Source organism: Ruegeria sp. HKCCA6837, from assembly GCF_013034475.1.
GTDB lineage: Bacteria > Pseudomonadota > Alphaproteobacteria > Rhodobacterales > Rhodobacteraceae > Ruegeria.
Genome location: NZ_WQGD01000007.1, coordinates 113466 through 197894, shown reverse-complemented (window position 1 = coordinate 197894; position 84429 = coordinate 113466). Strand labels below are relative to the sequence as shown.

Sequence of the window (84429 nt, the reverse complement as noted above, 5' to 3'; positions counted from 1 at the left end):
CCCACCAGTCCCCGAAACTCTAGTCCGAAATGGCCCAGAACACGGGGGCTAGACAACCGCTTGTACAAAGAATTCAGACCCTTTATCCGGTCGGATAAAGGCATGGACAACACGCAAGATGAATAGATCGGTCAGCCGACGTTGAGCGAGACGTTTAGATGTTGCGGCCACAACCCGATTTGCCGACATTCACCTCCAGAGAAAAATCTGGCGCGCGTGAATTCTCCAATCGGGAGACAAAGCCGCTATCTGAGCAAAATGGTCGAATGACTTTATCAAGCTCAGTGCATCAAGATCAAACGGCTCCGTTAGGTCGTTTTATTGGGGCGCTCAAGGCACAAAAAGCTAAGCTTAGACGAACAGAATAGACCCAGACCAGACTGTAGTAATGGATTAGCCCGATCTGGTAGCGTGGCAAGCTGTGCCAATTTGAGTTAAACCTTCTGAACTTCCAGATATAGCATTGCGTGATCCGAGAATTTCTTCACCCAAGCCTTCCTCTGCGCCTTGTTAGATTTGTCATTCCAGCCGCTTACCTTTACATCTGCGCCGCGGAATGATTTGAATTTTAGATGATCCATCGCCACGACATGGTCCAGATCACTTGGACCATAACGCTCGCTCCAATAGGTTGCGCCTTCGCTTTTTGTCAGCAATTGCATGTTCCTGCGCTTGGCAGCGGCGGCAAGCTCCTTTATCTCCCTCTCTCCGCTGATGTCCTTGTCTGAACCAAAATACTCCATGCCCATTGTATTCAGATCCCCCAAAAAAATGTAGTTCGGGGTCTTTCCACCCGCCGCCTTCTTCAGGACGTTTCGGAAATCAAATGCCTTGTCGATCATGTAATTCCGAACGCCAAACCCACGCGGATCGGGCATTGACTTCACATGGAGGAAGAGAATTGGATAGGCCTCGCCATCTATCGTCGGTGTAACCAGCAATCCGGGGCGTAGGCTTGTTTGCCCGGCCTGAAACTCGTTCTTCTGTGTAACGAACGCAGGAAGAGTTTTCCGGATTCCGACCAAAATCTCCTGCATCTGCTCACCTTCGGTGATGAAGAAGAAATGGTTGGGCATCGAGTTCATCAAGTATTGGGCCACGATGCTGCTGCGCACCTCGATGATCGCCACAATGTCTGGATTGACCGCCGCAATCTCATCGATGATTGGTTGAATTGGTTTCTTTGGTGTTTTCTTCTTTTTGTCGGTTGCCCCGAAATGCTCGACGTTCCAGGTCAAAACAGAAAAAGCCTTTGCCATGAAAGTGCTCCTTATACCAATGGTGAAACTATAATACCAATAGTGAAACCATAGCCTGGACGATGTAGCAAAGATAGAGAGGCCCCAACGCAGAGCACGCACTGCATTGCATTGCATTGGCAATTTAATTCATTCGGCTATTCTCGCCTCCAAGAGCCAACGGCCCGTAAAGGCCGTTGCACAATTGGTATTGACGCTATGGCGCGACCCATCAAAAGGCGCAGTTCGCTGAAATCGCTCGATACTGGCTGTGAAGAAGGGCCGCCGTGCGGACAAAGCCGCCTCTTGCGAATTGACAACCTTTAGTAGTTTGCCTGAATAAAGTCTGAGTGTCCGTCATCAAGATTTTTGGGACAGATTGCGTCCTGATCTAAGAGAGAGTGTGTCGCATTTATTGATGTTATGCTGTCGAAGGCGTTTGTATTGGCGAACAGAATAGACGCCGCGAAACAGTGTGAACGCTCTGCTAGAACTGCGAATTGCGCAAGGAGGCCAAAAGATACGGTGCGGCTCCAATTTTTAGATGCATCCCAAAGCAGTTCGGGTTGCAACGCTCCATTGTTGGCAAACTATCTACACATAAATGGTGGTCATTAGGGTGGATGAATTTAGTAAATATTGGTATTTTTACACTAAAGTCAATAGGTTAAAGTATTGAGATGGTGCCGGGGGCGGAATACATAAGTTAAAGTAAGTGTATATTTTTAAATTACAAAATATTAGCAAATACTACTCGATACCCCGAATGGTACCCCCAGTGAAGAAACTGCCTCGCCTGCATTTGCAGTGTACTTACCGCGACCATACACCATGTAGCGACCAATTTTGACCTTGAGCACAACGACGCCCTAAAAAAAACCAGTCTTTTGTATGATACGAGCTTAGCGATCAATCTGGCAGCGAGCCTGCTTCATAGATTTGAACATTGAAGGCAACAATCTGATCATTCGCTGATGCATGCATTTGCGACCACTTTGCAAACCAAGCCCTTAACACAAAACCCGTCAAAAAAGCTGTTAGAAAGTGACACCAGGTCCGTTTGTAGATTATCCTTTGGAAAGCTACTTTTTCAGGCTTAAGAAAAACGAGAAAAATGGCAAACAAGCTGGCCACAATGTGGTTCGACGGCCCTTTGAGGTTAGTTGACCGGGTTTGTATTTCTTCAATGCTCGCCACAGATATGCCTGTCACCTTATACACCCATGGGGACATTCCGAATGCACCGCCTGGCGTCGAAATCAGGGACGGCAACGAAGTACTTGATCGGGCGTTAGTCCAGCGGCTGGTGCCTGTGGCGAAAAAAGATCAAGCTACCTGGCTGCCAACTGTTCAATTCAGTGATTTTTTCAGGGTCTTTCTGCAACGGGCTGGCGGAGGTTTGTGGCTTGATAGTGATGTGTTGATGTTTCGCCCCTTTGAATATCCTTCAGATGACGTCTATTTCGTGCGAGAGGTATCCGGCGGAATCGGCGCATCTGTTTTCTACCTTCCCCCCGGAAACCCGACTATTGGAGAATATGAGCGTCTACTTGAGCAGGATAGTCTGGTGCCAGACTGGCTTGAATATAAACGCCGCATTTTGCGTCCAATGTGGTATCGCCTGACCGGAACATCCTATTCCGCTTCGGACCTTGGGATTACGATCTATGGCAACGAGGCCTTCCGGCAGCTTGCGAAAAGACACGACCTTTATGGTCATGCACAACCACCAGCGACCTTCTATCATTGGTCTGACGCGAAGAATTTTGACGTTTTTCGCGACGTTCCCTGGCAATTCTTTTACGATGATCCTTGCCACATCGGTTTGCATATCCACAAAAAGTCCAATGAAAATATCGAGCATCCGGAGCCCGGCAGCCTTTGGCACAGAGCTCTTAAAGACTTCTCGTGAAATGACCCGCGATTTTCCCATCCTCGCCACGAGAGGAACACTTCGAATTTAGATCTTTCTGGCGATGCTTGTGGTAGACTTGGTACTAAGGTTGCCCGTTTTCTGGCTCGGACTGAAGATACGCCGCTATCCGAAGCAATGCCCGTTTTTGGTTGGCCTGATTTGACGGGGGCAATTTGATTGCAAGCGCATGATTGGCCTGAGGCCCATCGGAATGATGGTTTGCTGCGCTTCTCATTCATTTCCTCTCGAAACGGTAAACACCATCCCAAGCGGCCGGTGGTTTAAACGCAAAACTGCTGCAACGTTCGATAAAGACATCTACAAGACGCTTGTTAGCTGCGATTTCTCGATGCCTCTGGAGGGCGTCTAATGCATCAGCCCATTTTCCAGACTGATACAAGGCATAGCATGCGCGCCATTCTTCGAGTTCGCGTTTCTTGGCTGCGCTCACCAGAAAACCACCCTCATCATCTTTTTCCGCGATTAGTTCAATGATACGACTAGGAAAGCTAGTCCCGGCAGGCACGACAAAGTCAATTTCGCGCAGCAAAAACCTGTTCTTGACATGAACAGCCACGTCTTCCGATATAAGAATCCTTGTACCGTAAACTTTGTTCAACCCTTCTAGTCTGGAAGCAAAATTAACGGCAGCACCAAGCGCAGTGTATTGCAATCTTGAGAGAGACCCGACATTACCGACCACTACGCGACCGGTGTGTAGGCCAAAACGTGTGTGCAACGGACGTAAGGGTAACGCTCCATTGTCAGAATTGAGTTTCGCCTCAGCCAGTAAACACGCCAAAGCTGCTCGACAAGCATGAACAGGGTGATCAGAATCATCGAGTGGAGCGTTCCATAGAGCCATAATGGCATCTCCAATGTACTTATCCACTGTACCCTGATTACCGGATATCTCTTTTTCCATTGCTTCGAAATACTCGGACAAAGCAGACATCAGAACTTCGGGTTCAAGTCCCTCGGTCTGGCGCGTAAACCCTTTGAGGTCGGCAAACATAAGGGTTACATCGCGCGACTCTCCCCCAACACTAATTCTCTCTGCTTTTGAAAGGATAGAGCGCACCAGCTCCTTTGGTACGAACGCACCGAAACTCGACAATCCAGCTTTCATACTTGCAATGGCTGCTCCGAGTTCGGCGACTTCCTGAATATTTGATTTCAGGTTCAAGTTCTCACTTAGCTCAAAGTTACTGACTTTTCTCGCTTCCGTTGCCACGCGAACAAGATTTTTGCTCAAAAGACGGGCGACTACAAAGGTAAATGAGACAGCCAGAACCAAAGCAAGTACACCTATTTGCATGGCGCGAGTCGTGTTTCTTTTTATTTCTCCGATAAACTCATCTTCCGGCACTATTAGCCCGAGAGTAGGTTGGGCACCGAAGACTTCAGGAATTGGCATCACAGATGCGATATAGTTTCTTTCATCGGATGCTGGAGCTATGCGGAAAAAATCCTGCTGACTGGTTCGCCATCTTTCAATGACACTGTCAATAATTTTGCTACTACCTTCAATTGACCCGTTCGTATTGGAACTTACGAAGCGCGGCTCTCCACCTTCGGACCGCGTGCTGGTGTACGAAAGTAGGCGACCTTCGCGATCCAGCATGAAAACCAAACCATGATCGCCGATCCTGATATCATCTAGGATTTGCGAAAGTGCCGATATTGTTATGTCGAGCGCAACGACGCCAAGCATATTTCCGTCGTTGTCGACTACGGTTTTTGAGAACGTTGCGCCCAGACGCCCTGTGCTCTCAAACTGATAAAGCGGCGAAACGTAAACGCCGCTTTGCTCGAACGCCCCGCGATACCAAGGGCGCGTTCGAGGATCATAGACAGTGGTTCCACTAAGAAATGGGGTGGCTAACGAACTGCCATTCGACCAAAAGTAAGCTTCTACGCGCTCACCAGATTGTTCGGAAATTATCCGTTGGACGCGATCTACTCCTTCCGGCACTGGCAGCGCGCTTGGTCCAAAAGTTTTCCAGTGTTTTGGAAGGTTTATATTCTGATAAAAGTCTCCGGATTTCTCTTCTCCAAAATACAAGCCATAGTAGTGCTCATTGCCTTGAATCTGCGAATAGAGCACGTCCAAACCTGCACGTGAGCCAGCATACTCCGAAAAATTTGAAAGAAAGACGGACGCGGAAGACACGACACTTCCCGCTCCACGTACTACGGTTAGCATCTCATCGACTGACTGACTTCTGGCCTCGACCATCCTCTCTTTAACGGTACGAATGGCCAGTTCCTTGTTGCCAAAATAAAGAATGGCAACAAGCATTGTTGTTACGGCTAACGTGAGGAACGTGAATAAAGTCGCAACGCCGATATGGAGACGTACTTTCATGCTCTCAATTAGTCAAAATGTTGCAATAGAAGTTCACCCACTCATCGCCATACAAATAAGTGTCTTGAGTGCATTGTTCCCTGAGGACAAAAAGAATTGGCACTACTATTCTTCCTTGGATTGTTCGGCGCTTTTCGTTCGCCCAAACCGAACACTAAAGGACGGCATATCGTGAACCAGCCAATAGGCGAGTGAACAAGCAACCACTAGAAGTGCCAGGCCGACCAAATCCAGTCCACTGGTTTTTTCTGTATCGAGTATAATGACCTTTCGTGCGACGGCCATGAGCGCCGTCGCAACCACTATCTTAACATGGATTACATCGTCGCGAAGATAGATTGTGATGTTTACGAATATTTCGATGGCAATTAGCACCGCCATGAAGGCGCCAAAAGTAGCTAATATTTCAGAGATTGTTAGTATGAATACAGGTTGATTGATTAGTTTTTGATATAGGGTCCAGGCCACATCCAAGACGCCAAGTAGTATAACCAGAACCATCATAACGGCCAGAATACGGACGGCAAACCGAATTATGACCTGAAGTTTCTCTATAAATGGATCCTTGTGTTCCATTTATCACCTCCCCCTCTTTGCTAAGTCAAGAATCCAAACGGGCGTTCTCTGCGCCACCATCGCTTGCTCCCCAAAGGAAATATCTTGTACCATCAGTGCTTCATTTCAGCCGAGCTTACCTCGACGATTTTTGGCTTCACTCTAACGCCAGATGTCTTTTGTCCTGAAGGACTGGCTCGCTAGCCCCGTCGAAAGAAATTCCGAAATACTCATGGTCAACCACAAAAGAAACCACGAATTGTTTATTACGCTACTTGCCAATCGACAGAAGCCGATGACTATTCTTGAGTTCGCTTAAAGACGCGTCGCAAACCACTCCGAGAGGCCAAAGAGGTTAGATCACTCCGTCGACAAACTTAGCAAGATCCTCCTTTCCAAACAAAACAAGTGACCACCATATTAGGGTTAACAATTTAAACCCACACTCTTTCCACTCAAACGAATTTAAGATTGAACATCTCTTTCAGACCGGAAAGCACGAGTGTTGGAAGCGCCGCGACAAAGAACGTTCCCAACAGATGTGAAAGAGGCAATGGAACCGTGCCCAGAACGAAATGGCCCGGAGCAGAGTAAATTGCCAACAACGATAAAACGATTGAAATGCCGACTGCGCCTAGGAGCATTGTGTTGCCAAGCGGCGACTTGCGGTAAAGTGTCGTTGTAGTTCGCGCGTCAAATACATGCCAGATTTGCGCAAATATGAGAGTCATGAAGGCAGCTGTTTGTGCGTGCTCCAGAGAGGCGCCGCGTTCGAGAAACTCTTGAAACACGTAGTAGGTCAGAAGACCCAATGCGCTGCCCCTGATCAGAATCCGCTCTTTCATTCCACCGCCAAACATGTCCTCGTCGCGCGGGCGTGGCGGACGTCTCATTAGATCAGGCTCGCTTTTTTCAAATCCCAGCGCCAGTGCTGGTAAGCCATCTGAAACTAAGTTCACCCAGAGGATCATAAGCGGTGTGATGGGAAGGAGGGGATCTGCTCCCATCAGCAGAAAAGCGAAAAGAATGGTTGTAACTTCCGCAACGTTGGCAGTCAGAGCTTGCCGGACGAATTTCAGTAGATTGTCAAAGATTCTCCGGCCCTCACGAACCGCCGTGACAATAGTCGTGAAGTTATCATCCAGAAGAATCAACGCGGCGCTGTCCTTGGCAACCTGTGTCCCGGTAATCCCCATGGCGACACCTATGTCAGCCGCGCGAAGCGCAGGCGCATCGTTCACGCCATCTCCTGTCATCGCGGCCACTTCACCATTGGTCTGAAGTGCTTTAACGATGCGAAGTTTGTGCTCGGGCGTCACGCGTGCAAATACAGCTGCGTTCTTCACAGCGCTATTTAGATCTTCATCTTTCATTTGGTCGAGCTCGGCACCCGTGAATACTGCTTGCTGTGAACCCGACAGTACGCCGATTTGCTCGGCTATAGCCTTGGCGGTGACCGCGTGATCCCCAGTAATCATAACCGTACGGATTCCGGCACTAGTGGCTTCTGCTACGGCATGCGGGACTTCTTGTCGGGGGGGATCCATAATACCATGGATACCAGCGAGCACGATTTCCTGTTCTGGGTTGTTGTGATCCAGTTCGTCTGGAGAAACTTCGCGATACGCTACCGCCAAAGTTCTGAGAGCCCGCTCGCCAAAGCTGTCAATGACATTTTCTATGTCAGCTCGTAGTTCTGGCGTTATTTGGCACTCCTCCTCGCCAATGCGGACCTTAACCGCTCGCGACAAAATTACGTCAGGCGCTCCTTTTGCAACCAAAACAGTCCGCCCGTCGGGGAGCTGTGCAAAGACGGACATCATTTTTCGTGTTGAATCAAAGGGGAAAGATTGAAGAGCCTCACTCCGACGAGCCCTCAATTCTTCGACATCAATTCCAGCCTTTGCCGCAGCGACCAGAAGCGCACCTTCAGTCGGGTTACCTTGCACTGAGGTGTCAGCGCCTTCACCAATCAGCCGGGCATCATTGCAAAAAGCAGAGATCATCAGCACAGGCCATAACGGTGTCCCCTCTTCGACCTTTGTGGCTTCGTTTTTCGAGTCCAGAAATTCCCCTGACGGGTCAAAGCCAGCGCCACTAACGTCCCAGGTTTCGCCCCCAGCCCAAATGCGCATCACCTGCATTTGGTTTTGTGTAAGAGTTCCAGTCTTGTCCGAGCAGATAACAGACGTGGCGCCTAACGTTTCCACCGAAGACAGTTTTCGCGCCAGAGCGTTATTCGAAGCCATGTTCTGAGATCCGAGCGTCAAAAGTATTGTGACGACAGTTGGTAGGCCCTCTGGAATGGCAGCTACTGACAGAGAAATTGCTGTATTTAGCATTTCAGCGAGGTCCATGCCGTTGATAACGCCGATGCCAATGACGATAGCCACGACGATAAGCGCCGCGATAATAAGTACCTTCGAAAGCGCTTCGATTTTGAGCTGCAGCGGCGTCTTTGGTTCCTTAGCTGCTGACATCAGATCCGCGATATGGCCAACCTCGGTTCTCATACCAGTTCCAACTACGACGCCTTCGCCGGTTCCACCTGTGACAAGGGTACTCATGAAGCCCATGTTGAGGCGATCGGCAAGAACGACCTCCCGATCGTTGATCTTGCGATCATGTTTGTCCACAGGTTCGGACTCTCCGGTCAGTGCAGCTTCGTCGGCCTGCATTCTGCTGGCTTGAAGAAAGCGAATGTCAGCGGCGAGGATATCACCTGTTTTAACTATCAATATGTCGCCGGGAACCAGATCAGAAGCAGCGATTTGTACCTGGTCACCATCTCTTCTTACCAAAGCCTGAGGGGCCGACATCTCGCGAAGTGCGGCGAGTGATTGTTCTGCCTTGAACTCTTGCCAAAACGAGATGAAGGCATTGAAGATTGCGATCACAAAAATCGCCACGGCGTCGATCCAATGTCCAGTGAAAGCCGAAATAACCGCTCCCACCATAAGGATTATTAGAAGCGGGCTCTTAAATTGAACGAGCAGCATTTTCCACGCCGGGTCAGCCTCGGTTTCTGATAGACGGTTCAATCCGTATCGGGAGAGGCGTTCCTTTGCGGTTTCCGAGCTCAAGCCGTGTTTAGGATCTACAGCTAGTGTCTCGGTCAAAGCAGTTCTCTCGATTGCCCAAGGTGCTGTCGGAAGTGCGGCTCGGTCGTCCGTGGCATGGGAAGCATGCTGCATAGAAGCCCCTTTTCGTTACGACGTGGGTGCAAATTTTCGCGTACACGTAACGCGAATCATCGATAGTCTACTTCCTACCCTCGATTTTTCACTTTACGTTGAGCCATTTTGGCTCGCCAAAATTTGAAACGAATCTAAATACATGCTCGTTTTTTTATGTCGCTCTGCTACCAACGCGAGAGTCTACTATGTCCAAATTCAAGTTTCCTACTGCATTTACAATCCTGTTTGCTCTTATCGCTATTGTAGCGGTTCTAACTTGGGTCATTCCTGCGGGCGAATACGAACGTCAGATGAACGAAGCTCTGGGCAGCGAAGCTCCTGTTCCGGGCACTTATCACGAAGTCGAGTCTAACCCCCAAGGACTGACTTCGGTAATTCTCGCACCAATTGCGGGGATGTACGACCCTGGGCTTCTCGGAAGCTCTTCAAGTGCAGCAATTGATGTCGCTCTCTTCGTTTTGGTTATTGGCGGCTTCCTGATGGTCGTGACCAAGACTGGTGCCATCGACGCTGGCATTGGGTGGTTGCTGCTCAGGCTTGAAGGCCGCGAGATTTTAATGATTCCAATTCTGATGATTGCTTTTGCATTTGGCGGCACCAGCTATGGCATGGCTGAGGAAACATTGGCATTTTATGCTCTTATTATTCCGGTCTTTATACGTGCGGGATATGATTCACTCACCGGTGTCGCAGTGATCCTGCTAGGAGCTGGAATAGGTACTCTTGGCTCTACCTTCAACGCATTTGCGACAGTCGTCGCCTCGCAAGGCGCTGGTATTCCGTTTACCAATGGCATCGTTTTGAGGTTCATTATCCTCATACTCTGCTTGGCAGCTGGTATCGCTTTTGTCATGAGATACGCAAAGCGAGTAAAAGCCGACCCCTCTGCATCTGTGGTTGCGGATCAAGCCGAGGAAAACAGAAAGCATTTTCTTAAGGGGTCCGCCGGCGATGATGCTTTGCCAGAGTTGACACGAACCCGTTCCGTCATCCTGCTCCTGTTTGGAGTTACGTTTGCAATAATGATCTATGGTGTCGTGGTATTGGGGTGGTGGATGGCCGAGATGTCTGGCCTGTTCCTTGTTATGTCTATTATCGTCTGGTGGGTCGGAAAAACGGATGAAGGGTCCAGAATGGACGAAGGGACCTTTGTGGAAACCTTCGTTGATGGCGCGCGCGATTTGCTGGGCGTTGCCCTGATCATTGGCGTCGCGCGCGGTGTTGTCGTCATTATGGACGCGGGCAAAATCACCGACACAATATTAGCCGGAGCCGAGGGGTTTGTTTCGGGGCTGAGCGAGTTTGCTTTTATCAACGCGATGTTCGGCATTCAGGTTTTGATGTCATTCCTGGTGCCGTCCTCGTCTGGGCTGGCCACGCTTTCGATGCCGATCATGGCCCCACTTGCAGATTTCGCCGGTGTAGGCCGCGATTTGGTGGTCACAGCGTACCAATCGGCAAACGGATGGGTGAACCTATTCAACCCGACATTTGCTGTCGTCATGGGGGGGCTAGCCATTGGCCGCGTGTCTTATGACAGGTGGCTACGCTTTGTGTTCCCGCTGCTTGTAATTCTTGCAGCGATCATCTGCGCGGCACTTACCGTAGGGGCAATTACCGATCCGGGGATCGACGGGTCCACAACCGAGACTTCAGACACAACATCGAACTGAGCCGTCGCAATGACCGATCGCTCCGCTCCAGAGACGACTTCGACATCGGGTGCCCTAGGGCTGACGGCCTGTATCGCTTTGGTTGTAGGAAACATGATCGGGTCGGGAGTGTTCCTTCTACCAGCGTCACTTGCACCGTTTGGGCCAATTGCAATTGGTGGGTGGATTCTGACTTCGGCAGGGGCGCTTGTTCTTGCGATCATATTCGGAAGGCTGTCACGCGTCGTTTCGAAACCCGGTGGCCCCTATGCCTATTCGCAAGAAGCATTCGGCGACTTTGCAGGCTTCATTATTGCATGGGGGTATTGGATCGCACTTTGGACCGGGAACGCCGCAGTCGCAGTCGCGTTGGTGGGATATCTGGGATTCCTGTTCCCGATTATCATCGAAGTGCCGATGTACGGCCTCTCGACCGCATTGGTTGCAATCTGGACGCTCACCTTGGTTAACATCCGAGGGGTCGAAGGCGCTGGTTTGGTTCAGATCGTGACCACCGTTCTCAAACTCGCGCCGCTGATATTGATTGGCACATTGGGTATCTTCTGGATCAACACCGAGAACTATGTTCCGGTAAACCAAAGTGGCACCACGGCGTTTACGGCGATTTCTGCCGCGGCAGCTCTGACGCTTTGGGCCTACCTGGGCCTTGAATCTGCGACCGTTCCCTCTGGCGATGTTATCGAGCCGGAAAAGACCATTCCACGCGCCACCGTGATCGGCGTGATTATTGCGGCAAGCGTCTATATCTCAGTGACCGCCGTTTCGATGGGCGTCATTCCTGCCGAGTTGCTCGCTGTTTCCGCCGCGCCTCTGGCAGCCGTCGGTGAGGTGATGTTTGGTTCCATTGGCGGCGTCCTTGTTGCGGTGGGCGCGGTGATTTCGACCTTTGGCACTTTGAATGGCTTTACGCTGCTCAGTGGCCAGGTCCCTTACGGTGCCGCATTGGATCGCGTCTTCCCTGCAGCCTTGGGCCAAAAATCCAAATTTGGAACGCCTGCTAATGCGTTAATCCTGTCGAACGCGCTAGCCTCGGTTCTGATCATCATGAACTATGCGCAAGGGCTGGTCGCCGCATTCAACTTTGTCATTTTGCTCGCCGTTGTCGCCAGCCTGTTGCCCTATGCCATCTGCTCTGTGGCCGAGATTTTGATCCGTCTGAAAGGCGGGCAGGTCTTGCATGGCCCGGAACTGGCGAAGGTCGCCGTGCTGGGCGCGCTTGGGTTCGTTTATTCGGTCTGGGCCTTCATCGGCTCAGGCGCTGAAACTGTTTTGGTTGGCTCCGTCCTGTTGCTTATGGGCGTGCCCATCCACGTCTGGGTCCGCTGGAGCCAGGCCAATGAAATTGAAGACATTCAGAAAACGGATAGTTCGAAAGGAGAGTTGCAATGAAGCTCGGCGTTCATTCCGAGATCGGAAAGCTCAACAAGGTGATTGTCTCGCGCCCTTCACTGGCGCATGACCGACTGACACCGCGAAATTGCGAAGAGCTTTTGTTCGATGACGTGATCTGGGTCGAACAAGCTCGCAAAGACCACGCCGAGTTCTGCTCGCTCATGCGCGAACGCGGGGTCGAGGTTTATGACATTCAGGATCTTTTGGCTGAAGTGCTTACTGATAGTAGCGCTAGATCTTTCATGCTTGATCGATTGATCATTCCAAAAATTGTTGGCCTTGGCGTGTCTGTTGAGATGAGGGCTTGGTTGGACGAGATGAAAGCCGCGGATCTCGCGCGCCACATGCTTGGGGGTATCATATTCGCGGAATTGCCCAAGGGAACCATTGACCCAAAATTCGACGATTTGATCACCCAGAGTGAGTTCGTATTGCCCGCTGTGCCTAACGCCCTTTTCCAACGCGATCCTTCGTGTTGGATATTCAACGGTGTGACAACGAACCCGATGTTTTGGCCCGCTCGCAAACCTGAGACCTTAATGATGCGTGCGGTGTATAAATTCCATCCGATGTTTAAGGAAGCCGAGTTTGATATCTGGTGGGGCGACAGCGATGAGGATTTTGCCAATGCCTCAGTCGAAGGCGGTGACGTGCAGCCTGTAGGTAAAGGAACTGTGTTTATCGGAATGGGTGAACGAACGACGAGTCAAGCCGTTACCCTTCTCGCGCAGGCACTATTCGAGAAAGGCGGGGCAGAGAGAGTAGTCGCCTGCGCGATGCCAAAAAGCCGCGCGGCCATGCATCTGGATACCGTCTTCACTTGTCTTGACCACGACAAAGTGACTGCATTCACGGAAGTAGCGGATCAGATCACTTGCATATCGCTGCGCCCGGACGACAAGAAACTGTTTGATGCAAGGGTCGAAGAAGGTCACCTGTTCGACGTTTACAAGGAAGCCCTGGGGCTGAACTCACTTGAAGTCATCTCGACCGGTGGCAACGAGTTCCAGGCCGAGCGCGAACAATGGGATGATGGCAACAACGTTGTGGCCCTCTCGCCGGGTGTTGTCGTCGGCTATGCGCGTAATACGTTCACGAACGGAAAGATGCGCGCAGCTGGCGTCGAAGTGATCGAAATCTCAGGTCAGGAACTGGGACGCGGTCGTGGTGGCGGCCATTGTATGACCTGCCCGATCGACCGCGACCCCGCCTATTGAATTTACTATGGGTGCAGCCGCCTGCGCCCTTTGATTTTTGTTAGGGAGAGACAAAATGGCATTCAATCTAAAAGGCCGTAGCTATCTGAAAATCGCCGATTTCAGCCAGCGTGAAATGTTGTACTTGCTGGATCTGGCCCGTGACCTTAAACGCGCGAAATACGCCCGCGCCGAACAGCCGTCGCTGACCGGCAAGAACATCTGTTTGATCTTCGAAAAAACGTCGACCCGTACCCGGTGCGCCTTTGAAGTGGCCGCCTATGATCAGGGTGCCAACATCACCTATCTCGATCCATCGGGCTCGCAGATCGGGCATAAGGAATCGATGAAGGACACGGCTCGCGTATTGGGACGCATGTTCGACGGGATAGAATTTCGTGGTGCGGGCCAGGACATGGTTGAGACTCTGTCAGATTATGCCGGTGTCCCGGTATACAACGGCCTGACCGACGACTGGCATCCGACCCAGATGCTCGCGGACATGCAGACCATGATCGAACACGCCGACAAACCCCGCAAGGACATCGTCTATGCCTATTCGGGCGACTGTCGGTCGAACATGGGCAACTCGCTTCTGATGTTAGGCGCGATCATGGGTTGCGATGTGCGGATGATTTCTCCGAAAGAAACGCAACCCCATGACGATGTGCGTGAACTGGCTAGGGAACGCGCCGCAAAATCGGGTGCGCGGTTGACGATCACGCATGACACCTCGGCCGTGGAAGGCGCGGACTTCATCCACACCGATGTCTGGGTGTCCATGGGTGAACCGAAAGAGGTCTGGGCCGAGCGGATCAAGCTGCTGAGTCCTTATCAGGTCAACATGGATCTGATGAAGAAAACCGGAAATCCGGGCGTCAAGTTCATGCACTGCCTGCCTGCCTTCCACAATCTGGAAACCAAGGTTGGACAGGACATTTACGAACAATTCGGCATCACCGAGATGGAAGTAACCGAGGATGTTTTCGAAAGCGATATGAACATCGCATTCGAGCAAGCCGAAAACCGGATGCACACCATCAAGGCGATCCTCGTCGCGACATTGGGAGCCTGATCATGGGACGCGTTGTTGTAGCACTTGGCGGCAACGCGCTTCTCAAACGGGGTGAGGCTATGACGGCGGACAATCAACGCAGGAATGCGAAGATTGCCGCCAAAGCCCTCGCCCCGCTCTGCGAAGCGCACGAAACCGTCATCACTCATGGCAATGGTCCGCAGGTCGGGATGCTAGCCCTGCAAGAGATTACGTATACGGATGTCGAGGAGTACCCGCTGGACGTCCTCGTCGGCGAAACGATGGGCATGATCGGCTACATGATCGAGCAGGAGCTTGGGAATATCCTGCCCTTCGAGCATCACATCACCACCCTGTTGACCATGATCGAGGTCGACCCCAGCGACCCAGCCTTCGACAACCCGACCAAGTTCATCGGGCAGGTTTACTCCGAAGCGGACGCCAAGAAAGAGGCGGCTGACAAGGGCTGGACGGTGAAACCGGATGGCGAGTACTGGCGACGCGTTGTGCCATCGCCCCGCCCGAAACGTATCTTTCAGGTCGAACCAATCCGTTGGATGTTGGAAAAAGGCGCGACAGTGATCGCTGCCGGCGGCGGTGGTATTCCGACAATGTACGAGGCAGGAGCTGAACGGAAACTGGTCGGTGTCGAGGCTGTCATCGACAAGGACTTTGCCTCTTGTCTTCTGGCGCAGAACCTTGGCGCGGATTTCTTTGTTATTGCTACGGATGCAGAGGCCGTGTTCCTTAACTGGGGAACGCCTGAACAAAAGGGTATTCGATCGATCACTCCGGATGCGTTGGATGAATATGATTTTCCTGCAGGATCGATGGGGCCAAAGGTTCAAGCCGCGCAAGATTTTGCGCGATCAACGGGCGGCCGAGCGATCATTTGCGCCCTAGCCGATGTTCCCGCAGCAGTTCGCGGTGAAAAAGGAACTACGGTTTCTGAAAGCGCGGGAGAGACCAGGTTTCATTGATACAATGGGCCCAAAGAAAAATTGTTTTAAAGCCCTCTCTGATGTGGACAATACTCTCTGAGCTGGCCCACCGAATTGCTTTCTTTTGACTGCCCTTTTCGTCTTGTCGGCTGGCACTTAATTTTTGCCATGAACCCAACAAGAAGCGGCGTCGACTGACGCTTTTAACTCCAGTGAATGATACTGGTTCGAAGGGAGTTCACGTTTCTTCAAACCGTTGGCATCGTTTGTCGGGATATGGAACGAGCTCTGTAAGAGCATTTGACATCTAGAACATACCAAGCACAACTCACTTCGCTATTTAACCGGTCCACGCCGGCATGAAATGCACAAATAATGAAGTGAGCTTTTCAGTTGAATTGGGTTTTGACAAGGGCCGTAAGGCGGACTGAGAGGCAAAGTGATACGTGTCTTTAACCCAAGACAATAGCAATGCAAGAAGTCCGCAAAATACGAAAAGCGTTGCTACAATCGCAGGAGCCCTATCAAGATCATATTTGGCAGGCTTAAAACCGGGGAGGCGGCTTAAAGCGATACGACCGGTGTCCGACGACGTTCTGCTACGCTATCACTTTGGCTGCAACAGTCATTTACAGGCCACCAAATTTCATGAAACCACCCCCTATGGTAGGTTCGAGACGAACAATTGGATAATAAAAGCATTAGCAATATCTACAAAGAAAGCCGAAACTAGCGGCAGCACAATGAAGGCAAGCGGAGATGGGCCATACTTATGCGTAACAGCCGTCATGTTTGCGATGGCCGTTGGGGTAGCTCCAAGAGCGAAACCTGCGAAACCCGCTGACATGACGCCAGCAAAATAGTTTCGCCCCATGGTTCGATAGACAACGAATATGATGAAAGCAGCCGCAGCCGCAGCTTGAAGCGTCATAGTGATGGCTAAAACACCAGCGGAACCCGCCAAAGTCCAAAGTTGCATACTCATTAGAGACATTGAAAGAAACACCGCTAGCGAGAAGTCTTGCAATAGTTGTAAGGAGGCGGTCCCCGTTGGCGTCTTGATCTTTGGAAAAACTCTGGGCGTCAGGTTTGCAAGTAAAATGCCAGAAAGAAGGCATGGCACAAAGAGCGGTAAGTTTGCTCCGGTTAATTCCAGCGATTCATCTGCTATGTAACCAATCACAATCGCTACATGTGTCCAAAGAATAGCTCTCATCATTCCAGGATTCGTCGGGCCACCGTTTAGATCGGTAGGAGCTGTCACCTCAAAAGCCTTTTCCTTGGCACTGGAAATCGCCGTTTTCTCTTTCGCGCTTGGTTCGAGCCGGTCGCGCGCAATTAAGTAGCTGGCGATTGGTCCTCCAATTAGGCTCGCCATGATCAATCCGATTGTGGCCGCAGCTATTCCGAGTTCCGCCGCGCCCGCCACAGCGTATTGTTCTTCCACCACTGGGCCCCACGCTATCGCTGTTCCGTGACCACCAATCAGAGACGTTGTCCCCATCATCACACCAGCTTGAGAGGGCAACCCGAACAGCGAAGCACCAAGAACGCCTATTCCGTTCTGGACAAACATGTACCCAATTGTAAGGACAAGCATAACGCCCAGTAGAGGTCCTCCTTTAACTAGGTCCGAAAACCTAGCGTTCAGCCCAATGGTGGTAAAGAAATAGATCAATAATGAGTCACGCGAGGCCAGATCATAGATCACTTCACGCCCTGTCATAGTCACAACGCCTAACGTTACAAGTGCCGCCAGCAAGCCCCCCGAAACCGGTTCTGGGATCGAGTACTTGCGCAGCAACTCAAAGCGCTCTGTCAGCCTTGAACCTAGAAAGTACACGACGATGCCCAGCGTCACAGCAATAAAACTATCCACCACTATTGGTTCTGCCATGAGCTTTCTCCTAACTTCGCAGCACAACAAATCAATCAAGAAACAAGCCGAACACGTGCACCCAGAAGATATGGTCAAACGTTAGAGTACTTTTAAACAGCGGTGCAACAGGACAACAAAAGTTGAATATGAAATTAAAACGGTGTTCGCAGATTGGTCTTCCTAAAATGCGGGTGAGCCGGTCTAGTTCACCTGGGGGTCAACTGAACGCCCGCAAAAGGCTCGTACCGGTTAGTGCTATCCGTTCAAGCGCAATGCCAAAGAGGATGTATTCTTTCCACTTTAAAATGAGATGTGCAATGAAACGATCCTACTGCTATGTTTGGTTTCGAAAAAACATGCGAACCGGGTACCAAGCAATTAAACTCAGAGGGGTTATCAACTTGAAAAAACTCAATAAATACGCCATTGGTATCGTCTTACTCGCCTTTACTGGTAATTGCGCAACCGCAGAAGGAAACACATATTCTTACGTTTTTCTTGGTGAAGAGACAGTCCTAAACGACATTGAAAACTGTGTATTTGAAATCATGAAACAAGGTGTCGAAGTAGACAAAAACGAAAGCCAAATATTCCATGAGTTAGCACAAGGGATAGTCCTTGTTTATGCGCAAAAATATGTTGGCTTCAAAACCACTGGGAAAATACCAGCATCATACACCGAGGAAGAAGCCGAGATATTGCTTTCAGGTGAAATCGACGATTTTTTCGATCACTGCTTTGAGTAAATTTGAAATGACCAGCTAAAAACACAAGAACCCGGCTGTTGTCCGCTCCCGCAAACTAGATGTATATTTGAATACAACAACCGGCATTGGAACAACTTAGTTAATCTGTGCCTATGATTTTCAGTTGCAGCGGGAGCCTTCTCAATGTCGAATAAGACAACTCGTTTGCTGCCATACTTTTTTGTTTTTTTTGCCTTCTTGAGCTTCAACGCAGCCTTTGCTCAATCCGCGGAATTAGCGGAGCAACGATTAGATTGGCTCCAACTGGGCATGGGGCTCTTTGGCGGCTTGGCGCTATTTTTGGCAGGGTTAGACCTTTTATCTGAGGGTCTGAAGAAGGCTGCTGGAAACACTCTCAGAGATGTCCTTCAAAAGCTTACTGTGAACCGATTCATGGGCGCTGCGACTGGTGCTTTTGTCACCGGTATTCTTAATTCCTCTTCTGTTACAACAGTACTTGTTGTGGGCTTCGTTACAGCCGGCGTCATGACGTTGGCGCAATCCGTCGGCGTTATCATGGGAGCAAATATTGGCAGCACTGTCACTGCGCAGTTACTTGCATTTGACCTTTCTGCGTATTCTCTGATTGCAGTTGCTCTTGGCTTTTTTATGACGTTTGGGAGCAAGAACGAGCGCCCCAAGTACATAGGTATGATGATAATGGGCCTCGGATTGGTTTTCTACGGAATGGGTCTGATGAGTGATGGCATGAAGCCTTTGCGCAGCTACGAACCCTTTCTGGAAATCCTCGCTAGCATGGAACAGCCACTATTTGGTATTTTGGCGGGCGCTCTATTCACTGGGTTGGTTCAATCCTCCGCTGCCACTGTTGGTATCGCCATCGCGATGGCAAGCGAAGGATTGCTGTCTCTTCAGGCTGGGATAGTCTTGGCTTTGGGTGCAAATATCGGGACCTGTGTCACCGCTTTGCTTGCGGCACTTGGTAAGCCAGTCGAAGCCGTTCGCGCGTCCGTTGTCCATGTCTTGTTCAATATTGCCGGTGTTCTAATTTGGCTTCCGTTTCTAGGAATACTTGCTGACATAGCCGTAAATGTTTCGCCCGCCGCCGCGGACAGTCTAATTGGAAAAGACAAACTTGCAGCAGAGGTTCCTCGGCAGATCGCAAATGCCAACACCATTTTCAATGTCCTCAACACTATAATTTTTATAGGTTTCGCAACGGCCTTCGCACGTCTCGCGGAAAGACTGGTCCCAGAACGGCCTGAGCCAAAAGAAAAAATCATCCAACCCGAGTTCCTTGATGATGGAGCTCTGGAAGCGCCAACGATTGCTCTTGAAAACGCAAGAAGAGAGATTGAGCGGGTTGGGCACATCGCCTTGGAAATGATGGACACCTTGGGTGAGGGAGCTGAACATCACGATAGAGATGCGTTAGACGCGGTCGCAAGACGAGACGATGAAGTGGATATTCTAACTTCGGAAATCATGAAATATCTCGGTCGCCTTCTGCAAAGTTCACTCACGGAAAGTGAAAGCGAAACACATCACAAACTTGTCGCAGCGATTATGAATATTGAGAGTACAGCTGACATCGTCGAAACGGACATGGTGGAGTTGATCAAGAACTTCATCGATGGCGACTATGCCGAAAGTAGCGAAACAACCAGAGATATGGTGCAGGGTCTTTGGAAATGTGTAAGAGAGAGCTTAGAGCTCGCAGTTCGCGCTGTTGGCAACAAAGACGAACGTTCCGCTCAAGAAGTACTATTGCTCAAAGACGATATTCGAACTCTTTCCGACCAGTTGTTCGAAAGACACGCAAAGCGACTGAACATCGACGAACCCCGATATTTAGAGCGCGTTCGATTGCTAATGACATTTATCGAGCAATTGCGCCACATGTATACACTGACCAAACGCGTCGCAAAAACACAACTTCCAATCGAAGTCGCCACAGACGCGACATAAGCTGTTTGCACGTTGAATAGCAGAACCATCACCTTTGTGACGTCAGATATGAAGCAGCCTTTGGTTACAATGGTGTTTGAAAGGATTTGCTCCCACCCTAGGGTTGCTTAGTATTTTTGCGGGACGGTATGTTCGAACGAAATAGACTTTGCAGCACCTTTCCTGTGTTTTCGACGCTTTGGCAATTCAGGGAGAACGAATGGTTCCTCGTCGTAAGGTATCGATTGAAGTAAATGTGAGATGCAGTTCAGCCGGGCAAGACGTTTGTTGTCTGCCGGGACACGGAACCAAGGCGCGTGATCGCTGTCTGTTTCCGCAATCATACGTTCATAGGCTTCGGTGTAGTCCCACCAACGCGCCCATGACTCCAAGTCCATCGGGCTCAACTTCCAGTGCTTCCTTGGATCGATCATGCGATCCTTAAACCGTTCTTGTTGAACCTCTCTACTGACGTCAAAAAAGTACTTCAGAAGGATGATCCCTTCTCTGACCAGGTATCGTTCAAATCCAGGTACATCTGTAAGGAAGTTTTCGTATTCACTGTTTGTACAGAAACCCATGACCCGCTCAACACCCGCGCGGTTGTACCAACTGCGATCGAAAAGGACGATCTCACCTCCTGCAGGGAGATGCTCAAAATACCTCTGCACGTAGACCTGGGTTTTTTGCCGATCACTTGGAGCGGGAAGCGCAACGACCCGAAACACTCGTGGGCTTACACGCTCGGTAATGCGTTTGATGACGCCGCCTTTTCCTGCAGCGTCGCGCCCTTCGAATACTACAACAACTCTCGCTTTTGTTCGTTGCACCCAACCTTGGAGGTGGCAAAGCTCGACCTGCAATCTCTTTATTTCTGCCTCATAGGACTTTTTGGAGATTTTTGTCTTTGTCGCCATTTCCTTCTCCTCCCACTTAACAGTAGTAGTTAATTTAGGTGGGTTTAAGGTGAGTTCGTTTCCTAGAGTCTTCGAAATCACCTAGGCGCTAAACTTTACAATCAACTGGCAATTCTCTCGTCCAGACCACCACAGTCTGGCAAGTCAAACTATCCAACAACCTAAGCGTCCAGAATTTCCGGCGCTTCTATTATTGGCCACCAGACATGTGTGGACAGCCATTCATAATCGGCCCCACCCGCACCGTTCGCACCAGTTGATTGCTTGTGGGCAAGAATTAGCTCTTGGCTGAAACGATGCCCTCCTCGGACGAACTTTGTAAGCTCGCGGTGTACAGTCCAGTTTAAAGCCAAACCCATTTCTGTGATTTGAAACCCATCGTCAACACGCTGTATGTTCGGGTTAGTCAGAAGATGAAGCTGCCGTCTTACGCTGGTCTGAGGGAGGTTAGTATACTTAGCTAAACCCCGAGTGGTCCATGGTTGGGGATGAATAACAAGAGCTTGATGCACCCTCTGCATAGGAGGAGGATACTTGAAATGATCAAAGCTGATTTGCCAGCGGCGCCATAGTCTTAACCGATTGCGCTCAGATTCACTCATCGACATAATTAGATACTTTAAAGACTGTGATTTAGCTGACAAGCCAGATTAAGCTACGTTCTACTAGACAACAACTGTGCATTACCTCGGCGGATGATCGCTCCAAAGGTTCCCCGACTTAAAGCGCAAATAACCGTAATCAAACAGCGCCCGCATATATTCTGGGTCGAACGGCTCGCTTAGAGGATGGTCGAAGTCCGCTCCAATCCATGTTGCCCGGTATTCTGCGCCTCTTTGAAGGCTGAGCTTGTAGGCTAATCTTAAATCATCAACACCTTGAGCTTTGATAAGCGTGGAAAGTGATCGCGCTGATACTTTGAAGACCCCTGTCTCTGTTACCCTCAACTCAGGTTCCACTTTCCCGTTGCGTATCGCGTATAGTTTTCCGCCGCGCGCGTATTTTCTGGGGATATCCCATCCCGGCACGTACGCGGTTTGAGAATATACACCACCGTCAACGTGCAGTTCATCCCGGACACCTTCTTCAGTTTCAACATCAATTAAAACCGGAGGAAAAACACCCGGAATTGCCGCGGATGCGAGCAAGACATCACCAAATGTCTTTTTTGCGTTTGGTGAATTACTGTTCGCGATGGCGCCCAGATCCCACAGCACTGGTCTTTGTGCATCCAAACTCACCGTCTGAACCAACAACCGCCGTCCGCGACGATGTTCTTTGGCAATCTGCGATAGAAAATCGTCGGTTATGTAAGTTTCGATAAGTTGTTTTAACGGGTCAGAGCTTTTGACAGAGGAACCACTTAGGATGCCTGTTACAAATCGGCCCCTGAATATCCGCGACGGTGGTAGCCCACCGTAAAGCTCTTTGAGATCAAAATCATAGTCGGAACCCAGAAAGGCGAATGGCGCGGCCAACGCGCCTGTAGAAACCCCTGTAACGACCATAAATTCTGGGCGCGTGCCGGACTCGCTCCATGCGGACAGAATACCGGCGGCGAAGGCTCCATCCTCGCCACCGCCCGATAGTGTTAGTGTGTAATCTGAAGAAAGTTTCGAAGCGCGCCTTTGACGATGGGCCTCTTCAAGAAGTTCACTGATATTGGAAGGAGCGACATCAGCCCAATAACGAGCGCCTTCGATGCCTGGGACCTGCGGGTTCTTGAGATCTGTCTCGTCTACCGGGTTTCTGGAAATACTTGAGCACCCTAGTTGGAAAAACAGCAGTAGGAAAACACACAGCTTACTCCAATGCATGCGCCCCATCTTCTCCACTCCCAGCTCCATTGGATAAAACTAAAACAAAGGCCAGTACACTGTCTTGGACCAATACTCTTGTTCGTCGTTTTGGCCCTCAAAGCGCATTGAGCGTTGCAGTCTTTTGGGCCGCGCTAAAGCATAGCATACTAAATGAAAACGTATTTATCATAGAGTCAACGTTTCTCTGAAGGGGCCATTTCTGTACTGGTTGGTAGGACGTCGGTGTGGGACGTCTGCTCAGCACGAGACACAGGTTCAACTGACCATATCCTTTGTCCCAAATACAAAGCAAAACAGAGCATTACTGCAAAATTCACCCAATAGAGCGCGATGTCACCGAAGTAAGTTGTAGCGGCATTCGCGATCAGGGGACCGGTAATAGATCCTAAAGTCCAAACCAATAACATGGTTACCGCCGCCGAAGACACAAAAACCGGAACCGTTCGGTCCAACGCGTGCGCCACAAGCAAAGAATAAAGGGTGAGCAAGCTACCACCCAGCAACACCAATATGATGGAAAGCACCGCGAAACCGATTGAGTTGTAGTCGAATGAATTGACGCTATGGTCGTAGTCCACGTCGACCAGAACCGCCATAAGAAGAAGAACTACTGTCGCGGTGACCGTAGCTATCAAGATTACTATCCGCCGGTCCATCTTGTCGGATAGCCATCCAAGCGGAAACTGAAAAAGGACACGCCCGAGGTAAACTATGGCGACCATAAGGGCCACATCAAAAATGGCGACCCCTAGCTGAGCAGCATTGTAGGGGACTACGCTCAACAAAGTTGTAGACACCATCCCCATGGCGAACACGCCTATGGCTGCGGCCGGGGCGTCTTTGAATAATCCGCGTATTCGAATGGGTACGTTGGATTCATTGTTGGGAGGAGATGAGCGAGTGGTCGAGATAACCACAATCGAAACGCAGTAAAACAAAGCAACGTAAACGAATGCCTCTCGAATATCTCCAGGCACGACAAAAACTAAAAACTGACTGAACACGGCGACAACACCGACTATTATCGCATAGACTGCGAGAACTCTTCCACGGCTCTTGTCCTCCACAGTTTCATTGAGCCAAGTGTCACCGATCGAAAAGAGTCCTGCAGTCGCCAATCCGGTTAGGAAGCGCAAAAAGACAAGGAACGGGGTGCTAGCGGAAACTGAGAACAGGATGGCCACCGCTATCGTGATAGCTGCTCCAGAAGCAAATGCACGGATGTGGCCAATATCAGCAATCGATCTGGCGACAACAAAACACCCAACTAAAAATCCTGCAGAGTATGCGGACGCCGCAAACGAGGCGGCTTCTTGAGACGCCCCAATTTCAGAAAACGCGAGCGGAACCAAAGTACCAGATCCAGCAGTGGCCAGTTGAACAGCAGCCATTGCAATGAAGAGTGATTGAAGATTGAGAACTTGGTTTCTGATTGCCAATGCACCCTAGCTCCAAGTTGCACCGAGGCTCGGTAAGTTTTTCTTACTTGTCGCTTCTACTCAAGTAGACGCGCAGTATCTTCCACAAATCAATGCTACTTCTTTGTGTTGATAACATTGAGCTCTACTGACACTAAGACCGCCAGATGCCACAGTGGAACTTCAGACTTTCGCAAAAATATTATGACCTACTTTCGGCTTAAGCTCAGCAATACAACAATAAACTTCATCCATTAACCTATTTTTATGCTGAGCCATTTTGGCTCACATTAATTTGTGAAAAGCCTCTGATGCGGGCAGAGTTGTTTCAATCGATCTCTTCTCCCGCGAAGCCTCTCATGCCCAACAAGGTAGCAGCTTCGAATAAGCAGGTGAAAAATATGCCTCTGAACTTCCTAGGGACACTTGCGGCTGTTTTGTTTAGTGCTTTTCCCATCGTGGCCGCAGCACAAGATACCCCCGCAACGGTAAGACCAGCAAAAGTATTCACTGTTGTAAAAGCCTCGTCTGACTTTGAAAGAGTTTATCCTGCTATTGTCTACCCTTCGAGGGAGGTTGAACTCTCTTTTCGTGTAAGTGGACGAATTACAGAGTTACCAATTAGGGCCTCAAGCAGTGTAGTGCGGGAAGGTATTGTTGCCCAACTAGATACGCGCGACTTCGAAGTCGAGGTTGCAAGGCTCAACAGCCAACTAGAAGAGGCAGAGGCGAATTTGGTTGTGCTGAGGTCAGGTGCACGCCCTGAAGAAATTACAGCTTTAGAAGCCTCGGTTCAGGCAGCTCAAGCCCAAAGAGACCAAGCTCGGGAGGAATACATCCGCTCTGCTCAGCTTTTGGAAAGGGGTATAATTCCTACTGCGCAGTACCAACAACGTGAAGCTGCTTTTCGTCTGGCAGAAGCCGAACTGGTGTCGCGAGAGGAGCAGCTTACAATTGGTCGAGTCGGTGGGAGGCCGGAAGAAATAATTGCAGCAGAAGCGGCAATCCGCGGCCTTAAAACACAAATTCAGTCGGCAAAAAACAACCTTTCTGATGCAACGCTTCGAGCGCCATTCGATGGAACGATTGCCAAGCGCAACGTGGACAATTTCCGAAATGTTCAAGCCGGTGAAACCATCGCCTTAATCCAAGACCTATCGACTGTAGATGTAAGCTATGACTTACCCGGCGCTGACATAATCGCGATGTCGTCAATCGGCTTCGACAATGTTGTAAGTGTGGTTACGTTTGACTCCTTGCCGGGAGTTGAAATGAACGCAGATCTCGTCGAGTTTACCACGCAAGCTGACGCAGCGACACAAACCTATCGTGGTCGTCTATCAGTAACTCCTCCTAAAGACTTGGTTGTACTACCTGGGATGGTAGCGCGCGTGATTATTAGGGCAAACAGGCAAAGCGATACGCAAGTTGTCGTTCCATTTTCGGCTCTAGCGGCAAGCCCCGACGGTTCCCCATATGTCTGGCTGCTTGATGGATCCAGCAATACCGTTAGTCGTCGACCGGTTGAATTGGGGGAAATATCTGACGACTTCGTGTTCGTGAGATCGGGTCTTGAAGAAGGGAACATGATTGTCACTGCAGGATTGAGCGAACTGCAGGATGACATGGTGGTTCGCCCAATCTCAAAAGTTGGTGAGTAGCAAATGGATCTTGCAAGGTTTGCAATTGAGAAACGCCTTATTTCGGCGTTGGTGACCATTCTCATCTTGGTGGCTGGCTACTTTGCATACTTAACTCTTCCTCGTTTCGAAGATCCTGAGTTCATAATCAGACAAGCTCAGGTCATAACCCCTTATCCGGGTGCCACTGCAGAAGAAGTCTCAGAAGAAGTCACCGAGGTAATTGAAAATGCTCTACAAGAGCTCCAAGGGGTAAAAGAGGTAAAGTCAGTCTCATCACCCGGACTCAGCACTGTGACAGTCGAATTTACAATCCCCACGACGCCTGATTTTCCGTCGCTTCACGCAAGATTTGCTCAATTGCGCGCAAAGATACTTGACGCCCAAACAAGTCTTCCGCCGAACGCACTCCGATCGCAGGTCTACGATGACTTCGGCGACGTGTATGCATTGTATTTTGCGATTGTTGGCGATGGCTATTCTATAGCTGAGCTCCATGAGTACGCGAAGGAGCTCCAGAGGGAGTTGGTTGCAGTCAGTGGTGTTTCCAAGGTGATCTTAAGTGGTGAACAGAATGAAGCGATCTTTGTAGAATATGCACCTGCAAGGTTAATAGAACTTGGAATATCACCACAGCAAATTGGCCAAGTTCTGGAGGGACAAAACCTCGTAGCGCCCTCGGGTTCTCTCAAGTCCAACTCGCGTCGCATAGAGATACGGCCGTCGGCGGCAATAGCCTCAATTGACGCTATCAAAGACCTAGTCGTTTCTGTGCCAAGTAGCGGAGCATCATTTCGACTTTCAGATATCGCAACCGTGTCGCGCGGTTACGTTGAACCCGCAAGCCCCCTACTTTTTCGAGATGGTCGGCCTGCGATTGGAATTGGAATATCCAATAGCCTAGGCGGAAACGTTGTGAACATGGGCGAAGCCGTAAAGCAACGGATAAACGAGTTGGAGAACCTAAGACCAATCGGAATCCAGATTTTGCCAATCTCTGATCAGTCTGCTTCGGTAAAAGAATCGATCAACGACTTTGTCATGAACGTGGTTCTGGCGCTCATCATCGTTGTAGGCATATTGCTTATTTTTATGGGGTTAAGATCCGGAATACTCATGGGGGGTATTCTGTTGGTCACAGTCGCAGGCACGCTTACCGGCATGCAGCTCTTAGGGCTCGACATGCAAAGGATTTCACTAGGCGCGCTGATTATTGCGCTCGGCATGCTGGTCGATAACGCTATTGTCGTTGTCGAAGGTACGTTGGTCCGCGTTCAACGCGGTGAAGCCACCAGCGACGCTGCTATCTCTGTCGTAAATCAAACCAAATGGCCGCTACTCGGAGGAACAGTTGTAGGACTCTTGGCATTTTCCCCAATTGGCTTTTCACCGGACAACACTGGAGAATACGCCGGGAGCCTCTTCTGGACCATCTCGATCTCATTGCTTTTTTCGTGGTTGGTGGCGATATGGCTCACGCCCTATTTTTGCACTCTACTGCTGAAGCCTACCTCGGAAAAACCGCCTGCAGAGAACGCGATTCTCCGTGGTTATCGTTCGCTCCTCGCGTATGCGATCCGATTCCGGTACCTTACGGTGGGGCTTGTTGTTGCGCTCTTTCTCTCTGCGATCGCAGGGTTTGCGTTAGTACCCCCGGGCTTCTTTCCCAACAGCACCAGAGCGCAATTTGTAGTGGATTACTTTTTGCCAGAGGGAACCGACATTGAACAAACCAGTCAGGACATGCGAGAGATTGAAGCGCATCTCTTAACTCTACCAGGTGTCACCTCTACAAATCTGTCTGTGGGCAGCGGGCATTTACGCTTCATGTTGGTATACGATAGTGAAGACCAGAACCCTGCCTATGGTCAAATTTTGGTGGACGTAGAGGATTATCGGCAGATCGATGCACTACAGCCGGAAATTCAGTCTTGGATTGACCAAAACTACGCTGACTCATATGCAAAAGTTTGGAAATTTGTACTGGGCCCTGGTGGTGGATCGAAAATCGAAGCCGAATTTTCTGGACCCGATCCCGTTGTACTTCGCGAACTAGCTGAACAGGCAAAACTGATATTCGCTGAAAACGGAGCCATCGCGATAAAAGACGACTGGCGCGAGCAAAAACAGGTAATTCGGCCAGTTATTGACACAGAAAACACCCGCAGGCTGGGTCTCACCCAAGCGGAAATATCAAGGGCCGTTTACTGGCATCAAGTAGGGGCGCCGATAGGGGTTTACCGCGAAGGCGACAACTTGTTGGACATAGTTATGCGCCCATTCGAAACCGACCGAAACAAGATCAGTGACCTAAAAAACATCCAAGTTTATAGCGACGTAGCCGGAGGATACATTCCAATATCTCAAGTTGTAGACCGATTTGAACTTGTTTTTGAAGCTGGGAACCTTAGGCGCATAGACCGTAAGCTTGCAATCACCGCACAAGCCGACAACGCACCAGAAGTACTGTCAGGCGATCTTTTCGCTCATGTCCGACCACTGGTAGAGGCAATCAAATTGCCAAGTGGGTATTCTCTTGAATGGGGTGGTGAGTATGGGGACTCGCAAAGCGCAAACGACGGTTTGGCTTCGACTATGCCGCTTGGGTTCGGAGCGATGATTGTCGTTGTTTTCTTCTTGTTTAACGCAATCCGTCAGCCACTTATCATATGGTTGACAGTACCTCTGGCTCTCATTGGAGTCGTCTGGGGGCTCGCGGCAACCAGAACGCCGCTCGAATTTATGGCAATACTGGGTGTTTTGTCTCTAACAGGGATGCTAATCAAAAACGCTATCGTCCTTATTGACGAAACCGATACTCAGATTGCTGGTGGAAAACCTCGGCTGCAGGCTGTTGTTGACTCAGCTGTTCTACGCGTCCGCCCAGTGTCACTGGGCGTACTTACTACTGTTCTTGGAGTAATGCCTTTGCTGTGGGATCCGTTTTTCGAGTCACTCGCAGTGGTGATCATCTGCGGTTTGAGTTTTGCGACCGTTCTTACGCTGATAGTAGTGCCAACTTTGTACTCAGTGTTCTTTAGAATAAATGAAGACGAAACAGCGGCTTAATCACTGATCTGAAAATTCCCATATGCTTGCCTGACCACACCCCAGCATGTTCTTCGTTTGGTGAAAGACAACTTCTTTTAGGCCGTTCTCGTAAATTCCACGGTCTGCTTTCTGCGCATCTATGCGGCTCGCGGTCAGCGCGGTAAATGACCCCTACTCCAGCACCTCATCTCCATCGCGGGCAGCCGCACGCCTTTCGGCCAGACGTTTGGCCATGTTGTACTCGTCACTGCCCCGTTCGAAGCGGCTTTCATAAAAATCGAGCACCATTGCGTTTTCCTTGGCGGTTAGCAAACTACCAGTAGAAAGCCCTTCGATAATGCTGCGACGTTGATGGTCCGACATTTTTCCATAGTAGATTTCAGTAATTTTTTCGTTCGTATGACCAAGGTTTAGGGACCAGGCTTTGCGGTCTTTGGGAGAGGTGCAAAGCTCATCCCCAAGCGCCTTAAGCGTATCACGAACAGAGTGCGGTGTGCATTTGCGTCCGATCTGGGAGGTGGCGAGATTAAAGGCACAGCTCACGGCTGAGGACGATTTCATAGGGGGTACGGGGCTGATCTCTGAACCGCGTTGTTTCAGATGTGCAAGCTCAGGGAAGGCAGCGTCGTCTTGGGTAAAACCCAGTACGACCAACTCCGAAAGCCAGTTTACAAGGACCTCTTGGAAGGCTTCAGTGCGCGGGAAGAATACAATGCGAAAGCTCTTCCCATTTTTCGCGCGCATTTCTAAGGCGTTCTGAACTAGTTCCCTTTTATAGAGGTCAATGTGTTTCAGTCTAAGTGTAGTGAGCGCTGCGGCACGTAACCCACTGGTGTAAGCACAAGCCACCATGGCACGATCACGACGCTCTGCAATTGTGCGATCTGGCATCTCCTCCAACATCTTTTCCGCCTGCTCGATCGTCAAATAGTCGCGATCATCACGCGGCAGGGTTTTGGCGTGTACCGCCTTTGGAAGCTCCAGATAGAGCGGGATGTTTTGACTCAAACGCTTGTAGCCGTCCTGAAGCCGGAGCCATTCGAAGAACTGGCGAACCTGCGACGCGTGGTGCCGGATGGTAGAATTACCCAAACCGCCATGCTCTTTGAGCGTTTGGCCAAGATTGACCAAATGATCACGATAGTCTGCGGCGTCCTTTGGCGTGACCTTTTCGAAGGCTTTGCCTCCTAGGAAAACCTCCAGCATGCGGATGCTCCGCAGATGGGCGCGTTTGGTCGAAGTCTCAAAGCGCCCAGCATAGATTTGCCACTCATGCACGATCCGATCGTTTGTCGGGTACCAAACCGTCTCGCGAAAGTCGGGTTTGTTCCCGGTATCAGCTGGGATCTCACAATTACTTTCGTCTATCAGAGCCAGGCTGGTACCCGACATGAGGCATTTTTTCATGCTGTCGTATTCTGTCGCTTTCAGTAACTTTGTTACCTGGGCATCGCAGGCACCGCAGACACCCACTGCCATATACCGACTACTGGAGGTTGTCCTGAGCGAGATCGACTGAGGAGCAGGATAACCTGCGCTGCCGCAGCTCAAACAATTGAACTCACCCTGCTTCAGTTTAGCCAGCGGTTTGCGTTTCTGGCCATTGTGGTAGCGTTGCAGCTCAGCCCCACGAAAAACAAAAGGGCGCTGATCGTCCGATTTCCGCAGTCCGGATTTCATCCAGTCAGTGATGGCATTGCGGCGAACGTTGTAGATTTTGCAAAGCTCTTCCACCGAATAGACCTGGTCCTGGCAGACCTTCACTTTGTAGTGGGCCCGCGTCATATCACGCGCCCCGATTTGCGACTTTTCTTTTTGGTTTGGTCCGATGCCTCAGCCAGTTTTTCCTCAAACGCGAGCAGGCTGGACAGGCGCCAGCGACTGCTGTTCGGGGGAAGCTTGATCGGTGCTGGCAGAACACCAAGCTCCACGCGCTTCCAGACCGTTTGGCGGGCGATGCCGAAGCGTTTGGCCACTTCGACGTCTTTGAGATAGCGCTCGTCTTCGCCGAGGTTTTTAGCCTCTTTTGCTTCCAATGCGGCAACCTGCACTGACGTCAGAGCAGGCGGGTTTGATTGCGACTGATTCTGAACCTGTGCCTCGCCCTTGTCCGTGACACGTTCGGACGGGTGCGATGCGGCATTAGAGGGATCTGCGAACAGATCCCCCATTGCGGAATCGTGCCTGTATTTAACCATCCGCACCTCCATTCAGAGATGCCCGGTTTTGGGAAGAGAAAAGTTCGGGAACTGGTGCATCAGGCGCCCTCCCGCAGGAGTTCGCGGATGTCACCAACACGCCAAGCTGTGGTACGAGGCCCGAGGTGTACTGGCTGGGGGAAGCGCCCAGCGCGGACGCCTGCCCACCACGTCGAACGGGATACAGGTACGGGACCGTGGGGATACAGAATCTGCTTTTCGCGCAGTAGCGCGTCGTCGGGAAGATCGTCAAAACGCATCGTAAGCCATCTATGTTTGTTACAGATGCTCTAAGGCTGACGAGGTCCGATCTTGTGCAGCATGGATCCACGAAACTCGATCGTGGATCCACGATGTGAATTATACTTTTAAGGGGTTCAGTCGCTCCAATAGTTGCTGTTGACGTGCAACTCACTGGCCTCCTTTAGAAGCCTACGAACCGTTTGCTGGTCCACCCCGCAGCCAAGTTCAGCAGCTTTGTCCGCAATCTGCTTCGGCACTTCAGAGCGTTTTTGAATGGGCGTATAACTGTGGCCGTCCACTGCGCAAGCAATGAGGGCTTTTTGAAGCGTTGCGATCCGTGTAGTGCTAGCAGACTTTTGAGCCCGGCTGTTTTCGGCAGAGGAAGAGGCCTCTAGTTTTGCGTCCAATTCAGACAGGCGCTCATCTTTCGCTCGCAGCATATCTCGAAGTTTCTCGTTCTCTGCGACGGTTTCTGTATTCTCGACCACCTTATCCGGGTGCCGGTTGTTGTGACCCGGCATCCCCACAGCACGCCGCCATGCAGGGGACACATAATACCCCCGTTTCGCCAGCCAGTGCAGATAGTCCTTGGCAGGCGCCTTCTCACTGATCTCCCCTATCTCCAACGCCCTTTCCAAAATCAGGAACCTGTCGTCACGCTCACGAATCGTCTCCCCGGTTTCCGGGCCGCTCCCACGCCAACCATCTGTAGTGAATGGTTTGAAATTCAGGGACAAATCGATTGCCTCGCGGGCTGTCCAATAGGGTTTTCGAGCCCACTCCCCGATCAGACGTCGTTCCTGTCTGGCGTACTTGGGGGAGAGCACTTCCTGTCTGCGATGAGCAAAATGCTGGCCATCAAAAGCGATCGGGCCTTCCGGCGTGACGGCAAGCCACCAATCCGTATGGAACGGCAGGTTGTTACGTTCCGCCCACCAAAGCCAGAACTCGGGTGCGCCAAATCGTTCACCTGACCGCTTCGCTCTGGTCAATAGCGCGCTATGGTCTTCCAGCACCTGTGCGGTTCCGGCATCTTCTGGCGAGATGCCCAGCGCCAACAGGACGGCTTCTTCAAGAGACCAACTGTTCTGATAGATCCAAGCCTGCATCAAGTGTTCAGCAGGTTTTACCGGGGCCTGTTCACATTCAATCATGTCCCAGTTTTTCCTTCTTCATCGTATCAAGCTGATCTGCCCACCACTGTGCCAACTCAACTCGCTCATTCCAGTGTGCGCTGCGTGCGTATGCCCGGCGGATTTCATTCTTTTCCACATGGGCGAGTGCTCGCTCAATGGCGTCCGGATGCCAACAGCCTGATTCATTGGCCAATGTGGAAAACATTGCCCGAAAGCCATGCGCCGTCATCTCGTCCTTCTCATACCCCATGCGGCGCAGCGCGGCATTCAAAGTATTGTCGCTCATGCAGCGCTTGGATGAACGTACCGATGGAAAGAGTAACTTGCCCCAGCCCGTCAGGTCGCGAAGTTCCTTCAAGTGATCGAAGGTTTGGCGGGACAGCGGTATTGTGTGAGGCCGCCGCATCTTGGCGCGATGTGCCGGAACGGTCCACGCCATTCTGGCTTCATCGATCTCATCCCACTCCGCCATTCGCAACTCTCCGGGGCGCAGGGCAGTCAACGCCAGCAGTTGCAATGCGAGGCGCGTCGTTCTTTGACCGGAAAACCCGTCGATAGCCCGTAGCAATGCACCGGCCTGCGCCGGATCAGTGATTGCCGCGCGGTGCTGTACCTGGGGCCTGATCAGGGCATCCTTCAAACCATAGGTCGGATCGTTATCGGCGAGTCCCAGGGCGATGGCATAGCGAAAGACGGCCCCGGCAGCAGACCGCATCCGTACGGCGCTTTCGTGATTGCCCTTTTTTTCCATCTTCTGCAGCGGAACCAGAATATCCCGTGCTGTTATTTGTGTGATCGGCATTTTCCCGATGTCTGCGGAAAGTAGCCGGTGAAACCAGGCGGTCTTAGTCAGCGTTGCTTCGGCACGGCCTTCGCTGCGCTTCTTTTCCAGCAGTTCTATCGCCAACTTGGAGAAAGTGGCTTTGTTCTCTGCCTCTTCTCTGGCTTTTTTGTCTTTGCGCACGCTGGAAGGATCTTCGCCATTTGCGATCAGGCTGCGGGCGTCGTCCCGTTTCCGTCGCGCATCGGCCAGTGTCACTTCAGGATACTTGCCCAGCGCCAGCAGCTTTTCCTTTTGGAGCCAACGATACTTAAAGCGCCAGAGTTTCGAACCGTTCGGCTTCACCAGCAAATAAAGCCCGTCAAAATCGGCCTGCTTGTAGGGCTTCTCCTTAGGTTTCAGAGCCCGAATCCGTGCGTCGCTCAAGACAGGCATTGGGGGTACCTTCCAGTCACCAGGTGGCACGTACCCCAATTTGGTACCCCATTTGGGGGTAGATTACAGCGCACGTGGCAGGACAACATCGGTCAATCCGACAGTAGAAATCCTGCAACTACAAGCTACTACCAGTCAAAATCGGGCGCAACTGGATGTTAAAGTGGTGCCCGGGGGCGGAATCGAACCACCGACACGAGGATTTTCAATCCACTGCTCTACCCCTGAGCTACCCGGGCACGGGAACGATGTACATCGTTGGGTGGGGGCGTTCTATGACTTGCTACCGGCAGTGTCCAGAGGCTTTTTTACATTTTTTCAATGCGGTCGTTTTGGCATAAGGTCTTGGGCTTCAGCCTCGGCTTCAAGGTCCTCTTCGCGTTGCGATGGGACAGCATATGAGCCGTTTAGCCACTTGGCCAAATCAATGTCCGCGCAGCGTTTTGAGCAGAAAGGGCGGAACTTTTGCACCGTGTCTTCACCGCAGATCGGACAGCTCATTTCAGGATCTCCGCCAGCGGCAAGCGGCTGCGTTTGCGTTGCAATTCGAAATGCCCCAGCGGGGTCCAGCCTGCCAGGATCGTCTCATCCGGGTCCGATTTAAAGGCCGCTCGAAGGGCCGATTCAAAGCCACGCCGATCTTTTTTCGGCATCGGTGCCAGATCCAAGGTGATCTGCCCCGCCAACCCACGCACACGCAGAGCCCGCGGCAACAACTTGGCACAAGCGAAATTGGCTTTGGTGCCCGCAGCGAGAGACGTATCTGAACCGGTATTCACATCCACTGCAACCAAGGCACGCGTGGGTTCGACATAAAGATGCCCACCGCCCGGCAAAGGCTCGGACGTACCGCGCGCCATATCGAGCGCATCCAAAACACCGTGGCTTTCGAAACCACCGGCCTGTGTGACAACCTCAGCCGAGTCAGTCCAGTCGCGCCAGGCGAGGATATGAGGGCTATCCCCTTCGCTAAGCTTTTCAGGCTCTGTGCCATCATCATTCATCACCTGATCAGCCTGGGCCAACATGGCTGAAATATCCTCGGCAATGTCATCGGCATCCGCACCTGCACAGCAGGAACGAAGGATCAGACCATAAGGGCTGTCGCCCATCTGTTCGTGTGCAATTTCCAACAACTGGTCGCGGGTATCGTCATCCCTGATGCTGCGCGAAATATTCAGACCCGGCGCTTCGGGCGTGACAATGGCATAACGGCTTTTGAATAGGATCCGGTTGCTGACAGGGATCGCTTTGCCTTGTTCGGCATAGCCACTCACCTGTACCAAAAGTAAAGCCCCCGGCGCCAAGCCTTTAACTTGACGCAAGAAAGCGGGCCCATCTGGCGTTGTCAGAAACATACCCCCCTGCCCTTTGACTGGGCGGTCTGCGCGGGCGCGGTAGATCGTGCCGGGCGTGGGCGCGTCAGCTGCAATCAGGAAGTCATCAAGCTTTCCGTCAACCATAAGGGCCGCGGCTTCGCGATCCTCGATGTGGTCCAGAACGATAGTGCGGCCCTTCATGGTGCCTCGCGATAAAGTGGATAGCCGATACTCTGCAACAGGGCGGCGGTTTCGGACAGGGGCAGTCCGACAATGCCGGTGAACGATCCCGAAATCCAGGGTATGAACGCACCTGCGGGACCTTGAATGGCGTAAGCTCCAGCTTTGCCCTGCCAGTCCCCTGTCGCCAGATAAGCATTGATTTCGACATCGGACAGGCGTTTGACCTTCACCTGCGAGACCACGTCACGCTGTAGTATTCGATCCCCACACCGTACAGCGACCGAGGTTATGACCCGGTGACGCCGACCGGACAATGCGTGCAGAAATTCGGCGGCCTGGCCCGCATCTTCGGGCTTTCCCAGAATGCGCCGCCCCAATGCGACCGTGGTATCTGCGCAAAGCGTGATGTCACCGCTATCCGCCTGCACCGCCTGCACTTTCTCGCGCGTGATCCGACTGCAATAAGGAACCGGAAGCTCAGCTTTCCGAGGCGTTTCGTCAATGTCAGGGCGGCGGATGGCATCGGGCTGCACACCAAGCTGGGCCAACAGGTCCAGCCGTCTCGGGCTGCCCGATCCTAGGATAAACGCCATTGCGGCAGGCGTTACTTAAAGCGGTAGTTGATCCGACCCTTGGTCAGATCATACGGGGTCATTTCGACCTGAACTTTGTCGCCGGCCAGAACACGGATGCGGTTCTTGCGCATCTTGCCTGCCGTATGTGCGATGATCTCATGGCCGTTTTCCAGCTCGACCCGAAACGTCGCATTAGGCAGGAGTTCCTTCACGACACCTGGAAATTCGAGCGTATCTTCCTTGGCCATGTTGTCTCCATCATTACGTTGCACCCGCAGAATCTGCGGGGATGAGCGCTTAAATGAGCCTATTTTGCCCTTATTTCAAGGGCGGAATCACCTAAAGGTCGGATATTGTGACCGATTCGACTCGGAGGGCTTGTTCTTCCCAATGCGTTCGGTTCAACACATGACCATCGGCACGGACTTCGGCAATGGCTGACAGATCGATCTCGGCATAGGTCCAGCCGGGCTGATTAAGCGTGCCCTCGGCCAGCACACCAGTGGCTGGAAAGCCCTTGTCAGGCGGGCCGAATATGCCGCCCGTACCAGTGTTTTTGTCCACGGCCTCGGACCAATCATTGTCACCTACCAGCGACGCCATAACTGTAACACATTGGTTTTCCAAGGCTCTTGACATCGCTCCGATACGAACCCGCCAATAACCCGAAAGAGCTTCGGTGCAAGACGGGACCAATATCAGATCCGCCTCGCTCAGCGCGCGGCCCAGCAAAGGGAATTCGCTGTCATAGCAGATGAGTACCCCGATCTTGCCCAGCGCGGTGTTGAACAGCTTCAGCGGACCACCGGGGGCAATGTCCCAATCTTCACGCTCGAACCGGGTCATGATCTGCTTGTCCTGATGGTCGCAAGCACCGTCCGGCGCATAGAACGCGGCGCGGTTCACTGGACGAACGTGGCCATCCACAACCGGGGCGGAAGCGCCCAGAATATATGTGTTGTATGTCTTCGCAAGGCGGCTGTGCAGGGTTTGCACATCCCCCATCCGGTCAGACACAGCATGGATCGAACGTTCCAGATCGCCTGCCACGGCGACCCCGTCGAGGGTCGAAAGCTCCATAGCCCCGTATTCAGGAAAGACCAACAACTCGGCCCCCTGACCTGCGGCCTCAGCAACCCATCGGTCCAACTTGTCTTCGTACTGTGCCCAACTGTCGAGCCAGCTGAGATCGTAAGCAGCGGTGGCGACTTTCATGATTTCGTATCCAAAGGAACTCAGTCGGCGCGACACTAGAAGAGGACGGCGCGGTATGTACAGGGCATTTGTTTCCGCACCGTCCTTCTGACCCGCACCCAAGCGCTGTGGAGGTTTTACGAGACGCTGGCCCAACGATCAAACGATAACCCGCCAAAAAACCAGCTTGCCATCAATAATGTAATAACATTACATGATCGGCAATTTATAGCGGGAGAGGATAGGCAACCGCCCGTACCCCGAAACGAGCCATATACACAGGAGCACATTCCATGAGTGACACCCGACTTCCGGTCACAGTACTGTCCGGCTTTCTGGGCGCGGGCAAAACAACCCTCTTGAACCGCGTACTCAACAATCGCGATGGCCGCCGGGTGGCCGTGATTGTCAACGACATGTCCGAAGTGAATATCGACGCTGATCTCATACGCGCCGATACCGAGCTTTCCCGCACAGACGAGACACTGGTCGAAATGTCGAACGGCTGCATCTGCTGTACGCTGCGCGACGACCTGCTGGACGAGGTACGCAGACTGGCATCTGAAGGGCGGTTTGATTACCTGTTGATCGAATCCACCGGCATTTCCGAGCCTCTACCCGTAGCGGCCACTTTTGACTTCCGCGATGAGCTTGGCGAAAGCCTCTCGGACGTTTCACGCCTGGACACGATGGTGACGGTTGTAGATGCGGTGAACCTGCTCAAGGATTTCTCCAGCCATGATTTCCTACGCGACCGTGGCGAGACGATGGGCGAAGAAGATGAGCGCACGTTGGTACATTTGCTGACCGATCAGATCGAATTTGCAGATGTGGTCATTCTGAACAAAGTTTCTGACGCCGGACCAGATCGCGTGGATGCTGCGCGCAAGATCATTCGAAGCTTGAACGCGGACGCCCGGATCATCGAGACCAACCACTCGGACGTGGCCGCAGATGAGATTCTGGATACCGGGTTGTTCGACTTCGAAAAGGCGCATGAGCACCCGATGTGGGCCAAAGAACTTTATGGCTTTGCCGCTCACGTGCCAGAGACCGAAGAATATGGCGTCACCAGCTATGTTTATCGTGCGCGGCAGCCCTTTATCCCCGAAAAGATACTTGAATTCTTGAACGGCGATCTGCCCGGTGTAATCCGGGCCAAGGGTCATTTCTGGATCGCCACGCGCCCGGATTGGGTGGCCGAGTTTTCACTGGCAGGCGCGTTGTCGTCCGTGCAGCCACTGGGCACTTGGTGGGCCACCGTGCCCGAAGACCGCCGCCCAGATCACGAAAGCGCGCGAGCTTACATGCAGGCCCATTGGCAAGAGCCGTGGGGCGATCGGCGGCAAGAGATAGTGTTCATCGGCAGCGGTATTGTTTGGCCCAGATTGAAAGCCCGATTGGATGCTGCGCTGCTGCCCGCTGTCGCAGCAACTCGTCTGGAGGATCTACCCAATCTGGCAGACCCCTTCCCGATCTGGCGACGGGCAGAGGCTGCAGCATGAGTATTGTTCAAAACATCATCCAAGACGCCGCCATAGGGGTCGAGATTTGCACCACGCCCAACGACCTTTCAGCCATTCATCAACCCGGATGTGCTGCGGCAATTTGGAACCGGCAACCGCTGCAGGGTTTTCAATCCTGGCTAAACGGGATCGCGCCCGAACAACTGCCTAAGGCCCGCGTGATATTGCGACCCGCGGCGGTTCGTGAAGCCGTTTCCGAGGTCTGCGAAGCACGCGGCACCCCACCAGGTGCAGAACGCGAGCGGCTGGTGGATGACATTGCAGCGCTGTCCGATATCTTTGCCTGTCTGATGAACGCGAAATGGCTGCGGCTGCGGCTGGACGTGATAACGACCAATGCGTGCCGCCGGTTTCACATTGATGCAGTGACCGCGCGTCTCGTGTGCACCTATAAGGGAACGGGAACGCAATATGGGGTCTCAGCAGATGGCGCGGACCCATCGCGCGTTTTCACAACCCCAACCGGCGCACCAATTCTGTTACGTGGCACGCTCTGGCCCGCACAACCAGACTCCGGTTTTCTGCACCGCTCGCCTCCGATTGAAGGCACGGGCGAGACGCGGTTGGTGCTTGTTCTGGATCCGGTCCTCGACCCTGAAAGTGAGTTTGACCCGATCTTAGGGCACTGAAAACAAATGCCCGGGCATGCTCTGCCCGGGACCTACTCTATGTCCTGCACAGACGGGAACGTGAATTGGCATCTGCGGTCTGACGTGCTTGAATGTACGAAGGAGGCTGGTGATGCAAAAACAGGAAGAATTCGAGAAGTTCTATTTCGCCAAGGTTGGGATGGGCGAAGCCTGCGGATGCGCCGAGCGTGTCATTGACGTCTATGAGTTCAACCGCAAAGGCGGTCAGCAATCCAAGAAAGCCGTGAAACAAGACAAGCGTAAACGCCTGTCGCTTCGGGCTTGGGCCGTGAAATACGGTTTCTTAAACCGCAGGCGCGCACCGTAGATGGTGACTACAGATCCCTGATCCAGAACTGTAGCGGTTTGAGCGTCTCGCCGTCTTCTCCGATGTCTTTCCAGGAAAACTGTGCCATGACGCCGGGTAGAGGCGTGTAACCGCGCGCGCGCCAGAAGGTGTCGAGCGGGCGGTATTGTGCAGGTCTCATCGGGTGGTCGTCCGGGCGTTGCACTCCGCAGAATGCAGCTTTGGAGAACCCAAGACGGCGAGCATGGGCTTCACGTTCGTCAAAGAATTTGTGGCCGACACCTTGCCCACGATACTCCGATAACAGTACCGACTCTGCGCAATAGAAGATGTCGCCCAACTCAAGGCCTGTGCCTTCAAACGCTGCGGCGAAATCTTCGGCGTGATCCGTCAGGGGGGCGCCGGTTGACGCGCCGATCAGGCGGTCGCCGTCGAAAGCACCCACCACGATGGCCTGATCGCTGTCCCGGTAGGACTGCAGGTATTTACGCTCGTATTCGAGGTCGCCATCATAGAGATAAGGCCAGTCGTGAAAGACCTTGATCCGCAGACGGGCGACATCGTCCAGAGCAGCCTCAAGCGCCGCTCCGGTCAGGGGGCGGACAGCGTTGACCTCAGCCATTCGAGACCTGTTTGGTCCAGTCCGTAAGGTTATAAAAAGTGGTGACGCGGGTGATTTTGCCGTCTTTCAGATCAAAGAATGATCCGGCAGGCAGGCGATAGGTCTGGCCGTGTGCTTCGGGCAGGCCCTCGTCGGTCTCCAGATAGGTGCCGTTCACGATGAATTCGGCCGCAGCGCGGGTGCCACCCTGGGCATCGAACACGACGATATCTGTCAGGTTCTCTTTGTAGCAGCGATTCATATGGGCGCAGAAGGCAGCAAACTTTTCCTTGCCCACACGGATTTGGCCCTCGTTTACGTGATGGGCCACGTCGTCGGACAAACAGGCCAACATGCCATCAACATCACCGGCGTTGAATGCCTCGAAATAGGTTTGAACGGTCTGGTTCATGGTTCACTCCGTTGGTTCGCCCCAGCGGTCTTTCAGATGCTTGATGATCTGATCGCGGGTCTGTCGGTAGTGGTGTAGCTTTGTTTCCCGTGTCTCACCCATTCCAGTAGGGTCCATTATTGGCCAATAATCGACATCGAGGTGAAAAATCCGGGTCAGTTCCAACGCCTTGCGTTGGCTGGCGGGGGACAAGGCGACAATCAGGTCGAACGAACTGAGGTCATCACCCCACTCTTCCATCTCGTCGAAGGATCGGGTGCGGTGGCGGGATAGCTCGACCCCGATTTCGTGACAGACGGAAATACAGAAGCCGTCAATATCCAGATCGTTGTGGACTCCGGCAGACTGCACATAGGTGCCGGTGCCGTAGAATTTCTTCATGATGCCCTCGGCCATCGGGGATCGAACCGAGTTGTGGTCACAACAAAACAGGATCGACTGCGGCAGAGGCGTCACCCGTTAGCCTCCGAAATGCAGCACGCAGATCAGCGTGAAAAGGCGGCGGGCGGTGTCGGTGTCTACGTCGGCCTTGCCCTCTAACCTTTCCTGCAAGACGCGGCTGCCTTCGTTGTGGATGCCACGCCGGGCCATGTCGATGGTTTCGATCTGGCTGGGCGGCAGAGACTTCACCGCGTCGAAATAGCTTTCGCAGATCTGGAAATAATCTTTGACCACTTGCCGAAACGGACCAAGCGACAGATGAAACTCAGCCGCTTTCTGTTCTTCCTCGGTTGCAACGTCAAAGACCAACCGCTTGTCGCGGATCGACAATTGCAGGCGATAGGGCCCGTCGGGCACAACGCGGTCATCGCGTTTGGGCAGAGAGAAACTGTTCTCTTCCAGCAAATCATAGATGGCGACCTTGCGCTCCTGCTCGATCTCTGGCGTCGGCGGAGGCAGGTTTCGGTCATCCAGTTCGATATGCGAGATGCGGGTCATCTTTACAGCTATAATCCTTGTGTCAGCACAGACCTATAACAACGAAATTGGCGGGGCAACGCGCAGAAACGCCACATCGGCCAAGTCTTTGCGCCATCTCATCCATTTAGGCGGTTCAATCGCGCTGCTACCGACAGCCCATGCGCCTCAAGGCTTTCCGATTGGGCCAGTTGTTCGGCGGCTGGACCTATGGCACGCAACGCTTCGGGGGTCATGTGGCTCAGTGTGGTGCGCTTGAGGAAGTCCATCACGCTGAGCCCCGATGAGAACCGCGCAGACCGGGCGGTCGGCAGAACGTGGTTCGGGCCGCCAACGTAGTCACCGATGGCTTCGGGCGTATATTGGCCCAGAAAAATGGCGCCAGCGTGGATCGTCTTTTCGCTCAACGCCAGCGGATCAGAAACGCACAGTTCCAGATGTTCTGGCGCAATGCGGTTGGACAGGATTGCCGCCTCGTCCAGGTCGCGTGCGGTGATGATAGAACCGAAGTCACGCCAACTGGCCCCGGCGATTGCGCGGCGTTGTAGGGTCTCAAGGCGCTTTTCCACCGCGTCCGCGACGCGTTGCCCGAAAGCAGCGTCATCGGTGATTAGGATGGATTGCGCGCTTTCGTCATGTTCGGCCTGACTGAGCAAATCCAGCGCGATCCAGTCGGGGTCGTTATCCTTGTCGGCAATCACCAAAATCTCCGACGGGCCCGCGATCATATCAATGCCGACCTTTCCAAAGACACGGCGTTTGGCGGCTGCAACAAAGGCATTGCCCGGGCCGGTGATCTTGTCGACCGGCGCGATAGTGTCGGTGCCATAGGCCAGTGCGGCCACAGCCTGCGCGCCACCGATTCGATAGATCTCGTCCACGCCCGCCAATTGCGCGGCCAGCAACACCAGCGGGTTCACCTGCCCGTCTGGTGTGGGAACCACGATGGCCAACCGCTCTACGCCCGCCACTTTAGCCGGAATGGCGTTCATCAACACCGACGACGGATAGGATGCCAGACCGCCCGGCACGTACAGCCCTGCGGCGGAGACTGCCGACCAGCGCCAACCCAGCGTCGCCCCGGCCTCATCTGTCCAGCTGTGATCGGAGGGCATCTGTTTTTCGTGATAGGCCCGGATGCGGGCCGCAGCAAGCTCCAAAGCTTTACGATCCTCGGTCGAGACTTGCGCCACCGCATCCACGATGTCCTGTGCGCTGAAGGCCAAAGATTCCGGTGTCAGCTCCAGACGGTCAAACTTAGCAGTCAACTCGATGACAGCCGCGTCACCGCGGTTGCGAACATCATCAATGATCTGCGCCACAACCGCATCCACATCCGGGCTGTCCTCGCGCTTGGCGGACAGCAGCGTTTGGAAGGCACCCTCAAAATCGGGCGATGTGGTGTTGAGGAAAACGGGCATGATCAGGCACTCCGGGCGTTGCGACATGGGACATATCGCTGCGAAGGTCGGGTCTCAACCCTCAGTCGTCGGGGTGCAGCGATTTGCGCATCGCCAAGCAGGACAAATCCTGGCGGTCACTGCACCGCCCGGTATCTTCCCACCCATGGCGTAGATAAAACTTCCGCGCCGTCCGGGTGGCATCCAGATGCGCTTCGGTGCAACCGCACGCAGCCAGTTGCTGTTCTAACCGATTGAGCAGAGCGGCCCCAACCCCGCTGCCCACATGACCGGGATCAACGTAGAGCAAGGTGATCTTCCCGGTCTCGAACAAACCTCCAACGGCAGCCACCTGCCCTTCATGCTCGGCCACCCAGATCTGCGACCCTGATTTGAACCAACCCCGGATGGTTTCCGGATCTTTGTTTGCAGTCCACTCTTTCAAATGGTCAGGATCATTATTGTGGTCGGCCACACAAAGCTGCGTGATCGACCGGATCAGCACCTGGCTGATGTCGAACACGTCGAACACGGTGGCCGGACGCAGCGCGACGCCTCCTGACGGTTTGGAAAACGCCTGAGAGATACCGCGCTTGTTTTGCATCTATTCGGGGTGATGCGGGGCCTGACCCGACGGGGCCTGATACGGGCGCGTGACGTCCTTTAGGGTCACGTCGACAGCTTCAACCCGCAGGCGGATCACACCATCCCCTGCCAAAGTCAGCAAGATATGGCCTGCGCCATCCTCGCCCGCTTCAAAATCGACGGACAGAAGGGACATGATCATGTCCTTGTCGCTGCGATCGATACCCTGGCTGGCCACGGACAGTACTGAATCGAAAACCAACACCGATTGCACCCGTTCAAACGGGCGTTCACGACGGGTGGCCGCATCTTTGTCTTCCCAGCGAAAGCGGTTCAGCAGCAGACCAAAACGGCGCTGCGACGGCTGCCATTTCATCTCGGTCACCGGGAAAACCGCGTCCTGCGCCAAGGTCGAGATCACCTGAAGGTCGTCACTGTCCTCAGCACCCAGATTCAGCGGGGCCTCGCGCCCGTCTTCAAAACTTGCGTCTGTCATTGGCCCTTGATCCGTTCGATTTTTGCACCCACGCCTTCCAGCTTGCGCACCACATGCTCATATCCGCGGTCCAGATGATAGACCCTGCTTACCGTTGTTTCACCTTCTGCCGCCAGCCCCGCCAGAATCAGCGAGACCGAGGCGCGCAGGTCCGTTGCCATCACAGGCGCACCTTTCAGGCTTTCAACACCCGTGACAGTGGCCGTGCCGCCATGCACTTCGATATTCGCCCCCATGCGCACCAGTTCGGGTGCGTGCATGAATCGGTTTTCGAAAATGCGTTCTTCCAAAACCGAGGTTCCTTCGGCGGTGCACATCAGCGCCATCATCTGCGCCTGAAGGTCCGTCGGGAATCCCGGGAAAGGTTCGGTCACAACATCCACGGCCTGAACGCGGCCATTCTTTCGCGCGACTTTCAGTCCCTTTTCGGTTTCCGTAACGCTGACTCCTGCTGCGTCCAGCTTCTCGGCAAAGGATTCGACCAGCGACATGCGCCCGCCCAGCAATTCAACTTCACCGCCGCAAATCGCCGGAGCCAGCATATAGGTACCCAGTTCGATCCGGTCCGTAACGACCTGATGCGTGGCACCATGCAACCGATCGACACCCTGGATTTCAATGGTCGAGGTCCCCTCGCCCGAAATCTGGGCTCCCATCTTGCGCAAGCATTCGACCAGATCGACAATCTCAGGCTCGCGCGCGGCATTCTTCAGAACAGTGGTTCCCTTGGCCAGCGTCGCAGCCATGACGATGTTTTCAGTTGCCCCAACCGAGGCAAAGCGCATCTCATGCACCGCGCCTTTCAGCCCGCCCTGTGCCTTGGCGTGCAGATACCCGTCTTTCAGTTCGATCTCTGCACCCAGCGCTTCCAGCCCCTCGACATGCAAATCCATCGGACGCGCGCCGATCGCGCAACCACCAGGCAGTGACACAACGGCCTGACCAAACCGCGCCAGCAATGGCCCAAGCACCAGATTAGATGCACGCATCTTACGCACGATGTCATAATCTGCAGTCTGACTGGTCAGGTTATGACTCGACATTGCGATCACCTGCCCGTCCTGCAGCGCCGACACCTCGGCCCCAAGCGATTGCAGCAGGGCAGTCATCGTTTTGATGTCGCTCAGCCGTGGAGCGTTGGTCAGTGTCAGCGGTTCTTCGCTCAGAAGCGTCGCGGGCATCAACGTCAGGCACGCATTCTTGGCCCCCGCAATCGGAATTTGCCCGGTCAGCGGGCCATTGCCCGTTACAAGAATCGAATCCATCTGCTCTTATCCCTCGTCCTTATCGGCTTTGTCCCCCGAGGCCGCCCGCGCCTTGGCCTGCGCCTTGCGCCGCGCCATGTTCGCCTTCAGCGCCGCCTTCAAACGCTCTTCCCGCGCTTCCCCGGATTTGCCTTGTTTTTTGGGTGAATTTTTATCTGTCATGATCTTTCTCTACAGGAGGCGAAAAAAACCGTCCAGACACCCTTGCGCCGCGTTTCGTTTGAGTCTAATCACCCGCCCACAGCGCTGCTGTAGCTCAGAGGTAGAGCACTCCCTTGGTAAGGGAGAGGTCGAGAGTTCAATTCTCTCCAGCAGCACCATCCATACATCTCCAATATCGTGACCACCCTTGTTTCTATGACTTCGCTCCGCCGAGTTCTAAGCAGGGAAGCATTGGATAGAAGCGCGTATAGAACAAACTCCTTGCCTTCTCATGGGGCCGCCAAACCTGAAACTATGGAGCTGCGACCTGCCCGGCGGACACTCGGACCGGATATATTCAAGTGTTAATCCGCCGTTCTCAAAACGACCTTGTCGCTGAAAAATGCAGTTAGTTTGATCACCCGATTGGCTTTCTGGCAATCTGACTGACATAGGACATGAAACCAAAAAACGTGTTACTTGAAACGCGACTGCGTGCTTCTGCTTTCAGCGCTTCTGCTGTCTGAGGGAAAAGGACACCTGTTTCGACCATTCGGTCCGCCCCGCGATCTATCACTGTCAGGAAATACCCGGCTTCGCCTTCGGCCACATAGCCATGTCCACAGCGTCGGCCAAGTTCGAACCCTGCGGCACCCAGCAACTCTCCGATCTGACGCATGACCCAAAGATTGGTGACATTCTGGTTGATCATAAAGCGGACAAGCTGATCCAACGGGTCGAAATCTGCAATCTGGGCCGTCGCCGTATCATAGTCGCCATCGCAGACGGCAACCAAACCGCCCGGTTTGAGTATCCTGTGTGCCTCGCGAACGGCGTCTTGCGGATCGGGAACATGGCACAACAGCGTGTGCATCAACACCAGGTCAACAGATGAGGATGGAAGCCCTGTATTCCTTGCATCACCAACCTCAAACCTCAAAGATGGTTTTCCGTCAAAATGTTGCCGCGCTCTTTCAACCATTATTGGTGACGGTTCGATGCCCAGCGCCTTGGTCGCACCGGCCATTTCGATCAAGTCGTTGGTAACGTGCCCAGTGCCAGAACCGAACTCAACCGCATACGCTCCCTCAGGCAGTTCAAGGTCACCGAGATAGGCCCTTCTGATCTCAACCTGAGCAGGCTCCAAACAACGTGCATCCATTGCATCGGCAATACGCGCCTGCAACGCATCGTCTTCGTTGGCCAGATTTGAATATGGGTCAGACATACCTTTCTCCCTTGAATTTTTGGTCTCCACAACACCGCATCAATCAAGGGAAATTCTAACACATCCGGCTTTTTCAACAACGTCAGCGCCTGGCAGTAAAGCTGGCGAAACCATGTTCATCTTGCAAAAATTGTCTTGGATGAGGGACACTAGAGCAAGTTGTTCGACTCGCCTTGTCAATAATGGCTGCTCTTCGAAAACCCTCGGTTATTCGACGGAGCCGACGCCTGGAATTAAGGCAAAGGTTGAGAAATGTAGGCACAAGAATCTCATGGATGACAAGTTCTCGCAATAGTTATGCCTACATCACAATCTATTGGTAAATAATCCTGCCGATCTGTTGACTAGTCCGGTTTTAATGAGGGGGTATCTCGGCAGGGTTAGGGGGATGCCCGCTCAGGTCCGATTTGGACCGATGAAGCACGGCATCCCCTGCCGTTTTAATATCTCTCATTCCCGCTCAGACGCTTCTCAGTCGATCTTGTTGCGCTGTGCGTGCGGTGTGACACCAAAGCTGGATCGGAACACGCGCGAGAAATGGCCCGGGTTTTCGAAACCACAAGCAATTGCGATCTCGGTGACTGAAGCCTCGGTTTGCAGCAGCAACTTTTGGGCACGTTCCAGGCGCAGTTCCATAAAGTACTTCTTGGGCGATGTGTTCAGATACTTGCCGAACAGCCGCTCTAGCTGCCGGGTGGAAATACCAAGTTCTTCGGCGATGAAGGACGGCGAGATTGGGGTTTCGATGCAGTCCTGCATAATGTTGATGGCCTTGGCCAGGTGCGCATTGCGCATACCATTGCGTGACTGCAGCGAAACCCGCTGTTTCGCCGTTGCATTGCGCACCGCGTTGTAAACCATTTGATCTGCCACATCGATTGCCAACTCTTCGCCGTGGTCGCGCTCGATCAGATGCAGCATCAGATCTGCCGTCGCGGTTCCGCCCGACGCGGTGATGTGTTTTTCGTCAGCAACAAAAACACTGCGAACCAGATTAACCTCGGGAAATGCCTCCATGAAGGCATCATGGTATTCCCAATGGATCGCCGCCTGCATCCCGTCCAAAAAGCCGGCTTCGGCCAACACCCAGGCACCCGAACATAGGGCACCGATTGGGGTGCCGCGGGCGCGGGCACGCCGCAGGGTGGCCATCAGGGGGCGGGTGACGTGCTTACGCATATGAATGCCCGACAGCACGAAAAGCTGGTCGCATTTGGCCAGGTTTTCCAGCCCGGAGTGAACCAGCGTAACTGACCCATTTGAGCACACCGCCTGTTCGCCATGCTCGGACACGAAGTTCCAGCTATAAAGTTCTTCCCCGCTCACAAGGTTCGCAATCCTCAGCGGTTCCACCGCGCAAGAGAACGCAAGGTGCGAGAATTCCTCGACCAGAAGAAATGTGATGCGCCGCGTCTTAGGCATGAGTTGATCCGTTTGAACTTGGGACAGCGCCCGAAAGTGAGTCTATTTTGCAGGAGCCTATGCTGCACGAAATTTTTTTGTATACAAGTTGTATTTTGTTAGCATACATAACCGTGACAGCACGATTCGACCGCTTTATGAAAGATGGATGGGCTAAGGGATGAAAGACGAAGCCAAGTCGCGCAAAGGCGCGTTACAAGAGCACCTGAAAACATCCATTCTGACTCTGCGCTTGCAACCAGGCACAGATTTGGACGAGGCGCATTTGTCAGATGAATTCGGCCTGTCGCGCACACCGCTGCGCGAGGTGTTCCGGCAGCTGGCGGGGGAAGGCTATCTCGACCTGCGTACAAACCGCAGCGCGCGGGTGTCCGAGATGTCTTACACGACCCTGCGCGATTTCTTCCTTGCCGCACCAATGGTGTATGGCGCGATCCTGCGTCTGGCTGCGGGAAACGCGCGCCCTGCGCAGATCGACGCCCTAAAAGACGCGCAGCAAGCGTTCAAAGCCGCCTTACGCTCGGGTTCGGCCGAGGATCGGGCGCTGGCCAACAATCGCTTTCACGACGTGACTGGCGAGATGTCGGGCAATGTCTATCTGCTGCCCTCGTTCAACCGGCTGCTGATCGATCACGCGAGGATCGGTATGACGTTCTATCGCCCACAGTCCGGTGAAATGTCGGAAAACCTGTCACGCGCCAGCGAACAGCACGACGCCATCATCGCAGCCATCGAGGCGCGGGACGAAGCGGCAGCGGCAAAGTTAGCCGAAGATCACTGGAACCTGTCACGCGATCAGATTGAGATGTTCGTGATGCCAGACGCGCTGGATGTCCCGATGGGCGTCCCACCCCTTTCGAAACCTGCATGAGGACGGAATGAACCCGATTTTCAAGTTTGAGGGGATTTATACCCCTGTGGTCACGCCCTATCACAACGATGGAAGCGTGAATTGGGACGCCTTGTCCAATGTGATCGAATACCTGATCGAGAGTGGCGTGCATGGTCTGATTTCGGGCGGATCGACAGGTGAAAACTATGCCCAGACTGTGGAAGAACGGCTGGAACTGGGCAAATTCACACATCAGCAATTGAAAGACCGTCTGCCTCTGGTCGTAGGGACCGGGGCCATGCTGACGCCGGATGCCATTGCGCTGGCCTCGGGCGCGCGTGATATTGGCGCAGATGCGATCTTGTTGGCCAGCCCGCCCTATTCGGTGCCCACGGACCGCGAAAACGCATTGAACGCGCTGGCTATCGACAAGGCCGCAGACCTGCCCGTTATGCTGTATAACTACCCGCACCGCACCGGCACGATGATGGGTGAGGAATTTCTTGACCGTGTAGGCCGCAGCCGGAACTTCTGCGGCATCAAGGAAAGCTCGGGCGATATCAACAGGGTGCACCTGCTGGCGCGGGACTATCCACACATCCAGCTTGGCTGCGGTATGGACGACCAGGCGTTGGAATTCTTCGCCTGGGGTGCGCCGTTCTGGGTCTGTGGCGGGTCGAACTTTCTGCCCACCGAGCATGTGGCGCTTTACGATGCCTGCGTGATCGAGGGGAATTTCTCTAAAGGTCGGCGGATCATGTCGGCCATGATGCCGCTGATGCGAGTGTTGGAACAGGGTGGCAAGTTCATCCAGACCATCAAGCATGGCGTGACCATGAACGGGATCGATGCGGGCGCGATGCGGCCTCCGCTGAAGGGTCTGAACAAAGACGACAAGCGCGCGTTGGAACAGGTGACGCGTGTGCTCAAGAAGACAATCGCTGACATTGTGGCTGAGGGGTAAGAGACATGGATCTGCTGACACAGGACGAATACAAATCCATCGCCGCAGGCCTGACGCTGCCTACAGGCGCTTTCATCGACGGCGCCTTCCGCCCCGCGATTTCAGGTGAGACCTTTGAGACAGTGAACCCAGCTACTGGCGACAAACTGGCGGATATCGCGTCTTGCGGCGCAGCGGATGTGGACTTTGCCGTCGAAAAGGCGCGTGAGGCGTTTGACGATGGCCGTTGGTCCAAGCTGCATCCGAGCGAACGCAAGGATGTGCTGATCCGGTTGTGCAAGTTACTGACCCGCAATGCGCGCGAACTGGCGGTTATGGAAAGCATCGACAGCGGCAAGACCATCCTTGATTGCGAAACCGTGGATGTGCCCGAGACGATCCACTGCCTGAAATGGCACGCCGAGGCGATTGACAAGATTTACGATCAGGTCTCGCCCGCCAGCGACGATCACATCGCCATGGTGGTGCGCGAACCGATTGGCGTCGTCGGCCTGGTGCTGCCCTGGAACTTCCCGCTGCTGATGCTGGCGTGGAAAATCGGGCCTGCTTTGGCGGCGGGCTGTTCGGTCGTGGTGAAACCAGCGACTGAGACCACGCTGACCGCTCTGCGTATAGCCGAGCTGGCAATGGAGGCTGGCCTGCCGCGCGGCGTTCTGAACATCGTTCCGGGCGGCGGCGCAGAGGTCGGTGAACCCATCGGGCGGCATATGGATATTGACATGGTCTCCTTCACAGGCTCGACCGTGACCGGCAAACGGATCCTGACCTATTCCGCCGAAAGTAACGCCAAAGAGGTGGTGCTGGAGATGGGGGGCAAGAACCCAGCCATCGTCATGGATGACGCAGAAAACCTTGACCGGGTGGCCGCGCATGTGGTGAACGGCGCGTTCTGGAACATGGGCGAGAACTGCTCGGCCTCGTCGCGCCTGATCGTGCACAAGGATGTAAAGACAGAATTGCTGGAGCGCATCGCGCATCACGCCAAACAGTGGAATATCGGTGACCCTCTGGACCCGGAAACCCGTATGGGCGCGCTGGTGAGCGAAGGGCATTATAACAAGGTCTGCGGTTATCTGGATCAAGCCGAGAACGTGGTGATCGGTGGCAAAGCTGACAAAGGCTTTGTCGAGGCTACGGTGGTCGAAGTACCCGGCAATGACGCCACCCTGGCGCGGGAAGAGATCTTTGGCCCGGTACTGTCAGTGATCGAAGTGTCGGGCTTTGACGAAGCCATCAAGATCGCCAATGACACCGACTATGGCCTATGTGCCTCGATCTTCACTGCCAACGCCAAGCGCGCCATTCGCGGGGCTCGGGCGATCCGGGCGGGCACCGTGACAGTCAACAGCTTTGGCGAAGGCGACATCACCACGCCATTTGGCGGCTACAAGCAGTCTGGCTTTGGCGGTCGCGACAATTCGGTCCACGCCCACGATCAGTACACCCAGTTGAAAGCCATCTGGATCGATCTGGCCGATGACGCAGACGAGGCGGTGGATTGACGCGGTTCGAGACCAAAAGACTGCCCCGGCAGACGGGCCCGGCCGGATGGAATGCCATCCTGCCACCCCAGACGCCCCTGCCGGAACTGGACAAGGACCTGACCGCCGACATCACTATCGTTGGCGGTGGGTTTGCTGGGCTCAGCGCGGCGCGGCGGCTGCATCAACTGGATCCATCACTGAAGGTTATTCTGCTGGAAGCGGGCCGATTTGCCGATGGTTCTGCGGGGCGGAACTCGGGATTTATGATCGACCTGCCACATGATTTGGCCTCGGACAATTATGCAGGCGAAGGATTGGAGGAGGATCGTGCCGCGATTGCGCTGAACCGGAAAGCCATTGCTTTTGCGACCGAAGTGGCCGGGGAATGCGAATTACCTCAGGAAATGTTCGACCCCTGCGGCAAGTACAATGCCGCCGCCACCAAGGCGGGCGACGCGCACAACCGCGCGTTTGCGGAACATCTGAGGAAACTGGGCGAGCCGCATACGCTCTATGACCAGCAACAGATGCACGAGATCACGGGCAGCCCACATTACACCTCGGGACTTTACGCGCCAGGAACAGTGATGATCCAGCCCGCAGCCTATGTGCGGGCGCTTTCGGCCCAATTGGCTGATCAGATTGACGTGTTCGAAAACTCACCAGTCACCAGTTTCGAAAAGCAAGATACAAGCTGGGTGGTCAAAACCACCAAAGCAAAGGTCAAGACCGGGCGGATTATCCTCGCCAATAACGGCCATCTCGAAAGCTTTGGGTTCTACCAAAGACAATTGATGCATATCTGCCTCTACGCGTCGATCTCAGCACCTTTGACTGAGGCACAGATCAAAACGCTTGGCGGGCAATCGCGCTGGTCGGTGACACCTGCCGATCCGATGGGCACATCGGTGCGACGCATTTCCGGCAGCTACGGCGATCGCATCCTGATCCGCAACGGTACCAGCTTTCACCCGACAATCGAGACCAGCCCAATGCGGCTGCGCAATGTCGGCTGGGTTCAGGACCGCAAGTTCATGGAACGTTTCCCGCACCTGTCAGACGTAAAGATGGAGCACCGCTGGGCCGGGATGCTTTGCCTAAGCCGCAATGGGTCTGCGGCCTTTGGTGAACTTGAGGACGGTGTGTTCTCGGCCTGCTGTCAGAATGGCCTGGGCATCGCCCGAGGAACCTTGCAAGGCATGGGCATCGCAGAGTTGGTGATGCAAGGCGGATCAGAGATTGCCAGTCACTTTCTGGGACAGCCGGATCTTCCGCGATTGCCGCCCGAGCCATTCGCCTCGCTTGGGGCAAACAGCTATTTGATTTGGAAAGAATGGCGATCCGGTAAGGAGTGATGCGTTGGCGTCAGGGAAGGCTAAGCTTGGCCATGCGCCCACCATCTACGGTGTAGACCTGCCCGGTGATAAAGCCCGCCTCCTCTGACGCCAGAAACGCGACGAGGGCTGCAACCTCTTCCGGCCGACCTGTCCGTGCGACAGGGTGGATTTTGGCTATATCATCACGGAATGCAGCAGGGTCAGGCATGGAATCGATGAAATCTTCGTTCAGTTCGGTATCAATCCATCCCGGTGCCACGGCGTTGCAACGGACCCCTTCAACCCCGTAATCCACGGCAACGGCGCGGGTCAAACCGTGCAGCCCCGCTTTGGACGCGCAATAAGCCGCGTGACCGGGATTGCTGCCCAAACCTTCAATGGATCCGGTATTGACGATATTACCGCGGGTTTGACGCAGATGCGGCAGCGCGGCTTTGATCATCAGGAACGGAGCGGTCAGATTGACCGTCAGATTGCGGTGCCAATCCTCAAGGCTCATGTCTTCGACCAAAACTTCCTGCATCATACCCGCGTTGTTGACCAACACATCCAGGCGCCCAGCATCAGATACCACTTCGCTGACCGCCTGTGCCGGGCTGTCGGGATCGGTGAAATCCGCTGCAATGCCTTGAAACTCGCTGTCTTCTCCTCGTTGCGCGGTAAAGACCTGCGCGCCCTCGTCCCGCAACCGACGGGCAATGGCCTGACCGATGCCGCTGCGCCCGCCTGTGACCAATGCCACCTTTCCCTCGAACCGCTTCATGAAACGGGCTTCCCTCCGTTGACCTCGACCAGCGTACCGCAAACATAACGCGACGCATCCGAGACGAGGAACATGATGACGTCTGCAATATCCTCGGGCTCGGCGATGCGGCCCAGCGGCACGCTTTGGCCCAGCTCGGCCACGGCCGTATCGGGATCAAAACCGCGCTTTTCAAAACCCGAGCGCAGCATAGGCGTATTCACCTCATTCGGGCATACAGCGTTGACGCGGATACCCTGATGGGCATGGTCCATACCCATACATTGGGTCAGGGACGCAATGGCCGCTTTTGTCATACAATAAACGGCGTGATTGGGGCCGGGGCGCAGCCCCCAACAAGACGCGGTGTTGACGATAGCGCCCCCTCCCGTTTCAGCCATGATCGGGATCGCCGCGCGACAGATACGAAACGGGGCTTCGACATTGACGCCCAGTGACAAAGACCAATCCGCATCCGACGTGTCGGTGACAGACCCGCGTGTGATGACACCTGCATTGTTGATCACGATATCGAGCCTGCCCAGCGCAGACGCCGCCGCCCTGGGCAATTGGTCGGCATGGTCTGGATCAAGCAGATCGCCCGGCAGATACGCCTCGGCCTCAATGCCATCGACCGACCGGTCCGCAACCGCGACCCGCGCCCCAGCTTGGCGCAAACGCTCAACGATTGACGCCCCGATACCTCCGGCTGCGCCAGTGACCAAAGCCGATTTTCCATTCAGGGTCATGAGATCATCCACGGTTAAAACGACGCAACAGGGGTGCCAAATTGGCTTTCATCAGGCACCACGCCCAGCCCCGGCCCGGTTGGCAACGCAATATGCCCGCCTTTGATCTGGATACCATTTTCGGGATCATAGTTGCCTTCGATATAAGGTGCGGCAAGCCAGACGCCTTCCAGCAGATCGGGCCGAACCGTTGCACCGACATGAGTACAGGCAGCGGCGATGATGTCCCCACCCCAGCTGTCATCGCAGGTGTGCGGAAGGTTTCGGGCTTCGCAAATGTCGCGGAAAGCGCGCATGGGGTTCAACCCGCCGATCCGAGTGACTTTCATCCCGAACCCATCGACCAGACCGGTCCCTGCTGCTGAGATCACAGTGTTCAGACTGGTGCTGTTTTCGTCCATGTAAATGCCGTGCGTGACCTGAGGTCGGATCTTCTGCAAATCCTCAATGGTGTTGCAGGGCTGTTCCATGATGAACGGAATTTCAGGGCATTCGCGGCTGACGCGCAAAGCGTCGCGCGTGGTCCAGCCCCGATTGCCGTCCACGGCCAGACGCGTACCCGACCCTTTGACAACCTCCCAGACCTTGCGGATGGTTTCGATGTCGATCTCGACCGGGCGGCCCCCGACCTTGATCTGCAATCGCGGGTAGCCTTCGGTCATTTTCTCGGCTGCCAGTCGGGCAATATCGTCAGGCGCACCAACGCCAGTGGCATAGTAGGATGGGACTTTGTCAGTTGTTGCACCACCCAGCAGGTCGCTGACAGGCACGCCCAAGTGTTTACCCAGCACATCGTGAACCGCAATATCGACAGCCGCTTTGGCATATGTGTGCCCGTTCAGCAGCCCATCCATCCGGCGATGCAGTGTCAGCGGCAGTGCTTCGGTGCCGATCAAGCCCGGGGCCATTTCGATCAAAGCTGCACGGGCGCCTTTTGCGTGCGCCTCAGCATATGTCGGGCCAACTGGGCAGGTCTCGCCCCAGCCGATCAATCCGTTATCGGCAACGACTTTGACCAGAGTGGTATCAAGCGACCAGACCTGTGCATTGGCCATGGTGTAGGGTCCGTTTTTGACCGGCAGGTCGTGGCTGTAGATATGGAGTTCGGCGATCTTCATGCTGCTCTGCTTGTCCTGAACGAAAAAAGGGCCCACCCGGATTGCGGGCGGGCCAGTACGGGGAGATTGTATCAGTAGGTCTGGTTCAACTCATCCGCTGCCGGGATTTCCCTTTCGCGGCGCGCGATATAGTCCAGAAGCGCTTCGTTTTTGGCTTCGTCCAGTTTTGGCTCTTGGTACTCGGCCAGTAGTTTTCGCGCGTGCTTCAAGGCGCGTTCTGTGATTTCCACTTCGCCCTCAGCTACCCATTGTTCGATCGAGTTGTTGTCAAAGAGTTCAGGCATAAAGAACGCCGTCTGGAAATTGTCCTGCGTGTGCGGATGGCCAAGGTAGTGACCACCAGGGCCAACATCCGGAACCGCCGCAAGCGCCTGATCAAAATCGTGCCATTTGGGGCCTTCCGCCATGCGGTAAGCCATTGCGCATTGTTCCGCATCCACCACGAACTTGGCGACCGAACAGTGCATTCCAGCCTCATTCCAGCCTGCCGAATGCCAGATATAGTTGGCTCCGGCATGGATCACGGCGCTGAGTGTTGTTGCGGATTCGTATCCCGCTTGCGCGTCAAACGTTTTGGCGCCGCCCAGCGTGTTCGAAGTGCGCCATGGCACGTCGTAATACCGCGCCATCTGGCCGATCATGAAATTCATCAGGCTGATTTCAGGCGTGCCCGCCATGGGCGCACCGGATTTCATCGACACGGTCGACAGGTAGTGCCCCCAGATCGCAGGTGCGCCCTTGCGGATCACCTGTGTGTAGGCCAGCGCCGACAACGCCTCGGCTGTCAGCTGCGCTACGGTCGCGGGGACCGAAGCGGGTGTGTTCGCGCCACCCAAAACGAAGGGCGAGCACAAAACTGGCTGGTTGCGTCGGCTAAAGGCGCGCATCGCGCCCAGCATGGTTTCATCCCACACCAAAGGGCTGTTGCCGTTGCAGTTGCCGGTGGTGACAGGATGGTCGTCGATAAAGCCTTCGCCGAACAGGATATCGCACATATCCATCACATCCTCGGCGTTCTTAGGCGATGTCGTCATGCCCATGAAAGTCTTGTCCGAGTATTTCATCGAAGAATATGTGATGCGCAGGTGCCGCTGGCTGATCGGGTGATCATAAGGCTCGACAATATGGTGGGCCGAGCTGTGTAGTGCAGGCATCATGTGCGACAGCTTGTGGAACATCGCCAGATCATCCAGCGTCGGATTCCGCCGCACGTCATCCAGATCGCGCAGGAAAGGCGCGCCGGTCATTGGCACAAAGATCGAATGTTTGCCGCCCAGTGCAAGGTTCTTTTGCGGGTCACGCGCGTGATAGGTGAACTGCGATGGAATGGTCGAGATCAGCTCGCGTACCATGTTGCGGTCCAGATAGACCAACTCTCCGACAACCTTGGCTCCGGCTGTCTTCCAGTCTTCCAGCGCGATGGTGTCGCGGAATTGAACGCCGACATTTTCCAGAATATCCATTGCCGCGTTGTCGATCCGTTCGACCTGGCTTCCGTCCATGACTTCGCAAACGGGAATGCCTCGGGTCAGTCCCGGCAGCATGGCAAAGTTCGGAGCGGTACGTTGGGCACGACGGGCAGAGCGTCCACCGGACCGCGCAGCAGTGCGAGTAGTCAAAGGGCAATCCTCCAATTTTCAAACACACTGATGGATTCGCGGGGCGATCACCTCTCTGATTGCGATATGTGCTTGCAGGAAGCGACACGGGCCACATCGCGGGATTTTCGCGCTTGCTCTGCGCAAATGAACCCTTGGTTACCTTTCGTTAAGTAACCTGCTTCACTGTCAATCAGGTGCATACATCTGCAACACGTACCCGTATGGTTGTTTCAGGAGGGGCGCAGAAATGCACCACAAAACAGAGATGCTCATCATTGGCGCCGGGTTTTCAGGGCTGACCATGGCGCTTGAGGCGCGCAAACGTGGGCTCTCCGATATTGCGGTTCTTGAAAAGGCAGATGACATCGGTGGCACGTGGCGCGAAAACACATATCCCGGCGTGGCCTGCGATGTGCCTTCGCATCTTTATTCTATGGCGACCCACCCTAATCCCCATTGGAGCCGCGCCTATGCCGGAGGCGCTGAAATTCAGGCTTACCTGAAAGGTGTAGCGCAGCGCGAGGGATTGTATGACCTCTGCCATTTCGGCCAGGAACTGAAAGCGGCCAAGTGGGACGGCGCGCGCTGGCAAGTGGAAACCATGGACGGGCAAAGTTGGTCGGCGCGGTTTCTGGTCTCGGCCATTGGGGCGTTGCATCACCCCAGCATTCCCGATCTTCCCGGCGCGGACGGTTTTCCTGGGCCATGCTTCCATTCGGCCCAATGGGATCACGACGTTGATCTGACCGGCAAACGAGTGGCCGTTGTGGGCACCGGGGCGTCGGCGGTTCAGTTCGTGCCAGAGATTGCCAAACTTGCCCGCCACGTCACTATCTTTCAGCGCAGTGCACCTTATGTCATGCCGCGCCCGGACGGCCCGATTGCGCCCTGGGTGCGCAAGCTATATGCCCACCTTCCCATACTGCCGCGTATCCGGCGCAAACTGATTTTCATGTTTTTCGAGTTCCGACACCGGGTGTTCAGGGGCGAGGAACGGGCGATGAACTTTGCCCTCAAGATGTGGCGTAATTCGCTGGAAGGGGCGATAACCGACCCCGAAGAACGGCGCATTATGACACCCGACTATCAGATTGGTTGCAAACGTATCCTTAGCTCGAACGACTGGTACCCAACCCTGGCCCGCGACAATGTCAGTGTCGTACCACAGGGCGTTGCCCGTATCGATAGGGATACGCTCATCGCGTCCGACGGCACCAAAGTCCAAGCTGATGCGCTGATCTGGGGCACCGGATTTCATGTGACCAATGTTGTCGAGCGATTGGACATCACAGGTTCCGGTGGCCTGACACTGCGAACGGCCTGGGCTGACGGCATGAATGCAAATCTGGGCACAGCGATTGCGGGCTTTCCAAATTTCTTTATCCTTCTGGGCCCGCATACCGGTCTTGGCCACAACTCGGTCGTGCTGATGATCGAGGCGCAGGTTGGACATATCGGTCGCGTCCTAAGCGAAATGCATAGCAAGGGGCTTTCCGCAATCACACCTGATGCAACGAAACAAACGGATTTCACCCAAGAGATGCAGGACCGTCACGCCGACAGTGTCTGGCAGACCGGAGGATGTACATCCTGGTACATTGATGAAGACGGCAGGAACACGACGTTATGGCCCGGGACTGTTGGTGAATATCAAGCGCGTATGGCACAGTCGGGATTGGAACAATACACCCCCGTCGGACAGGAGACAGCTAGATGACACTTATTCTAAGCCTGATTGCAGCCTGTGTCGTCTTTCTTGTGGCCATGGCCGTTTGGACCCGGCGGTTGACCCGTCAGGGGCTGAGCACCGTACCACAAATGGGCCAGATCGTGCCCGTGCAGGGCGGCAGTATCCATTATGTGGAAAAGGGCGATCCTGACGCGCAAACGCTGGTCCTTATCCATGGTCTGGCGGGGCAATTACAGCATTTTACCTACGCCTTGGCCGATCAACTGGCCGAAGAATACCATGTAATTGCGCTGGACCGGCCAGGCTGCGGATATTCTACTCGCGAAACGGCAGAACTGGGGCAATTGCCGCAACAAGCCGCAATGATTGCCGAGTTTCTGGAGATAAAAGGCGTCGATCAAGCGGTTCTGGTCGGGCATTCACTGGGCGGCGCAGTGTCACTGGCGCTGGCACTGAACCACCCCGAACGCGTATCAGGTCTTGCCTTGCTGGCGCCTCTGACGCACAGGCTGCCTGAAACGCCGGTGATCTTTAAGCCGCTCGATATCCGATCCGAATGGCTGCGCAGCCTGATTGCAAATACGATTGCGGTGCCCATGGCCGCGAAAACTGCACCCTACAGCCTGGGCGTAGCGTTTGGCCCTGAAACCGCACCAGATGACTTTCTGGATCGTGCGGGCGGCGCGCTTGGGTTGCGCCCATCGGCGTTTGTTACGGCCTCGCAAGACGTTGCCGGACTGGACGCAAGTTGCGATGAGCAGGTGTCCAGATACCCCGAGCTATCCGTGCCGGGCGGTATCTTGTATGGCCGCCTGGACGCGCTCTTGTCCCCTGCCCTTCACGGCCCTCCGATGATCAAATTTGGTCTAAGCTATGAAGAGCTGGACGGGTTGGGACACATGATCCTGATCACCGAGCCGCAAATCTGTGCCGCGTTTATTCGCCGGATGGTGGCGGAAACCAAATCACCGCAGACACCCCTGCAGGAACCAACCGCCGCGCCTGTGAAAGAAATCCCTGGTTAGGTTGATTTCCCTCTTGACCCTCCCCGGCCCCTCGCTTAAATCGCCTCTCACTCAAGGCGGAGTAGCTCAGTTGGTTAGAGCAGCGGAATCATAATCCGCGTGTCGGGGGTTCAAGTCCCTCCTCCGCTACCACCAAACCCCCCAGCTTTTTGGAACGATTTGATACCAAGGCGCTAAGGCGGCCCTTCACCTCGACTGGCACGCCGTCTTTCTCGGTTGGAGACACAACGATCTCCGAAATCAAGCCGCGCACCGCGTCACGCGCTTTTGGGTTCGGATTGCCGTCATGTGCCTGCATGGAAGAGATCATTTCATCCAGTGCAGTGACATACCTGGATGCTGTCGCTGGATTGAATTCGAGCGCCTTCTCCTTCTCGTCAAAGCTGGCCAATACGTCCGTGACAACCGAAACGCGTTGTTTGGCCTCAGTCAACTTTGCCTCTCCTTCAACTCCTTCAAGAATTCCCATCTCGAAAAGTTCAATACGGCGCGATAGCAGCTTGTTAGCTTCTGCTACCGCGCGTTCGAGCTTCTTCCTGTCCGGTTTGTCCGCTGCGTTGAGTTTGCGACGTTCTTCATTGTAGGTGCGGATGAACTCATCGATGTAGGTTGGCTCAGACAACTCCTTTCGCAGTTCGGTCAGCAGAGCGCTCTCGATCTTGTCGAGGCGAACCTTCCCGTTATTATTGCAGGAGCCACTCTCTTTGGCCGTTGAGCAACGGATGCGGATGGTATTGCCGTTTCTGTCATGAATCGACATGCCGCCACCGCAGCACCCGCATTTGATCAGCCCCGAGAACGGGCGCACAGGGTTTCGGGTCGATTTTCCCGATTGCTTGGCCGCAGACTGCGTGGCCAAACGCCGCTGAACTGCGTCCCAAAGTTCCTCTTCGACAATACGAAGGTGCGGGACTTCCGCAAATTTCCAGTCTTTGACCGGCTTTTCACGGCTGACCCTTTTGCCTGTTGTCGGGTTTCGTACCATTTTGACGCGATCCCAAACGAGTATGCCAGCATAAAGGGAATTTCTGAGAATACCGTAGCCGCGCTTGCCGTTTCCATTCAGCGTTGACGCGTTCCACTTCGTCCCACGAGGCGGTATGAAGATCACCTGCGTCCCGGCTGATCCGATCAACACACTCCACGACCAGTGCATCAATTTCCCCCGCACTCGCCGCTTCGAGAAGATTAGCAAAACCAACTCGCCCAATCAGAGTCTCAGAGGTTTTGGCCCTGTCTTCGAATGTCCGGACCTCCCTATAGCCTTCACTTGTCAGGTAGCGTCGGCAGAGCTCCACCTGATCTTCAATGGAGCGCTCCGACTGGAGCGTGGTCGAATAGCGGGCGTAGATCGCAGCGCGGCGTTGCATTCTCTCGAGTTCCTCGCGTCTTGTTGTGCTGCCGCCCGGGCCAATTCCCGGACGAGCTCAAGCAAACCAACATCTGGCGTCGGGTTTTGCTTTGCTGCTGGGGACTTGGTGATCTCTTCACAAATCGAAAAATCGGTTTGGATGGGTTTTGAACTGTCATGGTGCTCGCTTTATGTTTCAACGAGCGTGAGATCGGTCTCCTTTGGAAAATTTAGAAACGCAGTTTAATCCGAACGGTTCGGAGAGCGAGAAACGCTCTCCGAAAGCTGCAGGCTAAGTCTGCGCTTCAGCGATCACTCGGCGTGTTATTCGGTCGGCCCGGCGCAAATTCTGGATGAGTTGAAGACGCCTGCGAAGCGTTACCAGAGGTTCAACCGTCCGGTTCAATTCGGCTGCCCGATTTGTCAGCCGCTTGTTGATCCAGGCACCGTCAGGGCAATGTTCGTCTGCAATCACCTCGCTCACCCATCCGGCTTCTATCTCAACCAGAACAGGCTGGAGCAGAGATTCGAGATCGTCGAGATCGCGATCACCGAACATTTCACCCGCACGGAGGCGTGAGCCAAATCGATAGGCTATGCGCGCGCCACTGGGCTCCAGATTGTCTATCAGCATGTCGAGTGCCTTCGACGCCGAGGGCACCATGTTGAGCGCTTCGAGGATCGCGGCCTCGATCGGCAATAGCTGCTGTGCGATGCTATCATACATAGCGCACCTCCCGCGTATCCGGCCGTCCCTTGCGACGCGTTTCCACCGTGACGGCGCGTATCTTTCGACCCGAGCCTCTGCTGCCGAACCTACGGGAGCGCCGGATATCGCGTTCTGCATGTATTCGTGCGCGAACGCGATGAAGTCGATCCAGCGCTGCGTCGGCGAGTTCACCCAATACGGGCGTTCCATCGGAGTTTCTGTCGAAGCCGCTGTTGTCTACAGATACGGAAACACGTCGAGCCGCATTGAAGCGTGTTGGCGCCCTCAAAGAAGCCTGTTCCCGCTCCTCTTCCGAACGCACATCGACGCAATAAGCCTGCTTACGTGGACACGGGTTCGTCGTGCCGTAGGCCAGAACCGCAAAGCGCTCACCGGCCATTTCCTCGACATCAATAACCAGCGACGGCCGAACTTTGGGATCATCCTCTCCCATCGTTTCATGGGGGAAGCGAAACGCGACGACATCGCCAACTTTCAAACGGGATTTCCAGTTCTCGGAGGGCAGCGCGATTTCAGTTTGAAGTGTCATGAGACATCCTTCATCGAAGTTGAAAAGAGCCGCGTCTTCCACCGTGTTTGGGCTGGTTCCCACTTTCGGCTGCGCGACATCCGGACTGCGCAGTCGAAGGTGGGCAACCTGCCTTTTCCGCTGTTTCGGTTCTCGTCCGTGCGCTGTTGTCTGGTCTGTTGCAGCTTTCCGATTTGTCGCCAGCGTGTTCGAAGTGTTTCCAATGGGTCGGTTGACGGGTGTTTCCGACTGCTGTGCCTCTGTTGGAGGGCCACAGAGTTCTCTGTGTCCAGAATGGTTCCCCTGTAGTGGGCATGGACCTGTCCGGTCCGTAGCAACGGGCAGCTCTGGGAGTGTTCCTGCCTTTTTACGCGCGTAATACTGGGACCTACCCAGGCCATAGTTCGTCCAAGGCTTGTTTCTCGATGCGCTGTTTTGCAGCAGGTACTGATCTCGCGAAGTACTCCCCTGAACAGCACGCCGTGCTCGTTCCCGTTCAGCTTTTCTGCGGTGGCGCTCTTCCGCTGGCATCACCTGACGCATGCTCAACTGACGCGCCATATCCGCTGATACGTCGAGACGCTCCGCAACAGTCGAGCCGCGGTAACAATATCTCTCGCTCTCGCGTGCATTGTCGCAAGCTTGCAGCTTTGACTTCGCAAGAGCCTGCTTGATAATGGCGTTCGTTTCGTTCTGGCATAGCCCGGGCGTTGCCATGTCTGCCGCTCGTTGAATGTGACCTTCGATGCCCTGGGTGTCTGACTGATGGGTCAGGCAGGTGGCATAGAAGTGCAGCCAGGTGTTTCGGTGCCCCACCGGGATCACCCCACCGTGGTAAATCCGGTAAGCCTCGAGATCTTTCAGGATCTGTTCAAATCGCTCAGCTTGGCTCAATCCCCGCGGCATTGTCTGACTACCTGGCTCCCGATCCTGAGGCTGCTTGCGGCGCTCCGTAAACTCGGAACGGGTGGGCCGCCCGACGGAGGCAAAAATCTGATCGGCAAGGACATCAAAATCCTGGCGTTGGCAATTCCCACCAGACACCCGAACGACCCGACCCGATTTCTCGTTTCGAGTGCCGGGAATGCGAAAGACGCGAGCTGGGTCGTTGCAAGCACGATCCGAACCAAACGGAGTAAGCAGGTCCATCAATGCCCGGATTGCCGCCTGCCAGCGGGATAGTGCAGCAGGTGGCATCGAATGGATCAACCAGATTGCGGCCAGTCCTCGTCCCGTTCGCAAAAAGAATGATGGCTCAGAGACACCGCGCATCAGAAGATGGCCCCCAACGGCTGCCTGAACGTCCTCTTCACCCTCAGCGCACCAGCCGGGGTCATTGTGATAATCCAGATCGACATAGAGCGCATTCAGGCTGACCAATCCTGAATTGCAGCGTGTGCCCTTAAACCGGTTCAGCGAGATAAACGATGTCCGATCCAGCAGCGCATGAAGGCACGCTACAATCCCATCCGGAGAGCGTGTGAATTGTTGACTTGCCTCCGCGGAATTCTTGATCAGAACGGCCGGCTTACCCACTGCATCGAAGGGATGGAGGAGTTGAACATACTCCTCAGGCGAAACGGTATGGATGTCATCTGAATGCGGGACAAGGTCGCGCGGATCGGTGTGCTTCATCCGCGGGAATTGGCTCTACGGTTGTAGGCACAGAAAAATCCAAGCAAAGAAAGGCAAGGCCCGGGTGAAGCCCCATGCTCGTCAACCGATCAATGGCACGAGTCCAAACATTGTAGATCGCATCCAGTGTTGCGCCCTGCAAAAGCTGGCATCGGTGTCATCGCGTACGCTGACGCGGCTTGCGCGTTCTTACACGCCGTATGTTGGAGATCCGATCATTCTGCTGGAGCTGAGGTGGGTGATACGCCTCAAGGTCGACATCAGAGGAGAATTCCTCATCGAGGATATCTGATGGATCGGCTTCTATGCCTTCTGTCGCCCATCGCACGGCTTTTTGGTATGCTGTTTCAGATCTGAGACATTCTATTTGCGACGAAGCTTCCAGCGCTGCTTTCACTTCGCGCTCGGATCTCGCCTCCAGCATTCGACGTTTCTCATCGCTGGCCGTTTTCTTGCGGGCAGCCTCTCTCACCCGCGCGATACGCTCCGCTTCGAGGTCGTCTCTCTGACGCTCCAGGGCGCGCAGCTGCAACCACGAGTGCCAGAGTGTTGAATTGTGTTCTTGGACAGCCTGGCGCCGCACTCCGGCAACTGTGTCGTCGCTTCCGCTTTCTTGCATTCTGCGGCGCGACCTGGCAGATCTGCGTGGCCCGACATGATCTTGTCTTGCCAGGCCTTGCGGTGCATCGCCCGTCTTGGCCATTTCGGCATACGAACGAAGATCAACCCGCGCTGGAGAGCCAATCTTGCGCAGGGCCGCGTTGGTCCGCTTTTCCCATTCTCCACGGATACGCTTGATTTCTCCGGGGCCTGAGGTTCTGTCGTCAAGAACACGCGTTTTCTCACCAAAGTCGCCTGTGATCCTATCAACCTTCCGCGTCGTCATCAGGATGTGGGCGTGGAAATTCAGGTTGGTCTTCGATGGATTGAAGAGCCTCCGCTCGTAGTCTTCTCGCGTCAGTTCGAGTTTGCCCGCGCTGTGCCGTTTCTCTTCCTCAGGGCACAAGAAACGCGGCGCGTGAATGTCGGCTTGAACGGCAACGCCGTATTCATCGCGAAGCCAGAGGCAGAAGCTGCGGACAAGCCCAACCTGCTCGAGAAGCGGTAGCTCGCGTGGCAAGGATGGGCGCAGTTCGCGGATGACTCTTGCATTCTTTCGACGTTCCGAACGCTCGGCAGCGTTCCAGAGCTCCTCGGCGTTTCCTGTCCAGTTGATCAATTCATGCGACAGGAGGCCACCCTTTCTGCCCGGCGAAAACCGTCGACCAACCCGCGCATCCCGGAAGGTGGTGCGCGCGGTGTAAGCGGCGGATTTGACGGCGGAGCGACCGTCGGCACGAGAATGCAGGATGACTTCGAGTCTGCTGGCGGGGTGTATCATGTAAAGGACATCGGGCCCCAACCCGATCTCCGCACAAAAAAGTCCGCGGCAGGCGCGCAGGCAAACCCCAAGTTTGCGTAACTGCGCGCATTGCCCAGCGGGCATGCGGACGGTCGCTCACACGGCGGCCTGGCGGAGCTATGTTTTCACGCAAGGGGAGCGAAGTCGGGATCCAGGCCGCATTTCCTGTTCGACCACTGAAAAGGGAGGACGAAATGGCGGACCTGGATCAACAAATCGAACAGGCGCGCGCGAGACTCAGGGACCTCCAGGCCCGGGCGAGCAAGCAACGGCGTCGCGATGAAACGCGCAAAAAGATTATCTATGGCGCTGCTGTTTTGAAGCTTCTCGAGGAAATTGAGAGAGACAAAGCTGATCGGTTGCTCAAGCTTCTGCATAAACGTATCTCACGCGACTCAGATCGAGAGCTGTTAGGGCTGTAAACCCAGTTAGATCTTCTTGAGGCACTGCACGCTCTCAGAAGGGTTGGCTGACTTGGGCCTATTGAAAGAAAAAACTGGCGCGGCTTACCGCGCTCAGTATCGTCAGGTCGCGACGTGAGAAACATCCTTGTCCGGCGAATAAATGTCCAGGATGTTCCAATGACCGGTCGTTGGTGTCGGGTTGTTGATCATTGGCACATCCAGCACGGTTGGTTTGCCGCTGGCGATTGCCGCTTCCAATGCAGGCAACAACTCGTCAGCAGCGCTGAGTCTGTGCCCTTCCGCGCCGTAGGCTCGCGCTATGTCGGCATAGCCCGGTCCGTTTGCGGGTGCGGCGGCTGATCCGGGGAACGTGGTTCCATAGGTCAGACCGTAATGCGCCTTTTGCAGACCTGCTATGGTTCCGAAGGCATTGTTGTTCATGACCAGCCAGATAATGCCCAGATCGAGTTCGACGGCCGTTGCCAGCATCGACGGGTTTTGGCCGAAACCACCATCGCCAACAAGGCTGATCACCACACGATCAGGTGCCGCCAGTTTCGCGCCGATCGCACCCGGAGGACCGAAACCCATCGTCGCGAACCCACCCGGGGTCAGGATTGAACCCGGCGTCAAAATGTCAAACTGTTGCCCGACACCGTTCTTGTTCCACCCAACGTCAGTGGTGATGATGGCATCCTCGGGCAGTGCCTTGCGGGTATCTGCCAGAATACGCTCGGGCATCATCGGAAAGGCTGCTGAGGTCGCCATTTCCACGTTGTGCGCTTTGAAATCCGTTCGGAAGTCGGCGATCTTCTGTTCCAGAGCGGGGCGTTTGAAACCGTCCGGATACATCTCGCGGGCGACCCGGTTGAGGACGCGCAAAGCGGCCTTGGCGTCAGCAACGACGCCGATCTCGGTGGGATAGTTCCGACCGATTTCCTGCGGTTCGATGTCGATATGAATGACCTTCGATCCGGGAATATTGAACGTGTAGCCAGGGTACCAACTTGAACAATCAGCCTCTTTGAACCGAGTGCCCACGGCAAAGATGTAGTCCGCATTCAAGCAGGACTGGTTGACCAGTTCTGTACCCCAAAAGCCAGTCATTCCCAGCACAAGCGGGTGGTCGTCTCGCAACGCGCCTTTACCCATCAGGGAATGCGCGACGGGCAGGCCCATATGGTCAACAAATTCTCGCAACTCCTCGCTGGCCTGAGCCAGAAGAATACCACCTCCGACATAGCCGACAGGGTTTTCGGCTTTAGCCAGCGCTTTGACAATCTCTCGCGCTGTCTCGTCGTCAATCGATGGTTTCTTGAGCGCGCGCGTGTTGTTGCGGATACGGTCGAAGCTGTCCGAGGGGATCACCTCTGAAAAGATGTCCATCGGCACATTCACCAGAACAGGGCCGGGTTGGCCACTTTCCGCGAGGTGAAACGCCTTCTCCAGAATCTCGGCCATCAGGTCGGCGCGATCCACGCGCCACGCGCGCTTCACGAAGGGTCGGTAAATCTCCCATTGGGCTGCGTCTGCATGCAGGTTCACTTCCTGATGCGGATGTTTACCGTAGTAATGCGTGGGAATGTCACCCGCGATCACCACCATCGGGATACAGTCCAGTGCGGCGTTGGCGACCCCGGTGGCGCAATTGGTCAGACCCGGGGAGAGATGGGACAACACCACCGAGGCCTTGCCCGTCACGCGGGCATAAGCGTCCGCCGCGTGGCTGGCTATTTGTTCGTGCCGTACGGTGACGAAATCGATGGGGCTTTCCGCCAGCGCGGCCAGAACCGCTATATTCGTGTGACCGCATAGACCGAACACATGTTTGACCTCACGACGCTCAAGGAAATCGACGATGTGCTCAGCAACGGTTTTGCCTTCTAATTTAGCTCCGTCCATCACGCGACCTCCTGTCCGTAGAACTCACCGAACAAGTCCGGCTCCGAGGGGCGATCCTCGGGGATGGGACGGCTGACCCAGGTGTAGTTCATCATGTGTTTCATGGTGACGTTTTCATTGGTGATGTTGCCGCCCCAGATGCCGCAGCCCAGGCTGCTGGTCATAGGCATGCCGTTGGTCCAGGCACCTGCGTTGGCCTTCGATTGTGGCTGTCGCACCATCATGCGGCTAACCGGGGCCAAGCGCGCTAACCGATCGATGTGATCGTCGTTGTGGCTGTAGATGCCGCAGGAGTGACCTTTGCCCCCGGTGTTGTAGATCTGGCTGACCGTTTCCAGCGCGTCATCGAACGTTTCGAAGTGATAAAGCGCCATCAGAGTGGTCAGTTTTTCCTTGGAGAACTTGTGCTGCGGGCCGATTTGCCCCTGATTTTCAACCATCAGAAACTTGCGATCTTCGGGGATGCTAAAACCGGCGACCTTGGCCGTTTGCTGCGGCGGACAAGCGATGGTCGGAAACGTACGGTTGCCCTTTTCGTCCCACATGGCCGCTTCGAGCATGGCCTTCTCTTCATCCGAACACAGGTAGCCGCCCTCGGCTTGAAGTGCCTTGACCATATCATCGTAAACTGAGCGCTGGATGATGATGTTGCCATCGGCTGAGCAACCGGACCCAAAATCAGAGGTCTTTGAAATACGCGTATTGTGCGCGGCGATGTCCAGATCGGCGGTTTCATCGATGACGATGGACGAATTGCCCGCGCCGACGCCATAGGCCGGGCGCCCAGAACTGTACGCCGCTTTGACCATGGGTTTGCCACCCGTCGCCAAAGTCAGGTCGCAGATCTCCATCAGATGTTGCGTCAATGGGATCGACGGTTTGCGAATGGATTGGAACAAGTCCTCGGGGGCACCGGCAGCACGACAAGCTGCTCGCATAACCTCGACCATTTCGAAGGTGGTATGGGCGGTTCGCGGGTGCGGGCTGAAGATGACCGCATTCCGGGCGTTTGCGGCGGACACGCCGGTCACCGGTGGCGTCATCGCCGGGTTGGTCATCGGGATCAGGGAGGCGATCACACCGGCAGGTTTGGCATATTTCACGAGCCCCTTTTCTTCGTCGACTTCGACGATCCCCGTCGAGGGCGTACGCAAGACGTCTCGCAGCACCATGTGAATCTTGAATCGCTTCGCAGGGCGCCCTGCGCGATCTCCGATGCCGCTCTCGTCCACGCCTTGTTGAGCCAAACGCGTGAAGGTTTTCTCATTACCCGCATACCACGCAATGGCCTGAGAAAGGCGGTCCAACCTGTCCTGATCCCAATCTTCGATCTCGGCCATGGCAGCGCGAGCGCGTGCCAGCATATCGGCGGCCATGTTGCGGTCGTTTTCAGTGAGCTCTTTGCCCATGATGATCCTCTTGGTGTTTTAGAATTGCAGCATCGGGCACACGACGCTGTGACCGCGCCTCGCCAAATGTTCGCTTGGCGTGGCTGAGACAGCGACGCGCGTGTTCTTCATATCCCAACTCGGCAACGCGGCTTTGGTTGGGCAGTTCGATGGAATAGTCGACGGGCGGCATCCGTTCGATGATGCCGGTGAAGTCAATCCAGCCTTCGCCGGGATAGAGCCGCGCATCGCGCGCCAGCTGGATCATGCCCTCGCGCGTATCGGCGATGCCGGGCAGGCAATCAGAGATATGCAGGAAGTGAAACAGGTCCGAGGGGACGTGTAGCAACTCTCCCAAATCCACGCGGCTGAGATGCAGATAAAGCGTATCAACCAGAATACCGCCATTCGGCTGATCGGAGGCGCGGACAATGTCAAGCGCCTCATCCAGAGTACGAAGGCGGGAAAAGCTTGGGAACTCCAGGTCCACTGTTAGCCCGTAGGGTGCCGCCAGTTCGCAGGTTTCCGAATAGACGTCGATCAGGAAGTCACGATCATCGCGGGTATTGGTCCACGCGCTCATGATCATGCGCTTGGCACCCAATTCCCCACCGATCTCAAGAGAAGGCTCAAAACTGCGCGGATCGACATCTTCTGTGATGCGCGCAAGTTCGACATCGAGGACTTTCAAGCCAGTGGTAGAGAGAGCAGTTTTGGTGGCATGCACCTGTGCCTTGTCGATTGGAGATTGAGTGAATTCACCGGGCACATGCATCGGAATGAAGCGGGGGCTGACGGCATCGTAACCGGCCCGCGCTGCGATATAGACCAACTCGGGCGGCGTACAGCCAATCAGCGTCAGATGCGCCAAGGAATAGAGAGAGGGGCTTGCGCCAGCCTCTTCGGGTTTCACCATGAACGGCAGCTCCACGTGTCTGCGAATCTCAAATTCATCACACGTAGTAAAAAATATCTGATATTTTTTAAAATATCAACTTTTAATACTGAGCAGGAAATGAAAGCGCCCGGGCAACTGCCCGGGCGTGTTTTTCATTCTTGTTGGCAGAGCCTTAGAGAGTGACCCAGTCACCTCCGGACTGGTGAGAGCGCACGGAGGCTTCAATAAACCGGACGCCATCTGCACCTTGTTCGACACTGGGATAAGTAAGCCAATCATCCGGAACGGTAACGCCATCCCGACGCGCGGCTACGGCCATAGCAAATTCCGTATAAAGGTTGGCCCAGGCTTCGATAATCCCTTCTGGGAAGCCGCGCGCGGTCCGGATTAGACGTTCTGCGCCGGGGCCGATGCCATGCCCGTGACCTCGGCTGATGATACGATCCGGCTCACCGAACCGATTGAACTTCAGCTGTTCCGAATTCTCCAGGTCCCACTCGAGACCTCCTTCGTTCCCGAATATGCGCAACCGCAACCCTCCCCGATTCCCGGGGGCAAGGCGTGTCGCCATCAGGGTTCCCGGAACCTCGTTTTGATAGCGGGTGAACATGAATGCAGTGTCTTCCAAAGGCTTTGGCGCGCCGCAGACATGAAACTCAGCCCGTAGGTCGGTCAAGGGCAGGCCCGAGACAAAACTGGCGAGATGCGCGCCATGGGTGCCGATATCGCCGACACAGCTGGTCGGACCAGAAATCTTTGGGTCCAGCCGCCATTTGACGTGGGGCGCATCAGCCACATCATCGGGCGTCATCCAGTCTTGCATGAACTCGACGTGGATTTGGTTGATTTTACCGATGCCGCCTTCCGCCACTATTTGTTTGGCCTGACGGATTACTGGAAAACATGACATCGCATAGCCGACAGCAAAGATGTGTCCCGTGCGCGCGGTAATCTCCTCAATCCCTTCGGCCTCCGCGACTTCGTTGGTCAGGGGCTTATCGCACAGCACGTCAATGCCCGCCTCCAGAAAGGCTTTGGCCGCTTCGAAATGAACGTGGTTCGGGGTGGTGATCATGACGGCATCTACGCCATCCGGGCGTGCCGCCTCGGCCTTTGCCATCTCGTCGAAGGACGCATAGCACCGGTCGGCCGGCAGGAACCACTCGGCCCCGCGCACCTTGCTTCGCACGGCGTCAGAACTGAGCGCTCCTGCGACGACCTCCCACCGGTCGGTCATCCGCGCGGCCGTTGCCTGCGTGACAGAGATACGTCCGCCGCCAACAACACCCAGCCGCAAACGGCGAGACAATCGGGGGAAAGGTCCGTCAAAGTTCAGGTCTTCGGAAAAAAGTCTCTCAGCCATTCTGAATCTCCATTTCCGGGACCCGTACGCCTTCCGGCAGCATTTCCACCGCCATGAAAATGCTGGGGGTAATCGTCTCGTACTGATGCCAGGGATAGTTGCCTTCGGCGTCATACATCGGTTTGTGCGTCGTGCCGGGGGCCATGAATTCTTCGAGGTAAAGGGATTCAACATCCCGCTCACGGCATTGCTGCATTTTCCCAAAGCCTACGATTTGTGTATGCACTTCGCGAAACCCCGGTACCGGGCAGAACGGATGATCCTTGTGCAATCCGACATTCAGCGGCACCGAGCCGGAATGGTACATGGTCAGCCCAACGTTACCCACAAAGACCTTTGGCGACATGTAGTGGCTGACACCGCGTAAACGCTCCTCTTGGCGAACATCAAAAGCAGATGGCCATGTATCTTTCACCCATGCGAACAACTCGTTGTCATCGGCATGGGCGTCGAAATCGTGGACAATGACTGCACGTTCCACGCCGCTAAGCGTGCTGTCTTGCACGATCACAGAGGAAAGCGGTGCAATGGTCTGATCCTCGACAGAGAGATTTCGCCCCCCAAGGTTAAGGACGATGGCGCGACCCTCGATAGAAATTCTGCGCTCGTCAGTTATGTGCTGGACGCGAAAGAATGGCTGAGCAAAGTCGAGTGTCTCAATCGGCATGAACCAATTCCTTCCTCTCATCGTTAAGGAAATCGACCGGCAAAGGCTCCGGAGCCGCGCAACGGCTTTCTATCGTCTGATAGGCGCCAAATTTTGGTGCCCGTTCGATCGCGTCCATGACCTCGAAAACGTGGTAGGCGAGCGCTCCACTTGCACGGGGTTGGCGTCCTTCTTGCGCCGCCAGGGCCAGATCCAAAAGGCCGAGACCACGGCTGTCCTCATTGAACCCGTGTTTGTTGACGACCACCTGCCAGCCTTCGCGACCGGATGGGCGCGGCTGATGAGACCAGCGCGAGGTCTCCCGCGTTTTCAGCCAGACATCCCCCTGAAAGATGTTGGCACCATGTACCGGGTCAGGGTCTGGGATGCTGATGGTGCCTTTTTCACCGTAGATCTCGAACCGCGGCGTTTCGCTATCCCAGACGTCAAAGCTCATGGTCATCGACCCTATAGCCCCGGAAGAGAACTGCAGCAGGCTTAGGGAATGCGTGTCGACCTCGACATCCATCCATTCACCGTTGCGAGGGCCGTTTTCGATCATCCTTTTGTCGAACGTGCGCCGAGCCATTCCGGCGACCCGGTCAACCGGACCAAGGCAGCAAACCATGGCGGTCAGGTAATATGGCCCAAGGTCCAGCAAGGGCCCGCCACCGGCCTGGTAGTAGAAATCCGGGTTGGGATGGTGGCGTTCCGTCCCGTGGGTACCGACATGGGCAAAAACCCCTGTCGGTTTGCCAATGGCACCCTCATCGATCAAGCGCCGAACGGTTTGCCAACGACCGCCCAGAAATGTGTCGGGTGCGCAACCGACCAGTAGCCCCTTTTCAGAGGCCATGTGCAGAATCGTCTTACCATCCGTTCGATCCATAACCAGCGGCTTCTCGGAATAGACGTGCTTGCCCGCCTCCAACGCACGCAGGCTGATTTCGGCATGCGCCGCCGGAATTGTCAGATTCAGAACGCAGTCAATCGTCGGATCGTCAAACACCCCATCTGGCGCACAGGCCTTGGCGATACCGTATTGATCTGCCTTGGTGCGGCTTTCCGAAGGGTCAAGGCTTGCACAAACCACGACCTCAACGTTTGAGAATTTGGATAGTGTTTTTAGATAAATATCGCTGATACGACCACAGCCGATAAGGCCGACCCGGAAGGATTTCGATGTCTCACGTGTCATCATTCCTGTCTTCGTAGAGGGGTAAGTAATTAGGGGGCATCGGCCCTTTGTTGCGGCCACCCTGGTTCATCTGTTCCCAAGCGTGGGCGAGTATTCCGACCGAGCGGGACAGGCAGAACAGCCCTCGCGACAAGGGCGCAGGAAAGCCAAGTTCGCAGAAGATCACAGCTGTCGCGCCGTCAATATTCATGGCAATTGGCCGACCGCCTCGTTGACGACCGAGTTCGGCTTGAACCTCTTCTCCGATATCGGCAAACCGGCCAGAAACTGTGCCTTCTGCCGCCGCATCTCGAACAAGTTGCATCAATCGGGGTGCGCGTGGATCGACAGGTTTGTGAAACCTGTGACCGAAGCCCGAGACGATCTTGCCATAGGTCTCGCGCCAGCTGTCCAGACCGTCCTTCACTGCGTCATTCAACGATGCTCCGCAATCCATGCGAGCTGCGATATCATAGTACAGCTCTGCACACTGCTCTCCTGCCCCGCCGTGCACGTCGCCCAGCATGTTCACCGCAGTCGCCATCGCGTTATTGAGACCTACCCCGCAGGTGGCGGCCATACGCGCAGCCGCTATTGAGGGAGCCTGTGGGCCGTGATCCACGCCTGCGACCAAAGCGGCTTCGAACAGGCGCGCTTGCGCGTCGCTGGGTAGATCGCCCCGCACCATAAGCCAGATCATCTGCGGGAAAGATACGTTTCCGATCAGGTCCTCTATGGCGTTGCCACGAAAAGAGATCTGTCCGGGTTTCATGTCGATGATGGAGGTACGCCACCATTGGCGAACGGCGCGCTCATCGTCTGTCGTCTGCGCGGTCATTGCGTCTGCACCTCTTTCACCGGCTGGGTTTTGCTTTGCGCAGCAAGGCGAATGGGTGCATTGCGCGCGCCATAACCGGCATAGCCCATACGGCGTTCAACGATTTCGAAGAAGAAGCCGTTAAAGATGGGGCGGCTGTATATCTGAAAATACTCAGCACCCGCCGCCCGATCGTAGAGAATGTTCCCCCTGCGCAATTGGGCGACCAAATCGTCATCCAATCCGAATGTCGCTTGCAGATCAGCGTAGTAGTTCTCCGGGATGGACAGGCTGGGAAAGCCAGACTTGAGCAACTGGGCTGAAGTTTCAAAAATATCATCCGACTGGAAGGCAATGTGCTGAACACCAGCCCCAAAGCCATCTTCAAGGAATGACGCCGCCAGTGTTCGACGCCCAACTGCCCCATTCAGGTTTAAGCGCACTTCGCCTTCGGGACTTTCGATAGCCTGGCTTTGCACGACACCAGACGGGTCGGCGACGTTCACGATAGGGGATTTTGCCATCTCGAAAGTCGAAATGTAGTAGAGTAGCCAGCTTTGCATCTCATCGTGACGCATCGTCTGGGCCAGATGGTCGATACGACGCAGACCGGCAGGTTGGGTGGCTTTGGTTTTCGCAACCGGCTCGAACTCAATGTCCCATACCCGATGGAGATCGGATTTCTCATCGATGAAATGAACGACGTTGCCACCAACGCCCCGAATGGCCGGGATATCCAGTTCCCCTGTTCCCACCGGTTGTGAGAAATTCGGCGCGCCCAACGCGGTCGCCCGCTGAACCGTCTGATCCGCATCTTTGACACGCAACCCCATGTCACAAACGGAGGGGCCGTGACCCAGGAACGCCGAATGGGCAAATCCTTCCTTTTCGGTATTCACAACGATGTTTATCGCGCCCTGCCGCCACAGCTCGACGGACTTGGATACGTGTTTTCGCTCCATTCGAAAACACATTGCTGACAACATATCTGCCAGCTGCGCGCCGCTTGTTTCGTCGGCTGTAAATTCGACGAATTCGAAGCCTGACGCATAGACGCGTTCCGGCAGGTCCGGGATGCCGAAATCGGTTCCCGGCTCGGTCCGGGATACCTCATCCAGGAGGTTCACCAGCGACCTGTAGCTGTCTCGGGCCAGTGTTCGGCCACCGGGTTGAGGAGCTGCTTCGTTGACGCGTGCAACCGACCAAGGCCCTTTGTATCCGGCGCGGGACAACACGCGAACGAAGCCCGCAAGGTTCAGCGACCCAAGCCCCGGCAGAAGCCCAAAGTGCCGCTTGAGCCGACGTATATCCATCTCAAGCCGGGGTGCATCGGACAGTTGCACATGGAACAGCCGCTCTCCGGGAATGTCCCGAAGGCGGGCTGGTTTGGATCCGTCGGCAAGCGAGAAGAAGGAATTCAAAGCCAACCCCAGATTAGGGCTGTCGACAGCATCAACGACGCCTAACGCCTGTTCATCCGAGTGAATAAGATCCGACCATGGCAAGCCCATATAGGCCAGACGCATCCCCATTTCTTTAGCGATTTGGGCCGCCTCGCCAAGATCTGCGATTACCTGTTCTTCGGTCGCAGCGACATCGACCTCGAAGGCAGACCCGATAAGCAGCAATTCCGTTCCCAGCTCGCTCATCAGGTTGAGTTTGCGCTTCAGTCGATCAAAGGCGCGCTCACGTCCGGCTTCGGGCTGGCCTTCAAGATTATGGAAGGGTTGTAACAGGCATATCTTCAGGCCGAGGTCCGATGCAATCTTGCGGACTTGCGATGGCGGTCCGTCAAAAGCGGTCAAATCCGGTTCGTGTAATTCGACACCCCCGAATCCCGCGTCAGCGATAGCACTCAGCTTTTCAGCCAGATCACCGGGGATCGACGTTGTCGAAACCGACAGGCACATTATCCCTGATATCCAAACATACGCGGCAACCACAGGACCAGATCCGGCATCAGCATAATTATCACCAAGGCGAAGATGAGAACCGCGAGGAAGGCCCAGATTTCGGAGATGATTTCGCGCAGCGGAATGTCCGTCACGGCGTTGATCACAAAGAGTAGAATGCCATAGGGCGGCGTGATCAAACCGATCATTGAGTTCACGACGACCAGCACTCCGAAATGCACCAGATCAATCCCGAGCGCTTCGCAGGTTGGAATGAACAGGGGCACGATCACCAGGATGATCGTTGTTGCGTCTAACACGCATCCCAGCGCGAGGATCAGCAGGTTTACGAGGATCAGGAATACAATCGGGCTAACATCCGAACCCTCCAGCAGTGCCGAGATCGACTGTGGAATCTGTTCCTGAATGACGATGAAGTTCAGAATGAACGCGCCACCAATGACCACCCCGACGGCGGCGGAGGAGCGCGCGCTGTCGACGAACACTTGATAAAGGCCACGGAAGGTCAGCGCGCGGTAGAACAACGCTGCCAGTAGCAGAGCGTAGAATGCAGCAACTGCGGCGGCTTCGGTCGGAGTGGTGACGCCGCCATATATACCGTACAGCAGGATTGCGGGCATCAGCAGTGCCGGAAACGCGTTGGCGGTTTTAGCCGGCAATTCGCGCAGAGGAACAGGTTCTTCCAATGCAAAGTTCCGCTTTCCGGCCAGATAATAATTCATCGCCATGAGGACGACGCCCATGATCAGGCCCGGAAGAATACCGGCCAGGAACAGCGACCCGATAGAGGCCTTGGAAACGAGCGCGTACAAAACCATCGGGATCGAGGGCGGAATGATCGGGCCAATCGTCGCCGACGCCGCCGTGATCGCGGCTGCGTAACCTCGGCTGTAGCGGCCATCCTTGGTCATCATCTCAATGATGATTTTACCGATCCCCGCGGCATCCGCGACGGCCGAGCCGGACATACCCGAAAAGATCAGAGACGCTACCACGTTGACGTGCCCGAGACCGCCCTTGAACCGACCAACAGCGGCGACGCAGAAGTTCAGCAGACGGTCCGTGATCGAGCCCGCGTTCATGATATTGGCGGCGACGATGAACAAAGGCACGGCAAGCAGGATCGTGCTTTTGTAGAAGCCCTGCAGGATCTTCTCGCCTGCGAGTGCTACGTCCAGTCCGGCTGTGCCCAGATACACCAATGAGGCCAAGAGGATGGAATAGCCGATAGGTGTCCCGATGCCTGCCAGAAGAAAGAGAGCGAGCAGGCAGGAAAGAAGTTCAAAACTCATTTCTTAACTTCCTCGTCCTCTTCGACGTCGACACGGGGATGGTCGTCAACCACGTTGTACCCAACAACCAGTTCCAACTCTGTCTTTGGGGGGCCATTGCGCATGACGTCGAAGAATAGCCACGCGTAGCGCGCTGCGACGACCAGCATGAATACCGCGTAAATCGAGAATACTGTGCGCAAAGGTATCTTCTCGCCGGAAAACGGATTGCGGACAGTCGATGTCTTGCGGATTTTCATCCAATCGATGTAGTCCCACGTCGGAAGGAAGCTGTAGAGCATACCGACCACGATCGCTGCGGCCGCCAGCATCGCAAAGACCTGCCGCACGCGCATCGGCACGGAAAGGTAGATGATGTCGAACTTCACGTGATCCCGTTCGCGCACTATGAAAGCGCAACTGAAGAAGATCACCCAAACCCACAGAATGCCGATGAGTTCAAGCGTCCATCCGGCGGGGGTAAAGAAGTAGCGCAAGAGTATTTGCAATAGGAAAATCAGGAAGATTGCCGCCAGCATCCCGCCGGCAATCGCTTCGGTCAGTCGGGAGAACCCCTTTATGAAGGCTTTCATTATGGTTCTCCCTCCCTTGTCTTACTGGGCTCAGTTGCCCAAAGCGTTGATCTGATCCAGAACGCCTTCGGGCCATGAGCCAGCGAATTCGCTGTCCAGATACATAGACTGTACCTGATCGCGGAACGCGGCGAGATCGGGTTCGTAGATCTCCATTCCTTGCTCTTTCAGAAAACTGACAAGATCCTCTTCTTTCTGAAGTTGCTTCTGACGGCCTGATTCAGCTGCTGCGTCCGCAGCTTCCTGAACCTTAGCTTGCTGTTCCGGCGTCAACCCGTCCCAAACTTCTTTGCCAATGGCGATATAGTTCAAGTCGACCAAGTGAGATGTCAGGATGATCTGATTGGTCACTTCGTAAAACTTGGCATCAACCACGGTCGGCAATGGGTTGTCCTGACCGTCAACGGCACCGGTCGACAGAGCTGTGTAAACCTCTGAGAACGCCATTGGTGTCGGGGCGGCACCCAGCGCTTTTCCAAGGAACTGCCACGCATCTGTGCCCGGCATCCGCAGGTTCACACCCTCCAGATCAGCCGGAGTGCTGACGGTTAGTTCATCCTTGGGTTGGCGCAGGTTCACCTGTCGACGGCCCAGATACATGACCGACAGCAGTTTGACGCCCAGTTCTTCTTCGGCCTTTTGCTTGAAGGCATCCATCAAGGGATCGTTGAAGACAGCCACCTGATGCGCGGCGTCCTGGTGGACATAGCCTGCTGTAAAGATCGAAAACTCGGGGAAGAACTGTGCCAGTTCCTGCGCCGAGGTGATCGACATTTCCAGGTTACCCCGACTGATGGCGTCCAGCTCAGTACCCTGAGCGAAAATGGTGCCGTTATAGCTGGGCTCATAACTTGCGAAATCAGCGACCATGGGCGCGAAAACCTCGGCCATGGCGACCGAGCGCTGATCGGTCTCCGATCCTGATGTTGCGAGGCGAAGTTGCACTTTGTCTTCCGCCAGCGCACCACTTGTTGCGCTAAACAGAACACCGGTTGCGACCAGGGCCGATACAGCAGCCCGGCGGGTAAGTTTGGTAATCACTTTGCTCCTCCCTGAGACATCATGATGCTTCTTTTTTGCGATTCAGAGTTTTGACCTATTTTGGACATTTTGCAAGATGTTTTACAAAATATCTGATATTTTAGACTGCCGTCATACCTACCATTGGTGTTTTTTGTAAGCTATTGATCCTGACCGTATCACCTGTTCTGCAGGAATTCTGAATAGCTTCAATAACTTGAAGTGTTCTGAAACCTTCCCATCCAGACACAATCGGTTCTGCTTCGTGCCGAGCTACTTCAACAAAGTGCCTAAGCTGATTGACCAGGGGGTCAGACGCACCCTTCTTCAGCGCGGTTGATGAGATTGGCGTCCACCAGTCCCTTTGCTCACCCTGGTAACTCCACAATCGAAGATCGGGAACGGACAACGAACCATGAGAGCCACCTATCATGTAGCTACTCTCAGTGGTTGAAGGATAGATTGGATATTCCTGAGACGTCATCTCCCAGCTCCATGGAGCAACGATGCTGTCGGACACACTTATGGTCCCTATCGCTCCGCTTTCGAACGTCAACAGAGCACCGGCAACATCTTCGTTGTCGTAGCCCCGCTGCGATGCAGCCGACTGAGCCTGAACGGTCACGACTTCTCCGGCCAAATACCGCAGAAGATCGACGTCGTGGACCAGATTGACTGAGATGGGCCCTGCACCTGGTTTCTTTCGCCAGGGCGCAGCATCAAAATACTCGTCCGGCTTATAGAACCAGCAATTCGCATGGACAGCGCGCACATCGCCAATCTTCCCGCCGACAATGGCTTCCTTAGCCGACCGGATCAGAGGATTGTGTCGACGATGATGTCCGACCATCAGTGGCACATTGGCCTTCTCCGCTGCTTGAACAAGCTCAAGTGCAGCGGTGGCTTCCACGGCGATCGGTTTTTCGACAAGAAGGGGACAACCATGTCGAACACACGTGAGGCCTTGTTCAACATGAAGCGTGGTCGGGGTCGCAAGAACAGCTCCGTCCGGCGTCTGATTTGCAAACATTTCCTCGAGGGTTTCGAAACATGCGACCCCATGCTCAACGGCGTAAGCACGACCTTCATCGCTGGGGTCGACCACCGCGACGAGATCAACATGGCGCAACGCTCGTATAGCGTCTGCGTGGCGGCGTCCAACAAGGCCAATGCCGACAATGGCAATGCGAAAGTTCTTAGACACTTTGCTTCCTTCCGGAGGGTCCGGAAAATCCCGAAACCGATGATTGCGATCGGGCTGCTTTGCCCAACTTGGCCACGACCGTATTGGGGTTTTCGCGATTCCGCAATAATGTATGATATTTTTATTTTTACCATACATCAGTTTGGATTGCTGATGTCTCTCAAAAATGCTAATTGAACGAGGAAACTGATAATATCGGGTGAAACGCATGGCGAAACAGCCGTCTACGATAGGTGCAAGCACCTATCAGCGCATCAAGCGGGATATCATCTTCGGGGAGCTGCAACCCGGCTCCAAACTGAAGCTGGACGCCTTGAAGGAACGCTACTCGGCAAGCCTTTCGACACTTCGTGAAACGCTGAACAGGCTCGCCAGCGACGGATTTGTCGAAGCTCCCGAGCAACGGGGTTTCCTGGTCACACCAGTTTCACGAGAAGACCTGACCGAGATTTCAGAGCTGCGGGTCCTGTTGGAATGCCACGCGTTGGAATTGTCCATTGCGAATGGCGACACGGATTGGGAAGGCAACCTCGTTGCCGCACACCACAAACTGCACCTGATGGAACAGCAGCTTCTCAAGGGCGACGAGTCCGAGAAAGAAACCTGGAAACGATATGATTGGGAGTTTCACCAAGCGATGATCGCGGCCTGCAACTCCAAAAACCTTCTGTCTCTGCACTCCATCATCTACGACAAGTACTTACGGTATCAGATGCTTGTGCTGACTTATCGCGGCGAAGAGGCGGTCAAGGAGCACAAGGGCATGTTCGATGCCGCGCTGGCCAGAGACGCCGACACGGCGAAGAGGCTGTTGGAAGATCACATTCGAAATGGCCTCCAGCATACCTTGGAGGCTATGTAAGACGTTCCCATTGCCGCAATAGCGACAGCCTTCAACGCAGAGCACCCCGGTGAAGGCGAATTTCTTTTGATCGAATTCGCCAGTCAGGGCACCGCTACGACAATTGACCTTTCGGCTTACCCCTTGAAGGTCACGGCACGCATATTTTACAGAGTGTTAATGTGTGGGGTTTGTGTCCAAGACGGACCTCCGCTACCATCATCCAGAAAATTTTTTTTGAATGAACCCTTCGTGGGCGAACTGGACCTTGGCCTAGAATAAACCTCTTTCAAATCTGTCTTTGGACGACGATCAAATCTGAGCTCGCCAGTTAGCAGCCGTGACTGGGAAGCCCGCCGAGATTTCGAAAGCCGCCGCTTTGAGTTTGTGAGGCTAGAAACCGCTAATACGCTCGATAAGCCAATACATCGACACGGAACCGATGCCATAGGCGGCGACAACTGTTGCCCTTTGGCTGAGAGGAAATGCAATCACACGCCAGATCGTCAAAGAAAGCGCCAAGGCTGTGATAAAAAACAGCTGACCGGCTTCAACGCCCAGATTGAACGCAAGCAATGCTGCGGGGATGTCGTTTGGCGGCAGGCCAATGTCGGCCAATGCACCTGCAAAACCAAGACCGTGTAAAAGCCCAAATCCGAAACAGACGATCCAGGGTTTTTGACTTGAAAGCCGGAACCGCCCTTCGCCGCCCTTTACAATCTCCATCGCCAGAAAAACGATGGATAGCGCAATGACGGCCTCGACCGGTGGGCCGGGAACGTTCAGAACTCCAAAGGTTGCAAGCGCCAATGTTATCGAATGCGCAAGCGTGAATGCTGTTACAGCTCCGACCAATCTCCACGGATCGCGAACCAAAATGAACAGCGCTAAGACAAAAAGCAGATGGTCCCAGCCTTCCAGTATGTGCTCGAACCCCAACTGGAAATAGGCGACAAATACTGACGATGTCGTCTGTTCAGATGGGATGTCCTGAACCGCAGACTCTGGCGTGAAACGAAGCGTCGCGGGCTCGGATTCTAGTGGGTGCAAACGGACCAAAACATCGTTTTGCTGAGCCTCAAGGCCCTCAATGGCGACGGGTTGGCCCGCGATCGTTGCGTCGCACTCGGCAACCCAGGATGAAACCCATGCTCGCCCGTCGAAAGCCGGGTCAGACCCGCGTGCCGGGACACATCCATCCGGCAACACCGCATCAATCGCCATTGGCTGCCCATTCACGTCCGGCTTCCGCCAATGAACGCTCCACGTACCTGGCCCGATTTGACGCATATCCAGGTATCCCGGATCAAGCGCATGCGCTACCACGGCACCTGCGGGCCAAGCAAACAGCAGCGCAAGCACTATGCAGATCAAAGCCCTCATTCGGTCGCGCCTGACAGGTCGGGCACCACAATCTTGTACGTACCCGCAAGAGCTTCATACTGCGCTTGCGCCAGATCTTCACTCATGGCGCGACGCCAATCCCGTAAAACCGCATCGTGAATGTCTGACAAAGCCGGCGTTTGGCTGGGCTCAATGGCGGTCACCTGAACAAGGTGAACCCCGTAACCTGACCGGATCGGACCGACCCACTGGCCAGCTTCGAGCTCGAACAGAGCGTCGGAAAATCCACCTCCAAAGACCGAGTCCACCACTCTGGTCACGGTCAGGGGCATTGAGGTCGGCAAGAGTGTCGAAGCCCCGTATGTAGACATGTCTTGCCCCTCGTCTAGCGCAACCAGGGCCGCCTCAAGTTCTGCATCACTTGGCCGTTCGCCCAAAAAGACCTGATTGAACGCCACCTTGTCGGGGGTAGCATAGCGTTCAGGACTTTCTTGAAGAAACGCCTCTAGATCCTCATCTTCTGGAACCACTGATGTGGCGATCGCTTCTGTAAGAAAATCCATCTTCTGACTTAGACGAGACCTGATCACACTATCCCCACGATCAAGGCCAAGCTTTCGTGCCTCCCGCACAAGTACCTCTTCGCGAATTGACGCGCTAACCAAGGCTTGCAGCTCGGCATTGTTGGGCGGGCGTTTCCACCGCGCTTCAAACTGATTAGACAAAAGCGCGATATCGTCTTGGTCGAATGTTATCGTTTCAAGGTTTTCGACAGTCTGGTCGTTCGGCGCAACGATATGGAACCAAATGAAAATAGCCGCTCCAATCAAGAAGAAATGGAACAGAGGTTCTTTCAGTAATCGCATGAAGTCTCCTGCGTAAAACGTGCTCTGGTTCTACGTACTGATGCTGGCATCAGCTGATCGGGTTTTGCAAGAAAATGAATGCTATGAGCATTGCAGAAGTTTCAAACGACCACCGAGGTAGCGGCGGCTACCTCGGCTTCGAAATCCGTGAAGCATGCAGTTCACTCGGACGGCGTATACCAAATCGGCGAGGAATAAGCGCGTTCTTGATGCGTAAGAACCGCATCTTCGGGCAGGTCGATGCCATATCTCAGCTTGTCATACAGGATCCAACGCGGGGTTGGGATTTCCAGAGCGCGAACGTAATAAAATGCCCGCGCATTCGGATCGAAATCCGGGTCTGACCAAACGGTGACAAGTTCGGCGGTTCCGATTGTGTTAGTCCAACTGGCGGTGTCTACATCCACGGTGTTTCCAACGGCGGGGATTTTGCCGTTTTCGTCAGCTTCGCGGTTATCCGACCAGGCAACGTCATAAACCTTCTCTTGCAGCGTGCCTTCGGAATCCAGCCACCCTTTGATCACTTGCACGCGATCCAGATTGGCACCAACCGGGTCGCGCAATGCGGCGATCAGGAAGCTGGGCGCACCATCGCCCTCACGCGGGCGCAAGTCCGAACCCATTGGCACACCTTTGGTGTAGCCCACATTCGCAAGGAAGCGGGTTTCAACATCGGCATCGCTGAAGTCCCAACCACCAAAGAACCGCAGGCCAATCCGCGGTCCCGTGGTTGCGTAAGTCTCGCGTCGCTTGAACGCATCGAAGATCGCGGAACGCGTATTCTCGGTCGCCCAAACAGCCGTATATCCGGACGCCACAAGAAGGTCGCCGGGAATTTCGCCTAGATCATTTGCAATGAAAGGATGTTTGATCCGAGATGCAGAAGGCTCGACACTGACGGACTTTCCAAAAAAGTTGTCTTCCTCGGCAGTGGCCAAAGACGTATGACTGTCCGTCGCCCCGCCCATACCGAACTTATAGGGGTTCACTCCGAACTTTTCTTCCAGCATCAAACCGCGCTTCAGGGCTTCGCGGGCGTATTCTCCGGCTAGCATATCATCGGTCTTCAACTCGGTAATATCGAGATTGCCAACGTCCCAGTTTTCATAATCCGCAAATTCGTCATCTGGGCTCAGGAACGGGTGCGCCTCACCATCACCTTTGATTTGAGTGACCTCATAGTGGGGTTCCCATTTTGCGCGGGCCGCAACGTATTCTTCGTCAACCTTGCCGCCGTGATACGTGTCTTCGGTAGGGAACATCCATCCGTTCGACAAGTTACCGTTATGGGCAAAGGCAACGGCGCGTCCCCCTGTTTTCTCCTGATACTCTTCAAGCCAAGCATAAAGCGACTTTGGGTCTGTATCGCCGTAGGGGGGTTGCGTGACCGGAGGCACCATTTGCAAGGCCCGGATCGGCCCGTCACGCAGCATGACGTTTCGGTGCAGGTTGAATCCCTTGGGGACCGAGGTCCACTCGAACCCGATGAACGCCGTAAAATTACCCGGATCATTATGACGCTCGGCCGCCAAAACGATATGCTCCCAAGTGAAGGCAAAAGCGTCGGCGCCCGGGCTGTACGACTCAAGAAGAACTTCCGGCAGGGTCATTTGCGAAAAGTTTGTGATGATATCAAAGGCAGTTTTCCCCGCCTCTTCGCCGCCCGCTTTGTAACCTTCGTACCATTCCAGACCTTTTGGGTCAGCAAGAACACCGGGCTTGCCGGCTTG

73 protein-coding genes, 3 tRNA genes and 1 pseudogene (1 of these 77 cut by a window edge) are annotated in these 84429 nt (G+C 54.5%); 22 read left to right on the top strand and 55 right to left on the bottom strand.

Going from position 1 to position 84429, the window contains the following annotated elements:
• Positions 1–434: 434 nt before the first annotated feature.
• Positions 435–1259: an endonuclease/exonuclease/phosphatase family protein gene (locus GOV91_RS12425; RefSeq protein WP_171235741.1), complete on the bottom strand. Its 825-nt coding sequence runs from the start codon at positions 1257–1259 to the stop codon at positions 435–437.
• 1093 nt (positions 1260–2352) lie between these two features.
• Here GOV91_RS12425 and GOV91_RS12420 point away from each other — a divergent pair.
• Positions 2353–3150, top strand: coding sequence for a hypothetical protein (locus GOV91_RS12420; protein WP_171235740.1), 798 nt, complete (start codon positions 2353–2355; stop codon positions 3148–3150).
• A 238-nt stretch (positions 3151–3388) separates the two neighbouring features.
• Here GOV91_RS12420 and GOV91_RS12415 read toward each other — a convergent pair whose 3' ends face one another.
• The 3 genes from GOV91_RS12415 to GOV91_RS12405 form a co-directional block, all read right to left on the bottom strand.
• Positions 3389–5521, bottom strand: coding sequence for an adenylate/guanylate cyclase domain-containing protein (locus GOV91_RS12415; RefSeq protein ID WP_171235739.1), 2133 nt, complete (start codon positions 5519–5521; stop codon positions 3389–3391).
• Between the two features lie 105 nt (positions 5522–5626).
• On the bottom strand, positions 5627–6097 hold the full coding sequence (locus tag GOV91_RS12410) for a phosphate-starvation-inducible PsiE family protein (protein WP_171230802.1): 471 nt from the start codon (positions 6095–6097) through the stop codon (positions 5627–5629).
• A gap of 434 nt (positions 6098–6531) precedes the next feature.
• Complete coding sequence (locus GOV91_RS12405) at positions 6532–9195, bottom strand: cation-translocating P-type ATPase (RefSeq protein WP_245223188.1); 2664 nt, start codon at positions 9193–9195, stop codon at positions 6532–6534.
• Positions 9196–9458: 263 nt separating this feature from the next.
• On the opposite strand from GOV91_RS12405, the gene GOV91_RS12400 reads away from it, so the two are divergent.
• Genes GOV91_RS12400 through arcC form a run of 5 tightly spaced genes read left to right on the top strand, consistent with a single transcriptional unit; the run spans position 9459 to position 15550 of the window.
• Positions 9459–10946: a YfcC family protein gene (locus tag GOV91_RS12400; protein ID WP_171235737.1), complete on the top strand. Its 1488-nt coding sequence runs from the start codon at positions 9459–9461 to the stop codon at positions 10944–10946.
• A 9-nt stretch (positions 10947–10955) separates the two neighbouring features.
• On the top strand, positions 10956–12335 hold the full coding sequence (locus tag GOV91_RS12395) for an amino acid permease (RefSeq protein WP_171235736.1): 1380 nt from the start codon (positions 10956–10958) through the stop codon (positions 12333–12335).
• The gene (locus GOV91_RS12390; RefSeq protein WP_171230806.1) at positions 12332–13555 is read left to right on the top strand and encodes an arginine deiminase; all 1224 of its coding nucleotides are present in this window, start codon (positions 12332–12334) and stop codon (positions 13553–13555) included. Before GOV91_RS12395 ends, GOV91_RS12390 begins: the two co-directional genes overlap by 4 nt.
• A 55-nt stretch (positions 13556–13610) precedes the next feature.
• Positions 13611–14609 (top strand): ornithine carbamoyltransferase, encoded by a 999-nt coding sequence (gene argF / locus GOV91_RS12385; RefSeq protein WP_171235735.1) that lies wholly within the window; start codon positions 13611–13613, stop codon positions 14607–14609.
• 2 nt (positions 14610–14611) lie between these two features.
• Entirely contained in the window at positions 14612–15550 is a 939-nt protein-coding gene (arcC, locus tag GOV91_RS12380) for a carbamate kinase (RefSeq protein WP_171235734.1), read from the top strand.
• A 622-nt stretch (positions 15551–16172) separates the two neighbouring features.
• Here the strand turns inward: arcC and gltS are convergent.
• Complete coding sequence (gltS, locus tag GOV91_RS12375; protein WP_171235733.1) at positions 16173–17408, bottom strand: sodium/glutamate symporter; 1236 nt, start codon at positions 17406–17408, stop codon at positions 16173–16175.
• A gap of 299 nt (positions 17409–17707) precedes the next feature.
• Between gltS and GOV91_RS12370 the strand changes: the two genes are divergently transcribed.
• Entirely contained in the window at positions 17708–18136 is a 429-nt protein-coding gene (locus tag GOV91_RS12370; RefSeq protein ID WP_171235732.1) for a hypothetical protein, read from the top strand.
• Between the two features lie 144 nt (positions 18137–18280).
• Positions 18281–20065: a Na/Pi cotransporter family protein gene (locus GOV91_RS12365; RefSeq protein WP_171235731.1), complete on the top strand. Its 1785-nt coding sequence runs from the start codon at positions 18281–18283 to the stop codon at positions 20063–20065.
• Between the two features lie 107 nt (positions 20066–20172).
• Here GOV91_RS12365 and ppk2 read toward each other — a convergent pair whose 3' ends face one another.
• From ppk2 to GOV91_RS12350, 3 genes are all read right to left on the bottom strand, one after another.
• A complete protein-coding gene (ppk2, locus tag GOV91_RS12360) occupies positions 20173–20961 on the bottom strand; it encodes a polyphosphate kinase 2 (RefSeq protein WP_171235730.1) in 789 nt (262 codons plus the stop codon).
• Between the two features lie 683 nt (positions 20962–21644).
• A complete protein-coding gene (locus GOV91_RS12355) occupies positions 21645–22787 on the bottom strand; it encodes a patatin-like phospholipase family protein (RefSeq protein ID WP_245223199.1) in 1143 nt (380 codons plus the stop codon).
• A 167-nt stretch (positions 22788–22954) separates the two neighbouring features.
• On the bottom strand, positions 22955–24220 hold the full coding sequence (locus GOV91_RS12350; protein WP_171235728.1) for an MFS transporter: 1266 nt from the start codon (positions 24218–24220) through the stop codon (positions 22955–22957).
• A gap of 338 nt (positions 24221–24558) precedes the next feature.
• On the opposite strand from GOV91_RS12350, the gene GOV91_RS12345 reads away from it, so the two are divergent.
• Together GOV91_RS12345 and GOV91_RS12340 are read left to right on the top strand one after the other, a co-directional pair.
• Positions 24559–25860 carry an efflux RND transporter periplasmic adaptor subunit gene (locus tag GOV91_RS12345; RefSeq protein WP_171235727.1) on the top strand — a complete coding sequence of 434 codons (1302 nt, stop codon included), beginning with the start codon at positions 24559–24561 and terminating at the stop codon, positions 25858–25860.
• Between the two features lie 3 nt (positions 25861–25863).
• Positions 25864–28908 (top strand): efflux RND transporter permease subunit, encoded by a 3045-nt coding sequence (locus GOV91_RS12340; protein ID WP_171235726.1) that lies wholly within the window; start codon positions 25864–25866, stop codon positions 28906–28908.
• 153 nt (positions 28909–29061) lie between these two features.
• Here the strand turns inward: GOV91_RS12340 and GOV91_RS12335 are convergent, their stop codons facing one another.
• From GOV91_RS12335 to GOV91_RS12285, 11 genes are all read right to left on the bottom strand, one after another.
• Positions 29062–30675: a tyrosine-type recombinase/integrase gene (locus GOV91_RS12335; protein WP_171235725.1), complete on the bottom strand. Its 1614-nt coding sequence runs from the start codon at positions 30673–30675 to the stop codon at positions 29062–29064.
• Entirely contained in the window at positions 30672–31088 is a 417-nt protein-coding gene (locus GOV91_RS12330; protein WP_171235724.1) for an AlpA family transcriptional regulator, read from the bottom strand. The genes GOV91_RS12335 and GOV91_RS12330 overlap by 4 nt, the downstream gene beginning before the upstream one ends.
• A gap of 59 nt (positions 31089–31147) precedes the next feature.
• A complete protein-coding gene (locus GOV91_RS12325; protein WP_171235723.1) occupies positions 31148–31348 on the bottom strand; it encodes an AlpA family transcriptional regulator in 201 nt (66 codons plus the stop codon).
• Positions 31349–31465: 117 nt separating this feature from the next.
• Positions 31466–32389: a hypothetical protein gene (locus tag GOV91_RS12320; protein WP_171235722.1), complete on the bottom strand. Its 924-nt coding sequence runs from the start codon at positions 32387–32389 to the stop codon at positions 31466–31468.
• A gap of 88 nt (positions 32390–32477) precedes the next feature.
• Positions 32478–33683, bottom strand: a complete 1206-nt coding sequence (locus GOV91_RS12315) for an integrase arm-type DNA-binding domain-containing protein (protein WP_171235721.1) — start codon at positions 33681–33683, stop codon at positions 32478–32480.
• Between the two features lie 164 nt (positions 33684–33847).
• Positions 33848–33922, bottom strand: a tRNA-Phe gene (locus GOV91_RS12310).
• Between the two features lie 79 nt (positions 33923–34001).
• Complete coding sequence (locus tag GOV91_RS12305) at positions 34002–34184, bottom strand: DNA gyrase inhibitor YacG (RefSeq protein WP_171175802.1); 183 nt, start codon at positions 34182–34184, stop codon at positions 34002–34004.
• A complete protein-coding gene (locus GOV91_RS12300) occupies positions 34181–35203 on the bottom strand; it encodes a ribonuclease E/G (RefSeq protein ID WP_171235720.1) in 1023 nt (340 codons plus the stop codon). The genes GOV91_RS12305 and GOV91_RS12300 overlap by 4 nt, the downstream gene beginning before the upstream one ends.
• Positions 35200–35778, bottom strand: a complete 579-nt coding sequence (locus GOV91_RS12295) for a nucleoside triphosphate pyrophosphatase (RefSeq protein ID WP_171235719.1) — start codon at positions 35776–35778, stop codon at positions 35200–35202. Before GOV91_RS12295 ends, GOV91_RS12300 begins: the two co-directional genes overlap by 4 nt.
• A gap of 11 nt (positions 35779–35789) precedes the next feature.
• Positions 35790–36008 (bottom strand): translation initiation factor IF-1, encoded by a 219-nt coding sequence (gene infA / locus GOV91_RS12290; protein WP_005978431.1) that lies wholly within the window; start codon positions 36006–36008, stop codon positions 35790–35792.
• 91 nt (positions 36009–36099) lie between these two features.
• Complete coding sequence (locus GOV91_RS12285) at positions 36100–36975, bottom strand: carbon-nitrogen hydrolase family protein (protein ID WP_171235718.1); 876 nt, start codon at positions 36973–36975, stop codon at positions 36100–36102.
• A gap of 272 nt (positions 36976–37247) precedes the next feature.
• Between GOV91_RS12285 and GOV91_RS12280 the strand changes: the two genes are divergently transcribed.
• The 3 genes from GOV91_RS12280 to GOV91_RS12270 all read left to right on the top strand — a co-directional run bounded on the left by GOV91_RS12280 (position 37248) and on the right by GOV91_RS12270 (position 39437).
• The gene (locus tag GOV91_RS12280) at positions 37248–38459 is read left to right on the top strand and encodes a GTP-binding protein (RefSeq protein ID WP_171235717.1); all 1212 of its coding nucleotides are present in this window, start codon (positions 37248–37250) and stop codon (positions 38457–38459) included.
• The gene (locus GOV91_RS12275) at positions 38456–39109 is read left to right on the top strand and encodes a DUF1826 domain-containing protein (protein ID WP_171235716.1); all 654 of its coding nucleotides are present in this window, start codon (positions 38456–38458) and stop codon (positions 39107–39109) included. Before GOV91_RS12280 ends, GOV91_RS12275 begins: the two co-directional genes overlap by 4 nt.
• 112 nt (positions 39110–39221) lie before the next feature.
• Complete coding sequence (locus tag GOV91_RS12270) at positions 39222–39437, top strand: hypothetical protein (RefSeq protein WP_171235715.1); 216 nt, start codon at positions 39222–39224, stop codon at positions 39435–39437.
• Positions 39438–39444: 7 nt separating this feature from the next.
• Here the strand turns inward: GOV91_RS12270 and GOV91_RS12265 are convergent, their stop codons facing one another.
• From GOV91_RS12265 to GOV91_RS12225, 9 genes are all read right to left on the bottom strand, one after another.
• Complete coding sequence (locus tag GOV91_RS12265; RefSeq protein WP_171235714.1) at positions 39445–40038, bottom strand: GNAT family N-acetyltransferase; 594 nt, start codon at positions 40036–40038, stop codon at positions 39445–39447.
• Positions 40031–40429: a ketosteroid isomerase-related protein gene (locus GOV91_RS12260; protein ID WP_171235713.1), complete on the bottom strand. Its 399-nt coding sequence runs from the start codon at positions 40427–40429 to the stop codon at positions 40031–40033. The genes GOV91_RS12265 and GOV91_RS12260 overlap by 8 nt, the downstream gene beginning before the upstream one ends.
• Positions 40430–40432: 3 nt before the next feature.
• Complete coding sequence (locus GOV91_RS12255; RefSeq protein ID WP_171091313.1) at positions 40433–40885, bottom strand: low molecular weight phosphatase family protein; 453 nt, start codon at positions 40883–40885, stop codon at positions 40433–40435.
• A 3-nt stretch (positions 40886–40888) separates the two neighbouring features.
• Complete coding sequence (locus GOV91_RS12250) at positions 40889–41368, bottom strand: UPF0262 family protein (protein ID WP_171175817.1); 480 nt, start codon at positions 41366–41368, stop codon at positions 40889–40891.
• Positions 41369–41466: 98 nt separating this feature from the next.
• On the bottom strand, positions 41467–42768 hold the full coding sequence (gene hisD / locus GOV91_RS12245) for a histidinol dehydrogenase (protein WP_171235712.1): 1302 nt from the start codon (positions 42766–42768) through the stop codon (positions 41467–41469).
• A gap of 61 nt (positions 42769–42829) precedes the next feature.
• Positions 42830–43351 (bottom strand): GNAT family N-acetyltransferase, encoded by a 522-nt coding sequence (locus tag GOV91_RS12240; RefSeq protein ID WP_171235711.1) that lies wholly within the window; start codon positions 43349–43351, stop codon positions 42830–42832.
• Positions 43352–43828 (bottom strand): DUF2948 family protein, encoded by a 477-nt coding sequence (locus tag GOV91_RS12235; protein WP_171235710.1) that lies wholly within the window; start codon positions 43826–43828, stop codon positions 43352–43354.
• Positions 43825–45093, bottom strand: a complete 1269-nt coding sequence (murA, locus tag GOV91_RS12230; RefSeq protein WP_171175823.1) for a UDP-N-acetylglucosamine 1-carboxyvinyltransferase — start codon at positions 45091–45093, stop codon at positions 43825–43827. Before murA ends, GOV91_RS12235 begins: the two co-directional genes overlap by 4 nt.
• 6 nt (positions 45094–45099) lie before the next feature.
• The gene (locus GOV91_RS12225) at positions 45100–45255 is read right to left on the bottom strand and encodes a hypothetical protein (protein ID WP_171188337.1); all 156 of its coding nucleotides are present in this window, start codon (positions 45253–45255) and stop codon (positions 45100–45102) included.
• An 83-nt stretch (positions 45256–45338) separates the two neighbouring features.
• On the opposite strand from GOV91_RS12225, the gene GOV91_RS12220 reads away from it, so the two are divergent.
• Positions 45339–45413: transfer RNA gene (locus tag GOV91_RS12220), tRNA-Thr, on the top strand.
• Positions 45414–45652: 239 nt separating this feature from the next.
• Here the strand turns inward: GOV91_RS12220 and GOV91_RS12215 are convergent.
• Complete coding sequence (locus tag GOV91_RS12215) at positions 45653–46462, bottom strand: methyltransferase domain-containing protein (protein WP_171235709.1); 810 nt, start codon at positions 46460–46462, stop codon at positions 45653–45655.
• Between the two features lie 471 nt (positions 46463–46933).
• On the bottom strand, positions 46934–47884 hold the full coding sequence (locus GOV91_RS12210) for a GlxA family transcriptional regulator (protein WP_171235708.1): 951 nt from the start codon (positions 47882–47884) through the stop codon (positions 46934–46936).
• 160 nt (positions 47885–48044) lie between these two features.
• Here GOV91_RS12210 and GOV91_RS12205 point away from each other — a divergent pair, with 160 nt between their 5' ends.
• The 4 genes from GOV91_RS12205 to GOV91_RS12190 are packed head-to-tail and all read left to right on the top strand — an operon-like array spanning position 48045 to position 52519.
• Positions 48045–48755: a GntR family transcriptional regulator gene (locus GOV91_RS12205; protein WP_171235707.1), complete on the top strand. Its 711-nt coding sequence runs from the start codon at positions 48045–48047 to the stop codon at positions 48753–48755.
• Positions 48756–48762: 7 nt separating this feature from the next.
• Positions 48763–49680, top strand: coding sequence for a dihydrodipicolinate synthase family protein (locus GOV91_RS12200; RefSeq protein ID WP_171235706.1), 918 nt, complete (start codon positions 48763–48765; stop codon positions 49678–49680).
• 5 nt (positions 49681–49685) lie between these two features.
• Positions 49686–51182 carry an aldehyde dehydrogenase gene (locus tag GOV91_RS12195; RefSeq protein ID WP_171235705.1) on the top strand — a complete coding sequence of 499 codons (1497 nt, stop codon included), beginning with the start codon at positions 49686–49688 and terminating at the stop codon, positions 51180–51182.
• Positions 51179–52519 (top strand): FAD-binding oxidoreductase, encoded by a 1341-nt coding sequence (locus tag GOV91_RS12190; RefSeq protein ID WP_171235704.1) that lies wholly within the window; start codon positions 51179–51181, stop codon positions 52517–52519. Before GOV91_RS12195 ends, GOV91_RS12190 begins: the two co-directional genes overlap by 4 nt.
• Positions 52520–52529: 10 nt before the next feature.
• Here GOV91_RS12190 and GOV91_RS12185 read toward each other — a convergent pair whose 3' ends face one another.
• From GOV91_RS12185 to GOV91_RS12170, 4 genes are all read right to left on the bottom strand, one after another.
• Entirely contained in the window at positions 52530–53264 is a 735-nt protein-coding gene (locus tag GOV91_RS12185) for an SDR family NAD(P)-dependent oxidoreductase (protein ID WP_171235703.1), read from the bottom strand.
• Positions 53261–53992 (bottom strand): SDR family NAD(P)-dependent oxidoreductase, encoded by a 732-nt coding sequence (locus tag GOV91_RS12180; protein WP_171235702.1) that lies wholly within the window; start codon positions 53990–53992, stop codon positions 53261–53263. The genes GOV91_RS12185 and GOV91_RS12180 overlap by 4 nt, the downstream gene beginning before the upstream one ends.
• 14 nt (positions 53993–54006) lie before the next feature.
• Complete coding sequence (locus GOV91_RS12175; protein WP_171235701.1) at positions 54007–55110, bottom strand: mandelate racemase/muconate lactonizing enzyme family protein; 1104 nt, start codon at positions 55108–55110, stop codon at positions 54007–54009.
• A 71-nt stretch (positions 55111–55181) separates the two neighbouring features.
• Positions 55182–56729, bottom strand: a complete 1548-nt coding sequence (locus GOV91_RS12170; RefSeq protein ID WP_171235700.1) for a trimethylamine methyltransferase family protein — start codon at positions 56727–56729, stop codon at positions 55182–55184.
• Between the two features lie 229 nt (positions 56730–56958).
• On the opposite strand from GOV91_RS12170, the gene GOV91_RS12165 reads away from it, so the two are divergent.
• From GOV91_RS12165 to GOV91_RS12155, 3 genes are all read left to right on the top strand, one after another.
• A complete protein-coding gene (locus GOV91_RS12165) occupies positions 56959–58428 on the top strand; it encodes an NAD(P)/FAD-dependent oxidoreductase (protein ID WP_171235699.1) in 1470 nt (489 codons plus the stop codon).
• Complete coding sequence (locus GOV91_RS12160; protein ID WP_171235698.1) at positions 58425–59426, top strand: alpha/beta fold hydrolase; 1002 nt, start codon at positions 58425–58427, stop codon at positions 59424–59426. Before GOV91_RS12165 ends, GOV91_RS12160 begins: the two co-directional genes overlap by 4 nt.
• A 55-nt stretch (positions 59427–59481) precedes the next feature.
• A tRNA-Met gene (locus tag GOV91_RS12155) sits at positions 59482–59558 on the top strand.
• Here GOV91_RS12155 and GOV91_RS22915 read toward each other — a convergent pair.
• The 18 genes and pseudogenes from GOV91_RS22915 to GOV91_RS12065 form a co-directional block, all read right to left on the bottom strand.
• The gene (locus tag GOV91_RS22915) at positions 59515–60582 is read right to left on the bottom strand and encodes a recombinase family protein (RefSeq protein WP_371732315.1); all 1068 of its coding nucleotides are present in this window, start codon (positions 60580–60582) and stop codon (positions 59515–59517) included. The genes GOV91_RS12155 and GOV91_RS22915 overlap by 44 nt on opposite strands.
• Positions 60533–60796 (bottom strand): annotated as a pseudogene (locus tag GOV91_RS22910) (recombinase family protein); the annotation flags it as partial. The pseudogene GOV91_RS22910 and the gene GOV91_RS22915, both read right to left, overlap by 50 nt.
• A gap of 273 nt (positions 60797–61069) precedes the next feature.
• Entirely contained in the window at positions 61070–61504 is a 435-nt protein-coding gene (locus tag GOV91_RS12140) for a hypothetical protein (protein ID WP_171235696.1), read from the bottom strand.
• Positions 61497–63650, bottom strand: a complete 2154-nt coding sequence (locus tag GOV91_RS12135; RefSeq protein ID WP_171235695.1) for a hypothetical protein — start codon at positions 63648–63650, stop codon at positions 61497–61499. The genes GOV91_RS12140 and GOV91_RS12135 overlap by 8 nt, the downstream gene beginning before the upstream one ends.
• Positions 63651–63807: 157 nt before the next feature.
• On the bottom strand, positions 63808–65031 hold the full coding sequence (locus GOV91_RS12130) for a MobA/MobL family protein (RefSeq protein ID WP_171235694.1): 1224 nt from the start codon (positions 65029–65031) through the stop codon (positions 63808–63810).
• A gap of 146 nt (positions 65032–65177) precedes the next feature.
• Positions 65178–65429: a hypothetical protein gene (locus GOV91_RS12125; RefSeq protein WP_171235693.1), complete on the bottom strand. Its 252-nt coding sequence runs from the start codon at positions 65427–65429 to the stop codon at positions 65178–65180.
• 147 nt (positions 65430–65576) lie between these two features.
• A complete protein-coding gene (locus GOV91_RS12120) occupies positions 65577–67358 on the bottom strand; it encodes a thiamine pyrophosphate-binding protein (protein ID WP_171235692.1) in 1782 nt (593 codons plus the stop codon).
• Positions 67358–68767: an aldehyde dehydrogenase family protein gene (locus GOV91_RS12115; RefSeq protein WP_171235691.1), complete on the bottom strand. Its 1410-nt coding sequence runs from the start codon at positions 68765–68767 to the stop codon at positions 67358–67360. The genes GOV91_RS12120 and GOV91_RS12115 overlap by 1 nt, the downstream gene beginning before the upstream one ends.
• Positions 68748–69662 carry a sugar phosphate isomerase/epimerase gene (locus GOV91_RS12110; RefSeq protein ID WP_171126280.1) on the bottom strand — a complete coding sequence of 305 codons (915 nt, stop codon included), beginning with the start codon at positions 69660–69662 and terminating at the stop codon, positions 68748–68750. The genes GOV91_RS12115 and GOV91_RS12110 overlap by 20 nt, the downstream gene beginning before the upstream one ends.
• 154 nt (positions 69663–69816) lie before the next feature.
• The gene (locus GOV91_RS12105; RefSeq protein WP_171235690.1) at positions 69817–71007 is read right to left on the bottom strand and encodes a Gfo/Idh/MocA family protein; all 1191 of its coding nucleotides are present in this window, start codon (positions 71005–71007) and stop codon (positions 69817–69819) included.
• Entirely contained in the window at positions 71000–71674 is a 675-nt protein-coding gene (locus tag GOV91_RS12100) for a hypothetical protein (RefSeq protein WP_170353334.1), read from the bottom strand. Before GOV91_RS12100 ends, GOV91_RS12105 begins: the two co-directional genes overlap by 8 nt.
• Positions 71664–72851 carry a Gfo/Idh/MocA family protein gene (locus GOV91_RS12095; RefSeq protein ID WP_254440660.1) on the bottom strand — a complete coding sequence of 396 codons (1188 nt, stop codon included), beginning with the start codon at positions 72849–72851 and terminating at the stop codon, positions 71664–71666. The genes GOV91_RS12100 and GOV91_RS12095 overlap by 11 nt, the downstream gene beginning before the upstream one ends.
• Positions 72841–73668 (bottom strand): citryl-CoA lyase, encoded by an 828-nt coding sequence (locus GOV91_RS12090; RefSeq protein ID WP_170353336.1) that lies wholly within the window; start codon positions 73666–73668, stop codon positions 72841–72843. The genes GOV91_RS12095 and GOV91_RS12090 overlap by 11 nt, the downstream gene beginning before the upstream one ends.
• Positions 73665–75557 (bottom strand): bifunctional sugar phosphate isomerase/epimerase/4-hydroxyphenylpyruvate dioxygenase family protein, encoded by a 1893-nt coding sequence (locus tag GOV91_RS12085; RefSeq protein WP_171235688.1) that lies wholly within the window; start codon positions 75555–75557, stop codon positions 73665–73667. The genes GOV91_RS12090 and GOV91_RS12085 overlap by 4 nt, the downstream gene beginning before the upstream one ends.
• On the bottom strand, positions 75557–76852 hold the full coding sequence (locus GOV91_RS12080) for a TRAP transporter large permease (RefSeq protein WP_171235687.1): 1296 nt from the start codon (positions 76850–76852) through the stop codon (positions 75557–75559). Before GOV91_RS12080 ends, GOV91_RS12085 begins: the two co-directional genes overlap by 1 nt.
• Positions 76849–77424, bottom strand: coding sequence for a TRAP transporter small permease (locus GOV91_RS12075; RefSeq protein ID WP_170460347.1), 576 nt, complete (start codon positions 77422–77424; stop codon positions 76849–76851). The genes GOV91_RS12080 and GOV91_RS12075 overlap by 4 nt, the downstream gene beginning before the upstream one ends.
• Before the next feature lie 30 nt (positions 77425–77454).
• The gene (gene dctP / locus GOV91_RS12070) at positions 77455–78465 is read right to left on the bottom strand and encodes a TRAP transporter substrate-binding protein DctP (protein WP_170429695.1); all 1011 of its coding nucleotides are present in this window, start codon (positions 78463–78465) and stop codon (positions 77455–77457) included.
• A 100-nt stretch (positions 78466–78565) separates the two neighbouring features.
• A complete protein-coding gene (locus GOV91_RS12065) occupies positions 78566–79858 on the bottom strand; it encodes a Gfo/Idh/MocA family protein (RefSeq protein WP_254440659.1) in 1293 nt (430 codons plus the stop codon).
• Here GOV91_RS12065 and GOV91_RS12060 point away from each other — a divergent pair.
• The gene (locus GOV91_RS12060; RefSeq protein ID WP_170353340.1) at positions 79857–80510 is read left to right on the top strand and encodes a GntR family transcriptional regulator; all 654 of its coding nucleotides are present in this window, start codon (positions 79857–79859) and stop codon (positions 80508–80510) included. The two genes, GOV91_RS12065 and GOV91_RS12060, sit on opposite strands and share 2 nt — an antisense overlap.
• A gap of 372 nt (positions 80511–80882) precedes the next feature.
• On the opposite strand, the gene GOV91_RS12055 is transcribed toward GOV91_RS12060, so the two are convergent.
• The 3 genes from GOV91_RS12055 to GOV91_RS12045 form a co-directional block, all read right to left on the bottom strand.
• Positions 80883–81872 carry a HupE/UreJ family protein gene (locus tag GOV91_RS12055; protein ID WP_171235686.1) on the bottom strand — a complete coding sequence of 330 codons (990 nt, stop codon included), beginning with the start codon at positions 81870–81872 and terminating at the stop codon, positions 80883–80885.
• Entirely contained in the window at positions 81869–82699 is an 831-nt protein-coding gene (locus GOV91_RS12050) for a peptidyl-prolyl cis-trans isomerase (protein ID WP_171235685.1), read from the bottom strand. Before GOV91_RS12050 ends, GOV91_RS12055 begins: the two co-directional genes overlap by 4 nt.
• A gap of 161 nt (positions 82700–82860) precedes the next feature.
• On the bottom strand, positions 82861–84429 hold the 3' portion of the coding sequence (locus GOV91_RS12045; RefSeq protein ID WP_171235684.1) for a DUF3604 domain-containing protein. 354 nt of this gene lie beyond the right edge of the window; only the last 1569 of its 1923 coding nucleotides appear in the window; its start codon lies beyond the right edge, outside the window — the gene reads right to left on this strand; its stop codon occupies positions 82861–82863.

Bases quoted from the DNA above. Each gene is read 5' to 3' on its own strand.
- GOV91_RS12425 (WP_171235741.1), bottom strand. From the start codon at position 1,259: ATGGCAAAGGCTTTTTCTGTTTTGACCTGGAACGTCGAGCATTTCGGG.
- GOV91_RS12420 (WP_171235740.1), top strand. From the start codon at position 2,353: ATGGCAAACAAGCTGGCCACAATGTGGTTCGACGGCCCTTTGAGGTTA.
- GOV91_RS12415 (WP_171235739.1), bottom strand. From the start codon at position 5,521: ATGAAAGTACGTCTCCATATCGGCGTTGCGACTTTATTCACGTTCCTC.
- GOV91_RS12410 (WP_171230802.1), bottom strand. From the start codon at position 6,097: ATGGAACACAAGGATCCATTTATAGAGAAACTTCAGGTCATAATTCGG.
- GOV91_RS12400 (WP_171235737.1), top strand. From the start codon at position 9,459: ATGTCCAAATTCAAGTTTCCTACTGCATTTACAATCCTGTTTGCTCTT.
- GOV91_RS12395 (WP_171235736.1), top strand. From the start codon at position 10,956: ATGACCGATCGCTCCGCTCCAGAGACGACTTCGACATCGGGTGCCCTA.
- GOV91_RS12390 (WP_171230806.1), top strand. From the start codon at position 12,332: ATGAAGCTCGGCGTTCATTCCGAGATCGGAAAGCTCAACAAGGTGATT.
- argF (WP_171235735.1), top strand. From the start codon at position 13,611: ATGGCATTCAATCTAAAAGGCCGTAGCTATCTGAAAATCGCCGATTTC.
- arcC (WP_171235734.1), top strand. From the start codon at position 14,612: ATGGGACGCGTTGTTGTAGCACTTGGCGGCAACGCGCTTCTCAAACGG.
- gltS (WP_171235733.1), bottom strand. From the start codon at position 17,408: ATGGCAGAACCAATAGTGGTGGATAGTTTTATTGCTGTGACGCTGGGC.
- GOV91_RS12370 (WP_171235732.1), top strand. From the start codon at position 17,708: ATGAAACGATCCTACTGCTATGTTTGGTTTCGAAAAAACATGCGAACC.
- GOV91_RS12365 (WP_171235731.1), top strand. From the start codon at position 18,281: ATGTCGAATAAGACAACTCGTTTGCTGCCATACTTTTTTGTTTTTTTT.
- ppk2 (WP_171235730.1), bottom strand. From the start codon at position 20,961: ATGGCGACAAAGACAAAAATCTCCAAAAAGTCCTATGAGGCAGAAATA.
- GOV91_RS12355 (WP_245223199.1), bottom strand. From the start codon at position 22,787: ATGGGGCGCATGCATTGGAGTAAGCTGTGTGTTTTCCTACTGCTGTTT.
- GOV91_RS12345 (WP_171235727.1), top strand. From the start codon at position 24,559: ATGCCCAACAAGGTAGCAGCTTCGAATAAGCAGGTGAAAAATATGCCT.
- GOV91_RS12340 (WP_171235726.1), top strand. From the start codon at position 25,864: ATGGATCTTGCAAGGTTTGCAATTGAGAAACGCCTTATTTCGGCGTTG.
- GOV91_RS12335 (WP_171235725.1), bottom strand. From the start codon at position 30,675: ATGACGCGGGCCCACTACAAAGTGAAGGTCTGCCAGGACCAGGTCTAT.
- GOV91_RS12330 (WP_171235724.1), bottom strand. From the start codon at position 31,088: ATGGTTAAATACAGGCACGATTCCGCAATGGGGGATCTGTTCGCAGAT.
- GOV91_RS12325 (WP_171235723.1), bottom strand. From the start codon at position 31,348: ATGCGTTTTGACGATCTTCCCGACGACGCGCTACTGCGCGAAAAGCAG.
- GOV91_RS12315 (WP_171235721.1), bottom strand. From the start codon at position 33,683: ATGCCTGTCTTGAGCGACGCACGGATTCGGGCTCTGAAACCTAAGGAG.
- GOV91_RS12305 (WP_171175802.1), bottom strand. From the start codon at position 34,184: ATGAGCTGTCCGATCTGCGGTGAAGACACGGTGCAAAAGTTCCGCCCT.
- GOV91_RS12300 (WP_171235720.1), bottom strand. From the start codon at position 35,203: ATGAAGGGCCGCACTATCGTTCTGGACCACATCGAGGATCGCGAAGCC.
- GOV91_RS12295 (WP_171235719.1), bottom strand. From the start codon at position 35,778: ATGGCGTTTATCCTAGGATCGGGCAGCCCGAGACGGCTGGACCTGTTG.
- infA (WP_005978431.1), bottom strand. From the start codon at position 36,008: ATGGCCAAGGAAGATACGCTCGAATTTCCAGGTGTCGTGAAGGAACTC.
- GOV91_RS12285 (WP_171235718.1), bottom strand. From the start codon at position 36,975: ATGAAAGTCGCCACCGCTGCTTACGATCTCAGCTGGCTCGACAGTTGG.
- GOV91_RS12280 (WP_171235717.1), top strand. From the start codon at position 37,248: ATGAGTGACACCCGACTTCCGGTCACAGTACTGTCCGGCTTTCTGGGC.
- GOV91_RS12275 (WP_171235716.1), top strand. From the start codon at position 38,456: ATGAGTATTGTTCAAAACATCATCCAAGACGCCGCCATAGGGGTCGAG.
- GOV91_RS12270 (WP_171235715.1), top strand. From the start codon at position 39,222: ATGCAAAAACAGGAAGAATTCGAGAAGTTCTATTTCGCCAAGGTTGGG.
- GOV91_RS12265 (WP_171235714.1), bottom strand. From the start codon at position 40,038: ATGGCTGAGGTCAACGCTGTCCGCCCCCTGACCGGAGCGGCGCTTGAG.
- GOV91_RS12260 (WP_171235713.1), bottom strand. From the start codon at position 40,429: ATGAACCAGACCGTTCAAACCTATTTCGAGGCATTCAACGCCGGTGAT.
- GOV91_RS12250 (WP_171175817.1), bottom strand. From the start codon at position 41,368: ATGACCCGCATCTCGCATATCGAACTGGATGACCGAAACCTGCCTCCG.
- hisD (WP_171235712.1), bottom strand. From the start codon at position 42,768: ATGCCCGTTTTCCTCAACACCACATCGCCCGATTTTGAGGGTGCCTTC.
- GOV91_RS12240 (WP_171235711.1), bottom strand. From the start codon at position 43,351: ATGCAAAACAAGCGCGGTATCTCTCAGGCGTTTTCCAAACCGTCAGGA.
- GOV91_RS12235 (WP_171235710.1), bottom strand. From the start codon at position 43,828: ATGACAGACGCAAGTTTTGAAGACGGGCGCGAGGCCCCGCTGAATCTG.
- murA (WP_171175823.1), bottom strand. From the start codon at position 45,093: ATGGATTCGATTCTTGTAACGGGCAATGGCCCGCTGACCGGGCAAATT.
- GOV91_RS12225 (WP_171188337.1), bottom strand. From the start codon at position 45,255: ATGACAGATAAAAATTCACCCAAAAAACAAGGCAAATCCGGGGAAGCG.
- GOV91_RS12215 (WP_171235709.1), bottom strand. From the start codon at position 46,462: ATGTCTGACCCATATTCAAATCTGGCCAACGAAGACGATGCGTTGCAG.
- GOV91_RS12210 (WP_171235708.1), bottom strand. From the start codon at position 47,884: ATGCCTAAGACGCGGCGCATCACATTTCTTCTGGTCGAGGAATTCTCG.
- GOV91_RS12205 (WP_171235707.1), top strand. From the start codon at position 48,045: ATGAAAGACGAAGCCAAGTCGCGCAAAGGCGCGTTACAAGAGCACCTG.
- GOV91_RS12200 (WP_171235706.1), top strand. From the start codon at position 48,763: ATGAACCCGATTTTCAAGTTTGAGGGGATTTATACCCCTGTGGTCACG.
- GOV91_RS12195 (WP_171235705.1), top strand. From the start codon at position 49,686: ATGGATCTGCTGACACAGGACGAATACAAATCCATCGCCGCAGGCCTG.
- GOV91_RS12185 (WP_171235703.1), bottom strand. From the start codon at position 53,264: ATGAAGCGGTTCGAGGGAAAGGTGGCATTGGTCACAGGCGGGCGCAGC.
- GOV91_RS12180 (WP_171235702.1), bottom strand. From the start codon at position 53,992: ATGACCCTGAATGGAAAATCGGCTTTGGTCACTGGCGCAGCCGGAGGT.
- GOV91_RS12175 (WP_171235701.1), bottom strand. From the start codon at position 55,110: ATGAAGATCGCCGAACTCCATATCTACAGCCACGACCTGCCGGTCAAA.
- GOV91_RS12165 (WP_171235699.1), top strand. From the start codon at position 56,959: ATGCACCACAAAACAGAGATGCTCATCATTGGCGCCGGGTTTTCAGGG.
- GOV91_RS12160 (WP_171235698.1), top strand. From the start codon at position 58,425: ATGACACTTATTCTAAGCCTGATTGCAGCCTGTGTCGTCTTTCTTGTG.
- GOV91_RS22915 (WP_371732315.1), bottom strand. From the start codon at position 60,582: ATGCACTGGTCGTGGAGTGTGTTGATCGGATCAGCCGGGACGCAGGTG.
- GOV91_RS12140 (WP_171235696.1), bottom strand. From the start codon at position 61,504: ATGTATGATAGCATCGCACAGCAGCTATTGCCGATCGAGGCCGCGATC.
- GOV91_RS12135 (WP_171235695.1), bottom strand. From the start codon at position 63,650: ATGAAGCACACCGATCCGCGCGACCTTGTCCCGCATTCAGATGACATC.
- GOV91_RS12130 (WP_171235694.1), bottom strand. From the start codon at position 65,031: ATGATACACCCCGCCAGCAGACTCGAAGTCATCCTGCATTCTCGTGCC.
- GOV91_RS12125 (WP_171235693.1), bottom strand. From the start codon at position 65,429: ATGCAGAAGCTTGAGCAACCGATCAGCTTTGTCTCTCTCAATTTCCTC.
- GOV91_RS12120 (WP_171235692.1), bottom strand. From the start codon at position 67,358: ATGGACGGAGCTAAATTAGAAGGCAAAACCGTTGCTGAGCACATCGTC.
- GOV91_RS12115 (WP_171235691.1), bottom strand. From the start codon at position 68,767: ATGGGCAAAGAGCTCACTGAAAACGACCGCAACATGGCCGCCGATATG.
- GOV91_RS12110 (WP_171126280.1), bottom strand. From the start codon at position 69,662: ATGGTGAAACCCGAAGAGGCTGGCGCAAGCCCCTCTCTCTATTCCTTG.
- GOV91_RS12105 (WP_171235690.1), bottom strand. From the start codon at position 71,007: ATGGCTGAGAGACTTTTTTCCGAAGACCTGAACTTTGACGGACCTTTC.
- GOV91_RS12100 (WP_170353334.1), bottom strand. From the start codon at position 71,674: ATGCCGATTGAGACACTCGACTTTGCTCAGCCATTCTTTCGCGTCCAG.
- GOV91_RS12095 (WP_254440660.1), bottom strand. From the start codon at position 72,851: ATGACACGTGAGACATCGAAATCCTTCCGGGTCGGCCTTATCGGCTGT.
- GOV91_RS12090 (WP_170353336.1), bottom strand. From the start codon at position 73,668: ATGACCGCGCAGACGACAGACGATGAGCGCGCCGTTCGCCAATGGTGG.
- GOV91_RS12085 (WP_171235688.1), bottom strand. From the start codon at position 75,557: ATGTGCCTGTCGGTTTCGACAACGTCGATCCCCGGTGATCTGGCTGAA.
- GOV91_RS12080 (WP_171235687.1), bottom strand. From the start codon at position 76,852: ATGAGTTTTGAACTTCTTTCCTGCCTGCTCGCTCTCTTTCTTCTGGCA.
- GOV91_RS12075 (WP_170460347.1), bottom strand. From the start codon at position 77,424: ATGAAAGCCTTCATAAAGGGGTTCTCCCGACTGACCGAAGCGATTGCC.
- GOV91_RS12060 (WP_170353340.1), top strand. From the start codon at position 79,857: ATGGCGAAACAGCCGTCTACGATAGGTGCAAGCACCTATCAGCGCATC.
- GOV91_RS12065 (WP_254440659.1), bottom strand. From the start codon at position 79,858: ATGCGTTTCACCCGATATTATCAGTTTCCTCGTTCAATTAGCATTTTT.
- GOV91_RS12055 (WP_171235686.1), bottom strand. From the start codon at position 81,872: ATGAGGGCTTTGATCTGCATAGTGCTTGCGCTGCTGTTTGCTTGGCCC.
- GOV91_RS12050 (WP_171235685.1), bottom strand. From the start codon at position 82,699: ATGCGATTACTGAAAGAACCTCTGTTCCATTTCTTCTTGATTGGAGCG.